The 115343-nt window shown below is 40.7% G+C and carries 106 protein-coding genes and 1 tRNA gene (2 of these 107 only partly in view); 64 read left to right on the top strand and 43 right to left on the bottom strand.

The window, feature by feature from the left end; all coding sequences use genetic code 11:
- The 9 genes from FXV77_RS03000 to FXV77_RS03040 form a co-directional block, all read right to left on the bottom strand.
- A protein-coding gene (locus FXV77_RS03000) for an aspartate aminotransferase family protein (protein WP_148917726.1) crosses the window boundary here: on the bottom strand, positions 1–1127 show its 5' portion. The gene continues 61 nt to the left of window position 1, outside the view; the window shows 1127 of its 1188 coding nt (coding positions 1–1127); its start codon is at positions 1125–1127; the stop codon falls past the left edge of the window.
- Positions 1128–1142: 15 nt separating this feature from the next.
- Positions 1143–1601 carry a hypothetical protein gene (locus FXV77_RS03005; protein ID WP_148917727.1) on the bottom strand — a complete coding sequence of 153 codons (459 nt, stop codon included), beginning with the start codon at positions 1599–1601 and terminating at the stop codon, positions 1143–1145.
- Positions 1601–2425, bottom strand: a complete 825-nt coding sequence (locus tag FXV77_RS03010; protein WP_148917728.1) for a hypothetical protein — start codon at positions 2423–2425, stop codon at positions 1601–1603. Before FXV77_RS03010 ends, FXV77_RS03005 begins: the two co-directional genes overlap by 1 nt.
- 35 nt (positions 2426–2460) lie before the next feature.
- Positions 2461–3006 (bottom strand): RNA polymerase sigma factor, encoded by a 546-nt coding sequence (locus tag FXV77_RS03015; RefSeq protein WP_148917729.1) that lies wholly within the window; start codon positions 3004–3006, stop codon positions 2461–2463.
- Between the two features lie 13 nt (positions 3007–3019).
- On the bottom strand, positions 3020–3973 hold the full coding sequence (locus FXV77_RS03020) for a transketolase family protein (protein ID WP_148917730.1): 954 nt from the start codon (positions 3971–3973) through the stop codon (positions 3020–3022).
- Positions 3974–3983: 10 nt separating this feature from the next.
- Positions 3984–4832 (bottom strand): transketolase, encoded by an 849-nt coding sequence (locus tag FXV77_RS03025; RefSeq protein ID WP_148917731.1) that lies wholly within the window; start codon positions 4830–4832, stop codon positions 3984–3986.
- A gap of 127 nt (positions 4833–4959) precedes the next feature.
- Entirely contained in the window at positions 4960–5514 is a 555-nt protein-coding gene (locus tag FXV77_RS03030; RefSeq protein ID WP_148917732.1) for a NifU family protein, read from the bottom strand.
- A 78-nt stretch (positions 5515–5592) separates the two neighbouring features.
- A complete protein-coding gene (gene purB, locus FXV77_RS03035) occupies positions 5593–6936 on the bottom strand; it encodes an adenylosuccinate lyase (RefSeq protein WP_148917733.1) in 1344 nt (447 codons plus the stop codon).
- 158 nt (positions 6937–7094) lie between these two features.
- Complete coding sequence (locus FXV77_RS03040) at positions 7095–7313, bottom strand: hypothetical protein (RefSeq protein WP_148917734.1); 219 nt, start codon at positions 7311–7313, stop codon at positions 7095–7097.
- 233 nt (positions 7314–7546) lie between these two features.
- Here FXV77_RS03040 and FXV77_RS03045 point away from each other — a divergent pair, with 233 nt between their 5' ends.
- A complete protein-coding gene (locus tag FXV77_RS03045) occupies positions 7547–8896 on the top strand; it encodes an acyl-CoA dehydrogenase family protein (RefSeq protein WP_148917735.1) in 1350 nt (449 codons plus the stop codon).
- Positions 8897–8986: 90 nt separating this feature from the next.
- Positions 8987–9775 carry a M48 family metallopeptidase gene (locus FXV77_RS03050; protein WP_148917736.1) on the top strand — a complete coding sequence of 263 codons (789 nt, stop codon included), beginning with the start codon at positions 8987–8989 and terminating at the stop codon, positions 9773–9775.
- 37 nt (positions 9776–9812) lie between these two features.
- Here the strand turns inward: FXV77_RS03050 and yidC are convergent, their stop codons facing one another.
- The 3 genes from yidC to rplS all read right to left on the bottom strand — a co-directional run bounded on the left by yidC (position 9813) and on the right by rplS (position 13869).
- On the bottom strand, positions 9813–11630 hold the full coding sequence (gene yidC / locus FXV77_RS03055) for a membrane protein insertase YidC (protein ID WP_148917737.1): 1818 nt from the start codon (positions 11628–11630) through the stop codon (positions 9813–9815).
- A 44-nt stretch (positions 11631–11674) separates the two neighbouring features.
- Entirely contained in the window at positions 11675–13282 is a 1608-nt protein-coding gene (locus tag FXV77_RS03060) for a CTP synthase (RefSeq protein WP_148917738.1), read from the bottom strand.
- A gap of 239 nt (positions 13283–13521) precedes the next feature.
- Entirely contained in the window at positions 13522–13869 is a 348-nt protein-coding gene (gene rplS, locus FXV77_RS03065) for a 50S ribosomal protein L19 (protein ID WP_148917739.1), read from the bottom strand.
- Between the two features lie 389 nt (positions 13870–14258).
- Between rplS and FXV77_RS03070 the strand changes: the two genes are divergently transcribed.
- The 14 genes from FXV77_RS03070 (at position 14259) to FXV77_RS03135 (ending at position 23152) form a co-directional block, all read left to right on the top strand.
- Positions 14259–14332, top strand: a tRNA-Pro gene (locus FXV77_RS03070).
- 297 nt (positions 14333–14629) lie between these two features.
- Positions 14630–15865, top strand: a complete 1236-nt coding sequence (locus tag FXV77_RS03075; protein WP_037459845.1) for a site-specific integrase — start codon at positions 14630–14632, stop codon at positions 15863–15865.
- A gap of 219 nt (positions 15866–16084) precedes the next feature.
- Entirely contained in the window at positions 16085–16360 is a 276-nt protein-coding gene (locus FXV77_RS03080; RefSeq protein ID WP_002993139.1) for a helix-turn-helix domain-containing protein, read from the top strand.
- A gap of 659 nt (positions 16361–17019) precedes the next feature.
- Positions 17020–17412, top strand: coding sequence for a single-stranded DNA-binding protein (locus FXV77_RS03085; RefSeq protein WP_002993142.1), 393 nt, complete (start codon positions 17020–17022; stop codon positions 17410–17412).
- Positions 17413–17455: 43 nt separating this feature from the next.
- Positions 17456–18529: a DUF932 domain-containing protein gene (locus FXV77_RS03090; protein WP_002993143.1), complete on the top strand. Its 1074-nt coding sequence runs from the start codon at positions 17456–17458 to the stop codon at positions 18527–18529.
- A 52-nt stretch (positions 18530–18581) separates the two neighbouring features.
- Positions 18582–18779 carry a hypothetical protein gene (locus tag FXV77_RS03095; RefSeq protein ID WP_002993144.1) on the top strand — a complete coding sequence of 66 codons (198 nt, stop codon included), beginning with the start codon at positions 18582–18584 and terminating at the stop codon, positions 18777–18779.
- A 25-nt stretch (positions 18780–18804) separates the two neighbouring features.
- Positions 18805–19143 (top strand): hypothetical protein, encoded by a 339-nt coding sequence (locus FXV77_RS03100; protein WP_002993145.1) that lies wholly within the window; start codon positions 18805–18807, stop codon positions 19141–19143.
- Positions 19144–19161: 18 nt separating this feature from the next.
- Positions 19162–19386 carry a hypothetical protein gene (locus FXV77_RS03105; protein ID WP_002993146.1) on the top strand — a complete coding sequence of 75 codons (225 nt, stop codon included), beginning with the start codon at positions 19162–19164 and terminating at the stop codon, positions 19384–19386.
- Entirely contained in the window at positions 19386–19583 is a 198-nt protein-coding gene (locus tag FXV77_RS03110) for a hypothetical protein (protein ID WP_002993148.1), read from the top strand. Before FXV77_RS03105 ends, FXV77_RS03110 begins: the two co-directional genes overlap by 1 nt.
- 11 nt (positions 19584–19594) lie before the next feature.
- A complete protein-coding gene (locus FXV77_RS03115; protein WP_148917740.1) occupies positions 19595–20203 on the top strand; it encodes a PRTRC system protein E in 609 nt (202 codons plus the stop codon).
- An 18-nt stretch (positions 20204–20221) separates the two neighbouring features.
- Positions 20222–20440: a PRTRC system protein C gene (locus FXV77_RS03120; RefSeq protein WP_148917741.1), complete on the top strand. Its 219-nt coding sequence runs from the start codon at positions 20222–20224 to the stop codon at positions 20438–20440.
- 17 nt (positions 20441–20457) lie between these two features.
- Positions 20458–21627, top strand: coding sequence for a hypothetical protein (locus FXV77_RS03125; protein WP_115170674.1), 1170 nt, complete (start codon positions 20458–20460; stop codon positions 21625–21627).
- Positions 21624–22349, top strand: coding sequence for a PRTRC system protein B (locus tag FXV77_RS03130; RefSeq protein WP_148917742.1), 726 nt, complete (start codon positions 21624–21626; stop codon positions 22347–22349). The genes FXV77_RS03125 and FXV77_RS03130 overlap by 4 nt, the downstream gene beginning before the upstream one ends.
- The gene (locus FXV77_RS03135) at positions 22346–23152 is read left to right on the top strand and encodes a PRTRC system ThiF family protein (protein ID WP_148917743.1); all 807 of its coding nucleotides are present in this window, start codon (positions 22346–22348) and stop codon (positions 23150–23152) included. The genes FXV77_RS03130 and FXV77_RS03135 overlap by 4 nt, the downstream gene beginning before the upstream one ends.
- Here the strand turns inward: FXV77_RS03135 and FXV77_RS22305 are convergent.
- The 16 genes from FXV77_RS22305 to FXV77_RS03220 all read right to left on the bottom strand — a co-directional run bounded on the left by FXV77_RS22305 (position 23149) and on the right by FXV77_RS03220 (position 36723).
- Entirely contained in the window at positions 23149–23355 is a 207-nt protein-coding gene (locus FXV77_RS22305) for a hypothetical protein (protein ID WP_148917744.1), read from the bottom strand. The genes FXV77_RS03135 and FXV77_RS22305 overlap by 4 nt on opposite strands.
- Positions 23356–23498: 143 nt before the next feature.
- On the bottom strand, positions 23499–23882 hold the full coding sequence (locus tag FXV77_RS03145; RefSeq protein ID WP_115170684.1) for a response regulator: 384 nt from the start codon (positions 23880–23882) through the stop codon (positions 23499–23501).
- A 765-nt stretch (positions 23883–24647) separates the two neighbouring features.
- Positions 24648–26696 carry an ATP-binding protein gene (locus FXV77_RS03155; RefSeq protein ID WP_148917745.1) on the bottom strand — a complete coding sequence of 683 codons (2049 nt, stop codon included), beginning with the start codon at positions 26694–26696 and terminating at the stop codon, positions 24648–24650.
- Positions 26697–26808: 112 nt separating this feature from the next.
- The gene (locus FXV77_RS03160) at positions 26809–27090 is read right to left on the bottom strand and encodes a molybdenum ABC transporter permease (protein ID WP_148917746.1); all 282 of its coding nucleotides are present in this window, start codon (positions 27088–27090) and stop codon (positions 26809–26811) included.
- A gap of 113 nt (positions 27091–27203) precedes the next feature.
- A complete protein-coding gene (locus tag FXV77_RS03165) occupies positions 27204–27653 on the bottom strand; it encodes a DUF3872 domain-containing protein (protein ID WP_115170688.1) in 450 nt (149 codons plus the stop codon).
- 11 nt (positions 27654–27664) lie between these two features.
- Positions 27665–28225 (bottom strand): conjugal transfer protein TraO, encoded by a 561-nt coding sequence (locus FXV77_RS03170; RefSeq protein WP_148917747.1) that lies wholly within the window; start codon positions 28223–28225, stop codon positions 27665–27667.
- Positions 28226–28246: 21 nt separating this feature from the next.
- Positions 28247–29149 (bottom strand): conjugative transposon protein TraN, encoded by a 903-nt coding sequence (gene traN, locus FXV77_RS03175; RefSeq protein WP_115172071.1) that lies wholly within the window; start codon positions 29147–29149, stop codon positions 28247–28249.
- Positions 29150–29177: 28 nt separating this feature from the next.
- Positions 29178–30506 (bottom strand): conjugative transposon protein TraM, encoded by a 1329-nt coding sequence (gene traM, locus FXV77_RS03180; RefSeq protein WP_148917748.1) that lies wholly within the window; start codon positions 30504–30506, stop codon positions 29178–29180.
- A complete protein-coding gene (locus tag FXV77_RS03185; RefSeq protein WP_148917749.1) occupies positions 30493–30780 on the bottom strand; it encodes a nitrogen regulatory IIA protein in 288 nt (95 codons plus the stop codon). The genes traM and FXV77_RS03185 overlap by 14 nt, the downstream gene beginning before the upstream one ends.
- 20 nt (positions 30781–30800) lie before the next feature.
- Positions 30801–31232 carry a hypothetical protein gene (locus FXV77_RS03190; RefSeq protein ID WP_115170691.1) on the bottom strand — a complete coding sequence of 144 codons (432 nt, stop codon included), beginning with the start codon at positions 31230–31232 and terminating at the stop codon, positions 30801–30803.
- An 11-nt stretch (positions 31233–31243) separates the two neighbouring features.
- Complete coding sequence (traK, locus tag FXV77_RS03195; RefSeq protein ID WP_148917750.1) at positions 31244–31867, bottom strand: conjugative transposon protein TraK; 624 nt, start codon at positions 31865–31867, stop codon at positions 31244–31246.
- A 24-nt stretch (positions 31868–31891) separates the two neighbouring features.
- Positions 31892–32887, bottom strand: coding sequence for a conjugative transposon protein TraJ (gene traJ, locus FXV77_RS03200; RefSeq protein WP_148917751.1), 996 nt, complete (start codon positions 32885–32887; stop codon positions 31892–31894).
- Positions 32888–32889: 2 nt separating this feature from the next.
- Complete coding sequence (locus FXV77_RS03205) at positions 32890–33522, bottom strand: DUF4141 domain-containing protein (protein WP_045755183.1); 633 nt, start codon at positions 33520–33522, stop codon at positions 32890–32892.
- A 50-nt stretch (positions 33523–33572) separates the two neighbouring features.
- Positions 33573–36077, bottom strand: coding sequence for a TraG family conjugative transposon ATPase (locus FXV77_RS03210; protein WP_148917752.1), 2505 nt, complete (start codon positions 36075–36077; stop codon positions 33573–33575).
- Positions 36074–36406: a DUF4133 domain-containing protein gene (locus tag FXV77_RS03215; protein ID WP_115170697.1), complete on the bottom strand. Its 333-nt coding sequence runs from the start codon at positions 36404–36406 to the stop codon at positions 36074–36076. The genes FXV77_RS03210 and FXV77_RS03215 overlap by 4 nt, the downstream gene beginning before the upstream one ends.
- An 11-nt stretch (positions 36407–36417) precedes the next feature.
- Complete coding sequence (locus FXV77_RS03220) at positions 36418–36723, bottom strand: DUF4134 domain-containing protein (protein WP_115170698.1); 306 nt, start codon at positions 36721–36723, stop codon at positions 36418–36420.
- A 586-nt stretch (positions 36724–37309) separates the two neighbouring features.
- Here FXV77_RS03220 and FXV77_RS03230 point away from each other — a divergent pair.
- Together FXV77_RS03230 and FXV77_RS03235 are read left to right on the top strand one after the other, a co-directional pair.
- The gene (locus FXV77_RS03230) at positions 37310–39481 is read left to right on the top strand and encodes a TonB-dependent receptor (RefSeq protein ID WP_148917753.1); all 2172 of its coding nucleotides are present in this window, start codon (positions 37310–37312) and stop codon (positions 39479–39481) included.
- A gap of 5 nt (positions 39482–39486) precedes the next feature.
- Entirely contained in the window at positions 39487–40281 is a 795-nt protein-coding gene (locus tag FXV77_RS03235; RefSeq protein WP_094280386.1) for a cation transporter, read from the top strand.
- 60 nt (positions 40282–40341) lie between these two features.
- On the opposite strand, the gene FXV77_RS03240 is transcribed toward FXV77_RS03235, so the two are convergent.
- From FXV77_RS03240 to FXV77_RS03250, 3 genes are read right to left on the bottom strand one after another with little or no spacing between them, the layout of a single operon-like run.
- Positions 40342–40977, bottom strand: coding sequence for a hypothetical protein (locus FXV77_RS03240; RefSeq protein WP_002993186.1), 636 nt, complete (start codon positions 40975–40977; stop codon positions 40342–40344).
- A 2-nt stretch (positions 40978–40979) separates the two neighbouring features.
- Complete coding sequence (locus tag FXV77_RS03245; protein ID WP_002993187.1) at positions 40980–41378, bottom strand: DUF3408 domain-containing protein; 399 nt, start codon at positions 41376–41378, stop codon at positions 40980–40982.
- A gap of 11 nt (positions 41379–41389) precedes the next feature.
- Positions 41390–42157: a ParA family protein gene (locus FXV77_RS03250; RefSeq protein WP_148917754.1), complete on the bottom strand. Its 768-nt coding sequence runs from the start codon at positions 42155–42157 to the stop codon at positions 41390–41392.
- 689 nt (positions 42158–42846) lie between these two features.
- On the opposite strand from FXV77_RS03250, the gene mobA reads away from it, so the two are divergent.
- From mobA to FXV77_RS03380, 25 genes are all read left to right on the top strand, one after another.
- Positions 42847–43278 carry a conjugal transfer protein MobA gene (gene mobA, locus FXV77_RS03255; RefSeq protein ID WP_002993194.1) on the top strand — a complete coding sequence of 144 codons (432 nt, stop codon included), beginning with the start codon at positions 42847–42849 and terminating at the stop codon, positions 43276–43278.
- 8 nt (positions 43279–43286) lie between these two features.
- Positions 43287–44567, top strand: coding sequence for a conjugal transfer protein MobB (gene mobB / locus FXV77_RS03260; protein ID WP_148917755.1), 1281 nt, complete (start codon positions 43287–43289; stop codon positions 44565–44567).
- A 96-nt stretch (positions 44568–44663) separates the two neighbouring features.
- Entirely contained in the window at positions 44664–45038 is a 375-nt protein-coding gene (locus tag FXV77_RS03265) for an ArsR/SmtB family transcription factor (protein ID WP_091100906.1), read from the top strand.
- Positions 45035–45634, top strand: a complete 600-nt coding sequence (gene merTP / locus FXV77_RS03270) for a mercuric transport protein MerTP (protein WP_148917756.1) — start codon at positions 45035–45037, stop codon at positions 45632–45634. Before FXV77_RS03265 ends, merTP begins: the two co-directional genes overlap by 4 nt.
- 1 nt (position 45635) lies before the next feature.
- Positions 45636–45842, top strand: a complete 207-nt coding sequence (locus tag FXV77_RS22605) for a GDCCVxC domain-containing (seleno)protein (protein ID WP_148917757.1) — start codon at positions 45636–45638, stop codon at positions 45840–45842.
- Between the two features lie 201 nt (positions 45843–46043).
- The gene (mobC, locus tag FXV77_RS03280; RefSeq protein ID WP_091097058.1) at positions 46044–48044 is read left to right on the top strand and encodes a conjugal transfer protein MobC; all 2001 of its coding nucleotides are present in this window, start codon (positions 46044–46046) and stop codon (positions 48042–48044) included.
- Between the two features lie 205 nt (positions 48045–48249).
- Positions 48250–48585 (top strand): DUF6660 family protein, encoded by a 336-nt coding sequence (locus FXV77_RS03285; RefSeq protein ID WP_209023052.1) that lies wholly within the window; start codon positions 48250–48252, stop codon positions 48583–48585.
- A gap of 183 nt (positions 48586–48768) precedes the next feature.
- Positions 48769–53073: a CusA/CzcA family heavy metal efflux RND transporter gene (locus FXV77_RS03290; RefSeq protein ID WP_237235625.1), complete on the top strand. Its 4305-nt coding sequence runs from the start codon at positions 48769–48771 to the stop codon at positions 53071–53073.
- Positions 53074–53081: 8 nt separating this feature from the next.
- Positions 53082–54338, top strand: a complete 1257-nt coding sequence (locus FXV77_RS03295; RefSeq protein ID WP_148917758.1) for an efflux RND transporter periplasmic adaptor subunit — start codon at positions 53082–53084, stop codon at positions 54336–54338.
- 11 nt (positions 54339–54349) lie between these two features.
- Positions 54350–54772, top strand: coding sequence for a Fur family transcriptional regulator (locus FXV77_RS03300; RefSeq protein ID WP_094258248.1), 423 nt, complete (start codon positions 54350–54352; stop codon positions 54770–54772).
- 47 nt (positions 54773–54819) lie between these two features.
- A complete protein-coding gene (locus FXV77_RS03305) occupies positions 54820–55539 on the top strand; it encodes a transglutaminase-like domain-containing protein (RefSeq protein WP_148917759.1) in 720 nt (239 codons plus the stop codon).
- A gap of 5 nt (positions 55540–55544) precedes the next feature.
- The gene (locus FXV77_RS03310; RefSeq protein ID WP_148917760.1) at positions 55545–57578 is read left to right on the top strand and encodes a heavy metal translocating P-type ATPase; all 2034 of its coding nucleotides are present in this window, start codon (positions 55545–55547) and stop codon (positions 57576–57578) included.
- An 877-nt stretch (positions 57579–58455) separates the two neighbouring features.
- Positions 58456–59022, top strand: a complete 567-nt coding sequence (locus FXV77_RS03320; RefSeq protein WP_237235626.1) for a DUF3347 domain-containing protein — start codon at positions 58456–58458, stop codon at positions 59020–59022.
- Positions 59023–59031: 9 nt separating this feature from the next.
- A complete protein-coding gene (locus FXV77_RS03325; RefSeq protein ID WP_148917761.1) occupies positions 59032–59457 on the top strand; it encodes a hypothetical protein in 426 nt (141 codons plus the stop codon).
- Between the two features lie 24 nt (positions 59458–59481).
- Positions 59482–60054, top strand: a complete 573-nt coding sequence (locus FXV77_RS03330; protein ID WP_237235627.1) for a DUF3347 domain-containing protein — start codon at positions 59482–59484, stop codon at positions 60052–60054.
- 93 nt (positions 60055–60147) lie between these two features.
- Entirely contained in the window at positions 60148–63999 is a 3852-nt protein-coding gene (locus FXV77_RS03335) for an efflux RND transporter permease subunit (protein WP_148917763.1), read from the top strand.
- A complete protein-coding gene (locus FXV77_RS03340; RefSeq protein ID WP_148917764.1) occupies positions 63986–65452 on the top strand; it encodes a TolC family protein in 1467 nt (488 codons plus the stop codon). The genes FXV77_RS03335 and FXV77_RS03340 overlap by 14 nt, the downstream gene beginning before the upstream one ends.
- Before the next feature lie 25 nt (positions 65453–65477).
- Positions 65478–67061: an efflux RND transporter periplasmic adaptor subunit gene (locus FXV77_RS03345; protein WP_148917765.1), complete on the top strand. Its 1584-nt coding sequence runs from the start codon at positions 65478–65480 to the stop codon at positions 67059–67061.
- Between the two features lie 95 nt (positions 67062–67156).
- Entirely contained in the window at positions 67157–67558 is a 402-nt protein-coding gene (locus tag FXV77_RS03350) for a heme-binding domain-containing protein (RefSeq protein ID WP_246162187.1), read from the top strand.
- A 2-nt stretch (positions 67559–67560) separates the two neighbouring features.
- Positions 67561–68103 (top strand): DUF305 domain-containing protein, encoded by a 543-nt coding sequence (locus tag FXV77_RS03355; protein ID WP_187443984.1) that lies wholly within the window; start codon positions 67561–67563, stop codon positions 68101–68103.
- A gap of 94 nt (positions 68104–68197) precedes the next feature.
- Positions 68198–69253, top strand: a complete 1056-nt coding sequence (locus FXV77_RS03360; RefSeq protein ID WP_246162189.1) for a class I fructose-bisphosphate aldolase — start codon at positions 68198–68200, stop codon at positions 69251–69253.
- A 48-nt stretch (positions 69254–69301) separates the two neighbouring features.
- The gene (locus FXV77_RS03365) at positions 69302–70153 is read left to right on the top strand and encodes a restriction endonuclease (RefSeq protein ID WP_148917768.1); all 852 of its coding nucleotides are present in this window, start codon (positions 69302–69304) and stop codon (positions 70151–70153) included.
- Positions 70154–70190: 37 nt separating this feature from the next.
- Complete coding sequence (locus FXV77_RS03370) at positions 70191–72320, top strand: heavy metal translocating P-type ATPase (RefSeq protein WP_148917769.1); 2130 nt, start codon at positions 70191–70193, stop codon at positions 72318–72320.
- A 45-nt stretch (positions 72321–72365) separates the two neighbouring features.
- Positions 72366–74852, top strand: a complete 2487-nt coding sequence (locus FXV77_RS03375) for a multicopper oxidase domain-containing protein (protein ID WP_187443985.1) — start codon at positions 72366–72368, stop codon at positions 74850–74852.
- Between the two features lie 65 nt (positions 74853–74917).
- Positions 74918–75745 carry an RteC domain-containing protein gene (locus FXV77_RS03380; RefSeq protein WP_002993221.1) on the top strand — a complete coding sequence of 276 codons (828 nt, stop codon included), beginning with the start codon at positions 74918–74920 and terminating at the stop codon, positions 75743–75745.
- 270 nt (positions 75746–76015) lie between these two features.
- Here FXV77_RS03380 and FXV77_RS03385 read toward each other — a convergent pair whose 3' ends face one another.
- The 5 genes from FXV77_RS03385 to FXV77_RS03405 form a co-directional block, all read right to left on the bottom strand.
- Positions 76016–76351 (bottom strand): four-helix bundle copper-binding protein, encoded by a 336-nt coding sequence (locus tag FXV77_RS03385; RefSeq protein WP_002993225.1) that lies wholly within the window; start codon positions 76349–76351, stop codon positions 76016–76018.
- 28 nt (positions 76352–76379) lie between these two features.
- Complete coding sequence (locus FXV77_RS03390) at positions 76380–77000, bottom strand: DUF305 domain-containing protein (protein WP_148917770.1); 621 nt, start codon at positions 76998–77000, stop codon at positions 76380–76382.
- A gap of 284 nt (positions 77001–77284) precedes the next feature.
- Positions 77285–82717: an N-6 DNA methylase gene (locus tag FXV77_RS03395; RefSeq protein WP_148917771.1), complete on the bottom strand. Its 5433-nt coding sequence runs from the start codon at positions 82715–82717 to the stop codon at positions 77285–77287.
- Positions 82704–83141, bottom strand: a complete 438-nt coding sequence (locus FXV77_RS03400) for a DUF1896 domain-containing protein (RefSeq protein WP_002993229.1) — start codon at positions 83139–83141, stop codon at positions 82704–82706. The genes FXV77_RS03395 and FXV77_RS03400 overlap by 14 nt, the downstream gene beginning before the upstream one ends.
- A gap of 127 nt (positions 83142–83268) precedes the next feature.
- Positions 83269–83556, bottom strand: a complete 288-nt coding sequence (locus FXV77_RS03405) for a hypothetical protein (protein WP_222867687.1) — start codon at positions 83554–83556, stop codon at positions 83269–83271.
- 197 nt (positions 83557–83753) lie between these two features.
- On the opposite strand from FXV77_RS03405, the gene FXV77_RS03410 reads away from it, so the two are divergent.
- From FXV77_RS03410 to arsB, 4 genes are all read left to right on the top strand, one after another.
- Positions 83754–84083 (top strand): ArsR/SmtB family transcription factor, encoded by a 330-nt coding sequence (locus tag FXV77_RS03410; protein WP_003010092.1) that lies wholly within the window; start codon positions 83754–83756, stop codon positions 84081–84083.
- A 75-nt stretch (positions 84084–84158) separates the two neighbouring features.
- On the top strand, positions 84159–84623 hold the full coding sequence (locus FXV77_RS03415; protein ID WP_148917772.1) for a DUF6428 family protein: 465 nt from the start codon (positions 84159–84161) through the stop codon (positions 84621–84623).
- Positions 84624–84642: 19 nt separating this feature from the next.
- Entirely contained in the window at positions 84643–85257 is a 615-nt protein-coding gene (locus FXV77_RS03420) for a low molecular weight phosphatase family protein (protein ID WP_002993237.1), read from the top strand.
- A 3-nt stretch (positions 85258–85260) separates the two neighbouring features.
- The gene (arsB, locus tag FXV77_RS03425; protein WP_148917773.1) at positions 85261–86289 is read left to right on the top strand and encodes an ACR3 family arsenite efflux transporter; all 1029 of its coding nucleotides are present in this window, start codon (positions 85261–85263) and stop codon (positions 86287–86289) included.
- Positions 86290–86362: 73 nt separating this feature from the next.
- Here arsB and FXV77_RS03430 read toward each other — a convergent pair whose 3' ends face one another.
- From FXV77_RS03430 to FXV77_RS03450, 5 genes are all read right to left on the bottom strand, one after another.
- Complete coding sequence (locus FXV77_RS03430; protein WP_148917774.1) at positions 86363–87238, bottom strand: ORF6N domain-containing protein; 876 nt, start codon at positions 87236–87238, stop codon at positions 86363–86365.
- Positions 87238–89322 (bottom strand): type IA DNA topoisomerase, encoded by a 2085-nt coding sequence (locus FXV77_RS03435; RefSeq protein WP_148917775.1) that lies wholly within the window; start codon positions 89320–89322, stop codon positions 87238–87240. The genes FXV77_RS03430 and FXV77_RS03435 overlap by 1 nt, the downstream gene beginning before the upstream one ends.
- Positions 89323–89324: 2 nt before the next feature.
- Complete coding sequence (locus FXV77_RS03440; RefSeq protein ID WP_148917776.1) at positions 89325–90791, bottom strand: DUF3945 domain-containing protein; 1467 nt, start codon at positions 90789–90791, stop codon at positions 89325–89327.
- 100 nt (positions 90792–90891) lie between these two features.
- Positions 90892–91173 carry a helix-turn-helix domain-containing protein gene (locus tag FXV77_RS03445; RefSeq protein ID WP_002993296.1) on the bottom strand — a complete coding sequence of 94 codons (282 nt, stop codon included), beginning with the start codon at positions 91171–91173 and terminating at the stop codon, positions 90892–90894.
- 262 nt (positions 91174–91435) lie between these two features.
- A complete protein-coding gene (locus tag FXV77_RS03450; protein ID WP_002993297.1) occupies positions 91436–92281 on the bottom strand; it encodes an RteC domain-containing protein in 846 nt (281 codons plus the stop codon).
- Positions 92282–93014: 733 nt separating this feature from the next.
- Here FXV77_RS03450 and FXV77_RS03455 point away from each other — a divergent pair.
- From FXV77_RS03455 to FXV77_RS03505, 11 genes are all read left to right on the top strand, one after another.
- Positions 93015–93455: an immunoglobulin-like domain-containing protein gene (locus FXV77_RS03455; RefSeq protein WP_148917777.1), complete on the top strand. Its 441-nt coding sequence runs from the start codon at positions 93015–93017 to the stop codon at positions 93453–93455.
- A gap of 379 nt (positions 93456–93834) precedes the next feature.
- Complete coding sequence (locus FXV77_RS03460; protein ID WP_148917778.1) at positions 93835–96864, top strand: glycosyltransferase family 117 protein; 3030 nt, start codon at positions 93835–93837, stop codon at positions 96862–96864.
- Positions 96865–96915: 51 nt separating this feature from the next.
- Entirely contained in the window at positions 96916–97461 is a 546-nt protein-coding gene (gene pyrR / locus FXV77_RS03465) for a bifunctional pyr operon transcriptional regulator/uracil phosphoribosyltransferase PyrR (protein WP_148917779.1), read from the top strand.
- A 22-nt stretch (positions 97462–97483) separates the two neighbouring features.
- Positions 97484–98422, top strand: coding sequence for an aspartate carbamoyltransferase catalytic subunit (locus tag FXV77_RS03470; RefSeq protein ID WP_148917780.1), 939 nt, complete (start codon positions 97484–97486; stop codon positions 98420–98422).
- A gap of 223 nt (positions 98423–98645) precedes the next feature.
- Positions 98646–101675, top strand: coding sequence for a tetratricopeptide repeat protein (locus FXV77_RS03475; protein WP_148917781.1), 3030 nt, complete (start codon positions 98646–98648; stop codon positions 101673–101675).
- 15 nt (positions 101676–101690) lie between these two features.
- Positions 101691–103427 (top strand): porin family protein, encoded by a 1737-nt coding sequence (locus FXV77_RS03480; protein ID WP_148917782.1) that lies wholly within the window; start codon positions 101691–101693, stop codon positions 103425–103427.
- Positions 103428–103467: 40 nt separating this feature from the next.
- Entirely contained in the window at positions 103468–104550 is a 1083-nt protein-coding gene (locus FXV77_RS03485; protein ID WP_148917783.1) for an HU domain-containing protein, read from the top strand.
- A gap of 40 nt (positions 104551–104590) precedes the next feature.
- A complete protein-coding gene (locus FXV77_RS03490) occupies positions 104591–105283 on the top strand; it encodes a MotA/TolQ/ExbB proton channel family protein (RefSeq protein ID WP_148917784.1) in 693 nt (230 codons plus the stop codon).
- Between the two features lie 11 nt (positions 105284–105294).
- Positions 105295–105702, top strand: coding sequence for an ExbD/TolR family protein (locus FXV77_RS03495; RefSeq protein WP_148917785.1), 408 nt, complete (start codon positions 105295–105297; stop codon positions 105700–105702).
- Between the two features lie 48 nt (positions 105703–105750).
- Entirely contained in the window at positions 105751–106572 is an 822-nt protein-coding gene (locus FXV77_RS03500; protein ID WP_148917786.1) for an energy transducer TonB, read from the top strand.
- Between the two features lie 7 nt (positions 106573–106579).
- Positions 106580–107884: a bifunctional folylpolyglutamate synthase/dihydrofolate synthase gene (locus tag FXV77_RS03505; protein WP_187443986.1), complete on the top strand. Its 1305-nt coding sequence runs from the start codon at positions 106580–106582 to the stop codon at positions 107882–107884.
- A gap of 6 nt (positions 107885–107890) precedes the next feature.
- On the opposite strand, the gene FXV77_RS03510 is transcribed toward FXV77_RS03505, so the two are convergent.
- Together FXV77_RS03510 and FXV77_RS03515 are read right to left on the bottom strand one after the other, a co-directional pair.
- Positions 107891–108985, bottom strand: coding sequence for an AI-2E family transporter (locus FXV77_RS03510; protein WP_148917787.1), 1095 nt, complete (start codon positions 108983–108985; stop codon positions 107891–107893).
- A 90-nt stretch (positions 108986–109075) separates the two neighbouring features.
- A complete protein-coding gene (locus tag FXV77_RS03515; protein ID WP_222867688.1) occupies positions 109076–110146 on the bottom strand; it encodes an SGNH/GDSL hydrolase family protein in 1071 nt (356 codons plus the stop codon).
- 139 nt (positions 110147–110285) lie between these two features.
- Here FXV77_RS03515 and rplM point away from each other — a divergent pair, with 139 nt between their 5' ends.
- The 6 genes from rplM to FXV77_RS03545 form a co-directional block, all read left to right on the top strand.
- Positions 110286–110729, top strand: a complete 444-nt coding sequence (gene rplM / locus FXV77_RS03520; RefSeq protein ID WP_148917789.1) for a 50S ribosomal protein L13 — start codon at positions 110286–110288, stop codon at positions 110727–110729.
- 11 nt (positions 110730–110740) lie between these two features.
- Positions 110741–111127, top strand: coding sequence for a 30S ribosomal protein S9 (rpsI, locus tag FXV77_RS03525; protein WP_148917790.1), 387 nt, complete (start codon positions 110741–110743; stop codon positions 111125–111127).
- A gap of 18 nt (positions 111128–111145) precedes the next feature.
- Entirely contained in the window at positions 111146–111952 is an 807-nt protein-coding gene (gene rpsB, locus FXV77_RS03530) for a 30S ribosomal protein S2 (protein ID WP_148917791.1), read from the top strand.
- A gap of 179 nt (positions 111953–112131) precedes the next feature.
- Positions 112132–112968, top strand: coding sequence for a translation elongation factor Ts (tsf, locus tag FXV77_RS03535; RefSeq protein ID WP_148917792.1), 837 nt, complete (start codon positions 112132–112134; stop codon positions 112966–112968).
- 204 nt (positions 112969–113172) lie between these two features.
- Positions 113173–114882: a tetratricopeptide repeat protein gene (locus tag FXV77_RS03540; RefSeq protein WP_187443987.1), complete on the top strand. Its 1710-nt coding sequence runs from the start codon at positions 113173–113175 to the stop codon at positions 114880–114882.
- Positions 114872–115343: the 5' portion of a DUF4292 domain-containing protein gene (locus FXV77_RS03545; RefSeq protein ID WP_148917794.1), read on the top strand. The gene runs 311 nt beyond the window's last position; only the first 472 of its 783 coding nucleotides appear in the window; its start codon is at positions 114872–114874; its stop codon lies off the right edge, out of view. Before FXV77_RS03540 ends, FXV77_RS03545 begins: the two co-directional genes overlap by 11 nt.

Consider the following 115343-nt stretch of genomic DNA (forward strand, 5'->3'; position numbering starts at 1 on the left):
GATATCGTAAGTGGGGGGGCTACGCGTAAGGCGGTTTCACAATGTAAATACCAATCGATCATCACACCGTGCTCAGCACAAAAGCTGCTCACCTGATACACCTGTTCAAAGGTTTCCAATTGCAGGCACATCATTAATCCCATTCCTCTAATCTCTTTTATTTTAGGATGGTTCAACTCCTCGCCAAATAAAGTAGCTTTTGTTTCCACTGTGTCCAGCAGTTTTTCATTTTGGATGACCCGTAAAGAAGCTAATGCAGCAGCACAGCTTACCGGATGCCCCCCGAAAGTAGTGATATGCCCTAGCATAGGGTTGTCTTTGATGACATCCATGATTTCTTTTCGTGCAACAAATGCGCCGAGCGGCATACCACCTCCAATACCTTTCGCTAACATCAAAATATCTGGTACGATCCCAAAATGCTCAAAAGCAAACATCTTTCCGGTTCTCCCAAAACCTGTTTGTATTTCATCAAAAATCAGAATAGCACCCGTTTCGTCACATTTTCTCCGGAGTGTCTGCATATATTCCGTAGACGGAACACGTACACCTGCCTCTCCTTGGATAGCTTCTACGATAACCGCTGCGGTTTGTTTTGTGATGATGTCTAAACTGCTTGTGTTATTGAATTGGATAAATTCTATTTCGGGAAGTAGGGGAGCATAAGCTTCTTGATATGCAGGATTGCCGATTAAACTTAAAGCCCCCTGTGTGCTACCATGGTATGCTTTTTCAGCAGCAATAATCTGCCGGCGTCCAGTGTACTTCTTTGCGATTTTCATGGACCCTTCGACAGCCTCTGCTCCACTGTTCGTGAGATAGACAGAGCCGAAAGAAGGGGGGAGAGTAGAAAGTAATTCGGTAGCAAACTGCACCTGCGGCGCTTGTACAAATTCACCGTACACAGTAACATGGAGATATTTTTCCAATTGCTGTTGGATTGCCGATAATACTTTGGGATGGCGATGTCCGATGTTACTGACGTTAAATCCGGATACGAGGTCCAAATAACGTTCACCGTTTGGCCCATATAAGTAAACGCCTTCGGCTTTTACGATTTCGAATAGACGGGGAGACGAAGACGTTTGGGCCGTATTTTTAAGAAAAAGCTCTCTGTTGCTGATCATGGATTCTCCGCAAACTCAACGGTTTCTTCTTTGTAATTCTTTGTAAAGTAATTCCCGGAAGTTCTGTTCAACTTCGAAAAATTGGGATGCTCTTGCTGACCCGATTACTTCGGCAAACTTTTTCCGATATTCCTTTTTGATATCCAATTCTTTGGCATCATAAGAGAGTACATCTCGTTTTTCAGACCTATCCGATCTATTAAAAGAGTTTACCCCTCTTGGAGATGGTGTCGTCGTACTAGCATTTTCTTTTTTCTGCGATCGAATAGCCCACACTTCTTTGCTATATTGATTATAAATCGGGAAGAAACGCTGTGCTTCAGCAGGCGTTAAGTTAAGCTCTTTCGTGATATAGGCAATTTTTTCGCTCTCAATCGCGGCAAATCGTTTGGAATCCCGAGGCTGCGCGCCCGCCGACAGTATACATAATATAACTGCACCAATTGTGACAAATAAATGTTTAAAACGTAACATTATAACGCATAATTTAAATAGTCTTCAATATCATTCTCCTTTACGTGCGTACAAATCCCTTCAGAATCATGGGGATGGGAATGGTCGATGCATTCCATGATATAAAGAATATCATGACTATCATTCAAAGCACTTAGATAATTAATGATCTCGTCATCGGGAATAGAAGACAGATGTGATTCGCTGAAACTTCCTTGAGCTTCGTTGTTGACGCTGTTGTATGAAGCAACTCCAATCACAACAGCAACACAGGCTGCTGCTACATACTGAATCCATTTGTTGAAATTCAGCCTTCGCACAATTGTTTTTTGTCTTTCTTTCCCCGCCGTTTGCGCAACAATCGTATCTTTCAGTAGTCCGGCATAATCTTCTGGAATCGTAAAGCCATCAGCAGGTACCTGCTCCTTTAGCTTATCTTCAAATATTTTAGCTTGAATATGCGCTGACAAGTTTTCGAAATAGCCCATAGGAACATCGAACACATCTTGTTTTACAACAGCTTCTAATCTTGTTTGGGCAAGAATCTTATCCGATAAATCGTCAAAGTATCCTTTAGGAACATCCCATTCTCGATGTGCAGTACCTTTATACTGCTCCATTTTGATTTGGAGTTGTATGTTGTCTGTTAATCGAGAAAAGTAGGATTCCGGTACGGAGAAACCTGTCTTTTCTGCATTTGATAAACGATCTAAACGTGCTTGAGACAGAACCGAAAAGGAGAGTTGGTCAAAATAACTTTCAGGTACCACAAAGGGATTTACACGTAATGATCCCGGTAGGTTTAAGCCATCCATTTCATCGTAATATGTGTTGTCTTCCTTCATAGTCACTTGTTTAGAGTCAAAAAGCCTGTTAGGGTTTAATCGTGTGATGTAAAAAAGTGCTCTATTTTTTTAACTGCCAGATGATAAGAGGCCTTTAATGCTCCGACACTCGTGCCTAGAATCTCTGATATTTCATCGTATTTGAGATCCTCGAAATATTTCATGTTGAATACCAACCGTTGTTTATCAGGAAGTGTCAAAAGCGCCTGTTGCAATTTCATCTGTGCTTGATCACCATTAAAATAACTTCCTTCCGTTAATGTTTCTGCCAGATAAGCAGAGCTATCGTCGTCTAACGAAAAACTCTGCTTCTGTTTTTTTCTGTTCAGAAAAGTGATGCATTCATTTGTAGCTATACGGTACAGCCAGGTATAAAGTTGGGAATCTTCTCGAAATTTTTCGAGGTTTCGCCATACTTTAATGAATACATCCTGTACGACATCGTCCGCATCATCATGATCAATAACCATTCGACGGACGTGCCAATATATTTTTTGTTGGTATTTTTTGAGCAAATAGCCAAACGCCTCTTCGCGTGTGCGTTCATCAGCAAATTTTGATATAATTAAGGCGTCTTCCATTTATTCTTCGCAACTATTTTCTAGTAATTACTTTTCTTGCTGCTGCTACGATAGAAGCTGCATTAAGTCCATACTTCTCCATAAGCTGAGCCGGCTTGCCGGATTCACCAAAGCTGTCGTTGACCGCGACAAATTCTTGTGGAGTAGGTTTCTTCGTTGCCAAAAGTTGTGCTATGCTGTCGCCCAAACCGCCTAAACGGTTGTGTTCTTCTGCTGTAACTACACAGCCTGTTTTAGTAACCGATTTCAGGACAGCTTCCTCATCTAGGGGTTTAATCGTGTGGATATTGATGATTTCGGCGTTAATGCCTAGTTTCTCCAGTTCCTCACCTGCCTGGATGGCCTCCCAAACCAAATGTCCGGTAGCAATGATAGTCACATCCGTTCCCTCGTTTAACAGGATTGCTTTACCGATTTCAAATGTTTGGTCGGCAGGGGTAAAGTTAGGTACAACCGGACGGCCAAAGCGTAAGTACGCAGGACCATGATGGTTAACCAAAGCTAAGGTAGCCGCTTTCGTCTGGTTAAAGTCGCAAGGATTGATTACAGTCATTCCAGGAAGCATCTTCATCAATCCGATGTCTTCGAGGATCTGGTGAGTAGCACCGTCTTCACCCAGTGTTAATCCGGCGTGAGAAGCACATATCTTTACGTTTTTGTCCGAGTAGGCAATGGACTGTCTAATCTGGTCGTATACACGGCCCGTTGAAAAGTTAGCAAATGTACCCGTAAAAGGAATCTTGCCACCAATAGTCAACCCAGCTGCAATGCCCATCATATTGGCTTCCGCGATTCCAATCTGGAAGAAACGCTCTGGAAACTCCTTGATAAAATCGTTCATCTTTAACGACCCGATCAAATCGGCACAGAGTGCCACCACCTGTTCATTCTGTCTTCCTGCTTCCAATAGACCAGCACCGAATCCAGAACGCGTATCTTTTGATTCTGTATATGTATATTTTTTCATTATATGCGAATTAATAATCTCCTAAGGTTTCCGCATTCTGTGCCAATGCAGACGCTAGTTGTTCGTCGTTAGGGGCAATACCATGCCATTTGTGTGAGCCCATCATAAAGTCTACCCCATTACCCATTTCGGTATGCAATAGTATCATGATAGGTTTACCTTTTCCAGAACGTGATTTAGCTTCGTCCAAACCTTGGATAACAGATGCCATATCATTTCCTTGTTCTACTTCCAACACGTCCCAGCCAAAAGCCTCCCATTTTGCGCGGAGGTTTCCTAGAGACAATACTTCTTCTGTAGCACCATCAATCTGTGCGCCATTATAATCTATAGCAGCAATGATGTTGTCCATTTTGTTGTGTGGAGCATACAAAGCAGCTTCCCACACTTGACCTTCTTGCAACTCGCCATCACCCATCAACACGTATACCAAACTATTGTCTTTATTCAGTTTCTTGGCTTGAGCAGCGCCGATAGCAACAGATAGACCTTGTCCTAATGAGCCTGACGCAATACGGATGCCTGGTAATCCTTCGTGTGTGGTAGGGTGGCCTTGGAGACGTGAGTCAATTTTTCTAAACGTGCTAAGCTCACTTACGGGGAAATATCCCGCACGAGCTAGGGTGCTATAGAAAACGGGTGAAATGTGCCCATTCGATAAGAAAAATAAATCTTCTCCAATGCCGTCCATATTAAAGGAAGGGTCATGTTTCATCGCATAGAAGTACAACGCTACAAAATAATCCGTACAGCCAAGCGAGCCTCCGGGGTGTCCCGACTGACAAGCATGTACCATACGAACAATGTCACGTCTTACCTGTGAAGCGGTCTGTTCTAGTTTGTTGATATCTGCACTCATTTTGAAATATAATGTTTCGGTTATTTTGGCTGTAAAGTTAATGATTTTTAACAGAGTAGCTGATAAAAAGCGTAACTAAAAAAGGGAAGATTGTACAATCTTCCCTTTTTCTGCTTCTTATTTTGGGTTACAGTGCTTCGGCGACTACTTCTTCTACTTCCGGTACCATTCTTTTAAGCAAGCCTTCAATCCCAGCCTTTAAGGTAATAGTCGAGGAAGGACAACCACTGCAAGAACCCCGTAGCTCCACAGTTACAACACCGTTATCAAATGATCTATAGGCAATAGCGCCCCCGTCCTGTTCTACGGCCGGGCGAACGTAGTCATGCAAAACTTGTTGTATTTTTACTTCTACTTCTGTTCCTTCAAAGTTTATCTCTTCGGAATGTTCGACTGGTTTAACGGTTAATTCCGATTCGACGGCTCCTTTGACAAAGTCTTTTAACAAAGGTTCGATATCAGACCATTCTACTCCTTCGCTTTTTGTAACAGTTACGAAATTACTCGCAAAAAAGACACCTTCGACAAAGTTAAACTTGAACAACTCTCGGGCAAAATCGGATTCTTGCGCTTTTTCCCGATCGGGGTAATCCAAACTGCCGTTAATCAATAACTTATTGACCAAAAACTTCATAGTAGAAGGATTAGGAGTTGATTCTGTATATACGTTAATTGTTGCCATATTTTTTGTAATCTATATAGTTAACAAATATACGCCAAAAATATGCCAATGCAGGTCATTTTGACGTCAAAGCTTATTTCATACGCCTGTATAATTGCTTGGAGCAATCGCTTTGATTTCTTCCTTAATTTCTTCACTTACATTCAGTCCGTCGACAAAAGCCGCAATCGTTTCTTGTGTTACATGTGTGTTGGTACGTGTTAACTCCTTTAGCGCCTCATAAGGTTTCGGGTATCCTTCTCTTCGCAATATGGTTTGGATAGCTTCCGCCACTACAGCCCAATTGTTCTCTAAATCAGCTTGGAGGGCAGATTCATTAAGAATGAGCTTTCTCAACCCCCGAAGAGTGGATTTGATGGCGATAATGGTATGCGCAAAGGGAACACCTATATTGCGTAGTACCGTCGAATCGGTCAAATCGCGTTGTAAGCGTGAAATAGGAAGCTTTGCTGCCAAATGTTCAAATAAAGCATTGGCAATACCTAAATTTCCTTCTGCATTTTCAAAATCTATAGGATTTACTTTGTGTGGCATAGCTGATGACCCAATTTGTCCTGCCGTTATTTTTTGTTTGAAATACTCCATGGAAATATATGTCCACATATCCCGACACAGGTCAATGAGTATATTATTAACACGTTTGAAGGCATCACAACTTGCTGCAAAATTGTCATAATGTTCAATTTGGGTAGTGGTTTGAGAACGGGAGAGACCCAGTTTTTCATTCACAAATTTGTTGCCGAACGCCACCCAATCCGTAGCCGGATAGGCTATATGATGTGCATTGAAATTGCCGGTAGCACCACCAAATTTTGCAGAAAGCGGTACTTGTTGTAGCAGCTCCAACTGCTTTTCTATCCGCTCAATGAAAACGTTAACCTCTTTTCCCAAGCGGGTAGGAGAAGCGGGTTGTCCATGTGTCCTTGCCAACATCGGCACGTCCTGCCATTGTTCGGCAAGTGATTTCAATTCTCCCACCAATTCCTGCATGCTTGGAAGATACGTTTGGCGCAAGGCCTCTTTCCAGGAATAGGGGATAGCGGTATTGTTTATATCTTGTGAGGTTAGTCCGAAATGGATGAATTCGAGCGAGTCGTGCAAACCTAGTTTTTCAAACTCGTTCTTTATAAAGTATTCTACTGCCTTAACATCGTGGTTAGTTACTTTCTCCGTATCTTTAATCCATTGTGCGTTTTCCAAAGAAAAGTTCTGATAAATTTGACGAAGGCGCTCATTGAGTGATCCATCAAAATGTGTTAATTGTGGAACTCCGGATTCACACAATGCGATAAAGTATTCTACTTCCACTAAAACACGGTATTTAATCAAGGCAAATTCCGAGAAATAGTTTGCGAGTTCTTTTGTATTGTTATGGTAACGTCCATCGACAGGAGAGACGGCAGTTAAGGGTGATAAGCTCATGATCACGAAAAATAAAAGTTAAAATTAAACATCTGCCTTTCGGGGCAAGATGAAACTACGGAACAAAAATAATAAAAACTCGAAAAGAAGCACTTCTAGAAAAAAAGAAAACCCACACAACTGTGTGGGTTTTGAAGTATTTTTTAATACTGTTCGGATTACTGAACGTTTTCCAAAGAATCAACGATAGAATCACCTTCAGCTCTAACTGAATCAGCTACGTTTTCTAATGAATCAGCTACGTTTTCAGTAGTGTTTTCGATGCCTTCAGTTAATGTTTCTGTAGCTTCTTCGTTTTGAGTTTGCTGACCACCACATGATGCGAAAACAATTGTGAACGCTAAACCTAAAAATCCGAATTTGAATAAATTTTTCATTTTTAATTTTCTATTTTATATTGAAACAAATTTGTTTATTACACGTTAATACCAGCAATTATAAAAGGTAACCCATATTTTTTTGTAAAAAAATAAAAACGAATTACGTTTATCTACTACGTTTTATAAAAGCTGGGGCAAATATAGTAGTGTTTTGCTGAAAAACAACAATAGAAAACATTTTTCATAAAAATAATGTTACAATTGAGAAGGAATAATCCAAATAACTGAACATGATAAAAAAGCTGAAAAATATGCTTCAACTATTGAAGCACGTAGATTTAGAACAGTTGGATGCACTGTCTAAGAAAGTCGATATTCCTACTCTTATGGCGGGGATGTCAAAAATGAGTGAGGAGCAATTGAAAGGGATGGCGAAGCTGTTAACGGGTGGTGCGAAGAAACGGGAAGCGCCTGAAATTGATGCAGATTTTTATAATATAGAGGCTAAGTTATCTGATGATGACCGAAGCCTACAGTTAAAAGTGAGAGACTTTTTAGAACGGGAAATTAAGCCTATAGTAAATAAGTACTGGCTACATGACGAATTTCCGTTTGAAATTATTCCCAAATTAGCGGAATTGAATGTATGTGGATATGTTTACGAGGGGTATGGTTGTGCGGGCGGTACTTCGTTGATGGATGGCATAATAGCTGCAGAATTTGGAAGAATAGATCCCTCTATTGCAACATTTCTGGGTGTTCAAAGCGGGCTGGCAATGGGCTCCATTTATATGTGCGGTTCAGAAGAACAAAAACAGGAATGGTTACCCAAGATGCAACGGCTGGAGAAAATCGGTGCATTTGGATTGACGGAACCGGAAGTAGGATCAGGAACAGCAGGAGGTCTGACTACTACTTGCCGTAAGACAGTCGAGGGTTGGGTATTAAATGGACAAAAGAAATGGATTGGTAATTCCACGTTCTCCGATATGACGATTATTTGGGCACGCGATGTGGATGATAACCAAGTGAAAGGGTTTATTGTACGTAAAGACAATCCGGGGTTTATGGTGGAGAAGATCAAAGGTAAGATGGCATTGCGTATTGTACAGAATGGGCTGATAACGTTGACAGACTGTTTGATTCAAGAATCGGACCGCCTGCCATTTGCGAATAGTTTTAAGGATACAGCAAAAGTATTACAAATGACGCGTGCAGGAGTGGCCTGGATGGCGGTTGGCTGTGCTCGTGGCGCTTATGAAAACGCACTGGATTATACGTTAAAACGAAAGCAATTCGGGAAACCTATCGCTTCATTTCAGTTGATTCAAAATCATTTGGTAGAAATGCTGTCCAATTTAACGGCTATGCAGACGCTTGCTTTTCGGCTGTCAGAGTTACAAGATGAAGGAAAGCTAAAGGATGAGCATGCCTCGTTGGCTAAAGTCTTTTGTACGTTACGTACACGAGACATTGTATCGAGGGCACGTGAAGTGATGGGTGGAAATGGAATCTTATTGGAATACAACGTCGCTCGTTTTTTGGCTGATGCGGAAGCGATTTACTCGTATGAAGGTACAAAAGAAATTAATTCCCTTATCGTGGGAAGAAGCATAACCGGAATAAGCGCATTTGTATAAGGAAGATATATGTTTTGGTCTCGTTTTTGTTACATAGAACAGGGATATTAATCGTATTATAAGATTAAACAAGGCTAAAATATCAAACTTATGGTTCACAAACGAATTTTATTAGGCGCATCAGCATTGCTGTTCACTTCAGTGGCTTTCGGGCAAATCAAGATTAACACGAAATCAATTGGAGCAGCTACAAAAGCTGTACAGGCTGTCACCCTCTCCAATGAGGATGTTATCAACTATACAAAAGAATATATCCAGTGGATGGATCAAAATAATCCCGTGGCACCAGACGATCATGAGTTTGCGTTACGCTTGAAAAAGCTAACGGAGAATTTGAATAGCTACGATGGTCTTGACCTAAATTTTAAAGTATATCTTGTGCGGGACGTCAATGCGTTTGCCTGTGCAGACGGAAGCGTACGCGTATGTGCTGGGTTGATGCAGGAGATGGATGATCAGGAGGTCCTTGGCGTTATCGGACATGAAATAGGACATGTGAAAAACATGGATTCGCGGGATGCGTTTAAAAATGCCTTGATGACTTCGGCGCTGAAAGACGGTGTATCTTCACAAGGAGGAACAGCGGGTGCCCTATCCAATTCGCAATTAGGCGAACTCGGCGAACAGGTGGCAAATATGAGTTTTTCACGCAAGCAGGAGAGTGCGGCGGACGACTATGGGTATAAATTTTTGAAAGATAATGGTGTGAACCCTTGGTATATGTCCATGTCTTTCGAGCGCTTACTTGAACTATCTGGAGATACTTCGGAAGGGGGCTTGACTAAAAAGCTTTTCTCCTCCCATCCCGATACTAAAAAACGTGTAGAGGAAATGGCAAAAAAAGCAGAAAAAGATGGATTCGAAAAACCATCTAAATAAAAAAAGAAAGCCCGGATGCTAATCCGGGCTTTCTTTTTTATTTCTTTTTGTTCTTTTGCTGTGCTTGTTGTTGGCGCATCATTTCTTCCATTTTTTGTTGGAAAGATGATTTTTTCGCCGCTTTCGGATTTTTCTTGTGCTCCTCAATTTTAGCTAATATTTTATCATCGTCGATAAACTGACGGATAATAAACTGTGTTAAGAGAGTCAAGACTGCTGATAAGAAATAATAATAGTTTAATCCCGCAGGGAAGCTGTTCAGCACGAAGAAGAAAATCAAAGGCATAAAGTAACCGATGTATTTCATCTGGTTGTTGGCAGCTGCTCCCGATGTAGCATTGTTATACCACGTAGTCAATAGTGTTGTCAACGTCATGAGCACACACATAAAAGAGATGTGTCCGATTCCGAAAATCGGAGAAAAAGTAATCGGTGCATCATACGTGGACAAATCTTTTACCCAAAGGAAGCTCTCGCCCCGTAGTTCAAATAGATTGGGAAAGAAGAAGAAGAAAGCAAGTGTGAAAGGCATCTGCAACAATAGGGGGAGACATCCACCTAACGGATTTACGCCAGCTTGCTTATACAGCTTCATGGTCTCCTGTTGGAGTAACATGGGGTTGTCATCACCTACTTTCTCCTTAATTTCATCAATCTGTGGCTTCAATACACGCATTTTCGCCATAGACTTGTATGACTTATACGTCAATGGAAATAGTACACCCTTCAAGATAAGTGTTAGTATTAAAATAATAATACCGTAACCCAAATGGAGGCCATCGAGAACATCGAAAATAGGTACAGTGATAAACTTGTTTATCCATCCCATAGGTCCCCAGCCCATTTTGATGATTTTTTCGAAATCATCTCCATGTGCTTTCAATATTTTATATTGGTTTGGACCAAAAAAGAAATTGAATTTGTAATGATTGTCTTTTTGGACTGAAAACTCTATATCCGCAAACGCTTTGTAGTGTTTTATAATACCGTCGTTTGAATCGAAAGATACGCTTAGCTCCGCATTGTTTAGTGGTTGGTTTGATGTTATAGCGGCAGAAAAGAAATGCTGTTTAAAAGCAATCCAACTTAATTTGTCCTCAATTTTTTCCTTGTCATCGCTGGTTTCGGAAAGGTTGTCTACATCTCCGGTAAGTTCTTTATAGAATATCGTTGACCGTTCACGTTCGGATTTTGCATTCCGTTCTTTTCGAAGCAGGGTGGTTTCCCAGTTCAATCCGATGGAGCTAGTCTTGATGTCCATGAGGTTTTGGATGCCTACCGCTTTAACCTCCAGGTCTAAATTATAATCATCACCCTTGATACTATATATATATTCTAAATATTGGGTCTCGCTATAGTTCAATCTAAAACCTATCGATTGGGCAGATTCTCCCGTAACGGAAATATCTCCACTTTGTGGTGTGAAATTCAAGTCGCTGGTATTGATGTTTTCGCCATTGGCTTTGAAAACGAAGCCAAATTGGTTTTGGCCCTCATCAATAATCATCAGCGGTTTGCCGTCATAATTTGTTTCGTTCTTTAGTTGAACAGATCTGATTTGTCCGCCTTTTGAACTTATTTTGGCGATAATTAACTCGTTTTCTAGGGTGACGATTTGCTCTTCTCCTAACCGGGAGTTACCAAACGGCTTGCTTGATATTTCGGCGGTGTCTATTGTTGTTTGCGAATTAGCGCTTAACGTGTCTGCAATAGGGAGGCCTTCTCTAACCCTTTTTAATGAATCCTGAAGCCTTTGTTCTTGTTTAAGCTCTTGCTCTGTAGGTTTCATCAAATAAAAAGAGCCTGCCAGGATTCCGAAAATCAGCACTAATCCAATGAGGGTATTTCTATCCATTTTTAATTTTTTAATTTTTCAAACTATTATATTACATGTACACCTTAATCCTTTTTATAAGCTATGGTGGCGGCTACAAAGCTAACAAAAAGTGGGTGAGGATTTGCTACAGTCGATTTTAACTCGGGATGGAATTGCCCGGCGACAAAGAATGGGTGGTTTTTCAACTCAACAATTTCTACCAATCCAGTTTCTGGGTTTTTTCCGGAGGCGATCATACCTGCTGCTTCATATTGTTTTAGATAAGCGTTATTAAACTCGTAGCGGTGTCTGTGCCGCTCAGAAATTTTTGCTTTACCATAAATAGAATAAGCTTTCGTGCCTTTTTTGATTTCGCACGCATATGCCCCCAAGCGCATAGTGCCTCCCATATTAGTAATCGATTTTTGCTCTTCCATCAAATTAATAACGGGGTGAGGTGTTTTTTCGTCCATCTCAAAGCTGTTCGCCTTTTTCAGTCCAAGCACATTCCTTCCGAATTCAATGACAGCGCATTGCATACCCAAGCAAATACCAAAGAATGGGATCTTGTTCTCTCGTACATATTTAATAGCACTCAGTTTGCCATCTAATCCACGTTCGCCGAAGCCAGGGGCGACCAAAACACCGGAAAGATCTTTCAATTTCTCGACTACGTTTTCGTCATTTATGCTTTCTGCGGCAATGTACTTAACTTTTACCTTGGTCTCATTCATCGCACCTGCATGTATAAAAGCCTCCGTGATCGATTTGTAAGCGTCGGGAAGTTCAACATATTTGCCGACTAGGCCTATGCATACCTCACTTGTTGGATTTTTGAGTTTACCTAGGAACGTTTTCCAGTTTTCTAAATCCGGTTCGTTCTTGTTAGATAACTTCAGTTTTGCTAAAGCTGTTTTATCCAATTGCTCTTTGAGCATATTCAACGGGACATCGTATATGGTCGGCGCATCGATGGATTCGACTACTGCATTGATGTTGACGTTACAGAATTGAGCGAGTTTTTTTCTGATTTCATGTGTTAATTTATGTTCTGTACGGCACACGAGAATATCGGGCTGTATACCGTATTCCAAAAGTGTTTTTACAGAATGCTGTGTGGGTTTAGTCTTTAATTCCCCCGCAGCGGCTAAATAAGGTACAAGCGTGAGGTGTATTACCAGCGAATCACTGTTGCCGAGTTCCCAACGCAATTGTCTTACCGCTTCAATGAAGGGAAGTGATTCTATATCGCCTACGGTGCCACCTAATTCGGTGATAACGATGTCATATTCTCCCGTTTGTCCTAAGAGCTGCATCCGGCGCTTGATCTCATCGGTGATATGGGGTACGACTTGCACTGTTTTACCTAAATAGGCTCCCGCACGTTCTTGGTCGATAACATGTTGGTAGATTCTTCCTGTGGTGACATTGTTGGCTTGTGAAGTAGGAACATTTAAGAACCTTTCGTAATGACCTAAGTCCAGATCGGTTTCCGCTCCATCTTCGGTTACATAGCATTCTCCATGTTCGTATGGGTTTAACGTTCCCGGATCGATATTAATGTAGGGGTCAAACTTTTGGATGGTCACTTTAAGCCCCCGTGCCTGAAGGAGTTTAGCCAAGGAAGCAGCTATAATGCCTTTTCCTAACGACGAGGTTACGCCGCCCGTAACGAAGATATATTTACTCATAGCAATAATGGAATTTCAACTATTTTAAGCCTTAAACGTGGCTTTAAATCTGCTTTATGTACGGGATACAAAGATAAGTTTTTTTCCGATACTAACCGAAATTAAAGCATAAAAAACCCTTAAATGTTAGTTGTGCCGTTGCGTTCGGCATATGGTGGGGTAAGGATTGGACGGGGTACAAAAAAAGCCACTACTGATGTAGAGGCTTTTTTTATGTCTGAAGCAGCGGTGTTATTTTATTATACACGTTTTGCTTTGATACGTGCAGCTTTACCGGTAAGCGCGCGTAAATAGAATAATTTAGCACGACGAACTTTACCAACACTATTAACGTCTATTTTTTGAATGTTAGGTGAATTTACAGGGAAAATACGTTCAACACCTACGCCGTTAGAGATTTTACGAACGGTAAAAGTAGCATTAACGCCTTCGCTGTTTAACTGGATAACTACACCTTGGTACACCTGAACACGCTCTTTATTTCCTTCGCGAATTTTATAATGAACGCTAATGGTATCTCCGGCTTTGAAAGCGGGGATTTCATTTTTCACTACCGCTTGTTCTTCTACAAATTTTACTAAATCCATGATTTCGAGTAATTATTAAACGATTTTATATCCTGCAAAAATCGGAATGCAATATTACAGCTTTTATTTTGAATAAAAAAATACTTTTTAAAAAACCTAATACATGCTTATTTATATGCATAAGCGGATGCAAAGGTAAAGAAAAATATTTTATTTTCTACTGCGATTTTTTCTTTCAACATGTTATAGAGGAATCAGAAGTATGTCCGTATTTTACTAATACGTATAGAGTGGTTGGGAATATTCAGGGAGATTTCTGAGGCAATAAAAAGGGAAATGTGATTATCATACAATTAATGAGGTGTTTAGGAAATATTGTTAAATAAAGTATTGACAACAATCAAATTTGCCGTATATTTGTGCCACAGAAAAAATAAGTGATACCTTTTCGGGGTGTAGCGTAGCCCGGTATCGCGCCACATTTGGGATGTGGAGGTCGTAGGTTCGAATCCTGCCACCCCGACAACACTTACACTAAGTAAGGTCAAAAACCCTCAAATTCTATGAATTTGAGGGTTTTTTGTTTTATATTATATCAGGAAACCCCAATAAATATCAATCTAAATGTGAGTTAAACGGTGAGTCTTTTTAAGTTTTATATTTACTCACCGGATAGCTTATAAATAACTGTAAATCATTTATTTACAACATTTATTTTGATGCTATTTATTATTGTTTGACTTCTTTACTGCATCATATCCAATAGTTGGATTGAGAGAACTGCACTAAAGTGTATCAGTTGAACATAAAATAAATGGATATGAAGAGTAAAAACACTTTTGGGATTCAATTCGTGTTACGGTTGCCCAAGAACAAGAAAGACGAAATGGCCACTGTTTATGCAAGGATTACAGTAAACGGCCGTAGAACTGAAATTTCCCTAAAAAGCAAAGTATCGATCAACAATTGGGACGAAGTAAAAGGAAGAGCAAAAGGAAAACGCCAAGAAATCGTAAAGCTGAACAGCCACATGGAGCAGGTACGCTCCCTTATTTTCGATTGTTATCACCAGTTGGTGCAGCAAAATAAAACCGTTACCATTGAAGCGGTTAAATCTGTCTACCTAGGCGAGGACATAGAGGAAACAATGACTCTTCTAAAGCTAGTGGAATACCATAAACAAGTGGCAGTAAGTAAACTTGCCCCCGGTACCATGAAAAATTATTATACCACCGAAACCTATATTCAAAAATTTATAAAACAAAAATATGGAAAAAAAGACATACCGTTGGATGAACTGAACTATCGGTTCATTTTGGATTTTGAAAACTTCCTTAATGACTACAAACCTAAAGATCATCATAAGCCCATAAATAATAATGGGGTGATGAAACATATGGAACGTTTGCGGAAGATGGTCAATTTGGCTGTTACGATGGATTGGCTGGTTAGGGATCCATTTGCCAAATACAAACTTCGGTTTGAAAAGGTAGAAAGAGGCCATTTGTCAAAAGAGGAGCTAACTGTTTTGCTTAATAAATCCTTTTCAATAGAGCGTCTGCAATCCGTGTCGGACATGTTCATTTTTAGTTGCTATACAGGTCTTGCTTACATCGACATTTTTAACCTGACCCCCGAAAATATTTCAAAAGGAATCGACGGAAAAGATTGGTTGACGACAAAAAGACAAAAGACCGATACAACGGTTCGAGTTCCTTTGCTGCCCGAGGCTTCAGATCTTCTTAAGAAGTACAGAGGGCATCCGGTAGCTGAGGCGAATGGAACGATCTTCCCTGTCATATCCAACCAGCGAATGAACGGTTATTTAAAAGAGATCGCAGAAATTTGCGGCATCAATAAAAATTTAACGTTCCATCTCGCAAGGCATACTTTTGCTACAACGGTGACATTAAGCAATGGTGTGCCAATTGAATCGGTGAGTAAAATGCTTGGCCATACATCTATACGTACCACCCAAATTTATGCTAAGGTGTTGGAACATAAGCTAAGTGAGGATATGCACAAGTTAGAGGTTAGAATGGCTTCCCAGGATTAGATACTTCTAGGTCATTATTGAAATGAAACGAGGTAAGGTTGTAATTTTAATGGATGCAATACTATATGTGTGCCTTTGGACGCCAAATGCAACCACTGACTGCCATGTTGATCAAATTCGTAGATACTTTTGGTTCATTTGTATCCGTAAAGACAGAAAAGACCATAAATCAATTCTGTTCTAGAGGAGAGAATTTAGAAACATTAAAAAGCAGCGCAAATGAAAGTAGAACTTATCACTAAAGAAGACTTAGATAGCTTTAAAAAGGAACTTCTTGAAGAAATCAGGAGAAATAGACCACATCCGAGAAAAGCCGAAAAGGAGCCTCGGGAATGGCTCAAGAGTTACGAGATCCGAGAATTATTGGGGATTTCAGCGGGGACACTCCAAAACCTTCGGCTAAACGGAACGTTACCCTTCACGAAAATCGGTGGATTGATGTATTATCGGTATGAAGATATCCGGAAACTAATGGATGGTGTTGATGGGAGTTAGGGATTAAAATATTAAAAAATAAATGATAGCAAGCAGGATTTGACGATCCTGCTTTTTTTTTGCCCGTACTTTTTGCAGCCAAAGCACATTTACCTCCCATAGCAATATCCTCGCAGTAAAAGAGCTTTCCGGCTATTTCTGAAACAGAAATTTTTAAAAAAAACCTCTCCGCTATTCCCATTTTCAGATATTTTTAAAATCCCTGTTCTGTGGTTTTGAGAACCACACCTTAAGAAAACATTTATCAATCCGACGAATTGGAAGTATTATTTCAATTCAAAACAGACCATTTTCTAATGCAATTTTCTCGGCTTCCACATTTCTTTTATTCAAAGAAGCCTGTATGCACTATTGTCCCATTTCAAGAGCAAAGGTATTTCCGTGTTCTTAACACCGCCAAAAGGTCAAGCAAGTTTGAAAAAAAATCTCCACCCGCTGGGTAGTATTTATTTTTCAAAACCTTGTGTCGGCTAAACACGAACCTTTTATGCTCGTGAAACGAAACATAGCATACTCCGGCTCTTTGGACGAATAAAAAAAATGTCAGTTATGAAAATTATAAGCATTAAAAATGGTAATGAAACGAAACAGCACCTCCTCTCATTACCGAATAAATCAGAAAAATTAAATCAAATATCAATCACTAAAAATCAGCGAAAATGAACATCACAGGCAGACTGACAAGAAATGCGGAAGTACGCACATTGTCGAACGAAAAACAGGTGGTAAACTTTTCAGTAGCGGTAAACGACAGCTACCGTAACAAACAGGGCGAACGAGTAGAGCAAACCACCTACTTCGATTGTGCCTACTGGATAACTCCAAACGTGGCAAGGCTACTGACAAAAGGCACTTTGGTAGAACTCACAGGGCGTGTAAGTCCGAGAGCGTGGGTAAACAAAGACGGAGAACCAAGAGCAGGACTTAATTTCCATACCTCACAAATCAAATTGCACGGAGGTAGCAATAGAGCCGAAACCGTACAGGTTACTGCAAAAGCAGAAAACAACAGCATTGCAGGAATATCAACCGAGGACGACCTCCCATTTTAACAACGAATATTCAATCGTTTTTCAACATCAAAATTTTAGCATTATGGCACATAACATCAATTACAACGAGAAAACAGGACGTTATTCATTCTTTAGCGTTCAGCAAAAAGCGTGGCACGGTCTGGGGCAAATCGTAGAGCAGTACCCCACAAGCGAGGAAGCTATCCGACACGCAGGGTTAGATTACGAGGTAGTCAAATCCCCTCTGTTTACCAAAGGTTCGGGCATTACCGAAACCGCAGACGGTATCGAGATAGGCAGTAACGAACTGGAAGTACCTAACTGTTTCGCCAACATACGCACCGATAACAATGCCGTATTGGGCGTAGTGGGTAAAGATTACCACATCGTACAAAACCGTGAAGCGTTCAGTTTCTTTGATGCTATCGTAGGAGGTGGCGAGGGTATTCTGTACGAAACCGCAGGGGCATTGGGCAAAGGCGAACGCATTTTTATCACAGCCAAATTGCCCGACTATATCCGTGTAGGCAATGGCGATGATGTTACGGAAAAATACATCTTCCTTACCACAAGCCACGACGGAAGCGGAAGTATTACCGCAGCGTTTACGCCTATCCGTATCGTTTGCCAAAACACCCTTAACGCTTCATTGCGGAATATGACCAATGTAGTCCGTATCAAGCACACATCGGGAGCAAAACAGCGTATCGAGAATGCACACAGGATAATGGGGTTAGCCAACACATTGAGCGACCAGCTACAGGGTATTTTCAATGACTGGACAACGATAAGGGCAACAGACCAAGAGGTCAGAAAGCTAATCCAATTGGCACTATGCCCGAACAAAGAAACCCTTGAGCTCATCAAAAAAGGTGCTGAAGACGAAATATCAACAATGTTTAAAAATGCCGTGAACGATGCGTTTGCCTATGCAATGACGAGTGATACGCAACAAATGGACACTACAAAAGGCACATTGTTCGGAGCATACAATGCTGTTACAGGCTACTTCCAAAATGTACGCAATTACAGGGATGACGAAGCCAAGTTACAGAGTATTGTATTGGGTGGAACGGCTCAAATGAAAGGACAAAAAGCATTTGACCTATGTACAGCCTTTGCGACAGACGGTGCGGAAATCCTAAACCTCAATTAGATAATCACAGGCTACCGCCACAATCGGTGGTAGCCTGTTAAAAATAAGTTTTATGAAAGCGATAACAATAGAGGAAGCCAAAAATTTGGCGAGAGCCAAGAGCCTTGAAAAGAAGCACAAAGGCGAAAGCGTATTTATCATTTACTGCAATCGTACAGAGCATTTCTATATAGACACGAACGGTTTAGTACGCCTTTGGGAAAAATTACACGGCTACTATGTAAATGGGGTTTATGCCACCGAAGATTAACGCATAACATTCAAAAGCAGTTACAATGGAAACGAACGCCATAGCGATAAAATTTGTCAGCCACGAAGTACCCGAATTGGAAACGCTGAAAACCTCAAAGGTCTATCAGCTAAGGGAAAAACTGAACAAGGGCGAGAAGCTAAGCCGAGCCGAGAAAAATTGGATTGCGGAAGCGGTAAACCGAAACGCCTTTTTTAACGGGGCAGTTCCCCTAATGGGTTATCGGTTTGGGTTTGATGATATTCTAAAAACCTATGTAGTGAAGCAGTACGACAGTTGGCAGGAATACAGCGCACCCGACAAAACGAGCCTACGGAGTATAATCTATGGCAGGATTGACCAAATAGCAGAAATCAGTCATTAACACTTAAAGCAATCAAAGATGGAAACAACAGATAGAATTACCAAAGAAACAGACCTTGAAAAGTTTTGCAGGGAGCGATTTAAGCACTTGACCAATGCACAGCTTGTGGCAAGGGTAAACGGTCTTCCCGATTTTGGTTGGGATGATGAGGGCGTGGAACTGCGAAGAAGGCATAGGGTATCAAACGGTGCGTTTGACTATGCCTTTAATCATAACACGATGGTAATCCTAAAAGACGATTAATGATGTACGTAACAGATTTAAACGGTTGCCAAATCGAAGTAACGGATTTAAAGGAAGCCATAAAAATAGCAGGGCGGTACAAAGAATACCGCCACGAGGACGAGCGTTTTTCCGAGTTCGACAAGAGGCAAAAAGCCTATTGGGCGGATATGTACGAGAAACTTACAGCCATCAAAGAACAAGTAACAACACATTAAAACTCACAGCAATGAACACAAATTTTTTCAATCAAGTACAGCAGTTGGATTTTACAGGAATATTGCAACTGAACATTTCTAAGGGGATAGAAAACAAACTAATCGTAACAGTATTGCTCAACAATGAGCAATGCGGAGATAGTGCGAAAAACCTCATTCCCCCATTGATTTTTAACGCCACTTCGCAGGAGTTTGACGAGGGATTTTTTGAGCAGATAAACGCACCAATTAAAGCCATATCGGGTTTAATGGTGGATATGGAAGCCTTTATGAAGCAAATGGAAACCGTCAAACTGCAATCCGAAATGGAGAAGCAGAAAACCGAGAAAGCCAAAAAGGAAAAAGAAACCAAAGACAAGAAGTACAAAGACGGTATGGCAAAGGTGGACGAGTTGGAGAAAGTGGGCAAGTTCCGTGAAGCGTGGATGAAAGTACCCGACATTACGGAGTTTCCCGAAAAAGCGGACGAGATACGCAAACGCAAAACGTCATTGTCCGACAAGTTCGGGACACCGAGCCTTTTTGATGGAGTAACGGAGGAGCAACCCGAACCGCCAAAAACGGAGGAGGTTGCTACCTATTGCCCAATAAATACAACAAACGAAGAAGTAGAATATTAACAATTAAAAACGAACATTATGTTATTAGCAACAGTATTACCGAGAATTTTCATACTCAAAGATAAAGGACAGGATATTCCATTGACTGACCCCGAACCACGTTGGAGCGTGGAAGCCGTGATGAATTATTACGCCAATATGTATCCGATACTGACGACTGCAAAGGTATCGGCACCCAAGATAAAAGACGATGCAGTCGAGTACAGGTTTGAAAGCGTAATGGGTACGAAAGGTTAAACCAAAATTTAAAAGCAATGAATTATGCAACGCAACAAAATATTGGGAACAATCAGCATACCCGAACAGAAAAGGCAACGGCAATTACACCGACAGTTGGGCGAGTTCGCAGACTGGATGCAAAGACCAAAAGATGCAAACGAAGTTCGGGAAGACAAAGGGAAATCCGTACCGATAGCAATGCTACCAATGGTTTTCTAAAGTGTACGTTTCTGCCGAAACTGAAAACGGCACAATCCGTACAGGTTTGTCAGAAAACGGAAAGGGATTTTTATCAGTCCCTTTCCAAACTTGCCAGGCATTACAGCATTGAACCGATGCAGACCCGACAGGATTACAGCTATCCCTACAATATGGTATTGGCTATGTGGGATATGGATAACCAATTGAAACGAACCGTTGCAAATTGGGATAGTTTAAAACTGATACAGGACAGTCAGAAAACCTTTTTTGTGAGTGAGGAAAAGTATGATACAGGTACGACCCTGTATTATATCCCCATTGTTCCACTCTTTAAAATGCTTCACGACCCGAAGCATAAGAAGAATGCCCAATTACTTATTTCGGTTTACAGTTATCTGTACCACATTGCGGATATTCCGTATTACAGGCAAGAAGAAAGCTATCTGTATTGGCTATATGAGATGCACAAAGATTGGGTAGAACAGGACGATGAAACAGAAGAAATGGAAACCTACAAACGTGAATTTTCGATTGCTGAATATATTGGCGACAGCGTAGAACAAAGGCTATTCAACCGTATCAATTTAACGGTATTTGAACAGCGTTTAAACCTTTTTAAAAGCCGTGATACATTCGACAGGGAATGTTGGCAGATAGCCTGTAATGCGTTTGACCTCTATACGGAATACCCTACAGCATCCGTTTTCAGAAACGCACCCATTCCCGAGCAAGACCCTTATGACGATGATTACGAAAATGAGGTCATAGGAATGCAAAAGTATATTTCCTTTATCGCTGATACCAAAGGTTGGCTATATGAAAGTCTTTCGGACAGTATCAACAACGAATTTAACGAGTACGGAGCGATAGAAGAACCGACCATTACCAAACAATTTGACGGAATTGAAATAACCACAAACAATCTTGATTTTGAAAATCGTCTTTTTGTGTTATTGGATGACCTATGTACACTATTGCACAACTATAAAACAGTAGAAAAATGAACGATGCAACAGATATAACCGAAGATTTCGGGACATTATACCACCCAAAATCCGCTTTGGTTTTTTACGAAGCCAAAGGAACAGAAAAATCAATGTATGTAGAGCATTTCGATATGGACAGGGGCGGCAACCCTATCAACGCCCATCCCTTGAGCGTAAAGGAAGCCAATGTTTTGGCGAAGTCTTTACAGACCGATGAAGAAAAGAGCCAAACTTTTTTAAAGCCAAAGGGAATTTTGCCGACAAATGTTCTGCATATCAACCCGAGTAACGATAAAGGCACGGTGCTATGGTACACAAAAGCACAGCAAAGGCAACTGTATTTTGTGGACGGTCTGGGCATAACCAACGGAAAGGCACAAGTACCTGCAATGCTTTGGATAGCTAACAAAAGCAGTCTTACCGTATTCGCTTTGGCAAGCGACAGGCGACCCACCGAAAAAACGCCATTGCATTACGCCCCATTTTTCAACATCTACGAAAAGGGCAACGTATGTATGGGATCGGTAAGCATAGATATTAAAAATTCGGCTTCGGTCGAGGAATTTATACAGGCGTGGGAACATTATTTTTTCAATTCCTATTTCAGCCATTCATTGGTTGCAAATCTGACACGCCAAAACATTGTAAACCTATGGAAAGACCTTGTTAATACGGGCAAACCCTTTCCGAAAGAAGCTTTAAAAAAGAACAATAAAATCCTTAAAAACCTACTCAGATGAATACCGAAAAAACAAAAGTACATTTTACAGATAACTACCTGTTAAACCCGACCAATCCGATAACGGTAAACCTTATCGGGGCAGGTGGCACTGGCTCAAAAGTATTGACCGTCTTGTTAGAGATAAATGAAAGTCTGATAGCTTTAGGACACGCAGGACTTTCCGTAAGGTTGTGGGATGACGATATTATCACGACCGCCAATTTAGGCAGACAGCGTTTTTTTGAAAGCGAAACAGGATTGTACAAAACCGTTGCTTTAATCAACCGTGTAAACCGTTGTATAGGTACGAATTGGAAAGCGGAGAACCGAAAATTTGAAAGGGATAATTTCGGAATGATACCCCAAGAAGCAGAAGCGACCATTACCATTACCTGTGTGGATAACGTACAGGCACGTTTTAATGTAGCTGAAATATTGCGTGTATTCAGCCACCGAAAAAATTACAGGGATACCCCCAAATATTGGTTGGACTTTGGTAACAGTAGGCATACTGGACAGGTATTATTATCCACTATCGGAGAGATAGAGCAACCCAATTCGGAGAAGTACGAAACGGTGGCAAGTCTGCCATTTGTTACTGAAGAATTTGGGGAGTTGCTGAAGCAATCCGAACAGCAGGACGACACGCCAAGTTGTTCACTTGCGGAAGCATTGCAAAAACAGGATTTGTTTATCAATGGCTCATTGGCTCAAATGGGTTGTGAATTGCTTTGGGGATTGTTCCGCAACGGAATGACCGAGAACAGGGGGTTCTTCCTTAATCTGAAAAATTTCCGAACCCAACCGGTAGAGGTCGCCTAACCCAAAAAATCGGCGGCGAAAAGGCAGATCTTTCCGTTGGTCGGAACCGCCTTTTCGCATTGAATAAGGTGCAACCACTTTGTAAAATGCACCGCTACACCATTCCTTTCCCTGCATTTTTCCAAACAGGTTGCCAGATTATGCGTGGGATATTCTTTATCCCAAAGATTGGTTTTGGAAAAATCGACTTCTTTTCTTTTCACATCTGCGACCAAAGAAAAGAAGCAAAAGAACGTCGCTTGTTTGGAACAGATATTTTATACTATTGAAATTGGACGGTTACCGGTTGCTGAAATATTCCTGTGCAATTTTCGCTACTCCCCCACTAAAATATCTTTTGTCATTTTTAAACTCTCTCAATGGCTTTTTTGAAGTCGTCCGTATCACTACCGATAAACAGATAGCTTTCTATACCTATTTCCGAAAGAGCATTCACCGTTTCATTATCATCAATATCACTGTGGGCAATTAGTCTGATACTTGGGTATTTCGTCTTTAGTTCCCTTAGCTGTTCCAATACGTTCCTGTCGTAAAAATCAAGGTCAATGATACAGACTTCGGGAAGTGATGTTAATGCCGACAATTTTGACAAACCGTCCTCAACATTTTCCGAACGGAATAAGACATCAGCTCCTGAAGCAACAAGATCATTGTGGGTTAAGTCTATAAGCGGGCTTTTATCATTGATAAATGCGAGGCTGGTTTGTTTGGGGCTTTTTATAGTTTCCATACTACCAATTTTAAATGTTAGTTTGTGGTGGCCTACAAAAAAAGAGCGTAGGCAACCACACTTACCGATACTAAGGCACTGGTACGCCTAACCCCGAATAAGCGAGCGCCCACGCCATAACGTGAGCGTTCTTACTTATTGCCTCGGGGTTACAAAAATTACCAGTTTTTAGTACCAAGACCTAAAGCAAAAACACTTTAAGTATTTTCTCTATTTTACATTAGCAAATATACTAAAGTCATTCCGATAGAAACATAGTCAGAGCAAAATTTAATTGCAATCAACGGATATTATTGCCGGTATAATTTCTGTTACAAGATTATCAGAATATCACTCTCTTTATAGATAATCTTGCCACCTATCTGTATCAAAGGCGGTATAGCATCATTACGATATTGCTGTAAAGTCCGTTTGCTGATATGTACAACCGGCACATCTCTCCGCCCGACAAGTAGATTTCTCCGTTCATTACAGGGCGGTAGCTTTTTAATATTTCTTCAATACCGTTTCGCATCCGTAGTATCATTTCCTGATGGGCGATGATTTCTTCGGTTTCATTTGTACATTGCGCTACCTTCCATTTTTTTGCTCATTTTTTCTATAGAAGTCGAATTTATTCGGGATTATTACAGGGTTTGTGAATATTCAAACCCTTTGGCTTTGAAAGGCAGCGTTTGGCGTTTTACAATTGCTAAAAACAAAAAATCGGATAACTTTTTAGGTTACCCGATACTCAACATTTTTTTATATCTATTGTTCCTGTATTTATTTTACAAGTCTTAACTGTGCGGATATTTTTTCGTCAACCAATTCAGCATATTCTTTTTCAAACTTCGTTTTTACGGATTTATCTTTTACTTCCAATTTATTCGCTAAGTAGCTCAGTTTTCGTTTATTTTGCTCTATTAACTCTGACCATTCCATGACATAAACCTCTATGTTTTTTTCTGTTTTTTTGTCGTACATAAATGGATTGTCAGGAAAGTTCAATCTTCGAGAGTTTACCTGTGATTTAGCATATTTTGTTAGACGTGACGAAATTAAAACTAATTTGTATTTTACTTTTTCGTTTGGCAATGCTGAATGTTGTTCAATTGTAAAAGCATAATCATCAATTTGATTCAATTCCTTTTTACTGATTGCACATTTGGGAGATTTCAATTCAACAACCATTATTTCCTTGACATCAGCGTCAGTTATCTTTTCGTTGAAGAAGAATAAATCAGTGATGTCATTCAATCCGCCTTCGTCCAATTCAATTAAATTTTCATCGACTTTTGTCGGTTCATAATTGAAATATTTTTCCCTTAATTCAATTAAGATATTGCCGATTTTTTTGTCTGACCATAGTTTAGGTGTCCCATTATAGTTTTCTCCAAATAACCACAGTTCATCTTCAACTATTTTGTGTAATTGACTTCTTTCCTTTAAGTATTTTGATAGTTCTCCATATGTTAACTCATGGAGAAAATCTAAAAACTCTGTTTTATCTGCCACAACACTTGCAAAATGAACCACATCTTCTAAATCAGTTTTCTCTAATAGATTTTGAAATTTCTCTAAATTCTCTTCCGAAAGCTTTAATACTTTGTTGAAGATATATTCAATATTTCCATTACTGATTGCTTTGTCAAGTAACGGATACAAGAAGTTTCTTATTTTATCATCCTTTTGGATAAGTTGATGTTCATCTTCCAATAAATAGGCGACTTTTTTAAATAGAACTTCTTGAGATTTTGAAGCTGGCTGTTCGTTGTTTTGATAAGGGTAATACTTATCATTTTCTAAGGAATTTAGAAATTTCTCGAACCTTTTGTTTTTAGCTTTGAAAAAGTCATTTATCGTTTCCTTAATAGTATTTTTCAGGTTGTTTATTTCTGCCTCTCCTAATGCTTCTAAATCCAAATTTCTAAACAAATCGGCATTCAACATTGGTGATTCGATATAAATGAACCAAGTGCCTAAATCTGATGTATACCAATCAGACGAATAAGTATATTCGTGTGCAACACTTTTTAATCCTGCGTTATCAGTTTGGAAAAAGACTTTTACTTTGTTTAAAGCTGAATTGATATTATAGAAGTAAAAATTTAGCGTATGGGTTTTACCTTTTTTATCTACATAATCAATCGTTTTTTTTGATGGTTTATCTATTACGAAATGTTCTCTTTTTAAAGCGTCCCCATTTATAATGAAGTTTACGGTATTGTGAAAAATCTCAAATGGGTAATGTTCGAATATTGCTTGACTAATATTTTGGGATAAAAAGTGTTCGTGTATTTTATTTCTTTTAGGGAGCTTCGCCTGCTTGTTATGATGAAGTTGTTCAATCATAACTTTGTAATATGGATTGTGTTCTCCTTCAAGATATGTATAGTCAACTTTAAATTCAGTTTCTTCCAACTGAGCATCATTAAAATCCAATGTATCCATACTGAATTTAGTCTTAGTGAACCGTTTTTCTATTTTATCAAAACCGACGGTTTCAATGTGCATCAATTCTCCAATCTGCAAAGAACTAAATCTTCCAATTCCTTGACCACTGGCTTTTGCGGTAGTTCCGATTTCCAAAATCCTATTATCAAACTCATTGAACGGAACTCCAAATCCGTCATCTATTATTTCGATACTCTTGATAGGCGACTTAATATTTGCTTCATTAACATATTCAATGTTGATTTCAATATTTTTCGATTCCGCCTGTAAAGAATTATTTATTAATTCACGAAAAGCTTGAAATGTGTCTCTATATTTAGTCAGGAGGTCTTTTATTACCCTCGTATTAGTAGTTATCTTTTTAGTGGTTGACTTCATTTTTTTCGTATGTTGGATAGCTCATCTTTGTTTCTAACAAAATTACGTAAATATCTGCACCATCGACGGTATCACCTTGGTTAATTATTGCTTAATGACTTTTAATTATTGTCTACCCTGTGCTTTCCACCTCTGTGTGTTGGTTTTTCTCATCTTTTTTCATTTGGCTATACGTCCATATACATACAATTCCGAGGATAATCAGAGCATAAGCAACCCATTTGCCGATACGCTCCAAAAAACGTACAGTTACAGCAGTAGAATACCTTGAAAACATTTCTACGCCTGCTGCACTACGTCTGTAAAACTTTCTGCGGTTTATCCAATAAAGAAGCCCTATCGCAATCACGATAACAATAATACCAAACACTAATTGAGCCGTAACCGTATCCATAACAGTAAGATTATAATTCAAGTAAATTTAAACAAAACACTTTGCATTAGATGCTTAAAAGTAAAAAACCGACCTGTTAAAGTCGGTTTGCTTTTAATATTAACGGTATCGCTCTAATCGCTACTGTTAAACTGAAAGCTTATCTGTTTTTCATTGCCAAAACTATCCGAAATCCAAACCTCAAAGGACTGTGATACTGTAGATGCCGAAGTATAATACAGCCTGAATTGCTCCGATGGCAATGGGTACAAATCGTTTGGAAGATATGGCGGCTCATCGTAATACCTCAAAGTTCCCTGTCCATCAAATTGGAAATACCGGAGAGAATACTGCGTGTTGCTGTAACTTTCTGTACGCTGTATGGTAATACGGATTTCTACTGTCTGCCCACTGGCAACATCTTTGGGCACAGGCATGACATTGACCTCGAAAGGAAAATCGTTCTGTATTTCGAGTTCATCATCTTTGCTACAAGATACCAGTGAAATAGAACCTGTCAGGATTGCCAATAGTAGATATATTGGCAACATTCCTATTCTGAATTTATTAAATATTTCTATCATCGTTTTAAATTTTAAAAGTTAAACCTTAACCCCACGCCTGCCGACGGTCGGAACTGTCGCAGATCCGTACCCCAAAAGACTTTTGTACGCCCTTGCAGAACCAATACAAATCGGTCTGATAGGTACGTTTCAAAGGTCAGCCGACCACCAGCACCGTAGATAAAATTATCCTCACTCATTATCTTCGCACCGTCATACAACATTGCTTCGCCACGATTGATGCTTTCATAACCGACTACGCCTGTTATTCCTGCATTCAATGTAATGTTCTTTTGGGCATTACCCAACAGGAACAAACTGTAACCGGCCTCAGCAGTATAAGTTTCCTGCGGTATGCGTTGGTCTTTATAATCGTGGTATTGGTGCGTGTACTCCAAAGCCCAGATTTGATAATTCCCATTTTTTCCGTTTACGGTCATTCCGAGATTGATATAATAATCGTTACCGATTTTATCATCGGACAAAATGCCCGTACTCACTTCCAGTCCTTTTTGCTTTGGCAACATTTGTTGTGCCTGTGAAACCGTGATGGCCATAAAAAATAGCATCACGGTATGGATATACTTTTTCATTGTTCTTTCTTTAAAAGGTTATTAAAATTTCAGGTGCATATCGTTGATTACACGGGCTTTGATTAAATCTGAATTTTCCACTTGAAGCGTTTGGTGTCTGCCACCGTTTTTCTCGAACATTTCAATTAGCAGCACCTTGTCATCAGCAATGGTAAATTGGTCTAACAGGAAAACATTCTGTTCGGTCGATTTCCCGCTTATGCCTTGCTCCGAAGGCTTGTATGCCCTTAGCGGTGTCAAAGAACGTTCCTGTACTACGGTACGTTTGGCTACCTTTTTATCGACAACTTTGAAATTGATAAAATCAATATTGAACGGCACATTGCTTTTATTTCTTAATTCCGTGTGGAAATAGTATTTGTCGTTGTGGATATAGATACCTTTCAGTATAAACTGAATACCAAAGCTCTTAGCCCCGATATGCTTCACGATACGCTTGTCTTTCTTGTAAATGGTTTCCAATAACAAGCCTGCCAAAGACGGAGAATTGTTTCCCAATTCCTCGAAAAGCACATCGTTACCATTGGCTTTATCCACTTTCTTTTGCATCGTCAGCAGGTCATAGCTCAACACATCGGGATACCCACTATAATAAACGTTGAAACTGTAAAACCGTCCATCATTGGTAATCACGGAAAAGTTTGTTTCGGGTTCAAAATCCCTAACAGCAGCTTTTATACGCAAAACGTTTTCGGCATCTTCCGCTTTACCGGCAATCAGGTATTCGCTCCCCAAATCCACGTACCGTATAGCGGTCGGGAAAATCAAATGCGAAGTTTTGTCGTAAGTAACTTCCATTTTGTAGGGTTCTATCTTGCCCAATGCAAGCGGAGTTTTTGCATTTGCACTATCCTGTGCAAAAGAGGTTACGGCAAAGCCGATTATCAGGGCAACTGTCCAAAATGTCCTAAATAAATTTTTCATTTTTTTATTGTTTGAGTTCAACATTGATTTATTGTTTTGATACAAGGAAGACTTGGTGTCCTGCCTTTAGCGTAACTTTCGGTGTGCGTACTTTCTTGGCGAAATAGCCCGAAATGCCTTGCACCACGCCACGGCTTAAATCGGCAGCGACCTGTTGCCCTGCATTTTGCGTCAGCATTACGCTTGTTCCACCTGTTTGGCTCATATTGCCAGCCATTTCGGTCAGTGCGTTCATTTCAGGCGAATAGGGAACGTACAAACCTTGCTGTCCGTCCAAATCGTAAATGGTAATATCCACAGGGATAATATTTCCCTCCAATTCAATCGAGGTAATTTTGAGTTGCAAACGTCCGCCTTGAAACTTGGCGTTAGCCGTTACAATGGTTCCCTGTGGGATGGTGCGGATTGGCGTTTTTGCAGGCTCTAACAACCGTAATCTTACACCCGTTTCGCCAACTATCGTCTGTGCATCGTGTACACAGGCTTTGATACTGTTTTTCGGCTGTGTAACCTGCTCGGTAGAACCGGCGGTATAAAAACCTCGGTTTCGGGTTTCACTCCAATTTTCCAAAAACTCGCTGTCTGATGGTTCACGATATAAGGCAGATACCGTGTTTTTTCTTGCTGAAGTAAATGCCACGAAATACTCTTTTTGATTAGCTCCTGTTGTCGTACCGTTTGCAGTTACAGGTTGTTCTGCAGTATTTACAGTCGTACCCGCAGGAAGATACTTTGCGGCCATTTCGTAGGACTTCTCCATTAGGGCAAGTTGGTCATCAACCGTTACAGGCTTGGGTACATTTTGTTCCGCCAATTGTTCTTTTAGCTCGTCCAACTGTCTGCGGAGTTCCAGCGTTTCCGAGTTATCATCCTGATAAAATGACCCCAATGTACTTTGCATATTGCGGTAGCTGTTTACGGCAGGATTGTCACCATATTGTCCAGAATTACGAGAACCACCATAACCATAGCTTTCCTCTTCTTCGGGAAATTCGTCTGTCGGTTCTTCCGTGTTCCAGTAATCTGAAAGTGTTGCCAAAGCGTTACGCTTTTCCTGTTCTTTGCGTTCCAGCATTTCCAATTCATACGCTTTGCCTTTGTTTTCAGGCATTCCGGCTCCGGTAGCTTCGGGAACAGCATCGTTCAAACCAACGTTTTCGATTTCCTTTTTGTCTTCGGATGGCTTAAAAATCAAATACATACAGCCCAAGAAAACAATACCCATTAAACCAAAAATCAATGGCTTTTTGAGTTTTTCCGTTTTGTTCTCTGTACCGTCTTGCAGTACATCGGCGGTTTCGTTCGGGTTACCTTCGGTTACCCGGACAACCGACTTTTTATGCTCATTTTCTTTCATAAATCTGATTTTTTAAAATTGTTGTCAATGTATCCTGCAATCTTGTAGGGCTTTCGTTTTTTTTGAGGACAGGGTTTTCGATATGCTCGATGTGCATATCGTTTTTTGACTTTCCTGTATCGTACCATACTTTGGCAACGACCCCTGCGGTCAATAGCAGATAGCCGACAAAGAAGTATAATGTATATCGGTGCTGTTTGCCTGTGGGCAAAGCCCGCCACCTTTGGTCCATCCTGTCAAAAAAACTGTCCATAGTTGTTCTTAACTTTTTCATGCTTTAATGATTATGGGTTATTACATTCTGAACCCTCGTTTTCGGGAAACCGTCTGTTCTTTAGGTTTTTCGGATACTTGGGCAATGGCTTCCTTTACCGTCGGAACCGACCCTGTTGTCAGGTTGGTCAGTTTGGATTGCTTCAATAACTGCCCGTATCGGTCTGTTCTTTCAATATCCATTTCCTGTACATCGAAACTGCCGTTCTCGTATTTTACCCACATGTTGCATTCGACTTTTGGCTTGTCATCGCCATTCCATTGGAGGTAAGTCTTTAACAATAAGATGTTGGGCAGCATCGGTTTGTCGGTACCTTTCTCACAAGCCTCCAAAAATCCATTGATACTGTCTTTCAACTTATCTGCATAGGCAGCTTCCGTGTGGAAGTAACCGTCATAGCCTTTATCCGTCAGGGTTTTTGCGAACATTTCCAAATCATATAACTGTTTCATATCCTTAATTTTTAGTGTTCGATAACTTCGATATCCCTGTTTTCTACCACGGCAAATTTTTCGAGGTTAAAGCCCTGGGGATTGTTATCGGAACGAACGGAGTTTACGAGGTAGCCCGAAGTGATCAGGTTACGTCGGGTCACATTGCTCGAACGGATGATAAACTGTTTTGCATACGTCCGCACCGAATAGGGATAATTGTCGAAATTGCACACGACACTATCCACCTCGATGCGTTGCTGCACGTTACCCGATATAATGCGGCTGTAATACCCTTTTTCCGATAGATCTTTGTAATAGTCAAAGGCTGATTTATCGGCAAGATTAAATGCCCGGCTCATATTGCTTTCGATAGCCCTCTTATCGGGTGCGAGTGTAAAGAACAGCTCGTGAAAACGTCTGACGTGTTCCCTTGCTTCCACAGGTCGGTTGATACTTGCATCTTGCGACAATGCAAGCATCAAGGATTTGCCATTGTCCAATACATAGATTTTTTGACGTTGCTCGTCTGCAAAGCTGTAGGATTTCCATACGGCAAATCCTACTACTCCTGTGCAGAGAACAGCAAACACAATCGCATACAGGCGTATCTGCTTAAAGCTATTTTCGATATTTCTTAGTGTTTTAAATTCCATTTTTAAATGATTATTCGTTTGACATTATTTTTTGAGTAGCTGACCTCCGATGTTTCCAGCAGCCGAACCGGCTCCGGCACTCGCCACGTTTCCGGCTTTCATAGCAGCTTGGTTTACATTTCGGGTAAAGTTTCCGGCACCTCCTGCCTGAATTACCCAGCCTGTAACGGTCGGAACCGTGAAGTAGCCCACGATGCCGATAATCATAAAGATGATGTACACCGTATTGCCCGTATCGGGTATGTAGGTCGGGTCGGCAAGCATTGCTATATCCTTTTCGATAATCAGAACTTGGATTTTGGCGAGCATAGAGCTGAACAGGTCAGCTACGGGCAACCACAGGTAAACGCTGACATACCTCGTGAGCCATTGCGTAAGCGTGGACTGAAAACCGTCCCACACGGAAATAGCAAAGGCAATCGGTCCGAGTATGGACAGGACTATCAGGAAGAATGTTCGTATCGTATCGACCACCAACGCAGCCGCTTGGAACAGCACTTCTAACAGATTGCGAAACCAATTCTTAATGGCTTGCTCGGTTTGATAAGCGAACCTATCCATATACATTCCCGACATCGTCATCAAGTCAGAGGGCGACCAACCTAATTCATCGAGTTTCTTATCAAATTCCTCGTTATTGACGAGGTAAGCCGTTTCAGGATTGCGGAGCATCGCTTCCTTTTCCAGCAAATCTTTTTTAACCTGTAAATCATTTAGATCAAGCACCTGATTTTCGAGAATAGCGTGCGTACCTTGTACCACAGGGCTTAATACGGCATTGATGGTTCCCAGAACCATGGTTGGAAAAAACATGATGCAAAGTCCCAAAGCAAAGGGGCGAAGTAGCGGGTACATATCGATTGGTTCTGCTCGACTGAGTGCCTGCCATACTTTGATGGCGACATAGAACAAAGCACCCAATCCTGCGACTCCTTTAGCCACTGCCGCCATATCGGCGGACAGTGGCATCATCTCGTCATACAAGGAACGTAGTACTTCGTGAAGATTATTGAATTCCATAACTACCAGTATTTTTGATTGGAGGTTCCATACAGCTCAAGTACCCTTTGGGTATTGTTCTGTTTCTTTGCTCTTAGAATGCTGACGGAGATATTCTTATTGGTGTAGTAGCGTACCAGGCTGTGGTATTCTTTTACTTCGTTATACACTTTATCAATAATATCCATACGCTCTTTATCATTTAGCGATAGGCTAGATGAGCTTACAATCTGTTTGAGTTCTTTCAGTAGCTCCGTACTTTCATTCAGCAATGCCGAATAACCGTTAGCAATCGCAGCCAATTCCTGCGCAGAAAAGTTTGGGTCATTCATCATCTTACCGAAATTCTGAACGTACATTTCGGACACATCACCGACAAGTAATACGGTCTGCTGCACCTTACGGGCGTCTTTCACCAGATTGTTTACCGCTTGTAGTTTGTCGTAATATTCTTTACCCTGGTTGTACATCTTTTCCACCTCTTTGAAGTTTTTAACGACATTGGATACCGTGGAGGAAGTTTGTATGATTTCATTGGCGCTGTTCAGGATACCCGATGCCAGATTTACTGGATCGGTGACTACAAATTGTGCTTTCGCTGATGGTGCTACGGCAAGCATAAGTGCCGTACACACCAAATACATGATTTTTTTCATTGTTTTAAAATTTTAAACTGAGCTTTTGCGAGCTCATCGTTAGATAATTGTTACTGATTTGATTTCTCTCGCCTTTGCATGGCGATACGTTTAATGGCGAGTTCTACGTTTCCGCCGAGTTCAGAAGCTAATTGCATCACTTCCATTTTTTCGGTTTCTTCGGTGGTGTAGGAAAAATATTCCTCCAAACTAACTTCTGTGGCATAGACGGCGGAATGTGTACCGCCTAAGCCAATCCATACTTCTTTGTATAATCGTGAGGGATCGTTGTTCATATTAATGGAAAGTACCTGTGCTTTTTCCTTATCTGTAAGTCCAAGCATGGCTTGTATCTCATCAAACTTGTTCATGTACTTGCGCTGATCGAGCAGGATTTTACAGTCGGAATTGTTGATGATACTTTCTTTTACAATCGGTGATTGGATGATGTCATCCACTTCTTGAGTTACCACAATGGCTTCACCAAAGAACTTCCTAACGGTTTTAAACAAATATTTTATGTATTCCGCCATACCCTCTTTGGCAATGGCTTTCCAAGCTTCTTCAATCAGGATGAGTTTTCGGATACCTTTGAGCCTGCGCATCTTGTTGATAAAAACCTCCATAATGATGATCGTCACAATGGGAAATAAAATTTTGTGATCTTTTATCGCATCAATTTCGAAAACAATGAAGCGTTTAGAAAGCAGGTCGAGTTGCTTATTGGAGTTCAATAAGTAATCATATTCGCCTCCTTTGTAATAAGGTTCGAGTACGTTAAGAAAGTTAGCAATGTCAAAATCTTTCTCACGAACTTGTTTTTCCTCCAATACTTTGCGGTAATCGCCTTTTACATATTCATAAAAACCATTAAATGACGGAAAAACATCCTCGTTTTTGATACGTTCGATATAACCGGACACGGCATTGGAAAGTGCCACTTCTTCCGAACGGGTCGGCGGTTCATCATCACGTTTCCAAAGCGTAAGTATCAACGTTTTGATACTTTCACGCTTTTCAATGTCGAAAATGCCATCATCGGTATAAAAAGGGTTGAACGCTATTGGATTATCTTCGGTATAGGTAAAGTAAACTCCGTCTTCGCCTTTGGTTTTTCCTTTAATAAGTTCACTCAATCCCTGATAGGAATTACCTGTATCTACGAGCAGTACGTGTGCACCTTGCTCGTAGTATTGGCGTACCATATGATTGGTAAAGAATGATTTTCCCGAACCTGACGGACCAAGTATAAACTTGTTCCGGTTAGTAATAAACCCACGTTTCATAGGTAAATCCGAAATATCCAAATGGATAGGTTTTCCCGTCAATCTATCCGCCATTTTTATCCCGAATGGGGATGGCGAATTGTGGTAATTGGTTTCTTCGGTAAAGAAGCATAGAGCAGGCTCTATGAATGTGTAAAAACTTTCTTCGCTCGGAAAATCCCCGGCATTGCCCGGCATTCCTGCCCAATAAAGCGTTGCAACGTCCGTCGTATTGTGTCGGGGCTTACACTCCATTAAAGCCAATGCGCTGCCACAATCGTTTTTCAACTGTTTGAGTTCAGCAGGGTCTTCCGACCACGCCATAATGTTGAAGTGTGAGCGTATGGAAGAAAGCCCGAATGAATGTGCTTCGTTCAAATATTTTTCGATCCATTCTTTGTTAATCTGGTTTGCCCGACTGTACCGAGCCAAAGAGTGCATATTCCGTGCGGACTTCTCAAACTTTTGGAGATTAGCTTCGCTATTATCCAAAAATAAATATTGGTTGTAAATATGATTACAGCTTAACAACAATCCCACAGGAGCAGCGAAAGACAAACGGCAATCGCTTCGGTCGGTCGATAGTTTCTCAAAACGGGTATCTGCTGAAACCGCTGTAGGCAAGTCATCTGTATCGGACAAGGTGTGCAGACTTAATCTTTTGTTTCCAATACGGACTTCCTCAGCCCCAAGCGCAATGTCTTGCATCGGTGTACCGACTTCTCTAGAAAGGGTAAGGTATTGTTCCAGCAATCCTTGCTTTTCATCCGTGCCGATAATGTCATCTTCGGTGAGGCGTTTTAGGCTTACAAAACCACTATCGTTCACGATACGCTCAAACTGCGCCACGGTTTCCATAAAATGGTGGATCGCTTCCTTATCCCTGATTTCTTTCGGGATCAACGTGCCTTTGCAAAGCGAACTAAAGTTACTCTGCATCCGCATCCGATCTTTGGTGGTTTTGGTTAGGAAGAGGTAGCAGTAATGGTTTAGAAACGGTCGCTCGTTGAAATGGCGTTGATAGGATTTAGCTAAAAAACTTTGATCTTCCTTTGCTAAATCAGGTGCGTAGTTCTCTTTGATGTACCAATCCTGTTTGTGGATAACCGTAAAATCTGGCAAGGTCTTGATCGCTTTATGCCAAGCAGAATGAATGGCTTCATATTCCGCAGATGCGACCGTGAACAGTTCGGGTAAACGCACTTCAAAACAGGCGGTAATGTCTGCATCTTTGGAAAGAATGCAATTGTTTTCTATAGCCAGCAAAGGAAATTTATTTTCCAATGTGGTCGTTTTTGATACATTTCTCATACGGCATTCGATTTAGGAGTGAATTTTAAATAGCGGTGTACAGGCTTGCGACAGATGATGTAGCGAGGATGCCTTTTTCTTGCTCCCACTTTCATTAATCCGTGTTCGCCGTATTTCCTGTTCAATGAAAAGGTTTGCCACACAATCAGTGATGCACCGCCTGCTCCCAGAAACAAGCAGATGTAGGAATTGACCCCAGCCATATACAGTATCATCACGAAGATGAGCGTACCTAGCAATCCACCTGCGAAAATGAAGAGGTATTGTGCTTTCAGTCCTTTAAACTCTACTGTTCTTCCAATCCCTTTATTGATGTTATAAATACTCATAGGACAAAGGATTACAGGAAGAATGAACGAAGGATGGTAGCCGCAACGATTAAAAAGATACAAGCTCCAAACCACGATGCTGCCGTTTTACTTGTGTCTGGGTCGCCCGAACTAAATTTGTTGTACACCTTAACACCTCCAATTAGCCCAACAACGGCACCGATGGCATAAATTAATTGAGTTGCAGGGTCGAAATAAGAGGTGACCATTTGGGTAGCTTCGGTGATACCTGCTGTACCGTTTCCTTGTGCGAATGCACCCATTCCTGATAGCATTGCAACGACTGCCATCAAAACTTTTTTTCTTTGTTTTTTCATAATTGAAACACATTAAATTGTTATTGTCTTCCCGCTTCTTGCGAGCTTCGTGACAAAGGTGTTTCAGAAATCAAAGCGTTCTAACAAAGTGGCAGTGAGAGGAATTGTTTGGCTGTGGGTGGCTGAATTGCTAAAGAAAATAGAGAGGTGTTGACAGGAAGAGAGAGGTTTTTACTATCTTCGTAAAATGAAATCCTTGTCGTACATATTAGCATTAATGGTTTTGGTCTTATCGACCTTGCCAAGCTTTATGGAAGATAAATGTTTTGACCTAGTGAATCAAACAACAAATAGTCAAGAACAAGATAGCGACGATTGCGGTATGGAATGTTGCTCGCCTTTTTCTAAATGCAATACCTGTACTGGATTTGTAATTACTTCCTTTTATGCTTTAACATCCAATTATGTCCAACAACCTAAAAAGAAATTAGGTGTAATAACAGCGTCAGCTGTTTCAGACTTCCTCTCTTCCATTTGGCAACCCCCTAAGATTAATTAATGTTTTTAGTGTCTTCGGCACAATAACAGATTACGGTGCTACAAACCGTCAATTCTCATTTTTCAAACATTAATGTTTTTTTATACAATGAAAAAAATAGTCTTTGTGTCATTTTTTATGACACTAAATCTCTGTGTATTTGCACAAAACACTTTAAATGCTGTTATTAGAAACAGTGAAAACAAAAATCTTTTGATTGGAGTGACAGCATCTATAAAAGGAACCTCGCTTGCCGCTACATCAAACGAAAACGGTCTCATCATAATAGAAAATATTCCTGATGGGATACAGGAAATACATTTTAGCTATATCGGTTTTAACGACTATATAGATACATTGGAATTTCCATTAGCTGACAACAGTCCTATTGAAATCTTACTCAAAGAAAGTTCAGAGGAGTTAGAGGAAGTTGTCATTTCATCCACAAGAAGCACAAGGAGTATACAAAATATCCCTACCCGTATTGAATTTATTGGAAGTGAAGAACTGGGCGAAAAAGGGAACATGAAACCGGGAGATATTCGTATGCTTTTAGCGGAAAGCACAGGTATTCACGTACAAACCACTTCGCCTACCAGTGCCAATGCAAGTATTCGTATTCAGGGACTTGATGGAAGATATACACAAATCCTGAAAGACGGTTTCCCCATTTATTCAGGTGCTTCAAGTGGATTGGGTTTGTTACAGATACCACCACTTGACCTCAAACAAGTAGAAGTCATCAAAGGCTCTACATCTACACTATATGGAGGCGGAGCAATCGCTGGACTGGTCAATCTGATTTCCAAAACGCCGACCTATGAGAGAGATTTAGGTTTTCACCTCAATGGAACATCCGGCAGGGGTTTGGATATAAACGGCTTTTATGGACAAAGGTTTAATAAAATTGGAACAACTATATTTGCTTCCCATAACCGTAACGCAGCTTATGATCCTGCTAAGAACGGACTATCCGCTATTCCACAATTCGAACGCTATGTACTGAATCCGAAGCTCTTCGTTTATTTCAATGAAAAGACGAAACTGAACTTCGGTATCAACACAACGATCGAGAGCCGTTTGGGAGGTGATATGCTTTACATCAAAGGAAATGGAGATAATACAAACCAATATTTTGAGGAAAATAAAACACAACGCTATTCCACACAATTTGTTTTCGACCATATCATCAATGAAAACAGTACTGTTCAAGTCAAAAATAGTGTAAGTTATTTTAACCGAAATACTACCATTCCAAACTATCAGTTTGAGGGAACACAAACAGCAAGTTTTACCGAAGCCAACTACACCAACAGTACTGAAAAATCGGAATGGGTCACAGGTATTAATATTTGGACGGATAATTTCAAAGAAAAGCAGATTATGGCATCTCCGTTGAGAGATTATAATCAGACTACATTCGGTGCTTTTGTACAAAATTCTTTTAATGCTACGGATTGGTTTCAATTGGAAACAGGTTTTAGAACGGATTATGTTGTGGATTATGGGGTGGTATTCTTACCGAGAGTTTCGGCTCTATTCCACATTGCCGAGGGCTTAACTTCACGAGTTGGTGGTGGATTTGGCTATAAAACACCTACCATTTTTACGGAAGAAAGCGAACGCCTACAATATCAAAATGTAATGCCCATTGACGACAAGACCAATAAATTGGAAAAAAGTTATGGAGCAAATGCAGACATCAATTACCGCACCTACATTGGGGAAGATTGGTCATTTAGCATAAATCAATTGTTCTTTTACACCTATTTGGATAATCCCTTGTTACTTGAAAACTCCTCGGCAAATCTGTATCAGTTTGTTAATTCTCCTGGCTACATCCATACCAAAGGAACAGAAACCAATATTAAAATTGGTTATGATGACCTGAAATTGTTTTTGGGTTATACCTATACAGATGCCCGATTACACCATAATGGAACGACTGTAGAAAGCCCTTTAACACCAAAACACCGCATTAATTCCATCCTGATGTATGAAATAGAAGACAAATGGAAAATTGGTCTGGAAGCCTATTATTTCAGTCGCCAAAAACTGAATAATGGAACTACGGGCAAAGATTACTTTATTACTGGATTTATGGCTGAAAAGATTTGGGAAAGATTTTCTCTGTACATCAACTTTGAAAACTTCCTCGACACCCGACAAACACGCTTTGACAGCATTTATACAGGAACAATAACCAATCCAGTTTTTAAAGACATTTATGCACCTTTGGACGGATTTGTGATTAACGGAGGAATAAAATTTAAGCTTTAAAATAAATGGAAAAAACCATATTCAATATAACTAAAATGGATTGCCCAAGCGAGGAGCAATTAATCCGTATGAAACTGCAAGACTTTGATACGGTAAAAGGATTGGAATTCGATATAGCCAATAGAAAATTAGACGTTTATCACGATGGAAACCCAGAGCCAATTTTTTTGGCTCTGGGAACACTGAATCTAAATACGACATTGGTTTCAACCGAAAAAAGTAATTTCGTTGTTGAAACAGATACAAGCAACAAGCAACGGAAATTACTTTGGATCGTATTGATTATCAACTTCCTGTTCTTTGGATTGGAAATGTTATTCGGTGTTTTTTCAGGCTCAATGGGGTTGGTAGCCGATAGTTTGGATATGCTTGCCGACAGTGTCGTTTACGCATTGGCATTAATCGCCGTGGGTGGAACAATCGCTTTAAAAAACAACATCGCCAGATTTGCAGGATACTTCCAAGTCTTACTGGCTATTATAGGTTTCGTTGAAGTAATCAGACGTTGTATGGGAATTGAAGCTATGCCCGATTTCAAGACAATGATTGTCGTTTCAGTTTTAGCATTGATTGCAAACGTATTTTGCCTTTATCTTTTACAAAAGAACAAAAGTAAAGAAGCGCATATGCAGGCTTCGATGATATTCACATCAAATGATGTCATTATCAATTCGGGAGTTATTGTTGCTGGTCTTTTAGTTAATTGGCTCAATTCAAGTTATCCAGATTTGATTATTGGAGCTATTGTATTTGTAATTGTAGCAAGAGGGGCTTACAGAATATTGAAGTTGGCAAAGTAAATGTAAAAATAAGTTGAGCCTGAAATTTAGTTTTTCAGGCTCAATTAAAATAATTCCGTTTCAGACAAACTCCCCAATATCAAAATCATCTAAATCATTGTTCCGCAAAGTGGAAGAACTGATTTCCGTTTCAGATGAGAGTGAGCTATCCAATAGCTTGGCAATTTTACTGGATGCACCCGCTATAGAATTTTCCAGCAGACTAAATAATTCGGTTCCCTGTATTTTCTGAACGATTGCTATCGCTGTTTCCTTTTGAGATGACTCCAGTTTTTCTTGCTGAAGCAACATCCCCACGGAGCTTAGTTCTTCAAAGGTAACCCCTTGGGCAAAACCATTATCGCCACCAGATATTCCGTACCTGTTCCATTCTTCTTCCTCTTCTTCAAAATCAGGTTGATTGCTAAAAACTTCATCCAGCTCTTCCTGCGGAATCTGAATACTCCTGTTTTCATTTTCGTCGTATTCAATGTCTAAATTATCGGGATTTACCTCTGGTTCCTCAATCTGGCGTTCATTGGCAGTGTTTGGCACTGAAAGGCGTTCTACGGGTTTGGGCTGTCCCATAATATCGGGCAGATCCGGATTGACTTTCTTTTGCGGAGGTTTTTGTTTTGACCTTTTCTTAATGATAATCTTATCCTGCAAAAGCAGGACAATGACGATCAGCAGGCATATTACTATTACAATTTCCATAACTATAAAATTGGTTTAAAACGTTCGTTGAAATAATCTGTAATATCGTCCCCGTACTCTCTAAAATGGTGTTCAAGAATGTTGTCGATATAAGAATAGAGTGTAGTCTTTTCTTCTCTTGTTAATTGTACTATACGTAACAACCTTTCGTGATATTCTGGACGAATGTAAACGACCTTTCCGTTTCGACCTGAAGGAAAACGATTGACCAGAAATGTCTCCTCATAATCCACCTTCTTTAGGGAGCTATTGCGGGCTTTTGGTTTTGTTTCCTTCTGTATTTTCTGTTGTTGAATAACTTCGGGTATAGTAACAGATTGATTACCACTCATGATATTCATGATTAATTCTTCATCAACATCGGGCTTATCAAAATCTTTTCTTCTCTTATCTGTTGACATACTTAACTATTTTAGAGATTAACAATTTTTAAAAATTCTTCAATAAATAAATCCAGTCTCGTTACTTTCATTAGTTGAGGTTCGGCAGGTAACAGACTTGACCGAAATACACTGTTCGGTGTATCGTCCGTCTCTTTTCTGAAACGTTTACTATCCATTATCCGAGAATTCATCACAGATAAATCGAGTTCGTTAATAACGCTTTGATAAGCCTCGTATATTCCTGTTTTCTCTCGACCATCTACCTGATTCCAAAACATCCACATTTTCTGATCTTCATTACTCTCCTCCGTTTCGGGCAAGCCAAGGAATGCTTTAGTAAAGCTCAGTGTACTTTCCATAACTAGACGGTCAGCACTAATTGGAGAAAAAATAAAATCCATTGTTCTTAAGGTCGTGAGCACACCTTTTGTATTAGCTGTTCCGGGAAGATCAAAAAAAGTTATATCAGGCTCTATTGCAGATTGATTTACGTATTCTAAAGCCTTTGACAAGGCATCCTCCGGTTTACAACTGATAATCGGATATGCTTTTTTATTGATACTTTGATACAACTTCATTGCAGCTCTTTTGTGGTAATCATTCTGCATAATAGTTTTCAAATCCCTTTCCCTCATATTGGCTAAGCTGTGTTGTGGGAAATCACAATCCATTACAAGGACATTAAAACCTAAACGATAATGCAATACACTTGAAAGTAATGCGGTCATAGTAGATTTTCCAACACCGCCTTTAGGCGTTGAAAAACTAATTTTTAAAGTTTTCTTTTTTGTTTCCATTATTTAAAGATTTATTGTTACACATTTTATTTGTTTGGCAGGTTTGAATATTGGTTTATTTAAATAGTACCTATTTCCTATATGCCTGTATTCCCCTTTTGGAAATTTTCTTGATTGTTATTTGCTTTTATTACCGCTTGGTGGGTAATCATTTTTAGCAACTGGAAAACCTTACAACTTGTAAATTGCTTTACCGCTTTTATGCTTTTACAGTTTTATGTTTTTAAAACCCTATGCTTTTATTCCAAAATTTCTGTACTAAAACCCAATTTATTTTTTATCCTCATTACATTTTTTACAACCTGCCCTAAAACTTTGATGCAAATAAAGCGATTGATTTATCCGGTAAATGATGTATGGCAGTATTTGGCGTTCAAAGGCAGTGTTTGGCACTCTGTTGTAGTGCAATCCTTTCGTAAAGAGCGCTTTACTTTGTAAGTAGATTTTTATTAACGGATTTATGCAAAATCAAATTGACAAAATGGACTTTAACAGCTACGGCATCAAGCCGTTTTTCCCTGTTAAATCCAATCCGTCCCGGAGGGCGGATTTTTGTGTTCACCGGAACACGGCAAGTTGTGTTTTGAGCATCTCGAAAAGATTTCCGATGCTCAAAACAACTTGCCCTGCCGGGGGCAGAAAACGTCCTCCGAAGTCGGCGTTTTGTATGAATTAAAAATGGATTAGTGATGAATGAAAACAGCAGAAAGCAGTTAAAAAAGGGCGGGCGTCCTCTAAAAAACGATCCCGCTAAAATCCGGTACACGATTTCCTTTAATGAGGAAGAGCATGCCCGTTTTCTTGACTTATTTGAAAAGTCCGGTATGCAGGTTAAGGCACATTTTATAACCTCTTGCATCTTCGATAAGACGATAAAATCTGTTAAAATAGACAAAGGAACAATTGATTTTTATATGCGATTGACTTCGTTTCACAGTCAATTTCGATCTATTGGCGTGAATTATAATCAGGTCGTAAAGCTATTGTATAAGAACTTTTCGGAGAAAAAGGCAGCAGCATATCTCTATAAATTGGAAAAACATACGGCTGAAATGACCGCCTTGTTTAAAGAAATTGTCCAGATAACGGAAGAATTTGATGTAAAATATCTGAAAAAATAACAGCAGAAATGATTGCGAAAATTGGTAGAAGCGCAAATTTATACGGAGCCTTGGCATATAATCAGCTCAAAGTGGAGAACGAAAATGGACAAATTTTGTTCGCCAATAAGATAATTGAAACGCCAAGCGGAGCATATACCGTTTCTCAATTAACCCAATCTTTTGAGCCGTACCTTATCGCAAATCGCAATACGCAATATCACACCTTGCATATTTCGCTCAATCCCGACCCGAAAGATAAAGTTAGCGATGACAAGTATCGGGAAATGGCACAAGAATATATGCGGGAAATGGGTTACGGCGAACAGCCTTTTGTGGTCTTCAAACATACCGATATTGACCGTAGTCATATCCATATCGTATCGGTCTGCGTGGACGAACAGGGCGTGAAAATTTCGGATAGTTTTGAGAAAATGCGGTCTATGAGTGTATGCCGTGAACTGGAAAGAAAACACGGTCTGATACCCGCAACGGACAAAGAACGTAATCACAATGATAAGGTTTTTCGTCCGGTGGATTATCGGGCAAGTGATATAAAAAGTCAGATTGCTTCGGTCATTCGCCACTTGCCGAACTATTATCAATACCAAACTTTGGGAGAATACAATGCTTTGCTTTCCCTGTTCAATATTACCACCGAGAAAGTGGAGGGAGAATTACACGGAAAGGCACAGCAGGGTTTATTGTACATTCCATTGAATGAGAAAGGTGAAAGAGCAGGACATCCGTTCAAGGCTTCGTTTTTCGGAAAGAACGCAGGGCTTCCGGCTTTGGAATTGCATTTTGCGAAATGCAAAACAACCCTGAAAGATACCGCAACCAAACAGACTTTAAAATCAGCCGTTACCATTGCCCTGCAATCCACAAACAATGAACAGGCTTTTAAAAAACAATTAGGGGAGCAAGGGATTAATGTAGTGGTTCGTCGGAATGAAACTGGTCGTATTTACGGAATGACTTTTATTGACCACAACTCTAAAAGCGTTTGGAACGGTTCACGATTGGCAAAAGAACTTTCTGCCAATACCTTTAATGATTATTGGAACAATAATATCAAAGCGGAGATTAAAGAGCCAGTTGCACCCCTACCAAAATTGTCCAAACCAACTGATACGGAGGATTTACCTGCGGAAGAACCACATCATTTGTTCGACTTCTTAAATACTGAAAAACACGAAGACGGTTTGATAGAAGCCTTTGGAGGTTTGCTCATACCTGAAGCACAGGGGGAAGATTACGAGGAACAGGATTTTGCTAATAGGATGAAGAAAAAGAAAAGAAGACTATAGTAAGTCATCTTTTGGAATTAAAATCTGCTTTTAAAACGATTTGTTAAATTGTATTTTAGCATTTGCTTAAATAAACGAATTAACTATATTTGCACTATGGGTAATAATTCTTGTATACGTCAACAAGCAGACATTGAACAAATAAACCGCTGTAAAGACCGGGTTTTAGAGCTTAACGATTCGTTTGATTATTTATCGAATGGGCTTGAATTGGCAGGAAATACCGTAAGACTTAAAATTCTCTTCCTACTTTACGAAGAAAAACGACTTTGTGTTTGCGATATAAGCGACGTTCTTGGAATGACAATCTCGGCAGTTTCACAACATTTACGAAAACTTAAAGACCGTAATCTAGTAGAAACAGACAGGGAGGCCCAAACTATTTTTTATTCATTGACCAAGGAATATGAAAAAATGCTGAAACCGTTTTTTAAAATACTTGACGAAAACAAAATTTTAGAAACATTATGAAAACTGACAAAAAACTAATCGGAGCAGGACTTTTAACAGCAATTGCAGCTTCATTGTGTTGTATTACTCCAGTCTTGGCTTTAGTAGCAGGAACAAGCGGACTTGCTTCTACTTTTTCTTGGCTCGAACCTTTCAGACCGTATTTTATCGGTTTGACAATTTTGGTTCTTGGTTTTGCTTGGTATCAAAAGTTGAAACCTAAAAAGCAAATTGACTGCAACTGTGAGACAGAAGAAAAACCAAAATTCATTCAGTCAAAAATGTTTTTAGGAATTGTAACAGCATTTGCAATCGTTATGCTTGCCTTTCCATACTATTCAAGCATTTTCTACCCAAAGAAAGAAAAGCAAATCATAGTAGTGGACAAATCCAATATTAAAAAAATAGAATTTACGATTAGCGGTATGACTTGTGAAAGTTGTGGCGAACACGTAAATCACGAAGTAAATAAATTGACAGGAATAATAAGTTCAAACGCATCTTACGAAAATGGAAATGCAATCGTAGAATTTGACAACTCAAAAACAAACATTTCTGAAATCGAAAAAGCAATAAACTCAACAGGATATTCTGTAGCTGACAAAAAAGAAAATTAAAATGGAAATCAAATTACAATCAACAATAACTTGTCCCAACTGCGGACACAAGAAAGAAGAAACAATGCCGACAGACGCTTGTCAATATTTTTACGAATGTGAAAAGTGCAAACATGTTCTTAAACCAAAGCAAGGCGACTGTTGTGTTTATTGTAGTTATGGAAATGTTCCTTGTCCACCTATTCAGCAAAACAAAAAATGTTGCTAACGGGTATAAAACAAAAGAAGGTCGATATAACTAAAGTATTTTTATTTTACTACCTATAAATATTACTATATAAAAGGGGTATAGAAGCTATACCTCTTATGACCCAGCCGAACCCTGCCACTCACCGCCATCCACTACCACTTTTCCAAAGCCAATCTTTATAGTCTTTAAATTCACGCCCGAACATTAAAATTAAAAATAATGCAAGGAGAAGACGATTTAAGAGGTTTAGCCAAAATAATGGCTTTTATGAGAGCAGTTAGTATTCTATTAGTACTGATGCATCTTTATTGGTTTTGTTATGGTTTCTTTATGGAACGTGGCTGGACACTAGAAGTAATCAATAAAATATTAGGGAATTTTGACCGAACAGCCGGTTTGTTTTCGCATACTTTATATACCAAAGTATTTGCAATCGTGTTATTGGCTTTAAGCTGTTTGGGAACCAAAGGCGTGAAGAACGAGAAGATAACCTGGTCAAAGATTTACGTGGCTTTGGGAATTGGTTTTTTGCTGTTCTTTCTGAATACACCACTGTTAAAGTTGTCGCCCATCATTGGCACATTCTTTTATATACTGACTATCGGACTAGGTTATATTGCTTTGCTGATGGCTGGGGTTTGGATAAGCAGGTTATTGAAAAACAACCTGATGGATGATGTTTTCAATATGGAGAACGAAAGTTTTATGCAGGAAACCAAATTGATGGAAAATGAATATTCCGTAAACCTGCCTACTAAATTTTGGTACAATAAAAAGGAACACAAGGGCTGGATCAATATCGTAAATCCTTTCAGAGCAACGATTGTTTTGGGGACTCCGGGTTCTGGTAAATCGTATGCCGTCGTTAACAATTATATCAAGCAACAAATTGAAAAAGGTTTTTCGATGTATATCTACGATTTCAAGTTTGACGACCTTTCTACTATTGCTTATAATCATTTATTGAAACATCAGGATAAGTACGAAATAAAACCAAAGTTCTACGTCATCAACTTTGACGATCCACGCAAGAGCCATCGTTGCAATCCGCTCAATCCAGATTTTATGACTGACATATCCGATGCTTATGAAGCCGCTTACACGATTATGTTGAACCTCAACAGAAGCTGGATACAAAAACAAGGAGATTTCTTTGTCGAATCTCCAATTATTCTTTTAGCGGCTATCATCTGGTTTTTAAAAATTTACGAGAATGGTAAGTATTGCACCTTTCCACACGCCATTGAATTGCTGAATAAAAAGTATTCGGATGTATTTACCATTTTAACTTCGTATCCTGATTTGGAAAACTATCTTTCACCATTTATGGATGCTTGGCAAGGCGGAGCACAAGACCAGTTGCAGGGACAAATTGCATCGGCTAAAATCCCTTTGTCACGAATGATATCACCGCAGTTGTATTGGGTAATGACAGGCGATGATTTTTCATTGGACATCAACAACCCCAAAGAACCTAAGATACTTTGTGTAGGTAATAACCCCGACAGACAAAATATTTACTCCGCAGCTTTAGGACTCTACAATTCGAGAATTGTCAAACTCATTAATAAGAAAGGGCAGTTAAAGAGTTCGGTTATCATAGACGAATTGCCGACGATATATTTCAGGGGCTTGGACAACCTGATAGCCACTGCCCGTAGTAATAAGGTTGCTGTGTGTTTGGGCTTTCAGGATTTTTCGCAATTAACCCGAGATTATGGCGATAAGGAAAGCAAAGTAATTCAAAACACCGTAGGTAATGTATTCAGTGGACAGGTTGTAGGAGAAACGGCAAAAAGCCTTTCGGAACGCTTCGGAAAAGTATTGCAGAAACGCCAGAGCATGACCATCAACCGTAACGATAAATCGACCTCTATATCCACACAATTAGACAGCCTTATTCCGGCTTCCAAAATTTCAACCTTAACGCAGGGTATGTTTGTCGGTTCTGTATCGGATAATTTTGACGAGCGTATCGAACAAAAGATATTTCACGCAGAAATCGTGGTCGATAATGAAAAGGTAGCCGCCGAAACAAAAGCCTATCAAAAGATACCGCAAATCCTATCCTTTGTAGATGAGCAAGGCGAGGATAAAATGAAGCAGGAAATTGAAAGCAATTACCGTCAGATAAAATCAGATATTCTGCATATCGTCGAAAGTGAAATGGAACGGATTAAGAATGACCCGAACTTACAGCATTTGATACAGCAAGAGTAATAAAGGTACAAGTGGAAATTTTTAGTATAGACTAAAAAATATTGGCGATACTTCTTCTTAAATTTAGTATGGAGTGTCGCCAATATTGTTTTGAACAGTATGTAAAACAAATATTCAGAATGAAAAAGGATATTATATAAAATAGTAATTATTCAAAACAATGCAATGCCATTGCATTACTTTTTTACTAACTTTGCAAAAGAATATGAAAGTCTTTTTTTCCATATTGGCAATTTATATGATGGCGGTATTTTTAATGCCTTGTACCGATATGTATGAAAAGGAGAGTTTTCAAAACCATAACCATTCAGAAGAATTAGCCCATAAAGCAAGCCACGACCATCAGGAAAAACCTGATATGTGCAGTCCGTTTTGTTTATGCGGTTGTTGTGGAATGGTGTCGGGCATAGTGCTTCAATGGAATGTATATAACTTAGTTAAGAAGACCTTTGACTTGTCTAAGGCCAAAGTTTACTATAAATCTATCTTTATATCCCTCTATCTGGGAGAAATTTGGCAACCGCCAAAGATTAATGCATAATTTTTAATGTTTTAATGATTACAGCTTAATGCTAACAGCGTTAGCTTGGTTTTTAGGGTATTTATATTCCCTAAAAACATAATCATTATGATTTTATCATTATTTATCCATCATTAATCATCACAAAAAGTGTTAAATAACATTATAAAATTCTCTATAAAGAATAAGTTCATTATAGGATTAATGACCTTATTACTCATCATTTGGGGGGTATGGAGTGCCACGAAAATCCCCATTGATGCCCAACCTGACATTACAAACAATCAGGTTCAGATTATTACCCTGTCACCAACATTAGCAGGACAGGAGGTGGAGCAACTGGTTACATTTCCTGTAGAGCAAAGTATCGTCAATCTTCCCAAAGTAGAAGAAATAAGAAGTGTTTCGAGGTTTGGACTATCTGTTGTAACCGTAGTGTTTCAAGACAATGTCGATATTTATTTTGCAAGACAGTTGGTAAGCCAACAGCTGAAAGAAGCACAAGACCAGATACCTGATGGAGTTGGAACGCCTGAACTTGCTCCTGTCAGTACAGGTCTTGGCGAAGTCTACCAATACATTCTCCATCCCAAACAAGGAAGCGAAGATAAATATTCTGCAATGGATTTACGGACAATGCAGGATTGGATTGTCGCCAGACAACTTTACGGTACTCCGGGAATTGCAGAAGTTAATAGTTTCGGCGGTCTGCTCAAACAATACGAGGTATCCGTTGACCCTAACCGCATCAAAGCGATGGACGTCAGTATCTCCGATATTTTTACTGCACTCGAAAACAACAACCAAAATACCGGAGGCGCTTATATTGATAAGAAACCCAATGCATACTTCATTCGGGGAATTGGTTTAGTCACTTCACTGGAAGATGTAGGTAATATTGTTGTTAAAAATACGGAAAGTGTTCCGGTATTCATCAAAGATGTAGCAAAAGTACAATTTGGTCACGCTACCCGATACGGAGCAATGACCTATAACGGCGAAGTAGATGCTGTGGGAGGTATTGTAATGATGCTCAAGGGAGAAAACACTGCTACGGTCGTAAAAAACATCAAAGAAAAAATACCGGTTATCCAACAATCTCTACCCGATGATGTGGTCATAGAACCTTATTTGGATAGAATGAACCTGGTAGATAGAGCGATAAGTACTGTCGAAAAAAACCTAATTGAAGGTGCATTAATCGTAATATTTGTATTGATTATCTTCTTAGGGAATTTCAGGGCAGGTTTAATCGTCGCATCAGCTATACCGTTATCAATGCTTTTTGCATTGGGAATGATGAGGTTATTTGGCGTAAGTGCCAACCTGATGAGTTTGGGAGCTATTGATTTCGGATTGATAGTGGACGGTTCGCTGATCGTTGTTGAAGCCACAATGCACCATTTGGGCTTACGGAAATCCACTCAAAAACTTACGCAGGCAGAAATGGACGAGGAGGTGTATGAATCTGCAAGAAAAATCCGTACGAGTGCAGCATTTGGAGAAATCATTATCCTCATTGTTTATATTCCTATCCTTACTTTGGTCGGCATAGAAGGAAAAATGTTTACGCCAATGGCGCAGACCGTAAGTTTCGCCATTTTGGGAGCTTTGATTTTGTCCTTTACCTATATCCCGATGATGAGTGCCTTGTGTCTGTCTAAAAAACCGATTACCAAAAGGAATTTTTCAGACAAAATGATGGACTATCTTCAAGGGGTTTATAAGCCTTTGTTAGAAAAAGCCATTCGGATAAAATATGTGATTATTGCGGTTGCCGTCGGACTTTTTACCATTAGTATATTCCTTTTTTCACGGATGGGCGGAGAGTTCCTGCCAACATTGGGCGAGGGCGATTTTGCTTTCCATTGTATTTTGCCGCAAGGAACATCCTTAAGCCAAAGTCTGGAAACCTCTATGCAGGCATCTAAGATAATCAAGGAGTTTGACGAAGTAAAAATGGTTGTAGGAAAAACGGGGGCTGCCGAAGTACCGACAGACCCGATGCCGCCCGAAGCGACCGACCTGATGATTATTCTTAAACCACAGGACGAATGGAAAACAAAGAAATCGTATGACGAACTTTCCAATGAAATGATGGAGAAACTCGAAGTTATTCCCGGTGTATTCTTTGAAGCCAACCAGCCGATACAGATGAGGTTTAATGAACTGATGACGGGTATCAGGCAAGATGTAGCTGTGAAAATATTCGGAGAGAACCTCGACAGTTTGTTGATTTATGCCAATAAAGCCAATGCCATTATTCAAACGGTAGAGGGTGCAACCGCTCCGCAGGTAGAACGGATAGCAGGTCTTCCACAGATTAATATCGAATACGACCGTACCCGAATAGCCAACTATGGCTTGAATGTACAGGAGATAAACGATATTGTCAGTACTGCGTTTGCAGGTAAATCAGCAGGCGTGGTTTATGAAAATGAGCGTAGATTTGATTTGGTGGTACGGCTTGATGAAGAACACCGCAGTTCTATTGAGGATGTGAGCAATCTGTTTATTCCACTTCCAAACGGAGAGCAGGTTCCACTTTCGCAGGTTGCCAACATTGACTATAAATTAGGTCCTGCACAAATCAGCCGTGAAGGAGGAAAACGAAGGATATATGTCGGATTTAATGTACAAGGGCGGGATGTAGCAAGTGTTGTAGAAGAAATTCAGGATAAGTTGGCTGAACAGGTTAAGCTACCGACAGGATATTATTTTACCTATGGCGGTCAGTTTGAGAACCTCCAAAAAGCTACTGACAGATTACTGATTGCAGTACCTATCGCCCTGCTTTTGATTTTTATCTTATTGTACTTCACGTTTCATTCGTTCAAGGAAGCCGTTTTGGTCTATACAGCTATCCCGATGAGTGCCATTGGAGGTGTGTTTGCCCTATTGTTGAGGGATATGCCATTCAGCATATCAGCAGGTGTAGGGTTTATCGCTTTGTTTGGTGTTGCTGTTCTGAACGGGATTGTACTGATTTCCACATTCAACAGATTGGAAAAAGAGGGTTGGAACGAGATTATCCCGAGAATTATCGAGGGGGCTAAAACAAGACTAAGACCCGTATTAATGACAGCGTCGGTAGCAAGTTTAGGTTTCTTACCGATGGCATTGAGTACAAGTGCGGGTGCAGAAGTACAAAAACCGTTGGCAACGGTCGTTATCGGCGGATTGATGTCAGCAACGGCATTGACGTTATTCGTACTGCCTTTACTATACCTCGTATTTATGAGAAATCATAAGCCTACAAAAAATAATAAAATGAAAGCCATAACACCTATATTGTTACTGTTTACGTTCTTAGGCTTTTCTCAAACCAGTAATGCACAAAATCCTGTAAACGTAGATAGAGCTATCGAAATAGCTATGGAAAATAACCCTCAGCTCCGTTCCAAAAAATTGGAGATTCAATCTACCCAAAGTTTGAGTAAGACAGCATATGAGCTACCGAAAACCGATTTAAATTTCCAATATGGGAATACAGATGGATTTGAGTACAATGACGGTTTCCAAATTTCGCAGACTATACCCTTTCCAACACTTTTTGGGGTAAAGAAAAACCTTGTCAAAGAGCAAGTCAAAGGGCAGGAATGGTCAAAGGCTCTGACAGAAAATGAGCTAAGAAAGCAGGTAAGAACATATTATTATCAGTTAGCGTATCTGGAACATAATGCTTCGGTATTGAAGTATTTGGATAGTATTTATGCAGACTTTATCCGTGTGGCGGAGCTGCGTTATAAAACAGGAGATATAGGGCGGATAGAAGTCAGTACGGCTGTTACCAAAAAGGGGGAAATCAATATATTGCTCCAGCAAAATGAGGTCTTCAGGCAAAATGCCTATCAGAATCTTAAAAACCTGATGCAGACAAAGGAAGATTTTGCCATTGAACCCAAATCAGACTATGAACCATTACTTTTGACTTCTTTCATAGACAGTTCAGCTATTGAAAACCACCCAAGCATCCAGCTATTGTATCAGGAGGCTAAAATCGCTGAACAGAACAAGAAGTTGGAACGGGCAAACAGCCTGCCTGATTTTACGTTCGGTTATAATAATATATCGCTGATAGGAATGCACAGTAGAAACGGCGTGGAACAATTTTACGGCAGAGGACAGCGGTTCAGTTTTGTTGATGTAGGCATAACCATTCCACTCTTTACTACGACCAGAGCGAAAATCCGTTCCCTTGATTATCAAAAACAATCATTGGAACTGAATGCCCAATGGCAACAACAGCAGCTAAAAACGGAGTTGGCAAATGCCCTGAAACAATATGAACAGAATGTTTCACAGTTTACCTATTTCAAGGAGCAGGCACTTCCGAATGCTGATGAAATCATCAATGCGGCAAAGTTAGGGTACAGTACCGGAGATATTTCGTATGTGGAATACCTCTTTGCATTGCAGACAACAACCGATATTCAGCTTAATTATTTAAAGAGCATACAGCAAATCAATGAGGCTGTAACGCTTATCCATTCATTAATCAGCAAATAATACAATATATGAAACGTATCATAAATAATATAGTTTTCAGCGTTTTTGTCCTCGTAGCAATCTTTGCTTTGAACGCTTGTACAAATAAACATACGGAGGGCGACGGACATAATCACGGTACAGAAGCAGCAACAACGGACGAACACGAAGAAGAAAATGTTGCCGTGCTGACCGATGAGCAGATGAAAGCCGTAGGTGTTGAAATCGGTTCAATTGAACAGAAGCAATTATCCAAAACATTGAAAGCCAACGGAGCATTAAGAGTTCCCAACAGCAACAAGGCGAATGCAACCTCGTTGTTTGGTGGTGTTATCAAATCCCTCAATGTGGAGATAGGCGATTTCGTAAAAAAAGGTCAGGTCATCGCCACTATTTCCAATCCGGAATTCATACAATTACAGGAAGAATACCTAAGCATCAATAGCAGGATAGAATTTGCAGAGCAGGAAGTTGCAAGACAAAGAGAGCTGAACGAGGGAAATGCAGGTGCAAAGAAAAACCTGCAAAGTGCCACATCTGAATTGAACACGTTGAGAACACGAAAAGCATCGTTACAACAACAAATCCAAATGATGGGCATTAATCCGGCTTCCCTGTCAAATTCCAGCCTTAAATCCTCGTTGGTCGTTACAAGTCCGATAGGCGGTACGGTAAGTAACGTTTTTGCCAAAATCGGAAGCTATGTAGATGTGTCTTCGCCTATTGCCGAAATAATAGAGAACACAGCATTGCACTTGGACTTACAGGTTTATGAAAAAGATATTCCCCTAATCAAAATAGGTCAGAAAATAGATTTTGTCGTAACCAACAACCCCAATAAGACCCATTCTGCCGAAGTTTATAGTATAGGTTCATCTTTTAGCGGAGAGAGCAAAACCATTGCCGTTCACAGCAGAATTACCGGAGATAAAACAGGATTGATTGACGGAATGAGCATAACCGGAAATGTAAGTTTAGATGATGTATTAAGTACGGCTGTACCCAACGAAGCGGTTGTCAATGCAGACGGGAAATATTACATCTTTTTGGTCAAGGAGCAGGAAGAAGAACCGCACGACCATAAAGAAGATGAGGCTCACGACCACGGTTCGGAAAATGGAACTCAATTTACAAGAATGGAGGTCGTTAAAGGTGCTTCTCAATTGGGTTACACGGCGATAACGCCTGTAAATGAAATTCCACACGGTACACATATCGTGATAAAAGGTGCGTTTTTTGTGAATGCAAAAATGAATGATACCGGAGAACACGGTCACGCTCACTAAAATGGTATATAATGAAAAAAAGCATTGAACAAAAGCTGTTGTCAAAGAACACCAATCCGACCAGTATGCGGATATTGGTATATGATTTCTTGGAGCAACAGCAGACAGCGATGTCCTTATCTGAAATCGAAAGTCATTTCTATAAAGCAGACAGGGTTACGATTTACAGGACTTTGAAAACTTTCGAGGAAAAAGGCATTGTACACAGTATTCAGGAGAACACTACCGTTAAGTATATTTTGTGTCACGATGGGTGTGATGAAGAAACACACAAAGATTGGCACTTACATTTCTATTGTAAAATCTGTAAACAGACAACCTGTAAGGAGGATTTTATAATACCGCAGAATGGAAACCAAAATTACCGTATTGACGAAATAAAACTATTTGGTAAAGGTATTTGCGAGAACTGTTTAAAGGAGAGTTTGCAATAGCATTGCAGGCTCTTCCTGTGTATCTTTGTCATAAATATAAATGTGTTATGGATAACTATCTTAAAGAAACAAAAATCCTTGACTACTCAAACGTTTCTATACAAGAGCTATTGGAACAAAGAGGGTGGAAAGATTTGGGCAATGTTTCAAGAGTTAAAGCCATTTACAATTTTGTCAGGGATGAAATAAAATTTGGCTACAATGTTTCGGACGATATACCTGCATCAGAAATATTGCAGGATGGCTATGGACAGTGCAATACCAAAGCGACTTTGCTAATGACGTTATTAAGAGCAACGGGAATACCTAACCGCATTCACGGTTTTACCATTGACAAAGCCTTGCAAAAAGGAGCTATTACGGGTATTTGGTACAAACTTTCGCCTCAAAACATCTTACATAGCTGGGTAGAAGTATGGGTAAATGAACAGTGGTATTTTTTAGAAGGTGTGATTTTGGATAAACCCTATCTCACCAAATTGCAGGAGCAGAACAGCGATTGCAAAACCACATTTTGTGGTTTCGGGGTTTATACCGATAATTTTGAGAACCCACCGATTGAATGGAACCTCAACAATACGTTTATTCAGGATAAGGGCATCAATCAGGACTTTGGCGTTTTTGATACACCCGATGAATTTTATTCTAAGCATCAGCAAAAGCTAAATGCGTTAAAGCGATTTGTTTTTCAGTATATCGTGAGGTATATAATGAATAATAACGTAGAAATAATAAGAAATAAAAGTGTAAAGAACCTAAAAAATTAAAGGCTATGACAAATACAGACAAAAATCATAAGCATACGTATGATGCACAAGGCAAAATGACTTGTTGCACGCTGGAAGAAAAAATTTACACCGAAGCAGGTGCAAAAGAGCTGGTAAATGAAAAGCATCAACACGACCACGGCGATGATGAAGGACACGACCACAGTCATAGTGAGAGTAGTCCAATTAAAATGTTTTTGCCGAGTATAATATCATTGGTATTGTTGCTTGCTGCCATAGCATTTGATCATTGGCTTCCACAGCAATGGTTTACGGGTTGGGTAAGGATTATTTGGTATGTGGTTGCGTATGCTCCCGTTGGGTTTCCTGTATTGACAGATGCCGTGAAAAGCATCAGAAAAGGGGAAATCTTTTCAGAGTTCTTTTTAATGGGCATTGCCACCATCGGGGCATTTGCCATTGGCGAATATCCCGAGGGCGTTGCCGTGATGTTGTTTTATGCTGTTGGAGAAGTTTTTCAGACAATGGCGGTTTCCAGAGCCAAAGCAAATATCAAATCATTGCTCGACCAAAGACCTGATGAGGTAACGGTTTTAAGAAACGACCAACCCCTAACTGTAAAGGCGGAAACCGTGAATATCGGCGAAATAATACAATTGAAACCGGGAGAAAAATTAGGTTTGGACGGAGAATTATTGTCTGAAACGGCATCGTTCAACACCTCAGCACTCACAGGCGAAAGCAAACCCGACACCAAAGCCAAAGGCGAAACGGTTTTGGCAGGTATGATAAACCTTAATACCGTTGCACAAGTGCAGGTCACAACCGCATATATGGATAGTAAGTTGAGTAAAATTTTGGAATTGGTACAAAATGCTACTTCACAAAAAGCACCAACGGAATTATTTATCCGCAAGTTTGCGAAAATATATACCCCTATAGTGGTACTGTTAGCGGTCGCTATCTGTGTGCTGCCTTACTTTTTCGTAGCTGATTATGAGTTTAGGGATTGGTTGTACAGGGCTTTGGTATTCTTAGTTATTTCTTGTCCTTGTGCCTTAGTAATCAGTATTCCATTGGGTTATTTCGGTGGCATTGGAGCAGCGAGCAAAAACGGAATACTGTTCAAAGGAAGTAACTTTTTAGATAGCCTTTCCAATATCCAAAATGTGGTAATGGATAAAACGGGTACAATGACAGAGGGCGTTTTCAAGGTTCAGGAAGTGGTATTTGACAAAGCGTTCAATCAAGACGAAATCCTGCAATTGGTCAATGTATTGGAAAGCCACAGTACGCACCCCGTAGCGACAGCTATTCACGAATACGTGGGGGAACTGGATAGTACGATCCACTTAGAAAATACAGAGGAAATCGCAGGACACGGGTTGAAATCAACCGTAAATGGTAAAGACTTGTTGGTTGGAAATTTCAAGCTGATGAACAAGTTTGGAATACAATACGACTTAGATCCGAACAGCATCGTTTATACGACCATTGCCGTTGCTTACGATAACAAATTTGTCGGTTACATTACGATTGCCGACAGTATCAAAGAAGATGCAGAGAAAACCATCCGTTTATTGCATAAACTCAATGTGAAAGCAACTATGCTTAGCGGAGATAAAAGTACAGTGGTAAAGTATGTAGCGGAGCAGTTGGGGATAGATAATGCTTTTGGGGATTTATTGCCCGAAGATAAAGTAAACAGGGTTAAAGAAATTAAAGCCAAAGGCGAAAGCGTTGCTTTCGTCGGCGACGGCGTGAACGATGCTCCCGTTGTGGCGTTGAGCGACGTAGGTATCGCAATGGGCGGTTTGGGAAGCGATGCCACTATTGAAACGGCAGATGTGGTCATACAAGACGATAAGCCGAGCAAAATCCCAATGGCAATCAATATTGGAAAAAAGACAAAGAAAATCGTTTGGCAAAATATCACATTGGCATTTGTGGTAAAAGGAATTGTATTGGTGCTTGGTGCAGGTGGATTGGCTACAATGTGGGAAGCCGTTTTTGCTGATGTGGGCGTGGCGTTATTGGCTATTCTTAATGCGGTACGAATACAGCGGATGAAATTTTAAAGGACGTCAATTTATAAGTATTGAAAAGAAAACAGAAAATACGCAAAAAGAAATATATAAAGGTATTCAACCGAAGCGACTTAATGTCTTTGGACATCAGTGACGACAACCTTGTTGATGTAAGAACCATTTATATAGGTTGAAGCATGCTTCTGAAAACCCCGTAACCGGGCGTATGGGTGTATTCGATATTATTGAGTGAAAGATTTAAAAGAACACTAGCAGGAAATGTAACTGACACTATAATGCTCATGGAATAAAAATAAATGGCGGATAAGAGAAACTTATCTGCCATTTATTTCAAAAAAAACGAACCGGTTTGAAAAATATCATTATCTTTGCAATAGTTTTTTTGTTTTTTACATGTTAAAAAGGATAAACATATTAATGATTATATGCTTATTGGGCTTTTTTATAATCCCAATGCAATCCTATGCGTGTAAATCGCATTCCAAAGAAATTGTTATCAAGGAGAAGTCATGTTGCAGTGCCAACAAGCAGCATCATTCAGAAGATCAATGTGAGAAAGACTGCTGTAAGTCTAAGGATGACACGAGCAATGAATGCTCTGGAAATTGTGGACCTACGTCCTGCCACAGCTCTTCTAATAGTTTTTCTGCAACACCCCCATTTTTTAGGAACGCTCAAAATCCTGTTTTTTCTAAAAGTAAAAAACCATACCCTTTATACAAAGAACCCTTTTATTCTACAGGGGAATCTTCCATTTGGCAACCGCCTAAAATAAGTTAAATTAGTACTGTATAGCCATAGGTGTGCGAAATCGGTTGATTTTGCACCTATCCGCAATACATGTTTTATTAAAAGCCAGATCTGGCTTTTGATTATTTACCATTTTTAATACTTAATAAGGTTCCAAATGAAATCAATATCAAAAATATTGATGGTAATCACCGTATTACTATCCGCAGCAAACAGCTTTGCGCAAAACCAGAACGAGCAACATCACTACCATGGTGGAACAGCTCAAGCAAAGAATATTCCATCACAAAATTTATCACAATTACATGCCGTATTTGACAAGTATTTTTCCATAAAAGATGCTTTGGTAAACGCAGATGTAAATATAGCATCTTCAAATGCTACTGAATTAGCCACAGTTATTAAAACAGTGGATATGGGTGAACTTTCTCCCAAAGAGCATACCGTATGGATGAAGGTCATGAAGGAACTGTCTTTAAACACAGAAAACATCTCGAAATCGAAAGACGTCGTAAAGCAACGGAGGGTATTTGCCCTACTTTCTAAGAATGTCTATGAATTGGCAAACGCATCAAAGCAAAAAACAACTATGTACTACCAAAACTGCCCGATGTACAACGATGGCAAAGGTGCAACTTGGTTAAGTAAAAGTACGGATATCAAAAACCCGTATTACGGTTCAAAAATGCTGACCTGCGGTAGTACTATTGAAAAATTAAATTAGTCAGCCATTATGAGATATCTATTGATTGGGATCGTTACTTCTATTGTAGTCATATTTAGTTCATGCAACAATAACCCTACACTAAAGGTGCAAGACAATACATATACTTCAAAAAGCTCAAATACAAATACCCGTGACCACAATGCCTTTGAAATGGGCGATGTAGTTCCGTCGGAAGAGGTATGCATGGTCAACAATGAATACATGGGCAAAAAACAATTTGAGGTAAATTTTGAAGGAAAAATATATTACGGATGTTGCCAGATGTGTAAAGAACGTATTCCAAAAGATCCTTCTACACGCGTTGCCATAGATCCATTTTCCAAAAAGCAGATAGATAAAGCGACTGCTATAATAGCAATTACGGGCAACAACGGGGAAGTATCATATTTTGAAAATAATACTACATATACAAATTACATAAATCAATTTTAATTATTAAAAACAGAAATCATGACAATGAAACATTTATTTGTAGGCTTACTAGCCTCATCCGTATTGACCTTGGCAGCATGCAATGGCGCTTCTGAAAAAAAATCAGAAAGCGACGTCCATACTGAAACAACGGTATCCAACGAAAGCAACGCTGCAAGCGACCAGGGAACTTTTTCGGAACTTTTTTCCCATTACCAGCACCTGACTTTTGCTTTGTCTTCCGATAATGATAAAGAAGCCGCAAATGCAGCTAAAGGCATGCTGGAAGCACTCCCCAAGATTAATACCGAGGGCTTTAGTGCAGAACAGAAAAGCACCTTCGATGACATCGCTGCTGATATTCAGGAACATTCGGAGCACATAGGTGATAACATAGGCAATATCGCTCATCAAAGAGAACATTTAGTGATCCTGAGCAAGGATTTTTATGATATAACAAAAGAATTCGGCACCGAAAAGCCCATGTACAAGATTTTTTGCTCGATGTACGATGACAACAAAGGAGCATATTGGTTAAGCGATAGCAAAGAGGTCAAAAACCCTTACTATGGTGCGGATATGCTAACATGCGGTGAAGTTCAGGAAGAACTGAAGTAAAAACTCTGATTAAGATTTGAAATTAAAATATCAGGTACCGGTCGATTTCTGTAGGCTGGTATCTGATATTAAAATGTAAACAATGTATATGTTATGCTTAACAAAATTATCAAATATTTTTTGGAGAACCGAGTAATAACACTGTTATTACTTGTGGTTGTCCTTATATGGGGGCTGATTACAGCGCCCTTTAATTGGCATCAAAATGCGTTGCCGAGCGATCCTGTGCCGGTCGATGCGATTCCGAACATTGGGGAGAACCAGCAAATTGTGGCGACCGAATGGATGGGGAGGTCTCCCAAAGATATACAGGAACAGATTACCTATCCACTCACGACCTCCTTACTGGGCATCCCCGGCGTAAAAACAATCCGCAGCAGTTCCATGTTCGGCATGTCCTTCCTCTATGTCATTTTTGAAGAAGATGTCGAGTTTTATTGGAGCCGTTCCCGTATTCTGGAAAAACTGAACTCATTGCCTGCCGGCACATTACCATCCGAGGTAACGCCTACGCTCGGACCGGATGCCACGGCTTTGGGTCAGGTCTTTTGGTATACACTGGAGGGACGTAACCCCGAAACCGGAAAACCCGCAGGAGGCTGGGATCCCGATGAGCTGCGCACGATCCAGGATTTCTATGCCAAATATAATTTGGCAGCATCAGAGGGGGTTTCCGAAGTGGCTTCCATCGGAGGTTTTGTTAAGGAATACCAAGTCGATATCAATCCGGATGCGATGCGTGCATACAATGTATCGGTAATGGATATCATGTCGGCTATCCAAAACAGCAATCTGGATATTGGTGCAGAGACAATCGAAATAAACAAAGCGGAATATTTGGTGCGCGGATTGGGTTATCTAAAAAGTGTCCAGGATCTGGAAGATGCCGTAGTGGCTGTGCGCAATAATATTCCCGTAAAGATAAAAGACGTCGGATTTGTAAATTTAGGTCCATCTACCCGACGCGGCGGATTGGATAAAGAAGGCGTGGAAGCAGTTGGCGGTGTGGTGGTAGCGCGACATGGAACCAACCCCATGGAGGTCATCAATAATGTCAAGGCGAAGATCAAAGAAATGGAGGCAGGTTTCCCTCAAAAAACATTAGAGGATGGGACTATTTCAAAAGTCACCGTCGTTCCGTTTTATGACCGCTCGGGTTTAATCCAGGAAACCATCGGGACGCTGGAAAATGCTTTAGCCCATGAAATACTGATCTGCATTATCGTTGTCATCGTCTTGGTGATCAATCTCCGCGCATCAATTCTTATATCCAGCCTCTTGCCCATCGGTGTGTTGGCGACTTTCATTATTATGAAACAGATGGATGTAGAAGCGAACATCGTTGCTCTTTCGGGTATCGCCATTGCCATTGGTGTTATGGTTGATGTTGGGATCGTCTTTATCGAGAGTATTTTGCGCCATATTGATGAAGAACGAGCTAAAGGCGTTGAAAGTAAAGGGAAAGTCTTGGTAAAATTGATTTCTCGTGCTGTGACGGAAGTTTCAGGAGCTTTGTCAACGGCAATGCTCACCACGATCATCAGCTTTTTACCTGTTTTTATGATGGAAGCACAAGAAGGTAAGTTGTTCGGTCCCTTGGCATACACCAAAACCTTTGCTTTGGTTTCAGCCTTTGTGTTAGGCATTATTATCTTGCCAACACTAGCTTATTATATATTTTCAATCCGTATCAATGGGAGTAAAGTTCGCCGGATAGCCAACTACGTTTTGGTAGTTGCCGGTATCGCTCTTTGGATCTATACAGGTGTTTTTGTCGCGTTCGCATTGACTTTGATCGGAGTCAACAACCTGTTTACACCAAGATGGAAAGGAGAAAAAATTGCCAACTACGTTAATGTAGCTATCACACTTTTTGTAGCGATGTATTACCTGACGGTTGAGTGGCTGCCACTCGGCACGCAGGCAAGCACCACACTTAACTTTGTGTTCGTGTTCTTTGCCATTGGTTCCATCCTGGGAATGTTATGGGCATTGGTGATCTATTATGAACAGATCCTGCGTTGGTCACTTTCCAACCGGTGGAAATTCATGGCCATCCCTATCATTACTTTATTATTCGGAATGTTAGCATGGATGGGCGTAGAGAAGAGTTTTGGTTTTGTTGCAAATGGCTTCGAAAAGACAGGTTGGAAATCATTTCGGGAGACTGCCTTCTGGCAAAAATCCACCGAAACATTTCCCGGTATCGGGGAGGAATTTATGCCAAGCCTCAATGAAGGTTCTTTCCTTTTGATGCCCACCAGTATGCCGCATACTGGGATTGAACAAAACCTGCAATTGATCAGAACACTTGATAAACGTATTCAAAACATACCGGAAGTCGAACTTATCGTAGGAAAATGGGGCCGTGTGAATTCTGCACTTGATCCTGCGCCCACACAGATGTTTGAAAATACGATCAATTATATCCCGGAATTTTATCTGGATGAAGACGGGCACCGTGAAAGATTCAAGGTAAACAGTTCCGGAGAATTCGTGTTGAAAGGCGACAAGACCTATGCTGTTTCCAATGGTTTCCGTTCCATACCACGCGACAGTCTGATTGAAGATAAAAGCGGAAAATTTTTCCGCAGATGGCGTCCCGAAATTAAAAAAGCCGAAGATATCTGGCAAGAGATCGTCAATGTTTCCCATCTGCCCGGATTGACTTCCGCTCCTAAGCTGCAACCGATAGAAGCGAGAATGGTGATGCTTTCTACGGGCATGAGGGCTCCGATGGGGTTAAAGGTATCGGGCCCGGATTTGGAGTCGATTGAAATCGGTGGCAAGGCCTTGGAAGCAGCGTTAAAGGATGTTCCATCTGTTATGCCATCGACCGTTTTCTACGACCGTGCTGTAGGCGCACCCTATATCGAAATCCATCTGAACCGGGATAGAATGGCCAGATACGGTATTACCGTTGCCGAGCTTCAAGAAGTAATCAGTGCGGCAGTCGGCGGTATGACGTTGACCACTACAGTCGAAGGCCGGGAACGGTTTCCCGTTCGCCTGCGCTACCCGCGAGAATTACGGGATGACCCGGATGCGTTGCGAAAAATAATCATTCCGACAGCTACAGGAGCTCAGATTCCATTGGGGGATGTGGTGGATGTTGAATATGCCAAGGGCGCTCAGATGATCCAAAGTGAAAATACCTTTTTGTTGGGTTATGTAATCTTTGATAAAAAAAGTGGCATAGCGGAAGTCGACGTAGTACACGAAGCGGATCAACTCCTAAAGGAAAAAATAGCGTCTGGAGAACTCGATTTACCCAACGGGGTGACGTATAAGTTTGCCGGAAATTATGAACAGCAAGAACGTGCCGCAAAAAGGCTAATGTTTATTATACCACTGAGTTTGTTAGCCATTTTAGTAATTCTCTACTTTCAGTTCCGAACGGTTACAGCATCGTTAATTCATTTTTCCGGTGTTTTTGTAGCACTTGCAGGTGGCTTTATTTTATTATGGCTTTACGGGCAGCCCTGGTTTATGGACTTCTCTGTCGGAGGGACAAATATGAGGGATCTGTTCCAGATGCACAGCATCAATCTCAGCATTGCCGTTTGGGTAGGATTTATCGCCCTGTTCGGACTGGCGACGAGTGATGGTGTATTAATGGGAACATACATCCACGATACATTTGAAGCACGGAACCCCAGAACAAAAGATGAAATACGGGAAGCAGTCATATACGCAGGCTTAAAGCGTGTCAGACCGGCAGCGATGACCACTGCTACAGCACTGATCGCCTTACTGCCTGTCCTGACCTCTACCGGTAAAGGTGCGGAAATCATGGTACCAATGGCCATCCCGACTTTCGGCGGCATGCTGATCCAATCCATGACCATGTTTGTAGTCCCGGTATTCCAGTGCTGGTGGAGGGAATCTGCCACGAAAAAAGAAAATAGAAAAAATAATAAAAATATAGCGAATGAAAACGAATAAGATAAATCGGTATATAACCGTGGCTGTATTAACAAGCTTAAGCATTTTTTCGCAAGCTTTAGCCCAAGACTACCCCACCGATTCGCTGTCTTATTATATACAAGTCGCAATCGAAAATAATCCGGGTGTAAAATCACAAAAGTATGCGCATGAGGCATACCTTGAAAAAATTCCGCAAGCCGGAGCATACCAAGACCCGGAATTGTCCATGGAAGCATATACGATGCCTATGGAAATTATAGGAGGGCGTTCTATTGGAAATGTAAGCTTGATGCAGATGTTCCCATGGTTTGGCACGAGAAAAGCAGCTCGCACAGAGGCTACACATATGGCCAATATGCAAGATCAACAGTATCGGGAAGCCATAAATAATCTGATCCTTCAGGTCAGCACACAGTGGTACACGATGCAAAAATTGAACGAGCAACTCAAGAATAATCAGGAAAACCAAGTGTTTCTAAAACAATTGGAACAATTGGCAATACGGAAATTCTCTGCGCCCTCAAGCACCTCACAATCAAGTGTAGCACCCGTCGTAAGCAGTAATACGCCTTCCTCACCAACCAGATCTAGTGCTTCATCGGGTATGGGAGGGATGAGTATGGGAGGAGGCAATTCAGCTCCTGCTACTAATCAGAATATGAGTATGCCGTCCGGTGGTGGCATGGGAGCAATGGAAGGTGGCTCCGGATCGGGTATGTCAGAGGTGCTTCGTATCCAATTGGAAATCGCTGAAATTGAAAATAACATTGAAAGTTTACATGCCCAGATCAAAGCCGAAAAAGCGAAATTCAATGCATTGCTGAACAGGGAAGCCAATGAAGAAGTAATGTTGGGACAAGAGATCCACAAGCTGAATTTTTTATATAGCGAGGAAGAAGCGCTGAGGGTTATTGAGACAAACAACCCCATGCTTGAAATGATTACCGAAGAAGGATTGGCATTTAAGGCAAAAGCGGAAATGGATCGGAAAATGAGTTACCCTATGATTGGTATCGGTGTGGAATACATGGTTGTGGGAAAGACGAATAATTCAATGCTGGCAATGGACGGGATGAACGGCAAGGATATGGTCATGCCCATGGTTTCAGTGAGCCTGCCACTCTTCCGTAAAAAGTACAATGCACAGCAAAACGAAAGCAGATTATGGCGAAAATCAAGCGAAGAGAACTTTAAAAACACGTTTAACGCTTTGAAAAGTGAATTTTATAGTTTCAAAAGCCAATTGGATGATGCTGAACGTGTCATGAAACTGTACGAAAAACAAACTACGCTTGCCCAAACGACATATAACCTGATCGTAAAAGAGTTTGTTACGGGTAAAAGTGACTTGACCAACGTTATTCAGGTGCAACGGCAATTATTGGATTATCAGCTAAGGAAAGCTGAGGCCCTTGCCAACTATAATACGATGGTTGTCTCGATAAAAAAATTATTAGCAGACCATAAATAATGAAATTATTTTAAAATTCTTAGCAATGAATAAACTGAAAAATATTTTTAGAAATAAGGCGGTAACTTACGGGCTTATGTTGTTGTCCGGACTACTGCTTGGCTGGGCGATATTTGGCGGAAATTCGTCCCATGATCACAGTCATGACCTTGAAATGGAAGTGACCGAGGACGGAGAAACAGTATGGACTTGCTCCATGCACCCCCAGATCAGAATGGATAAACCGGGGAAGTGCCCAATATGTGCTATGGATCTAATTCCCTTGAAATCATCCGGGGGAGGTGATGGTGTAATTGACGATGATGCCATCCAGATGTCAGAAGAAGCCATAGCATTGGCGAATATCCAGACTTCGGTTGTCGGCCACCAAGACGCTGTTAAAGACGTCCAACTGTATGGGACTATCCAGGTGGACGAACGTTTACAACAATCCCAAACATCGCATGTCAATGGACGTATTGAAAATCTTTACGTAACCTTTACCGGCGAGTCGGTAAGAGAAGGCCAGCTGATAGCCAAAATCTATTCGCCCGATTTATTGACGGCGCAGCAAGAATTGCTCGAAGCTGCAAAATTGCAGGATATGCAGCCCCTCCTATTGGATGCCGCGAAAGAGAAGCTGAGTTTATGGAAGGTGTCAGAGGATCAGATAAGCAAAATATTGACATCCAACGAAGTTTCACCCTACGTCAATATATATGCGAATACAAGTGGTGTTGTCATAGCAAAAAATGTAAACCCGGGCGATTATATCGGCCAAGGGAGCGTCTTGTACACCATTTCAAACCTTTCCAAGTTATGGGCGGTTTTTGATGCGTATGAAACAGATCTGCCATTTCTAAAGGTGGGAGATCAGTTGGAATATACTTTACAGAGTGTGCCCGGAAAAGTATATAAAGGTAGGATAGCTTTTATTAATCCAATTATTGATGCCAATTCGAGAACAGCAAAGATTAGAGTTGAAGCCGATAACCGGGATCGCAATCTCAAACCTGAAATGTATGCAACAGCAAGGATCACTGCTCCTTTAAAGGGCTACAACGATGAGTTGGTCATTCCCAAGTCGGCGGTTTTATGGACAGGGAAGCGCTCCATAGTTTACGTAAAACAGCCAAATACATCCACGCCTGCTTTTAAACTTCGGGAGATCGTCTTGGGCCCCTCATTGGGCGACCAATATGTTGTTATGTCGGGGCTGGAAAATGGCGAGGAAATCGTGACCAAGGGAGCTTTCACCGTTGATGCAAGTGCCCAGCTGGAAGGTAAAATCAGTATGATGAATAACGATGGCGCAGCATCGGCTGCCGGACATCAGCATGGCGATGCTCAAACCAATGTCAATAAGACCCATGATATGTTGAAAGTATCAGGAAATTGTGAAATGTGCAAAAGCCGGATTGAGAAAGCGGCGAAAAGTGTCAAGGGGGTGATTTCCGCAAACTGGGATGTTAATGCCAAAGTTATCCATTTGGATTTCGATTCAAAAGTAACCTCAAAAAGTGCCATAAGCAAAGCTATTGCTAATGTTGGTCACGATACAGAGCTGGACAAGGCTTCTAAAGAGACTTATGATGGTTTACCGAGTTGTTGTCTCTATGACCGGAGATAATGGTACTTGATTAATATTAGATCATGAAAAAAAACCGAAAACGAACGAAAGCATACAAAGTAATTTTAACAGTTCTGTTAAGTGTGTTTGTGTTAATGCAATTTATAACCCCCCAAAGGAACCTATCGCCGGTTCCTGCGGGTCAGGTTTTCGTTGATTCATTTAAGGTCGATGCAAAAGTTAATGCAATCCTGTCGGTATCATGCTATGACTGCCATAGCAACAATACCCAATACCCTTGGTACACCAATGTTCAGCCTTTGGGTTGGTTCATGGCAGATCATATAACCGAAGGAAAAGAGAAATTGAACTTTGATGATTTGCCAAATTATAGCCCGAGAAGGATAAACTCAAAGTTTGCGCAGATTGTTGAGCAGATCGAAAAAGGTAAAATGCCGTTGCGTTCATATATATGGATGCACGGTGGTGCACAATTAAACAAAGAGGAACAACAACTATTGATTAATTACTTTGATAGGCACTTAAATAAAAAATAGTTATGAAAACGCCATCACACCAGCCGGAGAATCATGGGAATACAAACAATGATTCAAAAACTCTAAAAATAGAACATAGAAATTCATACCATTCGGGGAGCTATAAAAGGCTTTTGTGGATGATGCTCATTTCTTTTGCAACAATGTTCGTCTTAATGTATGCCATGGTGGACAAACTCGAAAATGTAATACCTAATGTAAACCAGTTTTATATGGCCGGTCTTATGGCTTCACCAATGCTGCTTATCGAACTTTTGTTGATGCAGAAAATGTATGCCAACAAAAAACTTAATGCGATTCTTATGGGATTAGGTCTTGTGTTACTGCTTTTGTTTTGGTCTGGTATCCGTAATCAGACGGCCGTGGGCGACATACAGTTTCTTAAATCAATGATCCCACACCATGCTGGGGCGATTTTGATGGTTGAAGAAAGCAAGCTGGAAGATCCGGAAGTAAAAAAACTGGCAGAAGAAATAATTTCTGCTCAAAACCGAGAGATTGAATTTATGAAAGCTAAAATTAGGCAGCTGGAAAAAAAGGAATAATAGTATTGGGTTTTGGAATATGTATTCCAAAAGCGATATCCATTGTAGTACAAACCAAAGCCTTGGAATTAATTAAAAAACAAGCATTATGGATATGTATAAAAATATAATAGATTATTTAGGCGATAATGCCTCTTATTATTTGGATCATGTTAGCGAGAAGATTCCCAAAGATAAACTTCAATTGCCCAGCAACGATTCCATTGATAGGGTATTTGTTAACAGTAACCGTAAATTAAAGGTTTTGAGAAGCCTCTCTCAACTTTATAACCACGGGAATCTTAGCGGAACCGGATATCTAAGTATCCTGCCAGTGGATCAGGGCATTGAACATAGCGCAGCGTTTTCGTTTTATAAAAACCCTGACTATTTTGACCCGGAGAATATCATCAGGCTCGCCGTTGAATCAGGGTGCAATGCCGTAGCATCAACGTTCGGCGGGCTGGGTCTTTATGCCAGAAAGTATGCACATAAAATCCCTTTTATTGTTAAGATCAATCATAATGAGCTGTTGAGCTATCCGAATACTTACGACCAGATCCTATTTGGAACGGTTAAAGAGGCTTGGAATATGGGTGCGGTAGCAATAGGCGCTACAATTTATTTTGGATCTCATGAAAGTGACCGGCAAATAAAGGAAATAGCAGAAACCTTTGCGGAAGCACATGGCTTAGGAATGGCAACTATCCTTTGGTGTTACACCCGCAACGAAGCATTCGAAACCAAGGATAATGATTATCACAGTTCAGCGGATCTGACCGGACAGGCCAATCATTTAGGAGTAACAATACAGGCAGATATCATAAAGCAGAAATTACCGAACACGAACCATGGTTTTAAGAACCTGCAATTTGGCAAATATGATGATGAAATGTACGAAAACCTTGCAACGGATCACCCTATTGATCTCTGCAGATTTCAGGTAGCCAACTGTTATATGGGAAAAATTGGACTCGTCAATTCTGGGGGTGGTTCAAAAGGAGCATCAGATATGGCTGATGCCATCAAGACAGCGGTAATTAACAAACGTGCTGGGGGTTCCGGATTGATATTGGGAAGAAAAGCTTTTCAAAGGCCTTTTAGTGAGGGGGTCGAACTATTACAAACTGTCCAGCAAGTATATTTGGAAGATAAGATTACGGTTGCATAAGTTTTGAGCAAAATGCTCATCTTCAGCAAGGAAACCTAAACAGGAAAGATGAAAACAGTAAAAATAAAAAAATACTCAGGGGAATTGGAGGATTTTGATATGAACAAGCTTATTAATTCTCTTCGGCGATCGCAAGCAGATGAGAATCTCGTCCAGCATGTGGCTCGTAATATCGTGGATCAAGTTGAAGAAGGGATGACCACCAAAAAGATCTATCAGATGGCTTTTAATATGCTTAAAAGTAGATCCCGGATAAGTGCTTCAAAGTATAAGCTTAAAAAAGCCCTTATGGAATTGGGGCCATCCGGCTTTCCCTTTGAAAAATTGGTAGGTAAACTGATGGAATTCGAAGGCTTTAATACTCAGGTTGGCGTTATTGTTCAGGGGAACTGTGTTTCACACGAAATAGATGTGATCGCAGAAAAGGAGAACAACCATTATATGATTGAATGTAAATATCATAGTGGTCAAGGACGGTTCTGTAATGTAAAGACGCCGCTGTATGTTCAATCGAGACTCATGGACGTCAAGCAACGATGGAAGAGTCAAGTTGAACATGACGCTAAACTCCACCGGGGAGGACTTTATACCAATACCCGTTTCACCACCGATGCAATTCAGTATGGAACCTGCGTTGATTTAATGCTTGTTAGCTGGGATTATCCCCCGCAAAATTCATTGAAGGTGAGAATTGATAAAGCTGGTCTATATCCTTTAACAGCATTGGCTACTCTCACTAAAACTGAAAAAAGACAGCTGTTGGACAAAGGAATAGTACTTTGCAAAGAAGTATACGAAAATCCAATCTTGTTAGAGCAATTGGGAGTAAATGAATCAAGGCAAAAGAAAATCTTGGATGACTCCTTAAAATTATGTAGCGCCTTTAACACTTTAATATAAAGTACAACTGTCATTTTAAACTATAAATCAATATAATATGAAAAGATACACATGTCCAATGCACCTGCAGGTGATGAAGGACGAACCTGGAAAATGTCCGATCTGCGGCATGGATTTAGTGCCGATGGGTGGTTCACAAAAGCAGTCACATTCGCACCACCACCACCATCACGACACCCATTCAGACCACTCAAACCACTCGGCCGGTGGATACAACAAACATGAAGGGCACCACACAAACGATTTTTTGAAACGATTTTGGGTGTCGCTGATCCTGACAGGTCCCATTCTATTACTTTCAGAAATGATACAGAATTGGTTGGGCTTTCAGATTTCATTTCCCGGTGATAAGTATGTGTTACTGGCATTAGGAGTTGCCATTTATATTTACGGTGGCATGCCGTTTCTCAAAGGGATGGTCGGCGAAGTCAAAGCTAAAGCAATTGGAATGATGACCCTTGTTGCAATAGCGATCACCGTAGCTTTTGTATATTCCGTTGCGGTAGTTTTTGGTCTGCCCGGCATGGATTTCTTTTGGGAATTGGCTACGCTTATCGTGATCATGCTGCTGGGGCATTGGTTGGAAATGCGTTCGCAAATGGCAGCCTCCAAGGCATTACAATCCCTTGTGGCTTTGTTGCCAAATGAAGTAACTGTTGAACGAAATGGTGAAGCTCTGAAAATAAAACTGGAAGAACTAAAAAACGGTGAGACCGTTATCATCAGGCCCGGTGAAAAAATCCCGGCTGATGGGGTAATTTCAGGAGGAAATTCATCTGTAAATGAAAGTATGCTGACAGGAGAAAGCGTTCCTGTAAAAAAGCAGGCAGGTGGAAAAGTGATTGCCGGATCTATTAATGGCGATGGCATGCTAAAAATAACCGCAACCGGTGTAGGGAAGGATAGTTATCTCAATAAAGTCATCAATCTTGTACAAGAGGCACAAGAGGCAAAGTCCAATACGCAAAACCTTGCTGATAAGGTAGCAAAGTGGCTCACATTCATCGCCATCGCAGTAGGTGTAGGCACCTTTATTTATTGGTTCAGCAGCAGCGGCGACCTTGCTTTTGCTCTGGAAAGAATGGTCACGGTTATGGTTACAGCCTGTCCGCACGCATTGGGTGTTGCTATACCATTAGTGGTCGCCATTTCGACCACCCTTTCAGCAACAAACGGTCTGCTGATCCGCAATCGAACCGCGTTTGAAACTACACGGAATTTGTCTACCATTATTTTTGATAAAACAGGAACGCTTACCCAAGGCTCTCACGCTGTGGAAAGGGTAATCCCGGTAACCGATGAATATACAGCTGACGACATCATCATGTATGCGGCGGCGGTTCAACAAAATTCCGAGCATCATATTGCCAAAGGCGTGATGACAACCTTGAAAGAAAGGAGCCTTGAATTATGGAACTCAGAAGATTTTCAATACATGCAGGGTATCGGTGTCCAAGGCGTCGTAAATAAGAAAAAAGTTGTGGCTGCCGGTCCCAACTATTTTAAAGCAAATAATTTATCAATGCCTGAAATTCCAACAGAGATCAATCAAGATGCTGAAACCGTGAATTTTGTTTTGATTAACGATAAGGTAATTGGAATAATCACCTTGGCGGACAGTATTCGTCAAGGATCTCAAGAGGCAATTGATGAATTAAGAAAGATGAACATCAAATCTTTCCTGCTCACGGGCGATAATGAACACATAGCCAAAGCGGTTTCCGATAAATTAGGGATGGATGGCTTTATGGCCAATGTTCTGCCCCACCAAAAACAGGAAAAGGTAAAAGAGTATCAGGCAGCCGGAGAAATTGTAGCAATGACCGGAGACGGCGTGAATGATGCGCCCGCTTTAGCACAGGCAGATGTCGGCATAGCAGTGGGTTCCGGAACAGATGTAGCGGCCGAAACTGCGGATATTATCTTAGTAAACAGTGATCCACGGGATGTAATGAAATTAGTGGATTTTGGAAAACGGACATACAAGAAAATGGTTCAAAATCTTATTTGGGCTGTAGGTTACAACGTGGTAGCCATTCCTTTAGCAGCAGGGATATTGTATCCAAATTTCGTACTCAGCCCTGCAATGGGTGCGGTGTTGATGAGCGTTAGTACCATTGTAGTAGCGATCAATGCGAGCCTCTTAAAATTAAAACCGCTAAAATGATGGTGGCAATCAATCCTTGTCGAACAGTAACAACAACAATATGTTATGAGATATAATTTAATACTGCTACTTATGCTTGTTACGATAAGCAGTAGCGCTCAATCAGCACACTCATCTCATGAGCAAAAAATGGGTAACCCACAAATAAATGTAAATGAGGGCGAGACGGAACAACAAAAGGCATACACCTGTCCAATGCATCTAGAAATACTCTCCGATAAACCGGGAAACTGTCCCAAATGCGGGATGAAGCTTGTTCCTAAAAAGATGGAGGGTAACGAAAGCCACGGAGAGATGAATATGAACAAGCAAGCCCAAGAAAATGTCCCAATGCTTCCAGAGAAGATAATTGGTGGCGGAAAGGTTGTAAAATACCATCTGTATGTAAAAGACACCGTTGTTACCTATGGCGGAAAATCCAAAAGAGCTATCGCAGTTAATGGACAGATACCGATGCCCACATTGACATTTACGGAAGGGGACACGGCAGAGATCATGGTACACAACCTTATGGACGAAGCCACATCCCTGCATTGGCATGGTGTAATGCTGCCCAACAAAGAAGATGGTGTTCCTTGGCTGACCCAAAAGCCCATTGAGCCAAATTCTACCTATACGTATCGCTTTCCGATAATCCAACATGGTACGCATTGGTACCATTCGCATTCCGGCATGCAGGAACAGATAGGTATGTATGGTTCTTTCATAATGAATAAACGTGAGGGTGATCCCACATTCAGGAAAGGTATTGATGATCTGCCTACAGTTCCTTTGATTTTAAGTGAATGGACAAATTTAAATCCAGACAATGTCCACCGGATGCTTCATAATGCCAATGACTGGTTTGCAATTAAGAAAGGGACGACCCAAAGTTATCTGGAAGCTATAAAAGAAGGACATTTTAAAACGAAAGTTACAAACGAGTGGAAACGTATGCTTGCGATGGATGTCAGTGATGTTTATTATGATAAATTTTTGATCAACGGCGCAGATGGGCAGCAACTCTCACAATTTAAGGCGGGAGACAAAGTTCGGTTGAGGATCGCTAATGGTGGTGCTTCATCCTATTTTTGGATCAATTACGCAGGTGGAAAGATTACCGTCGTTGCCAGTGACGGGAATGATGTCGAACCGGTTGAAGTGGATAGGCTGATCGTAGGGGTTTCGGAAACTTACGATATCATCGTTACCATTCCTGAGCCAAATAATTCCTATGAGTTATTGGTTACCCCTGAGGATCGCACCGAATCTGCATCGATTTATATCGGCGAAGGAAGGAAAGTACCACATCCCCCACTTCCGAAACTTAAATACTTTGAGGGCATGAAGATGATGAACGATATGATGAAAATGAACGGGGACATGAAGGACATGGGGATGAAAATGAGTCTCCAAAAGATGGACATGAATTCGGTAATGTATCCCGAGATCACAGGTGATAAAAATGGTAATAAAGCGATGGGTAAAATGGAAATGGACTCCTCAATGGATCACTCAGCCCATGATATGTCAAGTTATGACATCGTTACCTTAAATTACGACATGCTTAAATCACCGTACAATACCGAACTGTCAAAAGATCAACCGCTAAAAGAAGTGACCTTTACGCTCACAGGGAACATGAATAGGTATGTCTGGAGCATGGATAACAAGGTTCTTTCCGAAGTGGATAAGATTCCTGTCAAGAAAGGAGAAATTCTCAGGATTAAACTGTTCAACAACTCCATGATGCGGCATCCAATGCATCTCCACGGATTTGATTTCCGTGTCCTAAATAGTAATGGAATACAGTCCCCGCTAAAGAATGTCATTGACATCATGCCTATGGAGACGAATATCATTGAATTTGCCGCCAATACCGAGGGTGACTGGTTCTTCCATTGTCATATTATGTATCATATGATGGCAGGTATGAACCGGGTTTTTGCAGTAGGCGATTATCAAAACCCAAATCTGCCTAACAAAGAAAAAGCATATAAAAAACTGCAAAAAGAGAGCAATGGATGGCATTTTATGGCTGAGAACGACTTTGCTACAAATGGTAACGACGGGCAGGCAATGCTTCAAAATACACGCTGGAAACTTAGTACCGAATGGAGATTAGGTTATAATAATCGCCATGGATATGAAACTGAAACGCACTTCGGTCGATATATCGGAAAAATGCAGTGGTTTATGCCTTTCGTAGGCTTCGATTGGAGATATCGGGAATTTGGCAGCCATGAGATCGAAAAGAATATGTTCGGACAGAAAAACACGAAAAATAAAAGAGCCAAACTAAGTGCAGGTTTCGTTTACACTTTACCTATGCTGGTCGATTTTCAAGCTGAGGTATATTCAGACGGTATTGTCCGCCTCCAATTAGCAAGGGAGGATATCCCTTTGACTGCAAGATTGAGAGGGGCATTTATGGTAAATACAGACAAAGAGTATATGGGTGGTCTAAAATACATTTTGACCAGAAACATTGCCGCTACTACCCATTATGACAGCGATATGGGCTGGGGGTTCGGATTGAATTTGTCCTATTAAGTTTGACTTTCTATGAGGTCGGATTTAGAATCCGACCTCTTTTGATGAATTAAAAATGTTACTTAATGAGCAATTATTACGAAGAAATAATAAAGAAACTAGAAGATGAAATAAAAGAGGTGTCTCTTGAACTGGATGGTTCCATAGCTTTGTATGAAGTTATTATCGAGTTGATATTATCGAGACTTTCCGAAATAAAGGAATATACACTAAAAAATGGCTTTGATAGTATAAATGAAGAGATCCACTTTTTCAAATATCAAAAACCAGTCATTGTTGCAAAACTCATTTACTATAACGCTATCTATAAAATAGAGACAAAAAAACCTAATGATATAAAAGCTATTAGGAAATACATTAATGGTGAGCTAAGGAAACTTAAACGGTATTTTGAGAGTAACCTTGAATTCTATAAATATTACCGAACAGGCAGTTCATTTGTAGATGAAAAGTTATTTGTTCGGGGCAAACACGATATAAAGTTAAGTTTGGACACGGTTTATTTTGAAACCGACCACCGGTTTTCTACATCCCACGATTATAAGGCGGCAAAAATAATTGCCAATGACCTGATTCAAGTTTATCTCGAAGACCAACTTCACAACATAATCTATAAAGATAAATCAATAGACCTACCAACATTAAGTTGGACGGGAAGCAAAGCGGCTTTAACGGAATTGATTTACGGACTGCATTCTCAAGCCGTCTTCAATAATGGGAATACAGATATTATAACCATAGTCAGATTTTTTGAAAACAGTTTTAATGTTGATTTGGGCGATTTTTACCATACATTTTTGGAACTCAAAGCAAGAAAGCTGAACCGAACGAAATTCCTTGACAGCTTACGTGATGCTTTGATTAAAAAAATGGAAGAACAGGACGAAATATAAAATCAAAAGACGATTTTGTCGATCATTATTCGGCGAAGGAGCCAGTCCATGAGATAGAATTAAAGCCTTCGGCAACTCCTTTTAGGGTTCGTGCTCAGAGGCTGAAAGCCTCGAGTGCGAACCCTAAAAGGAGTGATGTGACACAGTTCAGTTTACACTACCGTCCATTTTCCTCTTTCCCTAACTATCGTTTACAAATGGAAACGGTCCTGAAATTCTTTACCCAGTTTGAATTCATTGGAGGTTTTTAGACTTCTACCAATAATGAGATTATACCGCCGTTGCCATTTGCTCACAAGCTTCTGCGCATTTGTAGCAAGCATCCGCACACTCTTTGCAATGTTGCATATCATGCTTAGCACATTCATCTCCACACGCTCTACAAATCTCCGCACATAGCTTGCAAAGGTGACGGCTATATTGGCTTCCCAAACTCATGAGTTCGGCTGCGGCTCTACATATGGCTGCACATTCCAGATCAAGCTGGATACATCGAGCCATCATTTTTACATTGTCCTCTTGCAAGCAAGAAGCTGCACAATGGTTACAAGCTACAGCACAGGCGTAGCATTCGTCAATACATTTTTGAAATTGTTGATGTGACATAATTTTATTGTTTAAAGTGAGAAATTATTTATCTATTCTTATTAGCTAATAACCAGGTTTGAATCTCCGAGATTTCCTGATCCTGTTTTTCAATAATATTTTTTGCCATTGTCTGCATAGCACTTTCGTGTCCGTAAATAAGTTCCAATCTTGCGTTTTCAATTGCATTTTGATGATGCTGAATCATCAACATGGCAAAATCGTGATCCGTGTCTCCATTAATGATTTGGAGATCTGTCACTCTGCCTGAGCGTTCCATATTTTTCATCTGCTCTGTAACAAATTCGGGAACATTTAGATGCGGTACGTGACCATTGAGAAATGTGGTTAATTCTTGAATCTCAGCCTTCTGGTCTTTAATTATTTTCTGGGCCATCTCCCTCATTTGCGCATCATCGCCGGATTGCAGTTCCTTATTTGCCATGTCGATCGCTCCCTGATGATGCATTCGCATCATCAGAGCAAAAGCATTATCAGGGTCGGGGGGCATTTGCATGGCCATCATCTCATCCATCATGTTGTGCATGATAGTCATCATTTCATTGTCATCGTGATTCTGGATTTTGATTTTGTTGATATCGTCCTTATCGCACGCTTGGATAAATAACAGTATTCCTGCCATTGCCATTATTTTTATCGCTAATTTCATAGATGTATATTATTATTATCAATTTCCTTTTCTCTTTTAATAATGAAATGTTAAAGACTTTTTTTGATAGAACACATAGACAGAACAACATACAATTCAATTTGTTTAATTTTTTGGATTCAAAACGAGCTACAGATAAGATATGTGGGTGTAAGATTATTTCTGTAATGTAGTGGTTTATGCTACTATTTATTCATCAATTTTGAAATGAATCACAGTCCAGAAATAAATTGAACGAACCTGAGATGTTGTGATTAGGAAAATGTATGAATGGGTAAATGTTTTTACAATACTCCCCGTGACATATAAATACTTTTTGTCGGTACTACGCTTTCCATAGCCTTTGGATTTTCTTGCTGCTTTTCGACTTGTTCTGTAGACTTTTCTATTGGTTCCGGAGTGATAGATAACTGTATTTTCCGCTCAATTGCCGCCAACTCCGTTTTGAGTTCGCTAAGTCGGTTTTCTTTTGTCCACGTACCATTGATTACTTCCTTAAGTATTGGAATGTTTTTTTGGAAATCTGCCATATTCTCCTGTTCTTTTCTGATATAGGTGGGCAGCTTTTCCAATGCTTTAATAAAATTTAGTGAAGCTGTTTCGGGATCTTTTGCCATTACACCATTGTTGAATGTATATTTGATAGTACCCTCACCTTGAATAAAAAAACGGTTTACACGAATATCCACCCCCTCTTTTTGCGACATTTCCGTTTTTACCAAAAGTTGAAAGCCATACAGATTACCGATTTCTTCATAATCCCCACCCGTTCGGGATTTGTCGGCAAGCTGATTGAGCTTTGCACCGATTTGTTTTATATCCGCATTGGGCGACAAACCGTCTAATTTAATAAGGTTGGCAACGGAACCGTCAGTGTTTTTTTGGATACGTCCCTGCAAATTATTCCAATCAAGGCTCATACGGTCATAGCGGGATTGGGCTTTTCCAAGTTCTGCCTCATAATCTTCCAGTTTGTACTTGGCACTTGATTTTGAACGATTGAACGATTGCCTTTCGCTTTCCAATCCGGCAATCTGTTTCTCTATTTTAGCTTTGTCCAAAAGGTCGGTATTGCCCATAAGGATAGCTACATATTCCGAGAAATTCATACCCGACTTTTCATCCATACCACCTTCGTCAATCGTCCGTTTACCAAGATTGTTGGATTTTAATTGGTCAATAAATAGCTGTTTGTTGTGCAGCAGGTTGAACTTATAACTATCCAGCGATTTTTCAACGGCATAGATGATTACATCCACTTTATTGTCGTTAAAATGCTTGGCAATCTCATTGCCTTTGCGGATAGCCCTACCGTCCCTTTGCGCAAGGTCGGACGGTCGCCACGGCGTATCTAAATGGTGTACGGCAACGGCTCTTTTCTGTGCGTTCACACCTGTACCGAGCATACTCGTAGAACCGAAAAGGACACGGATTTTGCCCTCGTTCATTCCTTTGATTAGCTCTTTTCGTTGCTTGTCATTCTTCGCTTCCTGTATAAAGCGGATTTCGTGTGCAGGTATGTCGTGGTCTTCCACGAGCTTACGTTTGATTTCGGAGTAGATATTCCACTGATTTGGCTTGTATGTTCCCAAATCCGAGAAGATGAACTGCGTGCCTTTCTGTGCATTGAATTTATTGTAATATTTAGCAATATTATCTGCACAATGGGAAGCTTTGTTATCGGCGTGGTCTTGGTAATGGGGGTTTACCATTCGCATATCCAAAGACATCTTTCGGGCGTAGTCCGTAGCGATAAGCATTTTTGCTTTTTCTTCTTTTTTAGATAGCGGTTCTCTGCCAAGTAATTCCCCTTTGCCTGATTTGGCAAACTCCATCAGCTTTTCAATAAACTTCTCCTGGTCTGGAGTTGGAGGTATGTTGTAAAATATCTCGTTCTTTTCGGGACGGTCTATTCCAATCATTTCGGCGGTACGGTAATCCGTGATTTCGGAGTAGAATTGAGCGAGTTCCGGCACTTTGATAAAGTAGCGGAAACGCTCTTTTGCCACGATATTATTGGCGACCGAAAACTCATAATCGGTTGTTTTCTTTGCATAGATTGCCGCCCACGCATCAAAGGAATTAATTCCTTGTTTTTCCAATGCTCGAGGTCGCAGGTATTTGAACAACAGGTACAGTTCCGTCAATGAATTGCTAATGGTGGTACCCGAAAGAAAAGTTGCACCCATATCCGCATTGGTTCGTTCTTGAATGGTGTGGATAGCAAAAAGCAGGTTAATTGCCTTTTGGCTTCCCTGTTGATTGCCCAATCCCGCAACTCTCGAATGCCGTGTGTTGAACATCAGATTTTTGAATTGGTGGCTTTCGTCCACAAACAAGTGGTCAATACCCATCATCTTGAAATCCACTATGTCATCTTTGCGGTTTTCAATATCGTGCGCGAGGGTTTTAAGCTTTACTTCGAGGTTTTCTTTTTGTTTTTCCGCTCCGGCAAGCATCCCCCTGGTTATTTCATTGCCTTGGCTCCGTAGGAAGTCAAGGTTTTGTTCTACACTGTCCAGTTCGATTTGGAGAATTTCCTTTTGTATTTCGGGCGATTGGGGTATCATTCCGAATTGATCATGTGTGAGTATTACGCAATCCCAATCGTTGTTTTTAATATCACCGAAAATCCGTAACCGCTTTTGGGGGGTAAAATCATCAATGCCCGGATAAAGTATTTTGGCGTGAGGATAGGCGGTGCGGTAGGCTTCGGCAATTTCAGGTATATTCGCTTTCAGCCCGATAATCATCGGTTTGTGGACCAGTCCCAAACGCTTCATTTCCTGTGCACCCGTGCACATTATCAACGTCTTTCCGGCACCTACTTCATGGTCGCAGATAGCACCGTTGTTGAGCTTTATCATCCAGACTGCATCCTTTTGGCTTGAATACAGTTCTTCAATACCCAATGCTTTTCGGTCCAATCCCGGAAACTCCTGATGGGAGCCGTCGTAGTTCGGTCGGACAAAACAGTTGAACGTGTCGTTGTATTGGTCAGTCAGCCTTGTCTTGAACTCATCGCTTTGGGCGTGGAGCCAATCGGTAAAGGAGGTTCGAATTTCGTCAATCTTGCTATTCGCCATCTGTATGGCTTCCATATCCCGTACCTTGACATCCTTTCCGTCAACCTGTACCGTTTTGGAAACATCAGGCGTGGTATTGACAAGGGCGTGTTTGAGCAGGGCAATCCCGTCATACGTCCGGCTTTGGCCTTTGACCGCATATTTATCCCATATATGGACGTTTTTCTGTTTGCAGGTAACGGAAAAATCATCGGCACTGTCCGAATAGTGGATTTTTACATCTGCATCGAACAGGTGCGAAGCAAATCGGGCGTAGATGCCTGTGGGTATCCAGCGTTCGCCCAGATTAAAATCGAGTTCCTCAAATTCAATACGTCTTGGTCGGGCTTCTTCCAAAACGGCAAGGCTTTCTTTGGCTTCTGTATCAGCGGAATTGTTTTCGATGTAGGTTCTGACCTCTTGGGCTTTCTCCACCACGTTGCCCGCAATCCAGCGTTCGGCTATTTCGTATTCCCTTTGGAGTGGATTGTAATAAATACGACCTCGGAGGGCTTCTTTCAGGGTATCGGCAGGCATACCACTGGTTTTGGACATATAGTCCAAATCCACGCTACCGTATTGGTTCAGCGAAGCCGCTAACGCTTCATCGGGATTGTCCGTTGCTATGGTTACGGTAGAAAAACTTACAGGACGACTGAATATATCTGCCTTGTGTACGACGCCACCGACAACACGCTCCAAATAGGGCATTTCTTTGCCTACACTGTCTGTTTTGATGAGCTTGATATTGTCCGCACTGTTGAGATTTCCGTACCTTTTGACAAAAGCATCGTATAAGCGGTTAAGGTTTTCCCTTTCTTCCTTGTGTTCTGAATGTTTCTCGGCTTCTTTTTGGTAGAGGTCGATATAGGTATCACGAACTTGGATATATGCTTCGGCTCTTGCTTTTTGCAAAGACGGTAACTGCAACGGGTGGAATATTGCCCTTGCATCACTTTTATCCACTTCCTGCAAATAGCCGACCCAACCGTTATCTACGACAAGGCAATCGTTACGGTGAAACTGTTGGAGTTCGTCACTGTACGGAGCAGGTTCGGGAACAGTAGCAGGTACGGTACCGGCTGACTTATCGGCTTGGCCATTACCGTTTGCCTGTGAAAATAAATCGCCGATTGTTTTCTGTTTTGTGCCATTGGTTTGTAAGGTTTTATTGACCGTGCCGTTTGATGCTGGAGATGTATAGGACTGTTGCATCGCTCCGCTAAAGAGGTCGGTTTGCCGACCTCTTGGGGTACGTTTTCTTTTTGTCGTTTGTCTTTTGGCTTGGGTGGTTTTCTTTGGCGGGGTAATAACCGCTACGGTTTCATTTACATTTTCAAACAGGTCGAAAATGCTTAGCTGTTTTAATTCCTGCTGGCTTTCCTGTACAATGGCTGGTGCAGTAAAACGCGGTCGTTCGGGTTGTATGATTTCGGGTTCAGTAGCCGGAGGTGCCGGCGTTGGCGTAATCGGAATTTGTACGATAGGTTCATCGTTGCTTTCGCCTTTGTACAAATCAAAATTCAGGTGCTTTCCAAAATCTTCGGAAAGCATTTGCTTCAAATCTTTGGCAATCCCCGCAACACCGTCTTTATGCGTATAGATAATTGCAGGTTTTCCGTATGGGTCGGTATCTATCTTACGGTCGGTATGTATGACCCTCGTACCGTCACGGAAAAAAGCATTGCTTGAAGTATCGTATTTGGTCTGCCTGCTTTGGCAAAACAGCTCTTCCAATTCGCTCAGAGGTTGTTTTGCCGTATTCTTTTGCAGGATAATCAGGTCGCTTCCGACTTCTGTACCTGCATATTCCGTGAACAGGTTGTTTGGCAATCGGACAACCGACACCAGATGGTTGCTTTTCATTAACGCCCTACGTATCGGCTCATTGTTGGGGCTGTTTAAAATTCCTTGCGAAGTAATAAATACCTGCAAACCACCCTCACGGAGCATATCGTTTCCTTTCAAAAAGAAATAATTGTGTATGCTACGGGCAGCCTGTATTTTTGCGGGGTCTTTGCTTCGGGAAAACGTAAGATCGAACACGGAAGTATCGCCAAACGGAATGTTGCTTGCAACAACATCATAGCTATTTTGTTCCTTTTCGGGGATTTCCTCAAAACCGCTCACACGGATATTGCTTTCGGGATAGAGGTGTTTTAGGATTTTGCCTGTCAGCAAATCTTTTTCATAGGCAGTTACTTTGGTTTGTTGGTTTTCGGAAAAGGATTGTATAAACGAGCCGATACCTGCGGAGGGTTCAAGGAATTTCTGAATATTTACATCGCTTTCCCGCAGGGTTTCGGAAATTGCATCAATTACCTGTGGAGGTGTATAAAAAGCCGTCAGCACGGAGCTTTTCATACTGTCCACGTATCGGCGGTATTGCTTATCGTCTTCGGACTTTTCTTTGAGCAGTTTGTGGAGTTCCAGCGTAATGGGGAATAAATCGTGTTCGGTTTTCCTCCAATGGTTGATATCTATTTCATTTGCTATGGGGTTCAATACGAATTTAAGACCGCCAAATCCGCTGTATTGTTTCATTGACAGTCTTTCACCCACGGTAGCGTTTCGTTGCTCTTTTTCCAATGTAAAGGCAATCCGCAGGGCTTCGATATTGTGCAAGAGATGCTGCCGTTTACTGAAGCCCATTTTCCTCAATCCATATTGCGATGGTTCCGGTTATCTCGGTATAGAGCAGGTCAAACTCATAACCGTAGGCAAAATCATCGGCTAGTTCATATTGGGCGAAAACATTCTCGCAAACAGGGAACATTTTCAGAGCGAACCGCCGCAGTTCCTCGTCTGCCATTAGGGTATCGAACTCATTGCATACTACCTGAAAAACCATATCAAACTTGGAGAAGTGCAAACCCTCAAAGAGTATGTAATTCGCTATCTCATTACATTGCTCAATGGCATTGCCGGAACGGAACGCATCCTCATAGGCATTGGCAGCCCACGAGGAACGCTGGTCAATAAATTTTTGGTTGCTGGCTTTTTCAGGGAAACTACTGTTCAGGAGTTCCTGTAGTCGTAAACGGAAATACGACAGGTCTTTTTGCTGTGTACTCATAATAAAATTTTGTTTAGAATTTTGCGTAAAACCTAAAATTAGAGCAGGGAGCAAGAGCCTTTGAAGAAGTGGCAGGGTTTGGCTTCGGGAGGCAGGATTTGGCAGAACAGTGTTTATTCAGATATCGTTATAGAGTTGTCCACTTCATTGACATATACGTCCGACCCATCAAAATCATCATCATCGTTTTGGGAACTTTGTCTTGTAAAAAGCTCCAGTCTGTCAACTTGCCCAAAAAGCCGAACAATACGCTTTCTGATTTTGTCAGGTTTTTCGGATTGTCTTCCACGGGGAGATATAAGCACCTGTGGAACATCTCTTGCATGTCTTTCAAGAGGTTTTCCCTTTGTGAACAGTAGGACGATTTCTGCATTTGCCCGTGTAATATATCCCATTCCAATAAAAACCCAATCATTGTTCCTGTTCGTTTTTTTTTCTTGCAACGGCTAAGGTATCAGCGAGAAGAAAAGGTCGACTGAAAGTGGCAGAGTTTGGCTTTGAGAGGTAGGGTTTTACCACACATAAGATTATTAAAAGAATTGATTGTTTTTTTACAAACCATATTATATCTAAATTTATTATCGTAATATTGCGATATATAAAAAACAAAGCATGGGACTTACTAAATCAGAAATATTCACGGACGAGCAAAACAGATTAGCTTCTCTATTTAAGGTTCTGGCACACCCTGCAAGGGTTGCCATACTTCAATATATCATTAACCAGAAAGCCTGTATCTGTAATGATCTGGTCGAGGAATTGGGATTGGCACAGGCTACGATTTCTCAGCATTTAAAGGAGTTAAAGAGTATCGGCATCATTCAAGGCACAATCGAGGGTAAATCTGTTTGTTATTGCATCGATAAAAATGTTTGGAAAAAAATCCAAGCAGATTTTAATTCATTCTTTGATCAGGAAGTAAAGGTAAACAAGTGCTGTTAGCCGTGTTTTTTTAATATTTAACATCGCTATATTACGATACAATATTTTAATAAATCATTTCAAAATTCAAAAACAATGAAACTATCAAACATCAAAGAAATCTTACCAACATTGGACAATGTTGAATTTCAATTAGCGGACGGAACATTTGTCCCCAAACATTTCCACGTTACGGAGGTAGGTATTGTTACAAAACATTTTATTGATTGTGGCGGAACGATCAGAAATAAAAAGGTCGTCAACTTCCAGTTGTGGAACGCCAACGATTTTGAACACAGGCTAAAGCCGACCAAACTATTGAACATCATCAAACTGTCCGAAGAAAAATTGGATATTCAAGATGCCGAAATAGAAGTGGAATACCAAAGCGAAACCATTGGCAAATACAATCTGGATTTTAACGGAAACCATTTTGTACTGAAAAACAAACAAACCGCTTGTTTGGCAAGTGATGCCTGCGGTATTCCTGCCGAAAAACAAAAAGTAGAATTATCAGAGCTGAACAGTGCTTGCTGTTCGCCTAATTCGGACTGTTGTTAAACCCTATAAACCAATCGTAATGTACAAGAATTTAGCTGAAACCATAAAGGGAATATCTGATGTTCAGACCGTAAGCGAAGAACGTAAAACCATATTGCAACCCTTGATAGACTTCGTACAACAAAAAGTAAGCAACGGACAGGTAATAAATCTCAATTTCATCTGTACACACAATTCACGAAGAAGCCATTTATCGCAGGTTTGGGCACAGGTGGCAAGTGTATATTACCATATCCCGAATGTATATTGCTATTCGGGCGGTACGGAAGAAACGGCATTATTTCCGAAAGTAGTGGAAACATTGAATGAACAGGGTTTTTCTGCTTTCAAAATTTCGGAAGCGGACAATCCTGTTTATGCTATTAAGTACAGTGAAAATGCTTTGCCGATTATCGGTTTTTCAAAAAAGTACGATAGCCCTTTCAATCCTGTATCGGCATTCACTGCCATTATGACCTGTTCACAGGCAGACGATGGCTGTCCTTTTATTGCAGGTGCAGAAAAGAGAATACCTATCACATTTGAAGACCCGAAGATTTCAGACGGCACAACAGAGCAGACAAAGATATATGCGGAAAGGAGTTTGGAGATAGCAACTGAAATGTTCTATGTTTTTTCAATGATTAAAAAATAACCAATGCAACCAAAACTAAAATTTCTTGACCGTTACCTTACCCTATGGATATTCCTTGCTATGGCATTTGGCGTAGGATTAGGATATTTCTTTCCCAACATTTCTAACGTAACAGACAGCTTGTCCGTAGGAACCACCAATATCCCGCTGGCAATAGGTTTGATACTGATGATGTACCCGCCATTGGCAAAGGTGGATTATACAGTATTGCCCAAAGCGTTTAAGGATAAAAAAGTAATTGGAATATCTTTATTCCTCAATTGGGTAATCGGTACGGTAATGATGTTCGGGTTAGCCGTTCTGTTTTTAAGGAATGAACCCGATTATATGACGGGATTGATTTTGATAGGATTGGCAAGATGTATCGCAATGGTAATTGTATGGAGCGACCTGGCAAAAGCCAACAGGGAATATACGGCACTATTGGTAGCGTTGAACAGTGTCTTTCAGATATTGAGTTACAGTTTTTTGGTTTGGCTTTTTATCAACGTATTGCCGAGTAAATTAGGATTAGCCAATTTCAATGTAAATGTATCAATGAAAGACGTTACCGAAAGCGTGTTGATATACTTGGGTATTCCTTTTTTTACAGGTTTCGTGAGCCGATATGTTCTTATAAAATCAAAAGGCATTGAATGGTACAATAGAAAATACATACCGGCAGTATCACCTATTACACTTTACGCATTATTGTTTACCATTGTACTGATGTTCAGTTTGAAAGGCGACAAGATATTGGAGTTGCCAGTGGACGTGATTAAGATAGCCATACCGCTAATCATCTATTTTGTATTGATGTTTTTCGTGAGCTTTTTTATAAGCAAATCCCTGAATGTTCCTTATGACAGGAACGCGTCCATAGCATTTACAGCCACCGGGAACAATTTTGAATTGGCCATAGCCGTAGCCATTGCGGTTTTTGGTATTCATTCTCCACAGGCATTTGTTGGCGTTATCGGACCATTGGTCGAAGTGCCTGTACTGATACTATTGGTAAGGGCAAGTTTATGGTTGAAGAAGAAACTATACTAAGTTGATGTAAATAACTTAGCGGGATTTTAGAATTGTCAAGAAACTAAAATTAAACCCTCTGAATCCGGAGCGTTTATTGTTTGTTCAAGATGTGAAGCATCCTGCCCACCTCAATATCCATTCGGGAAAATGCAAACCATTTTTTGCCCAGGTCTTTGAGCGAAGCCCCTATATGGTAAAGCTCCGCTTGGTCTATTATCAAAAATCGGTCGTGGGTATCGGAGAAAACCTTAATTTCAATCGGGAGGTATTGGCTGTTGTACCGTTTTATGTCCAATTGTAGCTGATTGCTGATTGCTTTGGTGTAGATTGTTGCGGTTACATTTTGTTTTCGCTTACCCAATATCGTTAGTACCGTATCGTCCACATAATTATCAAGCAGGATAATGGACCTTTTTGCATTTCGGATAATATCGGAAACAAACGTATAGGCATCAAAAATCTGTCCGTTGTAGAAAACACCTTTTTTACTGTGGAGCTTATCACTTTCCAAAGCCTTAAAGATTTCCTCAAATTTTTGATCGGCTTGTAATTGCTTCAATTCAATTTTATCCAAACGATGAAACAGCGAAGCGTTGCTGATAAGCATCTTGCGCATTTCTACAAAGGCGTTCATAATCTCAATGCTGACCTTTACGGCAATATCACTACGCAGTAAAGCGGACATCATCGCCACCCCTTGCTCGCCGAATGCAAAGGGCAGGTAACGGCGTCCACCCCGCCCAACGTTTGAGGTGCCAAATTGGTACCTCAAAGATTTAGCTTCCTGTTCGGTAAGTTGAAAACAGAAGTTTTCGGGGAAACGGTTCTCATTTCTTTTTAAAACCCTGTTGAGTGCTTTGGTTTCTACCTGATAGAGCATTGCCAAATCAGCATCTAGGATAACTTGTTTATCCCTAATAGTGTGGATAAGCGGTGCAATCTCTTTATGTGATATAAGATTGGTCATTATCTTTTTGACTTTTTGTTTCTCTCAAATTCAAAAGAGCTTTGGGCATTGTCATGCAACACGATATAAGCATCGAATTTCTTTCCGGCTTTACTTTTCATTCCTTTGATAAGTGAAGTTTTACCATTATTGACAAGGCTTGTTATGTCGGCTATGCCAATCTGCACACCGCAAACATTTCTAAACTGTATCCATTTACAGCTTTCGTCAGGACATTTGGCAATCTTATCACGGATAATAAGTTGCTGATTTTTGCATTTCGGACAGGTAAGTTTCGGCAGGTTTATACTGGAGATGGAAGTTTGTAGCAGTTCTTCGGTAATGGATTTCGCATAGGTTTCCATTTCGCTTAGAAATACGCTTGCATCTACTTCGTTGATTTCGATTTTCTGTAAAGCCAGTTCCCATTCGGCAGTCATCATTACGTCCGAAATTTTTTTGTCTTTCACTAATCTATATACCAGTAATCCTTTTTCGGTCGGGATCAAGGATTTCCTTTCCCGTTGGATATAGCTACGGGTAAACAGCGTTTCAATTATTGCCGCCCGTGTCGCTGGGGTACCTATACCGATGTTTTGCAGGACTTTCCGTTCTTCCTCGCTTTCGATTTCTTTGCCTGCGTTTTCCATTGCCGACAATAGTCCGGCTTCTGTATAAAGCACAGGCGGTTTGGTTGTCTTTTCCAAAACGGAGGCTTCTTTTATTTTCAACTCATCGCCCGTTTTCAGTTCGGGTAGATCTTGTATGGGTTCGTTATCTTCGTCCGAAAATGTTCCTTTGATCGAACGCCAGCCCGCTTCCAAAACTTTACAGCCTTTTAGCATAAAATCGTAGTGTGATACTTCCAATGCTATATCCGTTATTTCTTTAATGCAAGGCTGAGAGATAGCTTCGAGCAGTCGAAAGGCAATCATATCATAAACCTTTGTTTCGTCGGCATTGAGTGCAGACGGCACTTTGTCCGTGATGAGTATTCCGTGGTGGTCTGTTACACGCAGGTCATTCACGACACGTTTATTGAAGCGACCCCATTTTAATTTAGAAATAGCTTGCTTAAAGTTATCATTGTCCTGTAACGCTCTTACAAGATTAGGTATCTCACTCCACATATCTTCGGGTATATATTTGCTTCCGGTACGTGGATAGGTAATAAATTTCTTTTCATAAAGGTTCTGGGCAATATTGAGTGTTTGCTCTGCCGACAGGTTCAGCTTTTTATTGGCTTCTTTTTGCAAGCCTGTGAGATCAAAAAGCAAGGGGGGTTGCTCCGTGGTGTTTTTGTTTTCCACAGATATGACCGTTGCGGTTCCGTGTCTTTGGACCAGTCGTAATGTATCTTCCGCAAGCTTTTGTTCGTTCCATTTGGTTTTTGAGATACTCTTAAAATCAATATCCTCTTTGCGGTGCAATAGCTGAATTTGCCAATACTTTTTAATAGCGAAATTTTTATTTTCCAGATAGCGTTTACAAATCAAAGCCAATGTAGGTGTTTGCACCCTGCCCAGCGAATAAATGCCGTTGCCAGCGGCTATACTCAATGCCTGTGTCGCATTGATGCCGATCAGCCAATCGGCACGGCTTCTGCCTTGTGCAGCCTGAAATAAGCCGTCAAATTCTTTACCGTCTTTCAGGCTGTCAAACCCTTGCTTGATTGCTTTTTCAGTAAGCGAGCTTATCCAAAGCCGCTGAAAGGGCTTACGGCATTTCAGATATTCATAAATGTACCGAAAGATAAGTTCACCCTCACGACCTGCATCGGTAGCTACGATAATACTGTTGCTTTTATGGAATAGCTCCTTGATGACTTTCAGTTGCTTTAATGCTCCAGTATCGGCTGTATAACCTTTGTCTTTTTTGACCTTACGAACAGTCAAAATAAACGGATTCGGGAGTATCGGCAAGGAAGCCTTGTCAAATCCCGAAATCCCATAATCTTCGGGCATTCCCAAACCGATAAGGTGTCCGAATGCCCACGTAACGAAATAGCCATTGCCCGTTAGATAACCGTCCTTTTTTTCGGAAACACCCAACAAGCCGGCTATTTCCCTTGCTACGCTTGGTTTTTCTGCGATAATTGTTTTCATACCTAACTCACTTTCCTACCCTTTGATTTTGCAGGTGCTTTGGGTTTGTTCTGTTGCTCCTGTTGCTTTTCGTTTTTCGGTCTTTGCTGCCCTTTCTGTAGAGGCTCTTTGATATTCTTGGTCGCTTCGTTGGTCTTGCCCTCGGAATTGACGGCAATCTGCGTTTTATGGGCTTCTGTAGGTTTTATCCGTTCCTTGTATTGGTTGGGAAACTCAAAGTTGGTTTTTCCTGTTTCCTTGTTGAATGTGATATAGCCGTTATAAGTTTGCCCTTTCTTATCGACCAAATTCGGAATGTAAACTGTTTGACCGTCTTTGAACTTGTTGTATTGTTCATCCTCCAGTTCCTTTCCCCTAAAGGTTTTCGGGGCTTCCTGCGACCTGCTTTGCTGATTGTCCTGTTGGCTGTTTTGGGTTTGCCTGTTATTTTTGCTTCGGTCAAACAGAAATTCCACATACCGTTTATCCGCATTGAACTGTACGTTTGCATCAAAGGGAGTACCTTTTGTAGAAATCATTCCCTCAATGAACAGGGGTTTGCCCTCCACTAAGGTTTGTTTTTGTTCGTCATTTAGTTTTATACCTTTAACCTCATCGGGGATTTTGATGAAATCTGTTTTCAAAGCAATCAGCTCATTGGTAAGCCGGTCCACACTAATGATGGACGGCATCAATTCGCCTGTTTTGGAGTTTATCAGATCGACCACACGCCCCATATTGCCTGTTTGACGTAAGTTCTGTTTGTCCTCGTCCGAGAACTTGTGTCCGAAAAACTCAAAGTTTAAGTTGGGTTCACGCCTGATACCGTGTACCGCTGCCACAACGTCCCCCTCCGGGGTGGACTGTAAAGACAAGCGGGCATCTGTACGGACGACCGCACCGCCAAGATTAACGCTTATAGGTACAAGCTCATTGGTCTTGTAACCCCTCAATAGTGGGTCAAGGAGGTTCTTTTTCTCAAGGTATTCCTTGCTTAATCCGAGATTGTTCATTGTTTCCCAATCAATCTGTTCCGGCTGGAAGCGGTACTCGCTTGTTTCCGGGGTTGTCTCTGTTTTTGCCATATCATTTTTATTTTCTTGTTTTTGCTCTTGTTCGGGTTCATTTTTCACTTCATGCTTTTCCATTTTCTTTTTGCCTTCGGCAGTTGGATTGTTTATCTGATTCTGAAATTCTTTTGCTTTCTCTACGGCTTCGTCAGCCGAAACTTTGAAAAGAGCAAATTTGGTAGGGTCTTTTAACTGCCTCCAAAAATTGGAAAGGAAATTGGTCACGAAATCACCGTGTTTATCCACCCGCATGAACTCGCTTTGGTTCTTCTTCGTAGGGTCAACCGTTTCCATTTTTCCGCTTTTGTCAATACTTTTTACAGCTTGGATTTTCATTTTTTCTTTATCCAGCACTAAAAGTATATCCGATAACTGTTCGGAAGCAACCTGTTGGTTTTCTGTTTCTTTTTCTTCACTCATAATCTGAAAAGTTTAAAGTTTTATTGCCGAAAGTAAATGAAGCAGTTACTGCATCGCCCGAAGTGGCAGTCAAAGGCAGTATTTGGCACGCATTGGCGTTTTACTTGTTAAAACTCTCCCTGATAAACTGGTGCACATCGGATAGCTTGTAATACAGTTTTCCGCTAATGGTATAGTAAGGTAGTTTACCTATGGAGCGGTAGCGTTGCAGGGAACGGTTACTGATTTTCAACATTTGCAGCAGGTCCTGGTTATCGAGCAGTTCTTCTCCGTCTATGCTATTGCGTTTCTTTTTTAAATCGTCAATATTGTCGCCCAACATATCAAACCTGTCCATGATGCGTTCCATCCACGCTATAAATTCCATTCTGTCAATATTCATAGTCGATAAGTTTTAATGTTCACCATGCAAAATTGGGAAGCGTGGCAGTGTTTATCAGCCAAGCCCTGCCAATTGGTTTGGCTGTTTTTTGAAAATTTTTGCAATTGGGAGAAACCCTTGTTTGGTAGGGCTTAAAAAGAATTTCGAGTATTTAGGAGATGGTTTATACCATCATTTGCCAATTGACATACATTGGCTTATGGTATAAACAAAAAAGCAGTACACAACAATGCACTGCCCTGAACAAAAGACCTGCATTGGGTTAAAGGTCTTTATCCATATATTCTTCCAATGAAGTTTTAAGCTGGTCCAAGAATGCCGTTCGGGAACCGCTTCGGGTTTTCATTCTGTGGAATGCGTGGTGCAGGTCACCGAGCGTAATGCCAAAAAGTATCTGGAACATCAAACTGATTTTTCGGACACCGGTTTTACCGTGCGAAACTGCTGCCGAAGCATACAGGGCATATATCAATTCGACAAGTGCGTTTTTGCTTTCTGTCCAAAAAATATCTTTGGCGTTTTCCGGCTTTTGTAAAATAGCATCGGGATTTTCATCTGGATTGATTTTCGTCAGCAGATAGGTATAAAGCAATTCGTTGGCGATAATCCTTGCGGTCTTGTAATCGTAGAAAGTAGAAAATTCGGGATCAATTTCAAAGACGATACTGTTCAGACCGTCGTGGTAATTTATGTTGCCTCTTTTGAAATAGGTGTCGTCACGGTCCGTACGCCCCGAACGATAGTACCTATAAAAATCTGAATTGCAGATATGCTCAATGTACTCTCTTTTAAGATTGGCTAATTGAGTCGAAAAGTAACTGTAATACATTTTGCCGTTGCTGACCGGACAGGTCGTTTCAATCCGGTAAATTTTATTGTAGTAGATGAGTTTTCCAAGTATTTGGGGTTTGATGGTTCGGAAGAATTTTATTTCTTCCCCATCATTTTGAAAGCCCTTTTTAGCAATATATTTCTTGACCTCAAATAACAGGTCTTGTAGATACAAGGTCATTTCATAAGCCTCATCAATCAACCTTTTGCTCTGTGATAAAATCTTATCTTCCTTATTATGTATCTCTAAAATAATGGTGTGTAAAGAATGCTGCATAGCCCATAATTTTTGTGATCAATACCGAATTTCAAATTCAGTTTATCCCTAATTAATACACAAACATCATTATATTAAGTGATACCTTTACCCAAGTTCACCCCACCTGTGGGAAGATTTTTGCCATAAATCTCACCCAACTGTGGAGATTATTTTATAAATATTCAGTATGAAATGACTTTGAAAAGCCCCTTTAGTAAACGCAAATTTAACGGATATAAAGAGACTTTAAGTCTGATTGCTTTATTATATAACTTTGAACCTTGTTAATCTTTTTATTTGAAAAAATGAGCCAGAAAAATCGCTTTAGTGATTTTGAGGTTTAAATCAAAAATCACCAAATTGTATTGCTCAATCAAATTAAATGATTAAATTTGCAACATCGAATCACAAATTATATGTGAGTTAAACGGTGAGTAGTTCTTTTTAAAGAAAGTCAACATATTGACATATAGATATTTGAGTGTGCGCAGATTCGTCCTGCCACCCCGACTTAAGGAGAAAGTAGTTAACTACTTTCTCCTTTTTTTATTTTAATAAAATTTGTCTCACAGCGATGGAATGGGTGGGTTCTATTCCGATATGAAGCAATAAAGTGCTCTCGTTATGCCGAGAAATAACGCTTTAATGAAATCTCAAATCGTTTATGACAGAAATTGGTTTTAGTTCAAACTTTGCGAAAAAATAATGATAAAATGCAGTTGGATTTATTAATATTGGTGAAAAAGAGTATATGAAAAAGTTTATTTTACTTATTATTTCCACGATTTTTTTATCGAGTAGCACTCCAATACAAGAGGAAACCGTAACGTTATTGGTGAAACCGAATGTTTTTAATCTCTCCGAACTCCCGGAGATAGTAGAAGTGACCATGACAAATAATACGCAGGAAACTATATTGGCGGGATTGCATTATTGGATTGAGCGTTATGAAAATGATCGATGGATAAAAGTGTCGCCTGCGCAAGCTTTCGAGGATATAAACTATAACTTCTCGCCTTCAGTTTTTTATACGTACGAAAAGGACCTTTTTACTGAAGAAATAGATTATAAAGTTGGGAAATATAGAATTGCTAAATACTACCTAAAGTCTGACTATCAAGAAACAAAAAAAGAATTTAGGGTCTATGCCGAATTTCGCATTAAGGGAGTGAGGAGCACGACGCGCAGGTAATTACAACGTATTAAAAAACAAAAAAGAGCGCAAAATCTGCGCTCTTTTTTGTTGTCCCACCTGGATTCGAACCAAGACTAAATGAACCAAAATCACTTGTACTACCCTTATACTATGGGACAAACTCTTGTCTAAACAGCTTGTTTCTGTTTTGACGATGCAAATATACGGCAGTTTTTAAAACTTACAAAAAAAAATGTCTAATTTCCTATATCCGGACTGATTCTCAGTGAAATATTTTTTAAGGTGAGGTATGATACACGACGTCTCGGCGTTATTGTTTGTAACAAACTTCGTTAAAATGTGCAAATAATGTTTAATAGTCGGTTAGTATTCCTTATTTTCGGAGCATATTTAGAATAACCTTATCTAGTATAGAATGGATTACAAGAAGATCAATAACCTTTTGGGATGGATATGTGCGGTCATCGCGACGATAGTATATGTCATGACGGTAGAACGCACGGTGAGTTGGTGGGATTGTGGTGAATTTATTGCCTCGGCTTTTAAAATGCAGATTGTGCACCAACCGGGTGCCCCGCTGTTTCTCATGATACAAAATCTATTTTCCAATTTAGCGATGGGGGATACTTCCCGGATTGCATTTTGGATGAATATAGGGTCTGTTGTCTGTAGTGGTTTGACGATTCTCTTTCTGTTTTGGACGATTACCGCCTTAGCGCGTAAAGTATTTGTCGGAACATCGCGTGAGGCAGCGCTGAGCCAAGCACAACTGTTTTTGGTGATGGCTTCTGGTGTGGTGGGAGCGCTAGCGTATGCCTTTACAGATACGTTTTGGTTTTCTGCTGTGGAATCGGAGGTGTACGCCATGTCTTCCCTCTGTACCGCTGTTGTATTCTGGGCAATTTTGAAATGGGAAGCGCGTGCAGATGAGCCGCAAGCAGATAAATGGCTCATCCTTATAGCGTATGTGATGGGATTGTCTATTGGGGTGCATTTGCTGAACTTGCTGGTTATTCCAGCTATTGCTCTGGTTATTTATTTCCGCAAAACAAAACAAAGTACTGGAGCAGGTATTTTTAAAGCATTGGCTTTAGGGGTAGTAGTGTTGGGTTTTATCCTGTGGGGCGTTATACAATTCTCGGTTAAAATTGCAGCTTATTTTGATTTGTTTTTTGTAAACACGCTCGGTTTAGGTTTTGGCTCAGGACTTGCCTTTTTTATTCTATTGCTTGTTGGTGGATTGGCTTATGGTATTTACTATTCAACCAAAAAGAATAAATATATCCTGAACATTGCCATGATCAGTACGGCTTTTATTATTTTGGGATACAGTTCTTTTGCCATGATTATGATTCGGGCAAAAGCTAACCCTACTTTAAATAATAGCGATCCCGATAATGCTTTTTCTTTTCTCAGCTATTTGAACCGGGAGCAGTATGGTGATGAGCCTCTCTTTAAAGGAAAATTCTTTGATGCACGTCCAACTGGAGTAGAGGATGGCAAGAAAGTATATCGGAAAGACGGCGACAAATATGTGGTTGCCAAACGTAATCCGGTATACAGTTATGATAGAGAAACCATATTTCCTCGAATTTATAGCGATAAAGGAGGGCATCCCGAATATTATCGGGAATATCTCGGGTTGGGGCCAAATGAAACACCGACGTTTGCCGACAATGTAAAGTTTTTCTTTGGTTACCAGATAGGACACATGTATGGACGTTATTTTCTGTGGAATTTTGCCGGTCGTCAAAATGACCAGCAAGGGCATGGCTCCTTTACGGAAGGAAACTGGATCAGTGGTGTTAAGCCGATCGATAACATGCTTGTCGGCGGACAAGATGTCTTGCCTGCTTCCGCAAAAACAGACCCATCCCGCAATACTTACTTTTTCCTCCCCCTTATACTAGGGTTACTAGGCGCTTTTTGGCATTTCGGTAAGCGACAACGTGATGCCGGCGTAGTCGGGCTATTGTTTTTCTTTACAGGTATTGCCATTGTGCTTTACTTGAACCAAAATCCACTGCAGCCACGTGAGCGAGACTATGCTTATGCTGGTTCGTTCTATGCATTCAGTATCTGGATCGGATTAGGCGTTATGGCGATTGCAGATTTCCTCAGAAAGAAGACAAATGTTAAGGTTGCAGGATATACCGCAGCAATCGTGGGTGTATTGGCAGGTCCTGTCATCCTGATTGCGCAGAATTATAACGATCACAATCGTTCGGAAAAATCCTTAGCCCGTGATATGGCCCGAAATTATCTGGAATCCTGTGCACCAAATGCCATTTTGTTCAGTTACGGTGATAACGATACTTATCCACTATGGTACGTGCAAGAAGTGGAGGGTTTCCGTACAGACGTTCGTGTCGTCAATTTGAGTTTGCTTAGTGCCGATTGGTATATGAAACAGATGATGAAGAAGGTAAATGATGCCGACGCGCTGCCGATCAATATTGATCCAGAATTGATTAAAGATGGGGTGCGTGATGTCATTTATTACCAAGATTATAATATTCCGGGATACGTTCCAGTACAAGACCTCCTGAAGGTGATGTTATCCGACAACCCGCAGAATAAAGCGCAGTTGCAAAGTGGTGAGTTTGTTAATGTATTGCCGACCAAGAAGATGGAATTGACCGTGGATAAACAAGCGGTATTAGCCAATAATGTTGTGCCTAAGGAATGGGAATCTGCTATTGTAGATACGATGCGTTGGACATACAGCCAGAACTATGCAAGCCGGGCGGAGCTTTCCATGTTAGCCATTCTTGCCAACAATAATTGGAAACGCCCTATATATTATACGATTACGACGCCAGAAAGCAATTATATGGGGTTGGATAGGTACCTGGTGAACGAAGGTTTTGCTTATCGTTTGATGCCGGTGGATTTTGGGTTGCAAGAAGGGGATCCCTCTACAGTCGAGAATATAGATCAGATTTACGACAATGTGATGAATAAATTTTCATGGGGAAATCTTGGCAATGCGGCGTATATTGATCCTGATTCCTATCGTTATATCAGTATGTATGTGGGCTCGATATATGGTCAAACAGCACAGCAGTTACTATCGGCGGGAGAAACGGACAAAGCGAAGGAATTAGTGCTAGATGCTTATGAAAATATGCCGAAAAGAGCCTTCCTTATGTCGGAGGTAATGGGTTACGTTCCGCTGCTGGGTGCGATGTATGAGGTGGGTGAAACTGCTAAAGCTAACGAAATCACACAACGAAACATAGCTTTTATTCGCGAAAACATGGCCTATTACGAAGCGATAGCACAAACAAAATCTAATCTGGAATATCGGAATATGCGTTTTGGTTTGGCCTCGATTCAGCGATACAAACAAATGTTGGATGAAGTCAACCAGCCGGAGTTGCAAAAGCAAGTCGATGAATTATTCAATACGTACAGGCATTTTTTTGAACAAGCAGGTGAATAAAAATCGGGAAAGCCCAAAAAAATACGTTATTTTTGCTTAAATATTCCCATAATGAAACAATCCATTTTATTAGAAGGAGCTAAATTTCAGATAACAATTAAGCGTCTATGCCAACAACTGATTGAAAATCATGGCGATTTTTCCAATGCTGTGCTTATGGGGATTCAACCTCGTGGTACCTATTTGGCGAAACGTATTCAAAAGGAACTTAAAGCGATGACCGGTGTGGAGGTGCAACTCGGTATTTTAGATATTACGTTTTACCGGGATGACTTTCGGATGAAGGGGGCTAATCCGTTGGCGGCAAATAGTACCGACATCGACTTTATGGTGGATGATAAAAACGTTATTTTGATTGATGATGTGCTTTGGACCGGACGAACTATTCGTTCGGCTATGGATGCCATGCAGGCTTTCGGTAGACCGGGAAAAATGGAACTTCTGGTGCTTGTCGACCGTCGTTTTTCTCGCCAAATACCTATTCAGCCGGACTATATCGGAATACAGGTAGATTCCATAGATTCACAAAAAGTGATTGTGAGCTGGCAGGATATTGACGAGGCGGATAGCATTGTGCTGATTACGGAAAAGAAATAAAGCGGGAAAAAATTTTCACAACATGTCAACTACAATTGAGCAGCTAAGTACAAGACATCTTCTAGGAATAAAGGACTTGAATGAAAATGATATTCAACTTATCTTAGATACAGCAGCAAATTTTAAGGAAGTATTAAATCGCCCGATAAAGAAAGTACCTTCCTTACGGGACATTACCATAGCGAATGTGTTTTTCGAAAATTCTACACGCACACGTTTATCGTTTGAATTGGCAGAAAAGCGTCTTTCCGCTGATACTATTAATTTTGCAGCGTCCTCTTCGTCCGTTAGCAAAGGCGAAACGCTAATCGATACGGTGAATAATATCCTGGCAATGAAAGTCGATATGATTGTCATGCGCCATCCGTATGCAGGAGCTGGTGTTTTTCTGAGCAAACATATCGATGCACAGATTGTTAATGCCGGAGACGGTGCTCATGAACATCCTACACAGGCGTTGCTCGACTCTTTTTCTATTCGGGAACGGTTTGGCGATGTCGCAGGACGAAAAGTGGCTATCATTGGCGATATACTGCACTCACGTGTTGCTTTGTCGAATATCCTTTGCCTGCAAAAGCAAGGAGCGGAGGTAATGGTATGTGGTCCAACAACACTTATTCCGAAATATATCAGCTCCCTCGGCGTGAAGGTAGAACATAATTTACGTCAGGCTTTGCAGTGGTGTGATGTTGCTAATATGCTGCGTATTCAGCTCGAGCGGCAGGATATAGGCTATTTTCCTTCCTTGCGCGAATATTCTATGCTTTATGGTCTCAATAAAGAAATACTGGATTCCTTAGACAAAGAGATTACGATTATGCATCCCGGGCCGATCAACCGGGGGGTGGAGATTACATCGGATGTGGCGGACAGCAAACACTCCATTATTCTGGAACAGGTAGAAAACGGAGTGGCGGTGCGTATGGCCGTGCTTTATTTGCTTGCTGGCCAACGGGGATAGGATGTAAAATTTGAAAAAATAAAAATATGCCCGACTTTTAGAAGTTGGGCATATTTTTTGGGTAAAAAGTTCGTTATAAATGCATGGTTACCAACAGATGTTAAGAACTTTTGAGGAAAACGTGAAAGTTTAGTTATAATTTAGTATCCTGAAGAATTGAGCCTTGAGATAAGGCGTTTTTTATGTATAATGCGAAGATTTAGTTGTTGAATAATTCATCAGTATGAATAAGAAAATTTATGGTGTAGGAGTGGCATTGAGTTTAATGGGGGCTACTGCGTTTGGGCAACAAACGGCTTGGCAACAGATAAACAATGCGTACAAATCCGGAATGGAGTTGTTTGAAAGAGGGAAATTTAGCTCTGCAGCAAAGCAGTTTGATCGGGTCGAAGACATCCGGACTAAATCCACCTTGCAACTGGACGAAACGGAGGAACTTACCCTGATCAAAGAAAATGTTCGCTTTTATCAGGCAATCTGTGCACTAGAACTAGGCGATTCCAATGCCGAATCCCGTTTTTTGAAATATATTAAAGACTATCCGGCTAGTGCAAATTCTAAAGCGGCCTATTTTCAGATAGGTCGATCGTATTATGCGAAAAAAGACTATACCAAGGCCATTGAGTGGTTTGAGAAAATTGATAGTAAAAATTTAGCAGGAGCGGAGAATGTAGAATATCGCTTCAAACTCGCTTACGCAAAATTTATGACCGATGAGTACGAGGCTTCCAAACCATTATTTGAGCGATTAAAAGACGAAAGTGGCCCGTATCAAGAAGCATCTATATACTACTATGCGTATTTGAGTTATTTAGATGCAGAATATAAGACTGCACTAAATGAGTTTGAGCGATTAGAGGGTTCGAAAACCTATGAAAACAGCTATCCTTATTATATTACGGCGCTTTACTTTTTGGACAAGCGCTATGATGATGTACTAAACTATGCTTTGCCCATTCTGGACCGTACCAAGCAAGAGAATGAAACGGAGCTTTTCCGTATTGTAGCGGCAACCTATTTTATCAAAGGAGATTTAGAAAAATCAAAAAATTATTACGATAAATTTCAAGCCCAAGATCAGGGTAAGACGCAAAACAACCAAGATAGCTATCAGATTGGTTATATTGCCTACAGGCTAAAAGACTATGACAAAGCCATCAGCGAATTTGAAAAGCTGAGTGAACCAGATGCCTATTACCAAAGTGCGATGATTACGCTGGGGGATGCTTTTTTGAAAACCGGAAATAAGCAGAGTGCGCGGAACGCTTTTTTTAGGGCTTCCAAATTGGATTTTGATCCAGAACTGAAAGAAGAAGGACTTTTTAATTACGCAAAGCTGTCTTACGAGTTAGAATTTCACCAGGTGGCATTGGATGCGACGCAGGAATACTTAGATACATACCCGCGTTCAACACGTTTGGAAGAAGCTAAAACCTTATTGGCGGAGGTGTTGTTGAGTACGAAAAACTACCGTGCTGCGGTCGATATTTTGGAAAGTATCGGCAAGCGTGGACGGGAAGCAAATGCAGCCTACCAGAAGGTAACCTATTATCGCGGACTAGAGTTCTACAACGAACGTGCTTTTGAGAATGCCATCTCGCTGTTTATGCGTTCCGAAGCCAACCGATATGATGAAGAGATATACGCTTTGGCGTTGTATTGGAAAGCAGAAGCGATGTACGAGGTACGTAAGTATGGCGAATCTGTAGCCAACTTTAACAAGTTCATGCAACTGCCGGCGGCGCGTAAAACAGATGTCTATAGTTATGCTAATTATGCATTAGCTTATGCGGCGTTTCGTAACGATCGTTATAATACTGCCGCTAATTATTTTGAACGCTTCTTGGCAACAGGCGGTAAAGAGGGAATAGAACTGAATACACGCAACGACGCTATTGCTCGTCTAGCAGATTCTTATTTCGGTATGAAAAACTATGGTAAGGCCATGGAGCAATACAACCGTTTGATAAGTTCTAATGCGGCAAGTCAAGATTACGCATTGTTCCAAAGAGGAATTATACAGGGATTACAGGGGGATAACAATACGAAAATCGCCACATTAAATTCTGTTGTGCAGAAATATCCAAAATCAAACTATGCCGATGATGTGGCTTTTGAGATTCCTTATACCTATTTCTTGATGGGAGACCATGACCGTGCAATTGATGGATTACAGGAGATGGTAGAAGATTATCCACGTAGTAGTTATGTGCCGCGTGCGCTAGTGACGATTGGGTTGGTGCAATATAACAAAAATGATAACGACGCCGCATTAAAGACTTTTCAGCGTGTAGTAGACCAATATGCTATAACCGATGAAGCACAGCAAGCTATGCGTTCTATAGAGAATATTTATCTTGATAAAGGAGATGCTACGGGGTATATTCGTTATGCTACGAGTACCAATATCGGTGATTTGAGTACAGCAGAACAAGATGCACATACCTTTAGTGTAGCAAAAACACTATTTGATAGAGGTAATTATCAAGGGGCAGTAGAAGCGATCAATGCTTATTTTGATAAATTTCCGAAACCCATTCAGGAAAAACATGCGCGCTTTATCCGAGGAGAAAGCTATGCACGGTTAGGTAAGGACAATGAAGCTCTTCATGATTTTAATATTATCATGAACGATTGGACAAGTGCCTATACCGAACAAACGTTGGTTAGCGTTTCCAGATTACATCTGAACAAGAAGACATATAACGAGGCTGTGCAGGTATTGCGAAAACTGGAACTGACCTCCGAGTATAAGTCGAATTATGGTTTTGCCATCAATAACCTGCTGGTCAGTTTTTATAATATTGGCGACTATGTGGAAACACAGAATTATGCGAAATTGGTAAAAGAACACGATAAATCTTCCGAAGAAGATATTGCCCTTGCACATCTTTATTCTGGTAAAGCGTATGTGGCGACCAATAAGCCGGCGGAAGCGCTTAAGGAGTTTAATTTGGCTGCATTGAAGAGTAACACGATTACGGGGGCAGAAGCAAGATATCTCGTGGGAGAGCAACAATTGAAAGCAAAGCAATACGATAAAGCAATCGAGTCGGCGTTTGATATTTCTAATACCTTCTCTTCCTATGACTATTGGGTGGCAAAAGGATTTATTCTGATGGCAGATGCCTACACGGGTAAAGGGGATGCTTTCCAGGCGAAATCAACATTGGAAAGTGTAATAGATAATTACGATAATGAAGAGGATGACGTGCTAAAAGAAGCCAAGTCTCGTTTACAAAAATTGAAATAACAAGAATAGGAAAGAATGATGAAGCATAAAACAATATTTAAGAATTACGCTGTTATGGCGTTGTTACTTGGTATAGGTGTGGAGGGATATGCACAGCAGCGGGATACTGTTCCTGACAGACCGGTAACGATCGATTCTTTTGATATCGTCCGTGATTATAGACCTATTCTTGCTGACGCGGTCAAGATTCGCCGCAGTCCGGATATGACAAACAAGCGCAGTTACATGCCAAAACTGTCTTATGGAAATATACCGGATAAAAAGCTGGACATCAACACGGGATTAAAAGAACTAAATGTCCAGGAAACACCTTTTTCACAAGCACAAGATCTCCGAAGCAATTACGTGAAGTTTGGCTTAGGGAATTTCAATACCATCTTGGGCGAAGGTTATTTCTCTTATGATGAGTATGAGGATATGCAGGTAGGTGGTTTCCTAAAACATTTAAGCCAAAAAGGAAGTCTGGAAGGACAAAAATTTTCACGTCAGGAAGTCGGTGTATTCGGCAGACGAATTCTACCCTTATTTACGGTAGATGGTCTAGTTGGTTATAACCGCTATGCCACCAACTTTTACGGAATACCGCTGGCGAATGACGGCATGACGACCTTAAACCCATCACCCGAGAGCCAAGCGTTCAACGATATCTATTTTACCGGTGAGTTAACCAGTAACTACGATCCGAATGATGACCAAGCAATTAGCTATTCGGCAAAGTTGGATGCCTACTCGTTCAGTGATAAGTTTGATGCGAAAGAAACATCTGTTGCGCTATCCGCTTACTTAAATAAGCGCGTGAATGCTTTTAATGTGGGTGCCAATGTAAGTGTGGACATAAATAGTGTCGATGGTACGAACAATATGGCCAATGGTGGACGGACAAAGAATTCATTAGCTATTTTAAATCCATACATCCGTTTTAAAGGAGACAACTACGCCATTACATTGGGGGCGAACTTTATTCCGGAATTTGGCGATAGCACAAGCTTCAATATTTTCCCGTCTGCGGAAGTGGACTTCGCGTTGGCGCCAGAATATTTTCATATTTTCGGTGGGGTAAACGGCGGTGTGAAAAAGGCGTCGTATCGGGAATTTGCCAGGCAAAATCCGTTTTTAGGTCCAAACCTAGCCATTCAGAACATGGTCGAACGTTTACACTTTTTTGGAGGGATCAAAGGAAATGCAGGAGCGACATTTGGCTACAAAGTAAAAGCTATATACAGGCAATTGGAGGGCATGCCGTTGTTCGTGAACAATATGGGGACGCCTTTCCAGTTTGATCTGGTGTATGATGGCGATGGTGATAAGGCGGTGAAGCACTTCGGTATCGAAGGAGAGCTTAATGTGCGTCTTTCTTCGTTGGTGAATCTGGGAGGCCGTTTGAATATAGACCAATATACAACTGCACAGCAAGAAGAAGCTTGGCATACGCCTAAATTACGGTTGGCCGCAAATGCGCGCTTCAACATCTCCGAAAAATTATATATAGATGCTGAAGCACTATTCCACGGTGTTTCCTATGGAAAAACATTTGATTACGATGCCACAGGAGTTGTCATCTCAGCAGAGGATTATTATAGAAAAGAAGTGCCTTCTTTTTTTGACCTGAGTGCAGGGGCAGAGTATAAAGCGACAAAACAACTGGGCTTATTTGTGAAAGCAAATAATATGTTCAATACCGAATATCAAACATATTTATATTATCCGAAACTCGGATTTAACGTGCTCGGTGGTTTAAATTTTTCATTTTAAGCGCAGAACATTATAACTTTGTAAGTTAATAGAAAATAGGATGAATTTAGGTAAAAACGTTTATAATCTGTTAAAGAGACAACCCGAAGTATATGTAGAAGGGTTAGGCTCTTTTAAGCGGAACCATACGCCAGCAACGTATGATGAGAAACGGAATGTCTATCTTCCGCCTATTACTTATATTGATTTCGATCGAACAAGTAATCAAGGATACGATTTTATCCAATATATACAGCAGCTCCAGCTCATCGACCGAAGGGAAGCAGAAGAAGCAGTAGCATCACAAGTGGCGGACTTGCTCCGTCGTGTACAAGAAGATGGCCAGGCGAAACTAGACGACTTGGGACATTTGGTAAGCTATGGAGACAGTTATGTGTTCAAAGCATTGGATTTGTCGGGTTTCCATTATGAACCTGTAGAAGCAATAGCCGGTCAACCGCAATCTGTAAAAGAGGAAACACCGGAACCGGAGCAAGAGGATGTGGCACCACCTGCGGAGGAGGGGACTCCGATTGTTGTTGAAGATACGTCGCAGGAGGAAATACAAGCAGCCGATATAGAGCAACCTGTTGCAGCCGATATTGTAGAACCCGAGGTTGCTGATGAAGAGGAAGCGCCGACATCCCGCAGTAACACCATGTGGTACATCATTATCGTGTTGATCGCGCTGGGTATTATGGTAGCCTTGTATTTCGCAAACCAAAACCAACCGGAAGAATCACGTGGACAGGTACCTGTGCCAACTGTCGATTCGAATCTGCGTGATCAAGACACAACCTCGCTTTCACTTGTGGGGGATTCCGCGCTTGTCGCCGACTCACTGGCACAAAATAATATAGATAGCGCCGAAATAAAAGCAAAAATGAAGGAACTGTTGGTTCCTGAACATCACACTTGGCAGATTGTGATAGGTTCACATAAAACGTTGGCACAAGCTTATGAACAAGCAGAATCCTACAATAAAGCCGGATTCCCGAAGGTAAGGGTGATTCCGAGCAACTTGGCGAAGAATCGCAAGAAAGTAATTTGGGATTCTTATGAAACGAAACAGGACGCAGATTCCGCATTAAAATATGTGCAAAGGCACCATATTAGGGATGCTTGGCCAGATCAGATTAAATAAAAAGTAAATAAACCCGATAACAAATATTTATAAAGAGAAAATGTCATTTATGCAAGAGATGGATTCTTTGAACACAGTTCAACAACAGGCTATAGAGTTAGCAACAACAGAAGAGAGCCTAAACATGATTCAGATGTTGATGAAAGGAGGATGGATCATGATTCCCATCACGTTTCTTTTATTTCTCGCATTGGTTATCTTCTTTGAACGGTATATAACCATTAGGAAAGCGACAAAATCTGATACGGGTCTGATGTCACAAGTGAAGAGTAACGTGATGTCTGGACGTTTAGATGCAGCTATATCGGCCTGTCGTTCCAGTAATTCAGCCTTGGGAAGGATGCTTCAAAAAGGGTTATCTCGCGTGGGAAGACCGATTAAGGACATTGAAGGTGCCATTGAAAATGCCGGTAAACTAGAAGTCTCCAAGTTGGAGAAGAACATCAACATTTTAGGTATCATAGCGGGGATTGCACCCATGATGGGGTTCGTAGGAACAATTTTTGGGGTTATTCAGATTTTCCGTGAAGTGGAGATGGCAGGTGGGATTGATATCGGTACCGTTTCCGGCGGTCTTTATGTGAAGATGATCGCATCCGCTAGTGGATTGACGGTCGGTATTCTGGCTTATATCGGTTATCATGCGTTGAATATGATGGTAGAGCGATTGATTCTCCGGATGGAAACAGATGCAGTAGAATTTATCGATTTATTGGATGAGCCGGGAGTGTAAAATTTTGAAAAATGAATTTAAGAAATAGACGACATAAACCTACGGCAGAAGTGCATACAGCGGCGCTGAACGATATCATGTTTTTCTTGATGTTGTTCTTCTTGTTGGCTTCTGCAGTGGCAAATCCACAAGTGGTCAAATTGTTGTTGCCAAAGTCCAGTGCGGGCGAGCAATCGGTAGCAAAAAAGACCATGACGGTTTCGATTACGTCAGACTTGACCTATCATGTGGATAAGCAGTCGGTCAGTTTAGAACAATTGGAACCACTTATTCAATCGAATATAGCCAGTGGTGAAGAGTTGACGATTATGCTCTATGCAGATAGTGCTGTGCCTATCCAGAATGTTATTTCTGTCATGGATATAGCGAACAGAAACCGCGTGAGAATGGTTTTGGCAACAGAACCGAAGAAGGACTAGCATTAAACGATTTGATAATCACATGGTCAAAAGGTAAATGAATTAGACATGTATTACCATACACAAGAAGAAAATAATATGCCCAAGGCACTCGGTCTATCGACTGCAGTGATGGGTTTATTCGTGCTGATCGGTTTCTTTATCGTTTTTGGAGGGGATATACCACGTTATGGCATGGGTGGTATCATTGTTAATTATGGTACTGCTGATGAGGGAATGGGAGATGACTATATGAGCGTCGATGAACCGTCGATGAGTGAAAATGCCAATAATGTACAACCTGATAAAGTAGACCCGAATACAACACCGGTGCCTACCCCATCTCAACAAGTGACGGATAAGGTGGTAGCTACACAGGATATGGACGATGCACCTGCTGTGCCGAAGCAGGAGAAGCCGGTACAGGCAAACGCAGATGTTGCTACGCCGGAAAAGAAAGAGTCAAAACCTGCCGTGAATCCGAATGCTTTGTATAAAGGCAAGCAAAATAATGCTACAGGACGAGGTGATGGAACCGGAACGATAGCTGGAAATCAAGGTAGCAATCTTGGTGATCCGTTGGCAAGCAATTATGGAGAAGGTGGTTCGGGTGATGGAAATATGATGTTGTCAATTGCCAACAGAAGATTTGAAGTGCCACCTAATATAGACGATAATGGCCAACAGGCCGGACGGATAGCAGTGGAGTTTAGAGTGAACAAAAATGGTGTAGTTACGCATGCGCGGGCGGGTGTAAGAGGAACAACAATATCGAGTCGTGCTTTATTGGAGAAATGTGAACGTGCGATGATGGCTGCGCGTTTAAATCAACTGCCAAATGCTCCAGAATCCCAAACCGGGATTATTGTTTTCAACTTCAAATTAAGGTAGCTTTTCCATGATACAAACATATGATGAGGTGATCGAGTATCTGTTTGCTCGACTGCCCATGTTTACCCGTGATGGTGCAAGCGCGATAAAGAAAGATATAGACAATACGGTGCGTTTTTGTCGGGCACTAGGCAATCCTCATACCCGATTTAAATCTATCCATGTCGCTGGGACAAACGGAAAAGGATCTACATCTCACCTGCTGGCTTCTGTTTTGGCTTCTGCCGGATACAAAACTGGACTATACACATCACCTCATCTCGTCGATTTTAGAGAGCGCATCCGCATAAACGGAGCGATGATTCCACAAGCAAAGGTGATCGATTTTGTTAATCTAAACCGTTCCTTAATAGAAGAAATACAACCCTCTTTTTTTGAGGTGACAGTAGCTATGGCATTTGATTACTTTGCTGCGGAGCAGGTAGATGTTGCCATTGTTGAAGTGGGACTGGGAGGAAGGTTGGACAGCACCAATATTTTGCTTCCAGCATTATGCGTAATCACTAATATCGGAATGGATCATACCGATTTGCTCGGAAATACGCTGGCAGAGATTGCAGGTGAGAAAGCGGGCATCATCAAACCGCAGGTGCCAGTCGTTCTATCGGAACGAGACGAAGCGATAGCTTATGTCTTTGAACAAAAAGCACATGAATTAAAGGCTCCCCTACGTTTTGCCTCAACAGAATTAACGGTACAGGGTTATGAACGTCGTGGTAAAGGTTTGATATTAAGAATAGTGGATAACATACGTCACCGGACCAAAGAGATATACGTAGGGTTAGCGGGGCATTATCAACAAAAGAATATCCTAGGTGTATTGACTGCAGTGGATGAGCTGCGGAAACAAGGATGGGAAATTGGAGAAGAGCAGTTGTGTGAAGGCCTTGCTTATGTAGAACGGAATACCGGACTGCAGGGGAGATGGCAAACCTTATCAACAAATCCACTTATCATCTGTGATACGGGACATAATGAAGATGGTATTCGGGAAGTTATTGCCAATATACAGTCAACAGCGTATAAGGGCTTGCATATAATCATTGGTGTTATGCGGGATAAAGACATAAGCCACATGTTACCTCAACTCCCGAAAGAAGCCATCTATTATTTCTGTAACCCCGCTATGTCGCGAGCCTTGCCTGCGGATGAATTGCAAGATAGAGCAATACTATATGGTTTACAGGGAGAAGCCTACCCATCTGTAGATAACGCCTTGGCTTCAGCAAAAAAAGCCTTTCAGGAAGGTGATTTAATTTTTGTTGGAGGAAGTAATTTTGTGGTGGCGGAAGTGCTAAAAGAATGTAAATGATCGACCTTATTCGTTATCCGTATTCATTGGAGGTGGATCGTTTTGTTGTGAGGTACGCGGACGACTGTAATCCCGCACAATGCCTTTCCCGTATTCATTGCTATATACTTTGACTAATACCCCAATGGAAGAAAGAATTAACGGACCAAAAATAAGGCCTAGCATGCCAAAGAGATTCAATCCCAATAATACGCCGAATACCGTAATCATCGGCGGAACATTTCCAATGGTTTTTAAGATGGTAAAGCGTAGAATATTATCGATACCGCCGACCAGAAAGAAACAATAAAGCGTTAGGCCAATGGCATTGCCGAGAGATCCTGTTGCAAAAGCGATGAGGCAGATGGGGACGTAAATCGTCATCGTTCCCAAAATAGGGATGATAGAAGCTATTCCCGTCAGCAGTCCAAGTAGAATATAGCTTTCAACCCCGAAAATCCAATATCCTATCATCGCAACCACACCTTGGAAAAATCCGAGGATGGGGATGCCGAGTGCATTTGAACGCACCATCATATTTACTTCATCCCATATTTCCTGTTTACTCATGCGGCTGAATGGAATAGCGCGATAAATCGTAATTTCCATCTTTTTCGCATGTACTTGCATAAAATATAAAACAAAGAGTGTTACAATAATATTGACCGCCACTTCTGCAACAGAATTTAAGATGCTCGGTACGTAGCGTGTCAAATTTTGTAAAAAGGTCAACAACGCCGCATCAGACATATCGATATCCCTTAAAAGAGGCTTATCAGACATGTATTCTTTTAACATATTGAACTTTTCGATGATCTCGTCGCGATTACCTAAAAAACTGTTAAGTTGTGCAATCAGATAATCGATCAGTGCCCAGAGCGGAAGCACAATAAAGACGACTGATAGCACAATGAAAAAGATACTGGTCAACGATTTTTTCCAACCGCGAACATCAGTAAGATAAAAATAGGATTTGCGGAACAGGATATAAAGCGTAATGGCGCCCAAGAAACCAGGTAAATAGTATGATAGATTGCTGAAAACAAGAATCAATATCAACACAATGATAATGATCAGCATAATCTGATTGATGGAGTTATTGTTAATTTGTTTGTATTTCATGGTCTGTTACTATACCGCACAAAATACATAATTAGCATTAGTTTTCATCTATTTATTGTGTTTTTTCAATATCTCCTATTATTTGCATTTTTACTGCTGCAATATCTTTTCTATTTCCGGTTGAATGATTTTTATCATACGTTCAAAACCGACATCTGTCGGATGCGTACCGTCTACGGTGCCTTCATAATCGTCACCAATTAAATGATCTGCTGGCAGATAGAAGAGGTTTTTATAGCCTGCCGCAAGCAATCGTTCATATTCAGTTTTGAAATTGGCGTTCTGTTCGTATCGTTTTTTCTTCCATTCTAAATTATAATTCCCGATTTGTCTGATAATACTCTCCATAAGGAGGATGGGCGTGTTAGGATGTGCTTTTCGAAGTTCCTGTACGAAAGCAAAAGTACGTTCCGTAACCTGTTGGGGAGAACAGTTCGGTACACAATCCATGATAATGAGATCGACATCTTTGATATCATTTATCATTTGAGCAGCAGCCAGTTCCATACGTGCATTTCCACTGACCCCCATATTGATGACATCAGCATTGATGTTGCGGGAAATCTTGGCCGGATATGCCAGGCCCGGGCGACTGGCGGATGCACCATGCACGATGCTAGAACCATAGACGATTATTTTTTTATCATGCTGCTGCACCGTAGGGGAGAAGGTTGCATCTTCATCTATGCGTAGCTGAAATGACCGAAGTTCTTTATAAAGCGGGAAATAAAGGAGGAACTCTTTCTCTGTTTTCTCCATGTTTTCCACCATGGTAAAACTGCTCTTCGCTTCTTTTAGATTGGGGCGTGCCACACCGGCAAAACGCCAACCATCCGGCTCTTTCACATAAGCATCAAACCCGCGGGACATGATGGCAGTGGAATTATTGCCTAATGCTGCATTGGCGGTTTCCCAGTCGATGGCAAGCTGGGTGCTATTCGTACGGAATGTGACAAACAGACCTGCGCCGTGCGTGTATAAATTCTTTACGGCGGGCGGAAGATTATGGTATTTTGCCGTGTCAATCCGATGGAAAGCCGGGCTTTCCGGAAACGCCCGCCCTTGAATAGTAAGTTTGGACGATGAGATGACTTGTTGGGCTTTTAACCCTGTAAGGCTGCTTAACAATGCGATAATAATAAGGAGGTATTTCGTTTGCATATAAGATCGATTAGGTTTCTCAAACTTAGATAAAATATTTTGTAATTTCAAATTCATTATTGTACCTTTGCAGACCTTATTGTAGGGATTACAATAGGATAGAACATTTTATTAATTATTTTTATTTAAGCAAAAGCAAGTGAATACGTTAAGTTACAAAACTGTCTCTGCCAACAAAAACACCGTTAACAAGGAGTGGATTGTTGTTGACGCTGAAGGAGAGATTTTGGGGCGCTTGGCAAGCCAGATTGCGAAAGTGATTCGTGGTAAGCACAAGCCGGAGTTCACCCCACACGTAGACTGCGGAGATAACGTGATTGTTATCAATGCAGACAAAATTAAGTTGACTGGAAACAAATTGAGCGACAAAGTGTATGTACGTTACACAGGCTACCCAGGTGGTCAGCGCTTTATTTCTCCAAAAGAGTTGTTGGCTAAACATCCAGAGCGCCTTGTCGAAAAAGCGGTTCGCGGAATGTTACCTAAAAACCGTTTAGGTCGTGAATTATTCAAAAACCTTTATGTTTATGCCGGCACAGAGCACAAACATGAAGCGCAAAAACCAAAACCAGTTAAATTTTAAGGAGAGCAAACATGTCAACAACGAATACTTCAGGAAGAAGAAAAACAGCTGTTGCCCGCATTTACTTAACTGCTGGTAGCGGAAACATTACCGTAAATGGTAAAGATTATAAAGAATATTTCCCAACATTGCCATTGCAATACATCGTTACTCAATCTATCGAGGTAGCGGGTGTTGCTGGAAATTTTGATGTGAAAGTTAACGTTGATGGTGGTGGTGTCAAAGGCCAAGCCGAAGCTGTACGTTTAGCAATTGCTAAAGCTTTGGTGGAACTAGACCCAGAAGTAAAACCAGCTCTACGTGCAAAAGGCTTGATGACACGCGACGACCGTATGGTAGAGCGTAAGAAACCAGGACGTCGTAAAGCACGTAGAAGATTCCAATTCAGTAAACGTTAATCAAAGGAGGATCAAAAAATGGCAAGAACAACATATCAAGAATTATTGGATGCAGGTGTTCACTTTGGTCACCTTACTCGTAAGTGGGACCCGAAAATGGCGAAGTACATTTTCATGGAACGCAATGGTATCCACATTATCGACTTGAACAAAACTTTAACGAAATTAGAAGAAGCTGCTTCAGCTATCAAACAAATCGTAAAATCAGGTCGTAAAGTATTATTCGTAGCAACGAAAAAACAAGCAAAAGAAATTATCTTTGAGCAGGCGAAAGCAGTCAACATGCCTTTCGTTACCGAAAGATGGTTGGGTGGTATGCTTACGAACTTCGCTACAGTACGTAAGTCTATCAAGAAAATGTCTAACATCGACAAAATGCAAAAAGATGGTACTTATGCTGTATTATCTAAAAAAGAGAAGTTAATGATTCAACGTGAGCGCGTGAAGTTGGAAAACCTTTTAGGAGGTATTGCTGACTTGAACCGTTTACCTGCAGCTTTGTTCATCATCGATGTGAAAAAAGAGCACATCGCAGTTTCGGAAGCGATTAAGTTGAACATCCCTACTTTTGCAATGGTAGATACCAACTCCGACCCTTCCAATATCGATTTCCCTATTCCGGCAAATGATGATGCTACAAAATCAATTAGCTTAATCGCGAGCATTATAGGAAAAGCTATTCAAGAAGGTTTGGACGAACGCAAACGTGATAAAGAAGAAGAGGCTGAAAAAGAAGCTGTAGCTGCTAAAGCTGCGGTAGATAACGGTGAAGCTGAAGAAGCTAACACTGGAAAACGTCCTCGCAAAGCAAAAGACGGAGAATAATATCCTCTCCGTATGGAAGCCGGATAAACAAGTGTTAGCCTTTATGAAGCCCCGCTTCACGGAGTCTACATAAGTTTGTCCGGTTTTCTTTTATTTAACAAAAGTTTAATGCCTGCGTTGCATATATATGCTATACTTGTCAGGCTGTCGAATCGTAAAATTATTAAAGAAATAAAAACATGTCAGTACAAATTTCTGCATCAGATGTAAACAAATTGCGTCAACAAACTGGCGCTGGTATGATGGATTGTAAAAAAGCATTAGTAGAATCAAATGGTGATTTCGAAGCTGCTATCGACTACTTGCGTAAAAAGGGCGCTAAAGTGGCTGCTAGTCGTCAGGATCGTGATTCTAACGAAGGTGTAGTTGTCGCTAAGGCTACTGCTGATGGTAAATCAGGTATCGTAGTAGAAGTGAACTGTGAAACAGACTTCGTGGCAAAAAATGCAGACTTCGTAGCTTTCGCAGAAAAAATCGCTGATGTTGCTTTGCAAAACAGACCTGCTTCCGTAGAGGAGCTAAAAGATTTGGAATTAGATGGCAAAAAAATTGCCGATGCTTTAATTGAGCAAACAGGTGTAATCGGCGAGAAAATCGATGTTTCTAAATATGAATTTGTTTCTGCTGAGAAAGTGGTAGCTTATATCCACGGAAACTACCGTTTAGGTGTATTGGTTGGTCTTTCTGCTGATGCCACTGGTGCTGATGAAGCTGGAAGAGATGTGGCCATGCAAATAGCCGCGATGAACCCTATTGCGATCGATAAAGATGGTGTAGACCAAGAGACTGTTGACCGCGAAATCGCTATCGCTAAAGAGCAAATTATCGCAGAAGGTAAACCAGCTGAGATGGCGGAAAAAATTGCACAAGGTAAATTGAACAAATTCTTCAAAGATACGACTTTGTTGAATCAAGAGTTTGTAAAAGACTCTTCTAAAAATATAGCGCAATTCTTGGATTCTGTTTCTAAAGGATTAACTGTTACGGCTTTCAAACGCGTACAGTTAGGAGCGTAATTTGCAGGGGCAAAAGATATTTTGCCCAAATACAGAAAATAAAAGATATAGCCTGTCCATTATTCGGACGGGCTTTTGTTTTTATGCTTAATTTTAAAATTTAACCTATTTTAAGATACAAACACTAAACTTTTACTTTTTTTTGTCATCTTTATAAAGTGGGGCTTTGTTCCATTAGTATAACAGGAAGGAATTTGAATGAATATGTATAAGAAAATAGCTTGTATAGGACTACTTGCCGTCGCAGGGTTGTTTTGCACATTGGATATTTATGCACAACAGGGACAAATTGGGGAGAAGCCTTATAAGCAATTGTTGGTTGAGGTGGAGGGGAAACTCCGCACGGGAGATTTTGCAGGAGCTATAGAAAAGCTGGATGATATCCTCGCAAAATATCCCGATGCAGCAGAAGTGTATTACGCAAAGGCACTTTTATACGGACAGGCCCGTAATTTTGATGTCGCTATTCCATTGACGGAGAAAGCCTTAGAGATAGAACCTGAAAATATGCTATATCTCAACTATCTTGTGGAATTGAATAAAAGTCAAGGAGATGTGGCGGCGGCTATTCCAGTCATTAATCGTGCGATTAGTGTTTATCCAGACAACGCATCTCTATACCGGGAAAAGATGCTATTGTTGCATGCTTCGAAGCAATCGGACGAAGCGTTAAAGGTATATGATGAAGCGGTTGCTAAATTTGGAGATTCCGATACCTTGGATGTTATGAAAGCAGAAATGTTGGTTGATTTGGATAGGAAGCAAGAGGCAGAAAAAATACTGTTGCCACAAGTCCAAAATAATTCCAGTCTTCGTCAAGTGTATAGTACATTGGGATTCATTTATATGGATAGGAGCTCAAGCAAACAGGCTATACAAATATTGGAGAAAGGATTAAAGAATACGAACGACCACTTGTTGTATTTAGATCTTGCAGATGCGTATACTGCAGGAAAAAAAGATAGACTGGCCTTTGAGTCATTGCGAAAAGCATTTGAATCTACAGATGTCAACTACATGGATAAACATCGTGTCATGTTTACTTTGCTGAGCGGGAAGTCCGAGTTGGCGTTGGAACAGATTCAAGATTTGGCAAATATATTAGTATTGAAACATCCCCGAATTGCAGACAGCCATGTGGCGAAAGGAGATGTGCTTTGGCGAAGAGGAAATTTGCAGGAAGCACGGTCGTTATTTCTTACCGCAGTGGGGCTCAACAGGGCACACATAGACGCCTGGCGTATGTTAATGAATGTGGAAATGGCACTTAATGAGGTAGATCAAGCTGTTGACCACGGTTTGGAAGCATTAGAAGCAAATCCTAATAATCCAATGCTTCTATACTTCACAGGATTGGCGTATATGGTCAAAGATGATGGGGAGAATGCCCGCAAACTGATGGAAGCTGCATTGGATAATAGCGGAAAAGAAAATACGTATTTGCAATCGCTTATCTACGCAGGTCTTGGTGATTTATATCATAAGTTGGACATGGCCGAGGTGTCTGATGTGGCTTATGAAGAGGCTATTAAACTAGATAGCACAAATGCAACCGCCATGAACAATTATGCGTATTATCTGGCGGAACGGAATGATAAATTGGAATTGGCGGAAAAGCTTTCCCGACAATCTAACGAGTTAGAACCGGGCTCGAGTACCTTTCAAGATACATATGCATGGGTACTCTTTAAGCAGGAAAATTATAAAGAGTCGCTGAAGTGGATGGAAAAAGCTGTTCGTGGCTCTTCTCCTTCGGCAGTACTTTATGAACATTATGGCGATATATTATTTAAAGCAGGTAATAGCAAGGAAGCCTTAAGACAATGGGAGAAAGCCCTGGCGATGAGTGATGGGAGTGGCATAGATGTGGAAAAGTTAAAGTCAAAAATAGCAACGAAAAGTTATGTGGAGTAGAGTAGTTTTGTTGGTGATGGTAGGTGCGTTGGTTTTTACTTCATGTAAAACGAAACGAAAAATAGCGATGCCATCTCCTGATACACCAACGGAAATCAGCGCAGCTAGTGCGGCAAGTATCAAGACTTTTGAATTGAATAACCTGGATTTTCATACGTTTTCTGGACGAGCAAAAGCAAAAATCGAGATGGGCAAGAATATACACGACGTCACATTGAATGTTCGGATAGAACGAAATAAAGCTATTTGGTTGTCTGTTACAGCAATATTGGGTGTTGAAGTGGCGCGCGTTTTGATTACACCAGACAGTGTTAAGATACTCAATAAATTGCAAGGAGAATACATCGCTAAACCGTTTGCATATATATATAATTATACAAACCAAGGTATTACGTTTACTACATTGCAGGATCTGCTCATGGCAAATGTTTCCTCGAATTTATTACGTACCAATAATGTAC

Source organism: Sphingobacterium phlebotomi, from assembly GCF_008180195.1.
Lineage (GTDB): Bacteria > Bacteroidota > Bacteroidia > Sphingobacteriales > Sphingobacteriaceae > Sphingobacterium > Sphingobacterium phlebotomi.

Excerpts from the sequence above, each read along its gene's own strand:
- FXV77_RS03005 (WP_148917727.1), bottom strand. The coding sequence starts at position 1,601 with ATGTTACGTTTTAAACATTTATTTGTCACAATTGGTGCAGTTATATTA.
- FXV77_RS03010 (WP_148917728.1), bottom strand. The coding sequence starts at position 2,425 with ATGAAGGAAGACAACACATATTACGATGAAATGGATGGCTTAAACCTA.
- FXV77_RS03015 (WP_148917729.1), bottom strand. The coding sequence starts at position 3,006 with ATGGAAGACGCCTTAATTATATCAAAATTTGCTGATGAACGCACACGC.
- FXV77_RS03020 (WP_148917730.1), bottom strand. The coding sequence starts at position 3,973 with ATGAAAAAATATACATATACAGAATCAAAAGATACGCGTTCTGGATTC.
- FXV77_RS03025 (WP_148917731.1), bottom strand. The coding sequence starts at position 4,832 with ATGAGTGCAGATATCAACAAACTAGAACAGACCGCTTCACAGGTAAGA.
- FXV77_RS03030 (WP_148917732.1), bottom strand. The coding sequence starts at position 5,514 with ATGGCAACAATTAACGTATATACAGAATCAACTCCTAATCCTTCTACT.
- purB (WP_148917733.1), bottom strand. The coding sequence starts at position 6,936 with ATGAGCTTATCACCCTTAACTGCCGTCTCTCCTGTCGATGGACGTTAC.
- FXV77_RS03040 (WP_148917734.1), bottom strand. The coding sequence starts at position 7,313 with ATGAAAAATTTATTCAAATTCGGATTTTTAGGTTTAGCGTTCACAATT.
- FXV77_RS03045 (WP_148917735.1), top strand. The coding sequence starts at position 7,547 with ATGATAAAAAAGCTGAAAAATATGCTTCAACTATTGAAGCACGTAGAT.
- FXV77_RS03050 (WP_148917736.1), top strand. The coding sequence starts at position 8,987 with ATGGTTCACAAACGAATTTTATTAGGCGCATCAGCATTGCTGTTCACT.
- yidC (WP_148917737.1), bottom strand. The coding sequence starts at position 11,630 with ATGGATAGAAATACCCTCATTGGATTAGTGCTGATTTTCGGAATCCTG.
- FXV77_RS03060 (WP_148917738.1), bottom strand. The coding sequence starts at position 13,282 with ATGAGTAAATATATCTTCGTTACGGGCGGCGTAACCTCGTCGTTAGGA.
- rplS (WP_148917739.1), bottom strand. The coding sequence starts at position 13,869 with ATGGATTTAGTAAAATTTGTAGAAGAACAAGCGGTAGTGAAAAATGAA.
- FXV77_RS03075 (WP_037459845.1), top strand. The coding sequence starts at position 14,630 with ATGAAGAGTAAAAACACTTTTGGGATTCAATTCGTGTTACGGTTGCCC.
- FXV77_RS03080 (WP_002993139.1), top strand. The coding sequence starts at position 16,085 with ATGAAAGTAGAACTTATCACTAAAGAAGACTTAGATAGCTTTAAAAAG.
- FXV77_RS03085 (WP_002993142.1), top strand. The coding sequence starts at position 17,020 with ATGAACATCACAGGCAGACTGACAAGAAATGCGGAAGTACGCACATTG.
- FXV77_RS03090 (WP_002993143.1), top strand. The coding sequence starts at position 17,456 with ATGGCACATAACATCAATTACAACGAGAAAACAGGACGTTATTCATTC.
- FXV77_RS03095 (WP_002993144.1), top strand. The coding sequence starts at position 18,582 with ATGAAAGCGATAACAATAGAGGAAGCCAAAAATTTGGCGAGAGCCAAG.
- FXV77_RS03100 (WP_002993145.1), top strand. The coding sequence starts at position 18,805 with ATGGAAACGAACGCCATAGCGATAAAATTTGTCAGCCACGAAGTACCC.
- FXV77_RS03105 (WP_002993146.1), top strand. The coding sequence starts at position 19,162 with ATGGAAACAACAGATAGAATTACCAAAGAAACAGACCTTGAAAAGTTT.
- FXV77_RS03110 (WP_002993148.1), top strand. The coding sequence starts at position 19,386 with ATGATGTACGTAACAGATTTAAACGGTTGCCAAATCGAAGTAACGGAT.
- FXV77_RS03115 (WP_148917740.1), top strand. The coding sequence starts at position 19,595 with ATGAACACAAATTTTTTCAATCAAGTACAGCAGTTGGATTTTACAGGA.
- FXV77_RS03120 (WP_148917741.1), top strand. The coding sequence starts at position 20,222 with ATGTTATTAGCAACAGTATTACCGAGAATTTTCATACTCAAAGATAAA.
- FXV77_RS03125 (WP_115170674.1), top strand. The coding sequence starts at position 20,458 with ATGAATTATGCAACGCAACAAAATATTGGGAACAATCAGCATACCCGA.
- FXV77_RS03130 (WP_148917742.1), top strand. The coding sequence starts at position 21,624 with ATGAACGATGCAACAGATATAACCGAAGATTTCGGGACATTATACCAC.
- FXV77_RS03135 (WP_148917743.1), top strand. The coding sequence starts at position 22,346 with ATGAATACCGAAAAAACAAAAGTACATTTTACAGATAACTACCTGTTA.
- FXV77_RS03145 (WP_115170684.1), bottom strand. The coding sequence starts at position 23,882 with ATGGAAACTATAAAAAGCCCCAAACAAACCAGCCTCGCATTTATCAAT.
- FXV77_RS03155 (WP_148917745.1), bottom strand. The coding sequence starts at position 26,696 with ATGAAGTCAACCACTAAAAAGATAACTACTAATACGAGGGTAATAAAA.
- FXV77_RS03160 (WP_148917746.1), bottom strand. The coding sequence starts at position 27,090 with ATGGATACGGTTACGGCTCAATTAGTGTTTGGTATTATTGTTATCGTG.
- FXV77_RS03165 (WP_115170688.1), bottom strand. The coding sequence starts at position 27,653 with ATGATAGAAATATTTAATAAATTCAGAATAGGAATGTTGCCAATATAT.
- FXV77_RS03170 (WP_148917747.1), bottom strand. The coding sequence starts at position 28,225 with ATGAAAAAGTATATCCATACCGTGATGCTATTTTTTATGGCCATCACG.
- traN (WP_115172071.1), bottom strand. The coding sequence starts at position 29,149 with ATGAAAAATTTATTTAGGACATTTTGGACAGTTGCCCTGATAATCGGC.
- traM (WP_148917748.1), bottom strand. The coding sequence starts at position 30,506 with ATGAAAGAAAATGAGCATAAAAAGTCGGTTGTCCGGGTAACCGAAGGT.
- FXV77_RS03185 (WP_148917749.1), bottom strand. The coding sequence starts at position 30,780 with ATGAAAAAGTTAAGAACAACTATGGACAGTTTTTTTGACAGGATGGAC.
- FXV77_RS03190 (WP_115170691.1), bottom strand. The coding sequence starts at position 31,232 with ATGAAACAGTTATATGATTTGGAAATGTTCGCAAAAACCCTGACGGAT.
- traK (WP_148917750.1), bottom strand. The coding sequence starts at position 31,867 with ATGGAATTTAAAACACTAAGAAATATCGAAAATAGCTTTAAGCAGATA.
- traJ (WP_148917751.1), bottom strand. The coding sequence starts at position 32,887 with ATGGAATTCAATAATCTTCACGAAGTACTACGTTCCTTGTATGACGAG.
- FXV77_RS03205 (WP_045755183.1), bottom strand. The coding sequence starts at position 33,522 with ATGAAAAAAATCATGTATTTGGTGTGTACGGCACTTATGCTTGCCGTA.
- FXV77_RS03210 (WP_148917752.1), bottom strand. The coding sequence starts at position 36,077 with ATGAGAAATGTATCAAAAACGACCACATTGGAAAATAAATTTCCTTTG.
- FXV77_RS03215 (WP_115170697.1), bottom strand. The coding sequence starts at position 36,406 with ATGAGTATTTATAACATCAATAAAGGGATTGGAAGAACAGTAGAGTTT.
- FXV77_RS03220 (WP_115170698.1), bottom strand. The coding sequence starts at position 36,723 with ATGAAAAAACAAAGAAAAAAAGTTTTGATGGCAGTCGTTGCAATGCTA.
- FXV77_RS03230 (WP_148917753.1), top strand. The coding sequence starts at position 37,310 with ATGAAAAAAATAGTCTTTGTGTCATTTTTTATGACACTAAATCTCTGT.
- FXV77_RS03235 (WP_094280386.1), top strand. The coding sequence starts at position 39,487 with ATGGAAAAAACCATATTCAATATAACTAAAATGGATTGCCCAAGCGAG.
- FXV77_RS03240 (WP_002993186.1), bottom strand. The coding sequence starts at position 40,977 with ATGGAAATTGTAATAGTAATATGCCTGCTGATCGTCATTGTCCTGCTT.
- FXV77_RS03245 (WP_002993187.1), bottom strand. The coding sequence starts at position 41,378 with ATGTCAACAGATAAGAGAAGAAAAGATTTTGATAAGCCCGATGTTGAT.
- FXV77_RS03250 (WP_148917754.1), bottom strand. The coding sequence starts at position 42,157 with ATGGAAACAAAAAAGAAAACTTTAAAAATTAGTTTTTCAACGCCTAAA.
- mobA (WP_002993194.1), top strand. The coding sequence starts at position 42,847 with ATGAATGAAAACAGCAGAAAGCAGTTAAAAAAGGGCGGGCGTCCTCTA.
- mobB (WP_148917755.1), top strand. The coding sequence starts at position 43,287 with ATGATTGCGAAAATTGGTAGAAGCGCAAATTTATACGGAGCCTTGGCA.
- FXV77_RS03265 (WP_091100906.1), top strand. The coding sequence starts at position 44,664 with ATGGGTAATAATTCTTGTATACGTCAACAAGCAGACATTGAACAAATA.
- merTP (WP_148917756.1), top strand. The coding sequence starts at position 45,035 with ATGAAAACTGACAAAAAACTAATCGGAGCAGGACTTTTAACAGCAATT.
- FXV77_RS22605 (WP_148917757.1), top strand. The coding sequence starts at position 45,636 with ATGGAAATCAAATTACAATCAACAATAACTTGTCCCAACTGCGGACAC.
- mobC (WP_091097058.1), top strand. The coding sequence starts at position 46,044 with ATGCAAGGAGAAGACGATTTAAGAGGTTTAGCCAAAATAATGGCTTTT.
- FXV77_RS03285 (WP_209023052.1), top strand. The coding sequence starts at position 48,250 with ATGAAAGTCTTTTTTTCCATATTGGCAATTTATATGATGGCGGTATTT.
- FXV77_RS03290 (WP_237235625.1), top strand. The coding sequence starts at position 48,769 with ATGACCTTATTACTCATCATTTGGGGGGTATGGAGTGCCACGAAAATC.
- FXV77_RS03295 (WP_148917758.1), top strand. The coding sequence starts at position 53,082 with ATGAAACGTATCATAAATAATATAGTTTTCAGCGTTTTTGTCCTCGTA.
- FXV77_RS03300 (WP_094258248.1), top strand. The coding sequence starts at position 54,350 with ATGAAAAAAAGCATTGAACAAAAGCTGTTGTCAAAGAACACCAATCCG.
- FXV77_RS03305 (WP_148917759.1), top strand. The coding sequence starts at position 54,820 with ATGGATAACTATCTTAAAGAAACAAAAATCCTTGACTACTCAAACGTT.
- FXV77_RS03310 (WP_148917760.1), top strand. The coding sequence starts at position 55,545 with ATGACAAATACAGACAAAAATCATAAGCATACGTATGATGCACAAGGC.
- FXV77_RS03320 (WP_237235626.1), top strand. The coding sequence starts at position 58,456 with ATGAAATCAATATCAAAAATATTGATGGTAATCACCGTATTACTATCC.
- FXV77_RS03325 (WP_148917761.1), top strand. The coding sequence starts at position 59,032 with ATGAGATATCTATTGATTGGGATCGTTACTTCTATTGTAGTCATATTT.
- FXV77_RS03330 (WP_237235627.1), top strand. The coding sequence starts at position 59,482 with ATGAAACATTTATTTGTAGGCTTACTAGCCTCATCCGTATTGACCTTG.
- FXV77_RS03335 (WP_148917763.1), top strand. The coding sequence starts at position 60,148 with ATGCTTAACAAAATTATCAAATATTTTTTGGAGAACCGAGTAATAACA.
- FXV77_RS03340 (WP_148917764.1), top strand. The coding sequence starts at position 63,986 with ATGAAAACGAATAAGATAAATCGGTATATAACCGTGGCTGTATTAACA.
- FXV77_RS03345 (WP_148917765.1), top strand. The coding sequence starts at position 65,478 with ATGAATAAACTGAAAAATATTTTTAGAAATAAGGCGGTAACTTACGGG.
- FXV77_RS03350 (WP_246162187.1), top strand. The coding sequence starts at position 67,157 with ATGCAATTTATAACCCCCCAAAGGAACCTATCGCCGGTTCCTGCGGGT.
- FXV77_RS03355 (WP_187443984.1), top strand. The coding sequence starts at position 67,561 with ATGAAAACGCCATCACACCAGCCGGAGAATCATGGGAATACAAACAAT.
- FXV77_RS03360 (WP_246162189.1), top strand. The coding sequence starts at position 68,198 with ATGTATAAAAATATAATAGATTATTTAGGCGATAATGCCTCTTATTAT.
- FXV77_RS03365 (WP_148917768.1), top strand. The coding sequence starts at position 69,302 with ATGAAAACAGTAAAAATAAAAAAATACTCAGGGGAATTGGAGGATTTT.
- FXV77_RS03370 (WP_148917769.1), top strand. The coding sequence starts at position 70,191 with ATGAAAAGATACACATGTCCAATGCACCTGCAGGTGATGAAGGACGAA.
- FXV77_RS03375 (WP_187443985.1), top strand. The coding sequence starts at position 72,366 with ATGAGATATAATTTAATACTGCTACTTATGCTTGTTACGATAAGCAGT.
- FXV77_RS03380 (WP_002993221.1), top strand. The coding sequence starts at position 74,918 with ATGAGCAATTATTACGAAGAAATAATAAAGAAACTAGAAGATGAAATA.
- FXV77_RS03385 (WP_002993225.1), bottom strand. The coding sequence starts at position 76,351 with ATGTCACATCAACAATTTCAAAAATGTATTGACGAATGCTACGCCTGT.
- FXV77_RS03390 (WP_148917770.1), bottom strand. The coding sequence starts at position 77,000 with ATGAAATTAGCGATAAAAATAATGGCAATGGCAGGAATACTGTTATTT.
- FXV77_RS03395 (WP_148917771.1), bottom strand. The coding sequence starts at position 82,717 with ATGGGCTTCAGTAAACGGCAGCATCTCTTGCACAATATCGAAGCCCTG.
- FXV77_RS03400 (WP_002993229.1), bottom strand. The coding sequence starts at position 83,141 with ATGAGTACACAGCAAAAAGACCTGTCGTATTTCCGTTTACGACTACAG.
- FXV77_RS03405 (WP_222867687.1), bottom strand. The coding sequence starts at position 83,556 with ATGATTGGGTTTTTATTGGAATGGGATATATTACACGGGCAAATGCAG.
- FXV77_RS03410 (WP_003010092.1), top strand. The coding sequence starts at position 83,754 with ATGGGACTTACTAAATCAGAAATATTCACGGACGAGCAAAACAGATTA.
- FXV77_RS03415 (WP_148917772.1), top strand. The coding sequence starts at position 84,159 with ATGAAACTATCAAACATCAAAGAAATCTTACCAACATTGGACAATGTT.
- FXV77_RS03420 (WP_002993237.1), top strand. The coding sequence starts at position 84,643 with ATGTACAAGAATTTAGCTGAAACCATAAAGGGAATATCTGATGTTCAG.
- arsB (WP_148917773.1), top strand. The coding sequence starts at position 85,261 with ATGCAACCAAAACTAAAATTTCTTGACCGTTACCTTACCCTATGGATA.
- FXV77_RS03430 (WP_148917774.1), bottom strand. The coding sequence starts at position 87,238 with ATGACCAATCTTATATCACATAAAGAGATTGCACCGCTTATCCACACT.
- FXV77_RS03435 (WP_148917775.1), bottom strand. The coding sequence starts at position 89,322 with ATGAAAACAATTATCGCAGAAAAACCAAGCGTAGCAAGGGAAATAGCC.
- FXV77_RS03440 (WP_148917776.1), bottom strand. The coding sequence starts at position 90,791 with ATGAGTGAAGAAAAAGAAACAGAAAACCAACAGGTTGCTTCCGAACAG.
- FXV77_RS03445 (WP_002993296.1), bottom strand. The coding sequence starts at position 91,173 with ATGAATATTGACAGAATGGAATTTATAGCGTGGATGGAACGCATCATG.
- FXV77_RS03450 (WP_002993297.1), bottom strand. The coding sequence starts at position 92,281 with ATGCAGCATTCTTTACACACCATTATTTTAGAGATACATAATAAGGAA.
- FXV77_RS03455 (WP_148917777.1), top strand. The coding sequence starts at position 93,015 with ATGAAAAAGTTTATTTTACTTATTATTTCCACGATTTTTTTATCGAGT.
- FXV77_RS03460 (WP_148917778.1), top strand. The coding sequence starts at position 93,835 with ATGGATTACAAGAAGATCAATAACCTTTTGGGATGGATATGTGCGGTC.
- pyrR (WP_148917779.1), top strand. The coding sequence starts at position 96,916 with ATGAAACAATCCATTTTATTAGAAGGAGCTAAATTTCAGATAACAATT.
- FXV77_RS03470 (WP_148917780.1), top strand. The coding sequence starts at position 97,484 with ATGTCAACTACAATTGAGCAGCTAAGTACAAGACATCTTCTAGGAATA.
- FXV77_RS03475 (WP_148917781.1), top strand. The coding sequence starts at position 98,646 with ATGAATAAGAAAATTTATGGTGTAGGAGTGGCATTGAGTTTAATGGGG.
- FXV77_RS03480 (WP_148917782.1), top strand. The coding sequence starts at position 101,691 with ATGATGAAGCATAAAACAATATTTAAGAATTACGCTGTTATGGCGTTG.
- FXV77_RS03485 (WP_148917783.1), top strand. The coding sequence starts at position 103,468 with ATGAATTTAGGTAAAAACGTTTATAATCTGTTAAAGAGACAACCCGAA.
- FXV77_RS03490 (WP_148917784.1), top strand. The coding sequence starts at position 104,591 with ATGTCATTTATGCAAGAGATGGATTCTTTGAACACAGTTCAACAACAG.
- FXV77_RS03495 (WP_148917785.1), top strand. The coding sequence starts at position 105,295 with ATGAATTTAAGAAATAGACGACATAAACCTACGGCAGAAGTGCATACA.
- FXV77_RS03500 (WP_148917786.1), top strand. The coding sequence starts at position 105,751 with ATGTATTACCATACACAAGAAGAAAATAATATGCCCAAGGCACTCGGT.
- FXV77_RS03505 (WP_187443986.1), top strand. The coding sequence starts at position 106,580 with ATGATACAAACATATGATGAGGTGATCGAGTATCTGTTTGCTCGACTG.
- FXV77_RS03510 (WP_148917787.1), bottom strand. The coding sequence starts at position 108,985 with ATGAAATACAAACAAATTAACAATAACTCCATCAATCAGATTATGCTG.
- FXV77_RS03515 (WP_222867688.1), bottom strand. The coding sequence starts at position 110,146 with ATGCAAACGAAATACCTCCTTATTATTATCGCATTGTTAAGCAGCCTT.
- rpsI (WP_148917790.1), top strand. The coding sequence starts at position 110,741 with ATGTCAACAACGAATACTTCAGGAAGAAGAAAAACAGCTGTTGCCCGC.
- rpsB (WP_148917791.1), top strand. The coding sequence starts at position 111,146 with ATGGCAAGAACAACATATCAAGAATTATTGGATGCAGGTGTTCACTTT.
- tsf (WP_148917792.1), top strand. The coding sequence starts at position 112,132 with ATGTCAGTACAAATTTCTGCATCAGATGTAAACAAATTGCGTCAACAA.
- FXV77_RS03540 (WP_187443987.1), top strand. The coding sequence starts at position 113,173 with ATGTATAAGAAAATAGCTTGTATAGGACTACTTGCCGTCGCAGGGTTG.